The sequence below is a fragment of the Proteus sp. G2300 genome (genome assembly GCF_009915965.1).
GTDB classification, from domain to species: Bacteria; Pseudomonadota; Gammaproteobacteria; order Enterobacterales; family Enterobacteriaceae; genus Proteus; species Proteus vulgaris.
In genome coordinates, this window is sequence record NZ_JAABNK010000025.1 from 1 (window position 1) to 115,343 (window position 115,343).

The 115,343-nt window shown below is 38.9% G+C and carries 95 protein-coding genes, 7 tRNA genes and 2 rRNA genes (1 of these 104 running past the window's edge); 36 read left to right on the forward strand and 68 right to left on the reverse strand.

Annotated elements, in window-relative coordinates:
• A 23S ribosomal RNA gene (locus GWI97_RS16065) occupies positions 1-1,676 on the forward strand; the annotation flags it as partial.
• Between the two features lie 116 nt (positions 1,677-1,792).
• A 5S ribosomal RNA gene (rrf, locus tag GWI97_RS16070) occupies positions 1,793-1,908 on the forward strand.
• Between the two features lie 75 nt (positions 1,909-1,983).
• Here rrf and GWI97_RS16075 read toward each other — a convergent pair.
• The 4 genes from GWI97_RS16075 to GWI97_RS16090 all read right to left on the reverse strand — a co-directional run bounded on the left by GWI97_RS16075 (position 1,984) and on the right by GWI97_RS16090 (position 7,395).
• Positions 1,984-2,331 (reverse strand): YfiM family lipoprotein, encoded by a 348-nt coding sequence (locus GWI97_RS16075; RefSeq protein WP_036938637.1) that lies wholly within the window; start codon positions 2,329-2,331, stop codon positions 1,984-1,986.
• Between the two features lie 127 nt (positions 2,332-2,458).
• Positions 2,459-3,817: a CDP-diacylglycerol--serine O-phosphatidyltransferase gene (pssA, locus tag GWI97_RS16080; RefSeq protein WP_161681558.1), complete on the reverse strand. Its 1,359-nt coding sequence runs from the start codon at positions 3,815-3,817 to the stop codon at positions 2,459-2,461.
• Between the two features lie 187 nt (positions 3,818-4,004).
• Complete coding sequence (locus GWI97_RS16085; protein ID WP_115370409.1) at positions 4,005-6,665, reverse strand: bifunctional acetate--CoA ligase family protein/GNAT family N-acetyltransferase; 2,661 nt, start codon at positions 6,663-6,665, stop codon at positions 4,005-4,007.
• Positions 6,666-6,711: 46 nt separating this feature from the next.
• Positions 6,712-7,395 (reverse strand): tRNA-uridine aminocarboxypropyltransferase, encoded by a 684-nt coding sequence (locus GWI97_RS16090; protein ID WP_036939097.1) that lies wholly within the window; start codon positions 7,393-7,395, stop codon positions 6,712-6,714.
• A gap of 231 nt (positions 7,396-7,626) precedes the next feature.
• Here GWI97_RS16090 and GWI97_RS16095 point away from each other — a divergent pair, with 231 nt between their 5' ends.
• Positions 7,627-8,751: a tRNA/rRNA methyltransferase gene (locus GWI97_RS16095; RefSeq protein ID WP_036938628.1), complete on the forward strand. Its 1,125-nt coding sequence runs from the start codon at positions 7,627-7,629 to the stop codon at positions 8,749-8,751.
• Positions 8,752-8,843: 92 nt separating this feature from the next.
• Here GWI97_RS16095 and emrB read toward each other — a convergent pair whose 3' ends face one another.
• From emrB to GWI97_RS16135, 8 genes are all read right to left on the reverse strand, one after another.
• Positions 8,844-10,361 (reverse strand): multidrug efflux MFS transporter permease subunit EmrB, encoded by a 1,518-nt coding sequence (gene emrB / locus GWI97_RS16100; protein ID WP_036938624.1) that lies wholly within the window; start codon positions 10,359-10,361, stop codon positions 8,844-8,846.
• Between the two features lie 15 nt (positions 10,362-10,376).
• A complete protein-coding gene (gene emrA / locus GWI97_RS16105; protein WP_036938621.1) occupies positions 10,377-11,555 on the reverse strand; it encodes a multidrug efflux MFS transporter periplasmic adaptor subunit EmrA in 1,179 nt (392 codons plus the stop codon).
• Positions 11,556-11,747: 192 nt separating this feature from the next.
• A complete protein-coding gene (gene mprA / locus GWI97_RS16110; protein WP_087802748.1) occupies positions 11,748-12,275 on the reverse strand; it encodes a transcriptional repressor MprA in 528 nt (175 codons plus the stop codon).
• A gap of 492 nt (positions 12,276-12,767) precedes the next feature.
• Positions 12,768-13,976: an MFS transporter gene (locus GWI97_RS16115; protein ID WP_161752141.1), complete on the reverse strand. Its 1,209-nt coding sequence runs from the start codon at positions 13,974-13,976 to the stop codon at positions 12,768-12,770.
• Between the two features lie 167 nt (positions 13,977-14,143).
• Positions 14,144-14,551 carry a hypothetical protein gene (locus GWI97_RS16120; protein ID WP_036938613.1) on the reverse strand — a complete coding sequence of 136 codons (408 nt, stop codon included), beginning with the start codon at positions 14,549-14,551 and terminating at the stop codon, positions 14,144-14,146.
• A gap of 10 nt (positions 14,552-14,561) precedes the next feature.
• Entirely contained in the window at positions 14,562-15,893 is a 1,332-nt protein-coding gene (locus GWI97_RS16125; RefSeq protein ID WP_161752142.1) for a phosphatase PAP2/dual specificity phosphatase family protein, read from the reverse strand.
• 108 nt (positions 15,894-16,001) lie between these two features.
• Entirely contained in the window at positions 16,002-17,771 is a 1,770-nt protein-coding gene (locus GWI97_RS16130; protein ID WP_161752143.1) for a bifunctional alpha/beta hydrolase/class I SAM-dependent methyltransferase, read from the reverse strand.
• Positions 17,768-18,403 carry a CDP-alcohol phosphatidyltransferase family protein gene (locus tag GWI97_RS16135; RefSeq protein ID WP_036938605.1) on the reverse strand — a complete coding sequence of 212 codons (636 nt, stop codon included), beginning with the start codon at positions 18,401-18,403 and terminating at the stop codon, positions 17,768-17,770. The genes GWI97_RS16130 and GWI97_RS16135 overlap by 4 nt, the downstream gene beginning before the upstream one ends.
• Before the next feature lie 542 nt (positions 18,404-18,945).
• On the opposite strand from GWI97_RS16135, the gene GWI97_RS16140 reads away from it, so the two are divergent.
• A complete protein-coding gene (locus GWI97_RS16140) occupies positions 18,946-21,279 on the forward strand; it encodes a TonB-dependent hemoglobin/transferrin/lactoferrin family receptor (protein WP_226905402.1) in 2,334 nt (777 codons plus the stop codon).
• A 94-nt stretch (positions 21,280-21,373) separates the two neighbouring features.
• Here the strand turns inward: GWI97_RS16140 and GWI97_RS16145 are convergent, their stop codons facing one another.
• The 8 genes from GWI97_RS16145 to nrdH all read right to left on the reverse strand — a co-directional run bounded on the left by GWI97_RS16145 (position 21,374) and on the right by nrdH (position 29,925).
• Entirely contained in the window at positions 21,374-21,724 is a 351-nt protein-coding gene (locus GWI97_RS16145; RefSeq protein WP_036938603.1) for a hypothetical protein, read from the reverse strand.
• A 288-nt stretch (positions 21,725-22,012) separates the two neighbouring features.
• Entirely contained in the window at positions 22,013-23,008 is a 996-nt protein-coding gene (gene proX / locus GWI97_RS16150; protein WP_087802737.1) for a glycine betaine/L-proline ABC transporter substrate-binding protein ProX, read from the reverse strand.
• A gap of 119 nt (positions 23,009-23,127) precedes the next feature.
• Positions 23,128-24,330: a glycine betaine/L-proline ABC transporter permease ProW gene (gene proW, locus GWI97_RS16155; protein WP_087802734.1), complete on the reverse strand. Its 1,203-nt coding sequence runs from the start codon at positions 24,328-24,330 to the stop codon at positions 23,128-23,130.
• The gene (proV, locus tag GWI97_RS16160; protein WP_036938597.1) at positions 24,323-25,522 is read right to left on the reverse strand and encodes a glycine betaine/L-proline ABC transporter ATP-binding protein ProV; all 1,200 of its coding nucleotides are present in this window, start codon (positions 25,520-25,522) and stop codon (positions 24,323-24,325) included. Before proV ends, proW begins: the two co-directional genes overlap by 8 nt.
• Positions 25,523-26,144: 622 nt before the next feature.
• Entirely contained in the window at positions 26,145-27,113 is a 969-nt protein-coding gene (gene nrdF, locus GWI97_RS16165; protein WP_036938595.1) for a class 1b ribonucleoside-diphosphate reductase subunit beta, read from the reverse strand.
• A gap of 24 nt (positions 27,114-27,137) precedes the next feature.
• Positions 27,138-29,264, reverse strand: coding sequence for a class 1b ribonucleoside-diphosphate reductase subunit alpha (nrdE, locus tag GWI97_RS16170; RefSeq protein ID WP_036938594.1), 2,127 nt, complete (start codon positions 29,262-29,264; stop codon positions 27,138-27,140).
• A 5-nt stretch (positions 29,265-29,269) separates the two neighbouring features.
• Complete coding sequence (gene nrdI / locus GWI97_RS16175; RefSeq protein WP_036938593.1) at positions 29,270-29,689, reverse strand: class Ib ribonucleoside-diphosphate reductase assembly flavoprotein NrdI; 420 nt, start codon at positions 29,687-29,689, stop codon at positions 29,270-29,272.
• Between the two features lie 11 nt (positions 29,690-29,700).
• Positions 29,701-29,925 (reverse strand): glutaredoxin-like protein NrdH, encoded by a 225-nt coding sequence (gene nrdH / locus GWI97_RS16180; protein ID WP_036938591.1) that lies wholly within the window; start codon positions 29,923-29,925, stop codon positions 29,701-29,703.
• Between the two features lie 284 nt (positions 29,926-30,209).
• Here nrdH and GWI97_RS16185 point away from each other — a divergent pair, with 284 nt between their 5' ends.
• Positions 30,210-30,683 carry a methylated-DNA--[protein]-cysteine S-methyltransferase gene (locus GWI97_RS16185; protein WP_036938589.1) on the forward strand — a complete coding sequence of 158 codons (474 nt, stop codon included), beginning with the start codon at positions 30,210-30,212 and terminating at the stop codon, positions 30,681-30,683.
• Positions 30,684-30,880: 197 nt separating this feature from the next.
• The gene (gene cspE / locus GWI97_RS16190) at positions 30,881-31,090 is read left to right on the forward strand and encodes a transcription antiterminator/RNA stability regulator CspE (protein ID WP_023581133.1); all 210 of its coding nucleotides are present in this window, start codon (positions 30,881-30,883) and stop codon (positions 31,088-31,090) included.
• 100 nt (positions 31,091-31,190) lie between these two features.
• Here cspE and crcB read toward each other — a convergent pair whose 3' ends face one another.
• The 10 genes from crcB to rsfS all read right to left on the reverse strand — a co-directional run bounded on the left by crcB (position 31,191) and on the right by rsfS (position 40,076).
• Complete coding sequence (gene crcB / locus GWI97_RS16195) at positions 31,191-31,565, reverse strand: fluoride efflux transporter CrcB (RefSeq protein ID WP_036938587.1); 375 nt, start codon at positions 31,563-31,565, stop codon at positions 31,191-31,193.
• A 13-nt stretch (positions 31,566-31,578) separates the two neighbouring features.
• On the reverse strand, positions 31,579-32,544 hold the full coding sequence (lipA, locus tag GWI97_RS16200; RefSeq protein ID WP_036938585.1) for a lipoyl synthase: 966 nt from the start codon (positions 32,542-32,544) through the stop codon (positions 31,579-31,581).
• A gap of 104 nt (positions 32,545-32,648) precedes the next feature.
• Complete coding sequence (gene lipB, locus GWI97_RS16205) at positions 32,649-33,290, reverse strand: lipoyl(octanoyl) transferase LipB (RefSeq protein WP_036938582.1); 642 nt, start codon at positions 33,288-33,290, stop codon at positions 32,649-32,651.
• 158 nt (positions 33,291-33,448) lie between these two features.
• Positions 33,449-33,712, reverse strand: coding sequence for a DUF493 family protein YbeD (ybeD, locus tag GWI97_RS16210; RefSeq protein WP_036912266.1), 264 nt, complete (start codon positions 33,710-33,712; stop codon positions 33,449-33,451).
• Positions 33,713-33,910: 198 nt separating this feature from the next.
• Positions 33,911-35,122, reverse strand: coding sequence for a D-alanyl-D-alanine carboxypeptidase DacA (gene dacA / locus GWI97_RS16215; protein WP_036938579.1), 1,212 nt, complete (start codon positions 35,120-35,122; stop codon positions 33,911-33,913).
• Between the two features lie 121 nt (positions 35,123-35,243).
• A complete protein-coding gene (gene rlpA / locus GWI97_RS16220) occupies positions 35,244-36,215 on the reverse strand; it encodes an endolytic peptidoglycan transglycosylase RlpA (protein ID WP_087802728.1) in 972 nt (323 codons plus the stop codon).
• Between the two features lie 10 nt (positions 36,216-36,225).
• A complete protein-coding gene (gene mrdB / locus GWI97_RS16225) occupies positions 36,226-37,338 on the reverse strand; it encodes a peptidoglycan glycosyltransferase MrdB (RefSeq protein WP_036938573.1) in 1,113 nt (370 codons plus the stop codon).
• Between the two features lie 4 nt (positions 37,339-37,342).
• Positions 37,343-39,238, reverse strand: a complete 1,896-nt coding sequence (gene mrdA, locus GWI97_RS16230) for a peptidoglycan DD-transpeptidase MrdA (RefSeq protein WP_087802725.1) — start codon at positions 39,236-39,238, stop codon at positions 37,343-37,345.
• A gap of 38 nt (positions 39,239-39,276) precedes the next feature.
• On the reverse strand, positions 39,277-39,747 hold the full coding sequence (gene rlmH, locus GWI97_RS16235) for a 23S rRNA (pseudouridine(1915)-N(3))-methyltransferase RlmH (protein WP_036938567.1): 471 nt from the start codon (positions 39,745-39,747) through the stop codon (positions 39,277-39,279).
• Between the two features lie 2 nt (positions 39,748-39,749).
• A complete protein-coding gene (gene rsfS / locus GWI97_RS16240) occupies positions 39,750-40,076 on the reverse strand; it encodes a ribosome silencing factor (protein ID WP_082239483.1) in 327 nt (108 codons plus the stop codon).
• Between the two features lie 389 nt (positions 40,077-40,465).
• Between rsfS and GWI97_RS16245 the strand changes: the two genes are divergently transcribed.
• Positions 40,466-41,212 carry a YbgA family protein gene (locus tag GWI97_RS16245; protein WP_087802722.1) on the forward strand — a complete coding sequence of 249 codons (747 nt, stop codon included), beginning with the start codon at positions 40,466-40,468 and terminating at the stop codon, positions 41,210-41,212.
• A gap of 10 nt (positions 41,213-41,222) precedes the next feature.
• Here the strand turns inward: GWI97_RS16245 and nadD are convergent, their stop codons facing one another.
• The 8 genes from nadD to GWI97_RS16285 form a co-directional block, all read right to left on the reverse strand.
• Positions 41,223-41,894: a nicotinate-nucleotide adenylyltransferase gene (gene nadD / locus GWI97_RS16250; RefSeq protein WP_052038529.1), complete on the reverse strand. Its 672-nt coding sequence runs from the start codon at positions 41,892-41,894 to the stop codon at positions 41,223-41,225.
• On the reverse strand, positions 41,887-42,921 hold the full coding sequence (holA, locus tag GWI97_RS16255) for a DNA polymerase III subunit delta (RefSeq protein ID WP_123821965.1): 1,035 nt from the start codon (positions 42,919-42,921) through the stop codon (positions 41,887-41,889). Before holA ends, nadD begins: the two co-directional genes overlap by 8 nt.
• The gene (gene lptE / locus GWI97_RS16260; protein WP_036938555.1) at positions 42,918-43,466 is read right to left on the reverse strand and encodes an LPS assembly lipoprotein LptE; all 549 of its coding nucleotides are present in this window, start codon (positions 43,464-43,466) and stop codon (positions 42,918-42,920) included. Before lptE ends, holA begins: the two co-directional genes overlap by 4 nt.
• A gap of 12 nt (positions 43,467-43,478) precedes the next feature.
• A complete protein-coding gene (gene leuS / locus GWI97_RS16265; RefSeq protein ID WP_036938552.1) occupies positions 43,479-46,061 on the reverse strand; it encodes a leucine--tRNA ligase in 2,583 nt (860 codons plus the stop codon).
• Between the two features lie 334 nt (positions 46,062-46,395).
• Entirely contained in the window at positions 46,396-47,121 is a 726-nt protein-coding gene (locus GWI97_RS16270) for an amino acid ABC transporter ATP-binding protein (RefSeq protein ID WP_087802719.1), read from the reverse strand.
• Entirely contained in the window at positions 47,122-47,796 is a 675-nt protein-coding gene (gltK, locus tag GWI97_RS16275; protein ID WP_036938549.1) for a glutamate/aspartate ABC transporter permease GltK, read from the reverse strand. It lies immediately after the preceding gene.
• The gene (locus tag GWI97_RS16280; RefSeq protein WP_036938546.1) at positions 47,796-48,536 is read right to left on the reverse strand and encodes an amino acid ABC transporter permease; all 741 of its coding nucleotides are present in this window, start codon (positions 48,534-48,536) and stop codon (positions 47,796-47,798) included. Before GWI97_RS16280 ends, gltK begins: the two co-directional genes overlap by 1 nt.
• 114 nt (positions 48,537-48,650) lie before the next feature.
• Positions 48,651-49,544 (reverse strand): amino acid ABC transporter substrate-binding protein, encoded by an 894-nt coding sequence (locus GWI97_RS16285; RefSeq protein ID WP_036938544.1) that lies wholly within the window; start codon positions 49,542-49,544, stop codon positions 48,651-48,653.
• 365 nt (positions 49,545-49,909) lie between these two features.
• Here GWI97_RS16285 and GWI97_RS16290 point away from each other — a divergent pair, with 365 nt between their 5' ends.
• The 4 genes from GWI97_RS16290 (at position 49,910) to GWI97_RS16305 (ending at position 53,658) form a co-directional block, all read left to right on the forward strand.
• Entirely contained in the window at positions 49,910-50,299 is a 390-nt protein-coding gene (locus GWI97_RS16290) for a hypothetical protein (protein ID WP_036938541.1), read from the forward strand.
• Positions 50,300-50,384: 85 nt separating this feature from the next.
• Positions 50,385-52,424, forward strand: coding sequence for a protein-disulfide reductase DsbD family protein (locus GWI97_RS16295; protein WP_087802716.1), 2,040 nt, complete (start codon positions 50,385-50,387; stop codon positions 52,422-52,424).
• The gene (locus GWI97_RS16300; RefSeq protein ID WP_036938535.1) at positions 52,424-53,155 is read left to right on the forward strand and encodes a DsbA family protein; all 732 of its coding nucleotides are present in this window, start codon (positions 52,424-52,426) and stop codon (positions 53,153-53,155) included. The genes GWI97_RS16295 and GWI97_RS16300 overlap by 1 nt, the downstream gene beginning before the upstream one ends.
• Positions 53,155-53,658, forward strand: coding sequence for a protein disulfide oxidoreductase (locus tag GWI97_RS16305; RefSeq protein WP_036938532.1), 504 nt, complete (start codon positions 53,155-53,157; stop codon positions 53,656-53,658). Before GWI97_RS16300 ends, GWI97_RS16305 begins: the two co-directional genes overlap by 1 nt.
• Before the next feature lie 251 nt (positions 53,659-53,909).
• Here GWI97_RS16305 and lnt read toward each other — a convergent pair whose 3' ends face one another.
• The 5 genes from lnt to miaB form a co-directional block, all read right to left on the reverse strand.
• A complete protein-coding gene (gene lnt, locus GWI97_RS16310; RefSeq protein WP_087802713.1) occupies positions 53,910-55,433 on the reverse strand; it encodes an apolipoprotein N-acyltransferase in 1,524 nt (507 codons plus the stop codon).
• 7 nt (positions 55,434-55,440) lie between these two features.
• Positions 55,441-56,322 (reverse strand): CNNM family magnesium/cobalt transport protein CorC, encoded by an 882-nt coding sequence (corC, locus tag GWI97_RS16315; RefSeq protein WP_023581153.1) that lies wholly within the window; start codon positions 56,320-56,322, stop codon positions 55,441-55,443.
• 71 nt (positions 56,323-56,393) lie between these two features.
• On the reverse strand, positions 56,394-56,861 hold the full coding sequence (gene ybeY, locus GWI97_RS16320; RefSeq protein ID WP_036938524.1) for an rRNA maturation RNase YbeY: 468 nt from the start codon (positions 56,859-56,861) through the stop codon (positions 56,394-56,396).
• Positions 56,854-57,915: a PhoH family protein gene (locus GWI97_RS16325; protein ID WP_036938520.1), complete on the reverse strand. Its 1,062-nt coding sequence runs from the start codon at positions 57,913-57,915 to the stop codon at positions 56,854-56,856. The genes ybeY and GWI97_RS16325 overlap by 8 nt, the downstream gene beginning before the upstream one ends.
• A gap of 28 nt (positions 57,916-57,943) precedes the next feature.
• Positions 57,944-59,374 carry a tRNA (N6-isopentenyl adenosine(37)-C2)-methylthiotransferase MiaB gene (miaB, locus tag GWI97_RS16330; RefSeq protein WP_036938517.1) on the reverse strand — a complete coding sequence of 477 codons (1,431 nt, stop codon included), beginning with the start codon at positions 59,372-59,374 and terminating at the stop codon, positions 57,944-57,946.
• Between the two features lie 205 nt (positions 59,375-59,579).
• Here miaB and ubiF point away from each other — a divergent pair, with 205 nt between their 5' ends.
• Positions 59,580-60,767 carry a 3-demethoxyubiquinol 3-hydroxylase gene (gene ubiF, locus GWI97_RS16335; protein ID WP_087802707.1) on the forward strand — a complete coding sequence of 396 codons (1,188 nt, stop codon included), beginning with the start codon at positions 59,580-59,582 and terminating at the stop codon, positions 60,765-60,767.
• A gap of 43 nt (positions 60,768-60,810) precedes the next feature.
• Here the strand turns inward: ubiF and fghA are convergent, their stop codons facing one another.
• The 13 genes from fghA to nagB form a co-directional block, all read right to left on the reverse strand.
• Positions 60,811-61,641 carry an S-formylglutathione hydrolase gene (fghA, locus tag GWI97_RS16340; protein WP_036938513.1) on the reverse strand — a complete coding sequence of 277 codons (831 nt, stop codon included), beginning with the start codon at positions 61,639-61,641 and terminating at the stop codon, positions 60,811-60,813.
• A 53-nt stretch (positions 61,642-61,694) separates the two neighbouring features.
• Entirely contained in the window at positions 61,695-62,807 is a 1,113-nt protein-coding gene (locus tag GWI97_RS16345; RefSeq protein WP_036938510.1) for an S-(hydroxymethyl)glutathione dehydrogenase/class III alcohol dehydrogenase, read from the reverse strand.
• A 19-nt stretch (positions 62,808-62,826) separates the two neighbouring features.
• The gene (locus GWI97_RS16350; protein ID WP_036938507.1) at positions 62,827-63,102 is read right to left on the reverse strand and encodes a metal-sensing transcriptional repressor; all 276 of its coding nucleotides are present in this window, start codon (positions 63,100-63,102) and stop codon (positions 62,827-62,829) included.
• A 261-nt stretch (positions 63,103-63,363) separates the two neighbouring features.
• Positions 63,364-63,448 (reverse strand) — tRNA-Leu (locus GWI97_RS16355).
• Between the two features lie 51 nt (positions 63,449-63,499).
• Positions 63,500-63,574 (reverse strand) — tRNA-Gln (locus GWI97_RS16360).
• A 5-nt stretch (positions 63,575-63,579) separates the two neighbouring features.
• A tRNA-Met gene (locus GWI97_RS16365) sits at positions 63,580-63,656 on the reverse strand.
• A gap of 20 nt (positions 63,657-63,676) precedes the next feature.
• Positions 63,677-63,751: transfer RNA gene (locus GWI97_RS16370), tRNA-Gln, on the reverse strand.
• 41 nt (positions 63,752-63,792) lie between these two features.
• A tRNA-Gln gene (locus GWI97_RS16375) sits at positions 63,793-63,867 on the reverse strand.
• Positions 63,868-63,894: 27 nt separating this feature from the next.
• A tRNA-Leu gene (locus GWI97_RS16380) sits at positions 63,895-63,979 on the reverse strand.
• An 8-nt stretch (positions 63,980-63,987) separates the two neighbouring features.
• Positions 63,988-64,064: transfer RNA gene (locus GWI97_RS16385), tRNA-Met, on the reverse strand.
• A gap of 413 nt (positions 64,065-64,477) precedes the next feature.
• A complete protein-coding gene (gene nagC / locus GWI97_RS16390; protein ID WP_082239481.1) occupies positions 64,478-65,710 on the reverse strand; it encodes a DNA-binding transcriptional regulator NagC in 1,233 nt (410 codons plus the stop codon).
• 9 nt (positions 65,711-65,719) lie between these two features.
• On the reverse strand, positions 65,720-66,883 hold the full coding sequence (gene nagA / locus GWI97_RS16395; protein ID WP_036938505.1) for an N-acetylglucosamine-6-phosphate deacetylase: 1,164 nt from the start codon (positions 66,881-66,883) through the stop codon (positions 65,720-65,722).
• A gap of 124 nt (positions 66,884-67,007) precedes the next feature.
• A complete protein-coding gene (gene nagB / locus GWI97_RS16400; protein WP_087803674.1) occupies positions 67,008-67,814 on the reverse strand; it encodes a glucosamine-6-phosphate deaminase in 807 nt (268 codons plus the stop codon).
• Between the two features lie 354 nt (positions 67,815-68,168).
• Here nagB and nagE point away from each other — a divergent pair, with 354 nt between their 5' ends.
• The 4 genes from nagE (at position 68,169) to GWI97_RS16420 (ending at position 75,499) form a co-directional block, all read left to right on the forward strand.
• Positions 68,169-70,211, forward strand: a complete 2,043-nt coding sequence (gene nagE / locus GWI97_RS16405) for an N-acetylglucosamine-specific PTS transporter subunit IIBC (protein ID WP_161752144.1) — start codon at positions 68,169-68,171, stop codon at positions 70,209-70,211.
• Positions 70,212-70,408: 197 nt separating this feature from the next.
• Entirely contained in the window at positions 70,409-72,076 is a 1,668-nt protein-coding gene (glnS, locus tag GWI97_RS16410) for a glutamine--tRNA ligase (protein ID WP_036938496.1), read from the forward strand.
• A 647-nt stretch (positions 72,077-72,723) separates the two neighbouring features.
• Positions 72,724-74,118 carry a chitoporin ChiP gene (gene chiP, locus GWI97_RS16415; RefSeq protein ID WP_103004560.1) on the forward strand — a complete coding sequence of 465 codons (1,395 nt, stop codon included), beginning with the start codon at positions 72,724-72,726 and terminating at the stop codon, positions 74,116-74,118.
• Between the two features lie 541 nt (positions 74,119-74,659).
• The gene (locus GWI97_RS16420) at positions 74,660-75,499 is read left to right on the forward strand and encodes a DUF817 domain-containing protein (RefSeq protein ID WP_036938491.1); all 840 of its coding nucleotides are present in this window, start codon (positions 74,660-74,662) and stop codon (positions 75,497-75,499) included.
• An 84-nt stretch (positions 75,500-75,583) separates the two neighbouring features.
• Here the strand turns inward: GWI97_RS16420 and fur are convergent, their stop codons facing one another.
• The 4 genes from fur to ybfF all read right to left on the reverse strand — a co-directional run bounded on the left by fur (position 75,584) and on the right by ybfF (position 78,315).
• On the reverse strand, positions 75,584-76,030 hold the full coding sequence (gene fur, locus GWI97_RS16425; protein ID WP_006537692.1) for a ferric iron uptake transcriptional regulator: 447 nt from the start codon (positions 76,028-76,030) through the stop codon (positions 75,584-75,586).
• A 190-nt stretch (positions 76,031-76,220) separates the two neighbouring features.
• The gene (gene fldA / locus GWI97_RS16430) at positions 76,221-76,748 is read right to left on the reverse strand and encodes a flavodoxin FldA (RefSeq protein ID WP_036938486.1); all 528 of its coding nucleotides are present in this window, start codon (positions 76,746-76,748) and stop codon (positions 76,221-76,223) included.
• 272 nt (positions 76,749-77,020) lie between these two features.
• Positions 77,021-77,329 (reverse strand): LexA regulated protein, encoded by a 309-nt coding sequence (gene ybfE, locus GWI97_RS16435; protein ID WP_036939089.1) that lies wholly within the window; start codon positions 77,327-77,329, stop codon positions 77,021-77,023.
• Between the two features lie 203 nt (positions 77,330-77,532).
• Complete coding sequence (gene ybfF / locus GWI97_RS16440) at positions 77,533-78,315, reverse strand: esterase (protein WP_036938484.1); 783 nt, start codon at positions 78,313-78,315, stop codon at positions 77,533-77,535.
• Positions 78,316-78,773: 458 nt separating this feature from the next.
• Here ybfF and seqA point away from each other — a divergent pair, with 458 nt between their 5' ends.
• The 5 genes from seqA (at position 78,774) to GWI97_RS16465 (ending at position 83,315) form a co-directional block, all read left to right on the forward strand.
• Complete coding sequence (gene seqA, locus GWI97_RS16445; protein WP_036938481.1) at positions 78,774-79,325, forward strand: replication initiation negative regulator SeqA; 552 nt, start codon at positions 78,774-78,776, stop codon at positions 79,323-79,325.
• Positions 79,326-79,399: 74 nt separating this feature from the next.
• Positions 79,400-81,040, forward strand: a complete 1,641-nt coding sequence (gene pgm / locus GWI97_RS16450; protein ID WP_036938478.1) for a phosphoglucomutase (alpha-D-glucose-1,6-bisphosphate-dependent) — start codon at positions 79,400-79,402, stop codon at positions 81,038-81,040.
• Between the two features lie 141 nt (positions 81,041-81,181).
• Positions 81,182-81,664: a DUF1456 family protein gene (locus tag GWI97_RS16455; protein ID WP_036938475.1), complete on the forward strand. Its 483-nt coding sequence runs from the start codon at positions 81,182-81,184 to the stop codon at positions 81,662-81,664.
• A 477-nt stretch (positions 81,665-82,141) separates the two neighbouring features.
• Positions 82,142-82,348: a YbfA family protein gene (locus GWI97_RS16460; RefSeq protein WP_036938471.1), complete on the forward strand. Its 207-nt coding sequence runs from the start codon at positions 82,142-82,144 to the stop codon at positions 82,346-82,348.
• A gap of 223 nt (positions 82,349-82,571) precedes the next feature.
• The gene (locus GWI97_RS16465; RefSeq protein ID WP_036938467.1) at positions 82,572-83,315 is read left to right on the forward strand and encodes a type 2 GTP cyclohydrolase I; all 744 of its coding nucleotides are present in this window, start codon (positions 82,572-82,574) and stop codon (positions 83,313-83,315) included.
• 68 nt (positions 83,316-83,383) lie between these two features.
• Here GWI97_RS16465 and GWI97_RS16470 read toward each other — a convergent pair whose 3' ends face one another.
• From GWI97_RS16470 to GWI97_RS16495, 6 genes are all read right to left on the reverse strand, one after another.
• Positions 83,384-85,456, reverse strand: coding sequence for an SWIM zinc finger family protein (locus tag GWI97_RS16470; RefSeq protein WP_161681514.1), 2,073 nt, complete (start codon positions 85,454-85,456; stop codon positions 83,384-83,386).
• Complete coding sequence (locus GWI97_RS16475; RefSeq protein ID WP_036938461.1) at positions 85,453-86,607, reverse strand: VWA domain-containing protein; 1,155 nt, start codon at positions 86,605-86,607, stop codon at positions 85,453-85,455. The genes GWI97_RS16470 and GWI97_RS16475 overlap by 4 nt, the downstream gene beginning before the upstream one ends.
• The gene (locus tag GWI97_RS16480; protein ID WP_161681515.1) at positions 86,594-89,176 is read right to left on the reverse strand and encodes a DUF5682 family protein; all 2,583 of its coding nucleotides are present in this window, start codon (positions 89,174-89,176) and stop codon (positions 86,594-86,596) included. The genes GWI97_RS16475 and GWI97_RS16480 overlap by 14 nt, the downstream gene beginning before the upstream one ends.
• A gap of 99 nt (positions 89,177-89,275) precedes the next feature.
• The gene (locus GWI97_RS16485) at positions 89,276-90,385 is read right to left on the reverse strand and encodes an ATP-binding protein (protein WP_036938456.1); all 1,110 of its coding nucleotides are present in this window, start codon (positions 90,383-90,385) and stop codon (positions 89,276-89,278) included.
• Between the two features lie 25 nt (positions 90,386-90,410).
• Positions 90,411-94,139: a DUF4132 domain-containing protein gene (locus GWI97_RS16490; RefSeq protein WP_036938453.1), complete on the reverse strand. Its 3,729-nt coding sequence runs from the start codon at positions 94,137-94,139 to the stop codon at positions 90,411-90,413.
• Between the two features lie 443 nt (positions 94,140-94,582).
• Positions 94,583-95,713 carry a multidrug effflux MFS transporter gene (locus GWI97_RS16495; protein ID WP_036938450.1) on the reverse strand — a complete coding sequence of 377 codons (1,131 nt, stop codon included), beginning with the start codon at positions 95,711-95,713 and terminating at the stop codon, positions 94,583-94,585.
• 101 nt (positions 95,714-95,814) lie between these two features.
• Between GWI97_RS16495 and GWI97_RS16500 the strand changes: the two genes are divergently transcribed.
• Positions 95,815-96,576: an AraC family transcriptional regulator gene (locus tag GWI97_RS16500; RefSeq protein WP_036938447.1), complete on the forward strand. Its 762-nt coding sequence runs from the start codon at positions 95,815-95,817 to the stop codon at positions 96,574-96,576.
• An 80-nt stretch (positions 96,577-96,656) separates the two neighbouring features.
• Here GWI97_RS16500 and GWI97_RS16505 read toward each other — a convergent pair whose 3' ends face one another.
• A complete protein-coding gene (locus GWI97_RS16505; protein WP_036938444.1) occupies positions 96,657-97,940 on the reverse strand; it encodes a citrate synthase in 1,284 nt (427 codons plus the stop codon).
• A 622-nt stretch (positions 97,941-98,562) separates the two neighbouring features.
• Between GWI97_RS16505 and sdhC the strand changes: the two genes are divergently transcribed.
• From sdhC to ybgE, 12 genes are all read left to right on the forward strand, one after another.
• Positions 98,563-98,943, forward strand: a complete 381-nt coding sequence (gene sdhC / locus GWI97_RS16510; RefSeq protein WP_123220776.1) for a succinate dehydrogenase cytochrome b556 subunit — start codon at positions 98,563-98,565, stop codon at positions 98,941-98,943.
• Positions 98,937-99,281, forward strand: a complete 345-nt coding sequence (gene sdhD / locus GWI97_RS16515) for a succinate dehydrogenase membrane anchor subunit (RefSeq protein ID WP_006537664.1) — start codon at positions 98,937-98,939, stop codon at positions 99,279-99,281. The genes sdhC and sdhD overlap by 7 nt, the downstream gene beginning before the upstream one ends.
• Positions 99,281-101,047, forward strand: coding sequence for a succinate dehydrogenase flavoprotein subunit (gene sdhA, locus GWI97_RS16520; protein WP_036938438.1), 1,767 nt, complete (start codon positions 99,281-99,283; stop codon positions 101,045-101,047). The genes sdhD and sdhA overlap by 1 nt, the downstream gene beginning before the upstream one ends.
• Positions 101,048-101,081: 34 nt before the next feature.
• A complete protein-coding gene (locus GWI97_RS16525; RefSeq protein WP_006537662.1) occupies positions 101,082-101,798 on the forward strand; it encodes a succinate dehydrogenase iron-sulfur subunit in 717 nt (238 codons plus the stop codon).
• A 245-nt stretch (positions 101,799-102,043) separates the two neighbouring features.
• Complete coding sequence (gene sucA / locus GWI97_RS16530) at positions 102,044-104,848, forward strand: 2-oxoglutarate dehydrogenase E1 component (protein WP_036938435.1); 2,805 nt, start codon at positions 102,044-102,046, stop codon at positions 104,846-104,848.
• Between the two features lie 13 nt (positions 104,849-104,861).
• Positions 104,862-106,067: a 2-oxoglutarate dehydrogenase complex dihydrolipoyllysine-residue succinyltransferase gene (gene odhB / locus GWI97_RS16535; RefSeq protein ID WP_087803662.1), complete on the forward strand. Its 1,206-nt coding sequence runs from the start codon at positions 104,862-104,864 to the stop codon at positions 106,065-106,067.
• A gap of 161 nt (positions 106,068-106,228) precedes the next feature.
• Complete coding sequence (gene sucC / locus GWI97_RS16540) at positions 106,229-107,395, forward strand: ADP-forming succinate--CoA ligase subunit beta (protein WP_036938428.1); 1,167 nt, start codon at positions 106,229-106,231, stop codon at positions 107,393-107,395.
• Positions 107,395-108,264, forward strand: a complete 870-nt coding sequence (sucD, locus tag GWI97_RS16545) for a succinate--CoA ligase subunit alpha (protein WP_036938427.1) — start codon at positions 107,395-107,397, stop codon at positions 108,262-108,264. The genes sucC and sucD overlap by 1 nt, the downstream gene beginning before the upstream one ends.
• A 1,484-nt stretch (positions 108,265-109,748) precedes the next feature.
• Positions 109,749-111,317, forward strand: a complete 1,569-nt coding sequence (gene cydA, locus GWI97_RS16550) for a cytochrome ubiquinol oxidase subunit I (RefSeq protein WP_087803660.1) — start codon at positions 109,749-109,751, stop codon at positions 111,315-111,317.
• A 14-nt stretch (positions 111,318-111,331) separates the two neighbouring features.
• Positions 111,332-112,489: a cytochrome d ubiquinol oxidase subunit II gene (gene cydB, locus GWI97_RS16555; RefSeq protein WP_036938422.1), complete on the forward strand. Its 1,158-nt coding sequence runs from the start codon at positions 111,332-111,334 to the stop codon at positions 112,487-112,489.
• 12 nt (positions 112,490-112,501) lie between these two features.
• Positions 112,502-112,615, forward strand: a complete 114-nt coding sequence (gene cydX, locus GWI97_RS16560) for a cytochrome bd-I oxidase subunit CydX (protein ID WP_004244425.1) — start codon at positions 112,502-112,504, stop codon at positions 112,613-112,615.
• Positions 112,615-112,899: a cyd operon protein YbgE gene (ybgE, locus tag GWI97_RS16565; protein WP_036938419.1), complete on the forward strand. Its 285-nt coding sequence runs from the start codon at positions 112,615-112,617 to the stop codon at positions 112,897-112,899. The genes cydX and ybgE overlap by 1 nt, the downstream gene beginning before the upstream one ends.
• Positions 112,900-112,989: 90 nt before the next feature.
• Here the strand turns inward: ybgE and GWI97_RS16570 are convergent, their stop codons facing one another.
• Entirely contained in the window at positions 112,990-113,877 is an 888-nt protein-coding gene (locus GWI97_RS16570) for a LysR family transcriptional regulator (protein WP_036938416.1), read from the reverse strand.
• A gap of 89 nt (positions 113,878-113,966) precedes the next feature.
• On the opposite strand from GWI97_RS16570, the gene GWI97_RS16575 reads away from it, so the two are divergent.
• Together GWI97_RS16575 and GWI97_RS16580 are read left to right on the forward strand one after the other, a co-directional pair.
• A complete protein-coding gene (locus GWI97_RS16575; protein ID WP_161752145.1) occupies positions 113,967-115,337 on the forward strand; it encodes an MFS transporter in 1,371 nt (456 codons plus the stop codon).
• Positions 115,327-115,343 carry the 5' portion of a hypothetical protein gene (locus tag GWI97_RS16580; RefSeq protein WP_036938411.1) on the forward strand. The gene runs 391 nt beyond the window's last position, so only the first 17 of its 408 coding nucleotides appear in the window; its start codon is at positions 115,327-115,329; the stop codon falls past the right edge of the window. Before GWI97_RS16575 ends, GWI97_RS16580 begins: the two co-directional genes overlap by 11 nt.

Here is a 115,343-nt window from a genome sequence, read left to right on the forward strand (position 1 = left end):
ATGCTGGAGGTATCAGAAGTGCGAATGCTGACATAAGTAACGATAATGCGGGTGAAAAACCCGCACGCCGGAAGACCAAGGGTTCCTGTCCAACGTTAATCGGGGCAGGGTGAGTCGACCCCTAAGGCGAGGCTGAAAAGCGTAGTCGATGGGAAACGGGTTAATATTCCCGTACTGGTGGTAACTGCGATGGGGGAACGGAGAAGGCTAGGTTGTCCGGGCGACGGTCGTCCCGGTTCAAGCATGTAGGCAGAGTGATTAGGCAAATCCGGTCACTTAATGCTGAGGTGTGATGACGAGCCACTAAGGTGGTGAAGCAATTGATGCCCTGCTTCCAGGAAAAGCCTCTAAGCTTCAGGTTACCAACAATCGTACCCCAAACCGACACAGGTGGTCAGGTAGAGAATACTCAGGCGCTTGAGAGAACTCGGGTGAAGGAACTAGGCAAAATGGTGCCGTAACTTCGGGAGAAGGCACGCTGGCGGTAAGTGAAGTCCCTTGCGGACGGAGCCGAAGCCAGTCGAAGATACCAGCTGGCTGCAACTGTTTATTAAAAACACAGCACTGTGCAAACACGAAAGTGGACGTATACGGTGTGACGCCTGCCCGGTGCTGGAAGGTTAATTGATGGGGTTATCCTTAGGGAGAAGCTCTTGATCGAAGCCCCAGTAAACGGCGGCCGTAACTATAACGGTCCTAAGGTAGCGAAATTCCTTGTCGGGTAAGTTCCGACCTGCACGAATGGCGTAATGATGGCCAGGCTGTCTCCACCCGAGACTCAGTGAAATTGAACTCGCTGTGAAGATGCAGTGTACCCGCGGCAAGACGGAAAGACCCCGTGAACCTTTACTATAGCTTGACACTGAACATTGAGCCTTGATGTGTAGGATAGGTGGGAGACTATGAAGTGTGGACGCCAGTCTGCATGGAGTCAACCTTGAAATACCACCCTTTAACGTTTGATGTTCTAACCTAGGCCCGTAATCCGGGTCGGGGACCGTGTCTGGTGGGTAGTTTGACTGGGGCGGTCTCCTCCTAAAGAGTAACGGAGGAGCACGAAGGTTGGCTAAGCATGGTCGGACATCATGCGGTTAGTGCAAAGGCATAAGCCAGCTTGACTGTGAGAGTGACGGCTCGAGCAGGTACGAAAGTAGGTCTTAGTGATCCGGTGGTTCTGAATGGAAGGGCCATCGCTCAACGGATAAAAGGTACTCCGGGGATAACAGGCTGATACCGCCCAAGAGTTCATATCGACGGCGGTGTTTGGCACCTCGATGTCGGCTCATCACATCCTGGGGCTGAAGTAGGTCCCAAGGGTATGGCTGTTCGCCATTTAAAGTGGTACGCGAGCTGGGTTTAGAACGTCGTGAGACAGTTCGGTCCCTATCTGCCGTGGGCGTTGGAAGATTGAGAGGGGTTGCTCCTAGTACGAGAGGACCGGAGTGAACGCACCACTGGTGTTCGGGTTGTCATGCCAATGGCATTGCCCGGTAGCTAAGTGCGGAAGAGATAACCGCTGAAAGCATCTAAGCGGGAAACTTGCCTCGAGATGAGTCTTCCCTGTCACCTTGAGTGACCTAAAGGAACGTTTAAGACTAAGACGTTGATAGGCTGGGTGTGTAAGCGTAGCGATACGTTGAGCTAACCAGTACTAATGAACCGTGAGGCTTAACCTGACAACACCGAAGGTGTTTTGTCTGAGAGACGAAGAGTAGATAAAGTAGGCTTGTTTAAGATTGATATTACTGGCGACTGACCGAAAGGAAAGAAGCGGGTAATAAAACCGAATTTGCTTGGTGGCCATAGCGCAGCGGTCCCACCTGATCCCATGCCGAACTCAGAAGTGAAACGTTGTAGCGCCGATGGTAGTGTGGGGTCTCCCCATGTGAGAGTAGGGAACTGCCAGGCATTAAATAAGACGAGAAAGCCAACCCACTGGGTTGGCTTTTTTGCGTTTAAGGTTTTTAAATAAAAGTTACAAAGTTACTTTAATTGTTGATAAAGTAATGAGCCTGCCGTCGCGCCAGCAACATCATAAGCAAAATCATGCCAACTCCAACCTGTTCCTTCGGGTCTACTATCATAAAGCTCTTTTGCTACTCCCAAACTAATCGAAAACGATAGACCTATTAATACACCTTCTTTATGGCCATAATTTTGATGTTCTGCATAAGCATTCGCACCCGCTGATGTCACCATAGAAAATAAGAAATGCTGAGCTTTATCTTTGCCTTTCCAATTGTCATTAGCAAAATGAAATGATCGACAACCTGTTAAAGCTATTATTGATAATAAAATAATAGCAGAACTATATTTGAGCTTTAGTTTCATAAAATAAAAGCCTTATTACGGACAATTGATGTTCTTAAATAAGATACATAGAGTATAGAAGATGATTATTGATACAAAAAAGCCTTACTAATATTAAGCAAGGCTTCGGGGGGAGGAAGTGTTAGTGTTAAAGTATACGGCTAATTAATCTATCAACACGAATACGTCGTAACCGTTTGATCAATTTTTTCACTTTAAGTGGGTAAAGTTTAATACTTTCTAGCTCTTGGTAATGTTTTATAATACGTGTTTTTTGGCGAATATAGGCTAGCTCTTTATGCCGTTGCTCATGTAATTCATGTTTAGGATCATGAATTAATATCGCATTTTCTAAATCTAATCCCCATGCCCGTGGGTTAAGATTATTACCTGTAATCAATTGCCAATTATCATCAACCCACACACCTTTTAAGTGATAGGTATTATCACTGTCTTTCCAGAGTCTTACTGTTAATTGGTCATTATCAATAAACCGTTGGAAACGCTGGGTAAATTTACGTAGATTGATCTCATAGAGATAAGGCAGGGCACCAATAATTTTAAACGGCTCTTCAGGTGGGATATAAAAGTCATTTGCCGTTTTATCACCAATAATAATTTCGACTTGTTTGCCATTTCTTAATAAATGGCTGATTTGACGAACAAGGATCGCAGGTAAATTAAAATAAGGTGTGCAAATAACTAATTTTTCTTCTGTAGAAGCCATTAGGTGAGAAATGGTCTTATTTAAGATATTTTTCTTACCTAAACCTACTAAAGGCGTTACTGCTAATTCATGATTAGAAGCATTGGCTTTAATATCATAGCCATCACGTGTGCGTAAATTAAAACGAAATTGGCGTATGCAATTTTTTATTTCAGCACAACGAACTCTATCTTTAATATCAAGACGTTGAATAGCTTCAGATTGCAGAAGATCACTCACAATAAATTGTTTCATTGTGGTCGCTAATTCACTATTTTGAATAATGTGATATCGGTCATAGCGATATTTATCTAGCTTATGCAAATACACATTATTAATACTTGCACCACTATAAATAACCGTATCATCAAAGATAAAGCCTTTAAGGTGTAACACACCTAGCGCTTCACGGGTATTAACAGGGATCCCATAAATAGGGAGCTCTATACCAGGGTGTTGCTGTGCAACATGGTAATACCAATCTGCATTTGTCGCATCAGCAGAGGCACCAATACGCCCACGTTGAGCACGGTGCCAGTCAACAATAACGGTAATGGATAATTCAGGACGTTGTTGTTTTGCGGTGTAAAGCGCATCAAGGATCTCTTCACCAGCCTCATCGTGCTCTAAATAAAGAGCAGTAATAAAGATCTCTTTTTTTGCTTGAGCAATATATTTCAATAAGGTGCTGCGAAACGCGGACGTCTGATAAAGCGTTTCAACATCAGCAACTGACTGAGCTAATTTAGGCAGTTGTGCAAGGTGTTGTTGATGCTTAGCAAGTTTTAGTTTAGACAACATCACAGTGCTTAGTTCTCTTGTTTATGATGGCAGATGGAGCCATCGTCCATGTGGATTTTCTTTAACCGATCTTCTGATCATAACATTAGTTATATGGGATGTACGCATAAAATCATCTTATATAGCTAATTTATCAAAGGATGTGTGAATAATCACACAACAAAACTTTCCCTTATGATGATAGTGCTTACACATTTTTTGGGGCATCAAGAAGTAAGTCAAGATTCACTATTCCTTCATCAAACTGCACTTCTACTGAAAACCCTAACTTCTTCGCTAAACTTATCATGTTACGATTTTCAGGCATGGTTATGGCGGTTAAACGTTTAATACCATGCTCTCTAGTATAGTTGATAAGTTTAGTCATAAGTTGATGACCTAGAGTATTCCCTTTTAAATCAGATCGCACAAGGATAGCAAATTCAGCATGTTGATTATCTGGATCTGCCATTGCGCGGGCTACCCCAATGATTTCCGGATTTTTTTCTGGATTTCGGATAGCGACAAATGCCATTTCTCGATCGTAATCAATTTGAGTCATATTTGCGAGATCGTCATGAGTAAACTCGCTGATCTCACTAAAATAACGATAATAAAGATCTTCTTTTGTCACTTGGTTAATAAAGGTTTTTAGTAGCGGTTCGTCTTCAGGCAAAATAGGGCGAATAAAACAAGGATTGCTGTCTCTTAGGAAAAATGTTTCTTCTAATTCATTGGGATAAGGACGGATTGAGAGCCTTTGATGTGGATCACCTTGTAGTGGTGCTAGCTCCATTGCGACATCTAATAATGTAAAATCATTACCAGAAGCTAGTAGTGGGTGAATATCTAACCTAACAATTTGTGGGCAATCTAAAAGTAGATGAGAAACCTGCACTAAAAAATGACTTAAACTTAAAATATTTAGAGGCTGTAAAGCGCTTCTTGGCTGTATTTTTCCACTTTTAATCGCATTAATCACTAAATAACGGGCAAGAGCCATATTCAGCGGTGGTAAAGCAACAGCAGCCTTAGTTTCAATTTGCCACTCAACGCCTCCCTCACCTAATAAAATTAACGGACCAAAAATCGGATCTTGCTCTATAGCCACTCGCAGTTCTTGAGAGCCGGCTCGATTTGCCATACTTTGCACTAATAAACCCTGAATTTGAGCCTGAGGGTAGAGTTCTGAGACTCGTTCGATAATGGCATGGGCCGCAGATGATACTTCAGAGCTATCACGCAGATAAAGCATGACACCTTGAACTTCAGATTTATGAGGAATATCAGGGGAACGCAATTTTAGTGCAACAGGATAGCCAATTTTTTCAGCTATATTCACCGCTTCTTGTGCATTATGAGCAATCCAAGTAGGGAGTGTATTGAAACCATAAGCTTCCATAATAGGCTGAACTTGGTGTGTATCTAATCGATATTGCTTATTCTGTAATGCCTTTTCAATGCAACGATGTGCTTGTTGTGTATTCATTTTGACATCTAAAGGCAATGCGGGTGTTTCTTTTAACTGTTTTTGATTTCGACGATATTCCACCATATGCATAAATGCAGTAACGGCACCTTCGGGAGTACGATAAGTGGGAATACCCGCTTCACTAAATAGTTTTCGTGATTGTTGAGATGAATATTCTCCGCCCCAGTTAGTGAAGACTGTAAGCCATTTACGTCTTGGGTGTTTATTTATGGTCTCTATTACACGTTGCGCGGTTTCAATGCTCGGTGCAATGGCACTTGGGGTATGAATAAGTAATAAAGCATCATGATCATGGCTATCTAATAAGCAATTGAGCGTCGCAATATAACGCTCAACCGTTGTATCATCACCCAAATTTAGTGGATTACGGATGGTATTTTCTGCTTGGATAACACTTTGTAGCTTTTGTGTCGTTTCATCGGTAAGTTGCGCCAGCTTTCCTGAATGCAAAAATAGTTCATCTATCGCCATTGCCGCAGGTGCAGAACCATTGCTCATAATCATTAATTTTTCGCCTTTTAAGGGCGTCATATAACTTAAGGTTTCAACGGCGGAAAACATTTCATGGGTATCTTGTACGCGCAATAAGCCTGCGCGTTGAAATGCTGCATCATAAGCAATGTCATAACTCGGTGTATCACCCAATAGCAGTTGAGCTTTTTGGGTTCGACCACTTTTTATGACCAAAATAGGTTTATTACGTGACGCACTTCGAGAGGCAGACATAAAACGGCGAGCATCTTTAATATGTTCTAAATGCAATAAAATAGCGCTAGTTTTGCTGTCTCTTGCTAGAAAATCTAGTAAGTCATCGACTTGTATATCTTGGTTATCTCCTAAGGCAATAAAGTAAGAAAACCCAATATTGCGATAATAAGCCCAATCTAAAATCGTATTGGCGACAGCCGCTGATTGTGAAATAAAAGCAAGTTTTCCTTTTTTAACAGGGAGAGGTGAAAAACTGGCATTTAGTCCCTGCCAAGGTGCTAAAAGGCCCAGGCTATTAGGGCCTAGTAAACGGATATGATATTGCTGGCAGAGTGATGTTATTGGCTGAAACTGTTTAGGCTGAGCTGAAAGAACAATAACAGCCTTACAACCTGATTCACCTAATTGCCTTAGCAATTCAAGATTACGGTGATGATGAGTACAGATAATGGCTAAATCAGGAACTTGAGGTAACTTATCAATAGACGGGTAAGTAAAAACACCAGAAACAGAACCACGAGAAGGATTAATTGGAAACACGGGACCGTTAAACCCACCACTGAGCAGGTTTTTCATCATAGTAGTTCCTGCTCGACCTAATTTTTCAGAGGCGCCAATGACTGCAATAGATTTAGGACGTAATAGTGCTTCAAGACCTCGTTGGCTCATATCCACTCCAGAGTTTCATTATCAACTGCTATTCAATGTAGCTGATTTACTCTTCTTTTGCCTGACGTCGATCTGGTTTTCCAAGTAAATATTGTTGACGAAAGTAACTAAAATGAGAAAAAAGTTGTTGTGAGGCTTGAATATCGCCGACATTCTCTAAAATAGAAGCGGCTACTTCTGCTGTACAATGTTGATCTTCTCTTGCTGCCTGGCGAAGTACATACTCACATTTACTTGTTTCATTTAAAGAAAAGAGAGGTAATGAATCGAGATAAGGGCTTTTACGAAACATTTTGCGAGCTTCACTCCAAGTGCCATCAAGGAGGATAAATAAAGGTGGTTTGCTATTTGCAGGGAGTTGGTTATACACAATACGTTCATTTGACGCATAACTTTCAGGAAATACAACATATGCTTGTCTATCAGGGGTATTTATTGCCTCTAATAAGGCTTGTTCAGGCGCTGTACGAGACCATAAAAATGCTAATGTATTGGGCAAAACATCAGCGATAAGCTTTCCTGTATTGCTGGGTTTCATCACTTCTGTATCATACATCAGTAAACAAAATTGGCTTTTTGCTGATTGATCGACGATTGTGTCACAAAGACACTGTTTTTCAGGCAGTAAGCAAAAAGTACAACGTTTTGTACGAAAACCTCGTGCTTTAAAAGGGCGAGTTGAAATTGAGAGTCGATATTGACGAAGTCGAGAAACTGCATTGTCACGCATAACAGATTGACCAATACTCATAAAAAAGAAGCGAATATTATCATGTTCAAAACAAACAAACTATTCGATGTATTTTTATGATAAAAATCATATTGATATATCAGCTTAGTATGATATGAATTAAATTATCAATTGTTCCTGATTAGTTTATCGATTCCTGTGCGTGATTCTCTCGGTGACAGTTGCTAAACTATCATGTAATCTGCGCCCCTATTGCAGTTGGAGAGACAAATGAACGATTCTTATGAAGGTAAAAACGGCAAAGTAAAAGTGATGTATGTCCGTAGTGAGGATAATGCCGATAATAAACCTAAAAAACCATCCCGTCGTCCTGAAAATGGTCGTGGTGATAGCCGTGACAACAGACGCGGTGATAACCGTGACGACAAAAATCGTGATAATAGACGTGGTGATAACAAATTTTCTCGTCGTGATGACCGCAGTGCAGGTAAGCCTTCAGGGCGTGGCGCATCACGTAACGAATCGAAACCTTCTCGCGATAGCGAAGGTGGACGTTTTTCTCCATGGAAAACGGTTTCTCGCCCTGTTGGTGAAGAAGCAATTAAAGAGCATGATGGTATTACAGGTAAGAGCCAAATCGATCCTGAACAGCTTCGTCGCCAACGCTTAGAAGAAACGCGTATTTATGGTGAAAATGCTTGCCAAGCAATGTTTAAAAATCGTCCTGATGCGATTGTACGTGCTTGGTTTTTACAAGATGTTACACCACGTTTTCGTGATGCCTTAAAATGGATGGCTGCAAACCGTAAAGCTTATCATGTTGTTGAAGAAGAAGAGATGGTCAAAGCCGCTCGTACCGATCACCATGGTGGTGTGTGCTTCTTAATTAAAAAACGTGTGGGTCATGATGCAGAAGCTTATCTAAAAGATGCGCCTGAGAGTGATTGTGTGTTAGCACTGGAAGATGTGGGCAATCCACATAACGTAGGTGCAATTATGCGTAGTTGTGCACACTTTGGTGTGAAAGGGGTCATCTCGCCTGATTCTGCGGTATTAGAATCTGGTGCGGCTGTTCGAACCGCAGAAGGTGGTGCTGAATATATCCAAGGTATTGATGCTGATAATTTTGCACAAACCTTAGATAAATTTAAAAAAGCAGGTTATACGCTGGTGGCAACATCAAGCCATAAAGGGAGTGTGCCATTATCAAAAGCACAATTGCCAGCGAAAATGGTGCTTATCTTAGGCCAAGAAAAAGATGGCTTAAGTGAAAGTACGCTAAATCAAGGTGATATGAGCATTTACATCGGTGGTACAGGACATGTTGAGAGCTTAAACGTTTCTGTTGCTTCAGGGGTATTATTAGCAGAATGGTGGCGCCAGCACCAAGGCTAATCGCTTTATTATTTTAATAAATGATAAAAAATCCCGCTTAGTCATGATGATTTAAGCGGGATTTTTATTTATAAGGCCGTACGGTAATAGCCTTATTTCCCAGGCGAGAATGGGGGTTTTGCAAACCAAACTACGATCATCATGACAAGGAAAATACCTGCGGCTAACCAGAAAATCTCATTGGCTGAAATAATTAATCCTTGTTCTGTAATGGTTTTCGCTAAATAGGCGGATGCTTGTTCATTTGAAAGACCAAGATCATTCATTTGTTGGAATGCCATTTGTGAATCTGGATCAAATGGATTAATTTTTTCTACCAAGGTTTCATGGTGAAGTGATTCTCTTTGTGTCCACATTGTAGTTGTTAATGATGCACCAATTGCCCCAGCCAATGTTCTTAAGAAGTTCGAAAGACTTGACGCTGATGCCATTTTTTCTGGCGGTAATCCAGATAATGTCATCGTAGTTAATGGCATAAAGAAACACGCAACCGCTAAACCTTGCCAGAATTGTGGCCATGCTACAGTAGCAAAATCCATTCCTGGCTCGAAGGTATAAGCTCGCCAATAAAAACACACAGAAAACATAATAAAACTGAAACTGATGATATAGCGTAAATCTACTTTACCACCAAATTTACCTATAATCGGTGTGATAATTAAAGGTAATAAACCAACAGATGCTGATGCTAAGCCTGCCCATGTTGCTGTATAACCAAAGACTTCTTGTAAAAGCAGTGGCAGTAAAACAATGGTGCCAAAATAAATCATATAGGCGAGGCTGAGTGTGACACACCCAATGGTAAAGTTCCGACTTTTAAAGAGTGAAAGATCTATCACCGGATGATCATCTGTAAGCTCCCACACAATTAAGAAGCTAAGCGCAACCACGGCCACAATGGTGAGCACAATAATTTCTGTTGAGTTAAACCAATCAAGCTCTTTACCTTGATCGAGCATGATTTGTAAAGCACCTATGCCAACAACGAGTAAAACAAGGCCTATGGTATCAATTGGCTTAATTTCAGTTTTTGTTTCTCGCCCAGCTAAGGTGTTTGTGATACACATAATAATCAACACACCAAACGGAACGTTAATAAAGAATATCCATCCCCAATGATAGTTATCGCTAATATAGCCACCTAAAATAGGTCCTAAAATCGGAGCCACAACAATGGTCACAGACCATAGCGCAAGTGCCATATTTCGCTTAGCGGGTGGATAGTTATTCAATAATAAACTTTGTGATAAAGGGATCAGTGGCCCGGCAACTAATCCTTGAAGTACACGGAAGAAAATAAGCATTTCAAGACTTTGTGAAATACCACAAAGCCAAGACGTTAACGCAAAAAGCGCTGTTGACCACATAAAGAGTCGAACTTCACCGAAGCGTTTTGCTAGCCAACCTGTAATTGGAATGGATATTGCATTTGCCACACCAAAAGAGGTGATAACCCAAGTACCCTGAGAGTTAGATGCACCGAGGTTTCCTGCAATAGTTGGAATAGCGACGTTAGCGATTGTAGAATCGAGAACTTGCATAAAAGTTGCCAACGCAAGTGCGATGGTCATTATGGCAAGTTTTCCACCTTGTAATGGCTCTTTGATCACCTTTACACCTCGCCTTTATTGTCCTGCATTTTGTTCAATAATTTCATTGATCAGTTTATTTATTTCTGACATATCAATCGTTAGAGCATCAGTATGATAAGCAGGTACTTGGCGTTCGCTGTGCGATAGTACTTTTCCATCGAGGTTAATCGTGTCAACGGTTACTTCAGAAGAAAGGCCAATACGTAGTGGTTTTTCTGCTAATTCTTTTTCATCTAATGAAATACGAACAGGTAAGCGTTGAACTACTTTTATCCAATTGCCACTTGCATTTTGAGCAGGTAATAATGAGAAAGCACTTCCAGTTCCCATATCTAAACCTAATACAGTGCCATGATAAATCACTTTTTTACCATAAAAGTCGGTAGTGATTTTTGCTGGTTGGCCGATACGCATATTGGCGAGTTGGGTTTCTTTAAAATTGGCATCAATCCACATACCTGTAGTGGGAACAATCGCCATTAATGGTTTACCTGGTGATACTTGTGCGCCAACTTGCACGCTACGACGTGAAACATATCCGTCAGTCGGGCTTAGAATTTTAGTGCGTTCTAAAGCGAGCCATGCATTACGAACATCGGTTGATGCTTGTAAAACAGAGGGTTGTTGTGCAATGGGCGTATTCAAGATAATCGCTTGGTTAGCATTGTATTGTTCTTTAGCAACTTCTAATGCAGCTCTTGCCGTGGAAACCGCTTCTCTTGCGTGTTGAAGCTCTTCTTTACCAATCACATTACGTTCACCCAACACTTCACGGCGACGAAGGTCATTTTGTAATTTAGTGAGCTCGGTTTCGCGTAAAACGATGTTTGCTTTTAATTGACGACCATTAATGATTTGCTGATGCATTTGGCGAACACTGTTAGCTAATGCTGTTTTTGCTTTTTCCAATGCCAGTTTTTCATCACTTGAATCTAATAAAACTAATGGTTCGCCTGCTTTGACAAAATCGGTGTTATCAACATAAACGGTAGTTACTGAACCAGAAATTTGTGGCATTACCATTATTTGATTGCCAGTAACATAAGCATTATCAGTTGTTTCATGATGCCTTAATACCATAAACCAATAAGCGGTGTAAGCCACTCCAGCAAGAATAAATAGAATAGTTAGTAACAGTAGAACATTTCGGCGAGTTCGTTTTTTATTGCGAATGGGAGCCTGAGGGGGGGTATTTTCCTCATTAACACTCATTTAGAAGATCTCCATAAAACCAGAAAAACATCATTAGATATGTTTCCAGTATTGAAACTGGAAACATAATTATAAGGTCAATCTTAGAATAATGATTAGCGTGAAGGTAAATTATAAATGCTAATGGGTAAGTATGTTTGCCGTTTTATGGCGTAAATAGGATTAGATCAATAAAACTATTTATTGTACTACTTATTCACACCCGTTCTCAGCCAAAGTATCTAATTGTAATAACAACTTACGCATGAGCGCTTCAAGTTGTTTTTGTTCTGCTTGATCTAAAACAGACCAGATTTGTTTTAAACATTGATGCTGTGGCGGTAATAAGCTATTTAAAAACTCTTCACCTGCATCAGTTAAGTGGAGATGTAAACAACGACGGTCATTATGACTTTCACGACGCTCAATCCAACCTTGTTTTTCAAGTTCATCGGCAATACGTGTTGCATTTGTTCTTGAAGAACCTAGCGCAGCACTTAGCTCTGAAGGTTGAATACTTCGATTTTCTGTCGTATCTAAAATCATTAGTGCCATAAATAATGTCTCGTTAATACCTTGAGACTTCAGCATATTATTACGACTTTCAAGAAGTTTGCTTTGAACATGCATAGAAAGGCGAGTTAACAAAATTTCTTGATAAGGAATATCTTTGTTAAGTGATTTCTGTTGTGTAGCGCGAGTGTTTAGTAATTCTTCTGTTGGCGTAAATGAGCTTTCCATTTTTAGACACCTTGTTAGTTTCGAAAATTAGGATAATGCTGTTATCAACATGTTAAATGGTATATTAAACACACAATTTAGCAATTTTTATTATTTATAGTCACTATGTTTTTTTGATTATGTTACCTGATTCATAAATTTTTTGAATGATAACATAAAAAAAAGGATAGGTACTTATCTCTTTGCAATAAGTTAGTAAAATCAATTTATCACTTATCTGACAATGAATAGTAGTCTATTTGCGAAAAAACGGATCGTTTTTTACGATAAAACACGTAATAAATTTATTTTTACTGCTAATGGTTACCATGATGATAATAACGATTTTAAATTATCGCCAATGTGCTTTATTGGTAAGATTGATATAATTTTCTTAATAAAGAATGGGATGATGATATACATCAATAGTAATCACGCTGTTAAAACATTCACATTTTATTCTGATTAGAGTGGGATTGTAGGAATAATATAACCCTTCCGTGGGCCTAAAGATTATTCAGCATGGATGATTGGATCATTTCTATAACCTAATAACCAAACAATAAGGCCTATAACGGCAATAACTAATCCAGCAATAGAAACTCCCATCCATCCGTATTGATGATAGGCATAACCGGATAATAAAGAGCCTAATGCCCCGCCAATAAAATAGCTTGTCATATACGCTGCGGTCAGACGGTTTCTCGCATCAGGTAAAATACGATAAATGGTGCTTTGATTCGTGACATGTACTCCCTGAACAGCTAAGTCTAGCAGGACAACGCCAATAATAAAGCTGATGAGCCCAACCCAGTGATAATAAGGTGCAATAATGATAAAACCCCAAGAAAGAAGGAGAATAACTAATCCTATTGTGGTGGTTTTCTTACCTTTTCCTTTATCAACTAATACACCGGCTTTTCCCGCCATCAATGCACCCGCGGCTCCCACAAGACCAAACAATCCAATCACTGCATCAGAGTAGTTAAAAGGATCTGATGCCAGCAAAAAGGCCATCGATGTCCACAATAAACCAAAGTGAGCAAAAATTAGTGCACCAATTAATGAACGAGTTCGAAGTACAGGGGTTGTAACAAATAATTTGAAGATAGAACCTAATAATTGAACGTAATTTAAGTCTGTTTGACTTTTATAAGTAGGTAAACAGCGCCATAACGTAATAGCTAAGATTGTTAGAAAAACACTCGCAACCCAAAAAATACCTTGCCAATTTGTAAATGATGCCATCAGCCCAGACACTGTTCTAGCCAGTAAAATACCCAATAAAAGGCCACTCATAATCGTGCCAACAGCTTTCCCTCGTTGGTGTGGTGCAGCGAGAGTGGCTGCAAAAGGAACTAGAATTTGGGCGACTACAGAGAACATACCAGAGAGCGCGGTACCAATTAACATTACCCAAATGTTCGTTGCGATAGCGGTAATTAATAGCCCACTGGCAGAAATTAATGTCATGGTAATAATGAGTGAACGGCGTTCAAAAATATCTCCCAAAGGCACCAATAGCATCAGTCCTACGGCATAACTGAGTTGCGCCGTGGTAACAATAAATCCGGCTAATGTCGCTGATATATGAAAATAATTTGCGATAGAATCAAGTAGAGGTTGTGCGTAGTAGTTACTGGCGACAACCATGCCTGTAGCAACGGCCATGAGCAGAATAAGGCCTTTACTAAGTGATGTTTGTGGGGCGGTGTTTTCCATAATACTCATAACAAATCATTTGTAAGGTTAATGATAGTAACATGAGTCATTTTTTTGAGAAAAGAATTACTGTGATAAAAATGTTCAATTAATTTGATATAACTCTTTATATTTAATTATTATAACATATTGTTTTATGTACTAAATAACATTATTAATAGTGCTTTTTAATAACTAAAAAGGGTAATAAAGAGAGTAACTAGGTTCCATATCCATTGAATTGAAATGCCAATTATTGCAAAAGAGAATAGGCGCTTCGTTCCTAGCCAGCGAGCTTCCATTGTTTGTTTTTGGGGGCGTTTAGGAAATAGTGTAGAGAGGCTTTTATCAAAGCTAACATCATCTTGATAGCGATATAGAGCTTGAAAAAGATGACTATCAAGCCATAAGCGAAAAAGAGAGTATTGGGTTAATAGAAACAAAACGGAAGCAACAAAAAAAGCCAGTTTATTATGAAAATGAAGGCTAAACACAGGCCATGTACTCAAATAAGGTAAAAGTGATAAAAACAGTAAATAACGCCAACTTTGTGTTAAAGAGCCAATTACTTTGCCACTAGTTTTAGTTGTTAACATGGTTGCCTCGTTATTTAATGTGCTGAAAATGTGAATACCAATTTTGTAGCGCCTCTCGTGTTTCTGGATTTAAAATAACGTGAGGACGAGCTTGAGAGACTTTTTTTATCGCATCCTCTAATGTCGCTACTGTGCCATTATAAACTAACCAAGCAACAACAACGGTTGCACTACGCGAATAGCCTAGTTTGCAATGAATATAAACAGTTCCAGCTTGATTTAGTTGCTCCATTGATAACATTGCTTTGTTAATATCATTTGGAGATAAAGGCAATAAATCGATTTGGGGTTGCGCTAAATAAAGCTTATTTTGACTAAATTTATTTCTTGGCCATTCACAGGTTAAATCAAAGACCGCATTGGCGTTTAATTCGTAAAGAGGGCGACTACCTAATAAAATGCCTTCAGTGACTAAACTTGGTGTTTGGCACTGTTTTAAATAATAACGATAAGTACACCATGCAAAAAAGCGATAAGGTAAGAGGATTATTCGTGCAGAAAGGGGAATTTCACCTTGTGTGTTTTTTTGAAAAATAGAAGCGCCAGCGCCTAAATAACCTAATGTCACAAATGTTAATGTGATTGCAGGCCAGAGAGCAAACCAAAAAGGCCCTTGTAACACAAAGGCTAACAAATAGAACACAGTCGCAGATAATGCATAGTTTTTGGCAATACGCAAACTGCGTTTACTGCCAGTAAAATGCCATCTCCAACGTGAACTTATTGGTAATAAATAGCAAATAAACACACCAGCACCAAAGCCGGTAATAATATCAATGAAATGATGTTGCCACGTTGTGAGTACAGAAATAGCTATTAACAATGACCATAAATTTAAAAAACACTGCCACGATTTAGGTGTATGGGCACGGAAACGTAACCAAATAATCCACAATAAAATAATGTGTAAAGAAGGGGCTTGGTTATAAGGTAAATCGAAGCCTTCTAATTGGGTAAATAACCAACCAGAAAAGCCCTCTGTTGTTGGGCGAATAAAACTAAATTTTAAAGGGAATAATAAAAAACCGGCACAGGCTATAAGAGAGGCAACAATTAAACGCACTCCATGTATAAATTGTTCTCTTAATGTTGTACATATAAGTAGGGAAATACCATAAGCAATATTCACACTCCAATAGGGAATGATTGTCCACGGTAAAAAGGGAATTGCCTTTTCCCATGAATAAACAAAAGAAGGAATATTAGATAAGGTGGAAGTGTAAGTATTGACTTGCATATAAGTTAAATAGAAAAAAGGAGCTAGAAATAACAGCCATACAATCCCAGCAAGCCAGATATTTTTTCTTGATGATGTTATTTGAGAGCGCTGAGTTCCCTCCATACTAAATTTCCTTTTTTGTTTATCGTTTTTTCTATTTTTACAGTTTGCTTAAAATTATCGCTATATGGCAACATATAGCGATAATTCATTTAGCTATAGCGTATTTCGTTAGCGACGTTTTGCTATAGATACACTAAAAATACCCCAGTGATCAATTTGTTGATCGAGCTTTTCAAAACCCGCTTCATCCACTAGTGCATCCATTTCACCTTGACTGCGACAACGCATGATCCATGGTTGGCCATTTTGGTGACTAGGTAATACACGGGCAATCATTTCAAGTTGAGGGTGCCAAGGCTGACAAGTGTAAATCAGTAATCCTCCACTTGGAATTGCTTGTGATAATCCTTTTAAAGATGTTTTTAGCAGATGATTTTCAGGGAATAATTCATAAAGTCCACTCACGATACCTAATGTTGGTGATGGTGAAACTGCACTTAGGCTTTCTGCATCAAAAGCGTTACCCTCTTCAAAACGTACTTTATCTTCTAAATGACGTTCTTTTATGGCAATTCGGCCTTGTTCAACGTTAATAGCGCTATAGTCGCGCATTAAAATTGAATCGACTTTAGCATAGTCATTAATTGCATCAAAAAGATAGCGACCTTGTCCTGCAGCGATATCCATAATATGCACAGGCATATTATTTTGTATTAATTGGCGAATTGCATAGCGGATAGTATTTTCAATATTGATTTTACGTTGGCGAATGCCTTGCCAACCAATACTATTTAAATATTGTCTATCAACAACCCGACCAAATAAGCCTTTCCCTTGAGGCTGATTACGATAGACATAGTCCAGCGTCGATCCGGAATCAAAACCTTTATCGTAACCTAGAGCAACACCTTCAGATGCTTTACCTAAAGTACTCATCGAACGACTAAGCACTTTGTAATAGAGTCTTTTTGGACAATATTTAGGAAGTGGTGTCTGTAATGCGCGATAAACATCTGCACTATGGCTCCAAGTATCTTCATGTTGGTAATCATGTTGATAAAGTGGTTGTGCAAATAAAGTTTCAATAAAACTGCGCATTTTATTGATAGGAATAACTCTGTCTCTCTCACCTAAAGTGTCGTGGTAAAAGCCTGGTAAGACATGTTTTTCTTTGATAGATGTATTTAAACGTTCATAGAAAAGATGTTGAGGATTAGCGTGAACCACATGATCATTGCCTGAAATAAATAATTGTGTTGGTAAAGTAATTGCACTTGCATCTTCAACAACACGATCAGCCGTTTTATAAAGCTCTAATAAAATATTGACGGCAATAGGGCGAGTGATCAGCGAGTCTTGGTTAAAAGAGTCGATGCGACTTTGATCATGAGTTAAGTATTTGGCTTTCACGTATGAATTAACATAAAAGAGCCCGCGAGCTTTTTGCATCAAGGCAAGACCTGCGCGTGCAAAAGGGACATATAATTTCACTTTAAATGCAGGGGAAGCTAACACCATACCGCGGATCTTAGGGGCATAATCGTGTACCCAACCAGTAACTAAAACGGCGCCTACACTTTGACCAACAACCAGAATATTCTCCATTGGAATATTATAGTTGGATGAAACGTAATGAACGAATTCGTCTATATCTTTTATTGAAGTTCCCATTGATGGGCTATAACCGCGAGCACCTTGATTTTTACCATGTCCACGAGCATCCCAAGCAAACATTGAAAAATCAGGAAGATCTAACTCATCCACTAGATGAGAAACACGACCTGAGTGTTCATGGCCTCGGTGAAATAAAATAATTGCTTTTGGTTCAGTGGTAATTTGAGCAGGCCAATGGCGATAATACAAAGATGTTTTATCGCTGGTGGTAAATTCAGACTCAAACATATTCCTTTGAGTTTGATATTGCGGTTGTTGATTCATAACGATGTATCCTTATCTTTATCTGTCATCGTTGATTCTTTTAGTGCGCGATGAATTCGGTGATAACAAGTCAACAAAAGTAATAAATTAATAATAATAAAAAGATAATGCGTGTTTTCTGATAATGTCAGGGAAGGGAATAATCCGATAAAAAAAGCGATAGCACCGAAAATAAAGGCTCTATCACTTTTTCCCATCGGGCCATCATAACGACGAGACGCATGAATAGTTTGGGCAAGCACGCCTAAAAACTCAGTCATTATCATTAAAAAGAGTGCCAGCATGATCCACCAATAGGCTTGTGGAAAAATAAAAGCAAAAGGGAGATAGAGTGCAATATCTGAAATAACATCGCTGGCTTCATTTAATATCGCCCCAAGCGCACTTTTTTGATTATGTTCTCGTGCAAGCATGCCATCTATGGCATTAAGCGCCATACGAAAAAAGAGGACAAAAGGGAGCAATAAAAATAAATGGGGATAAGGATAAAGCAAAAGTAATCCACCAACAGCAATGGATAACAGTAAGGCAAAAAGTGTGACCTGATTTGCTGTGATCCCTTTTGTGAATAACTGTTTTACATAAGGGCGTAAAAGAGATTGAAACTTGGGTTTTAGGTCATAAATTGTCATGACGCATCCTTGTGTTCAAAAGTGCGTATATTACCTCATATTATTTATTTTATTATTAACTGATTTTTATCTCGTTGAATATCATTATTTTAATTGTTTAATTTATTCAATAATTAAAAGAGAATGTGATATTTGAAATTTACTTGAATTAATAATTAGATAGCTGATTAAATAAAGAAAAAGAGAAGGAGTATAATGATAATTATCAGATTGTTCTGTGTTTTTCTTATCATTTCTCTTTATAATTGATTAAATTTTCTTTAGTAATTTTTATGTAATCATGATTCGTTAAGCAAATGAAATGAACTAAAAATAGGGATAAGTTATTTCCTCATAATAACCAATGAAATTAGTTTAATTCATTATAAATATTATTTTAGATGAGATTTAAATCTAACAAGAATGTATCAATAGTGTAGTTATCTGTATTGAGTGATAAATGCAAAAAAACTAGATAATGATAATTATTATCATAATTGGCGATGTTAGTTACAGCTCTAATCATTTATCAAACCAATAACCATATAAAAGATACGACTATTATGATCCATTTCTTAGCAAAAAATGATGCTTATCGTCAGGGAATTGGGATATTTTCATTTTCATCATCAGCGATTGCATTATTATTGACTTCACTTACTTCGTTAAATAGCTATGCGACTGAAAGTGTAAAACCAGAAATAACGACACCGGCTAAATCTGATATATCTATACAATCAAAACCGCGTGAGAATATTATTATTGAGCCTATTTACGTGATGGGGGAGCTTAATTCGAGTGTTGATGCTGGGAGTACGGTTCTGACACTAAAAGATATTGATCGAATTCAGCCTAATAATATTGCAGAGCTGGTGGACAAATTACCCGGAATTTCATCTTCTGGTTCCCCAAGGCCTGGTGGTCAAACATTGAATATCTGGGGGATGGGTAATCCTGAAGATATTAAAATCACACTTGACGGTACGCCCAAAACCTTTGAAAAATATCGTCAAGGTTCAATTTTTATTGATCCCGAATTAATACGTCGCCTTGATGTTGATAAAGGCCCTCATAATATTACTCAAGGTAATGGTGGGTTTGGTGGTTCAGTAAGAATTGAAACCAAAGATCCCGATGACTTATTATTACCCGATCAGAATATTGGGATGTTTTTAAAATATGGTCACCATACAAACGATAGACAAAATCGTTATAGTGGTGCGGTATACGGTAAATTACTTGATGGGCAAGCAGACGGATTATTCTATTTTAACCGTCGTGAAAGTGATGATCTGAGACGTCCTGATGGAACTAAATTTGGTTATTCACAATCTGATCAAGATTCTTTTTTAATTAAAACCAATATCTACCTAACCGAAGCACAAACATTAACGTTATCAGCATCGCGCTCAGAAAGTGATGGCTGGACACCTTGGGCGGCTAAACGTGATGAATTAGCTAAACCTAGTCAAGCTGACGTAGATAAATATGGCTTTGATGCGGCGATGAAGCGCAAATTAGTTTATCGTGATCAAAAAGATGACACCTTCAGTGTGAAATGGAATATTCAGCCAGTTGATTCCGATTTAATTAATTTAACACTGACTTATGGTTATTCAAAGACAAAACAGAATGATAACCGCCCTGAGAATGCAAGTTCCTATTTTAGTAGCAGTATGGGAAATCAAAGCTGGGTTGATTATCGCAATCATCAAATTGAAATTAAGAACGAAAGCACCCTTATGCAAGGTGCTTTAGAACATAAGGTATTAGTGGGAACACGCTGGCATCGTAATGATCGTGATGTTTTAATGTTTACACGAGATAAAGCGAAAAATCCAAATTATAATTATGGTTATTATGCTCCACCTTATATGCCTGAAGGAACGCAAACGACAACCAGCTTCTATCTTCAAGATTCAATAAGTTATAGAAATCTGACGATAACACCGGGAGTGCGCTACGATATTGTTAAAAACAAAGGTAAAGGTAGTCGAGCTATTACCTATCAAGATCCTGATCCCTATTATGGTCATGATTACTCTGATGTAACCTATCGAGGGGCAACACCTCATTTAGGTTTATTATGGAAAATGAACAAGAATTTCAGATTCTTTGGTGATTTAACCTATACATGGCGAGCACCATTGATTGATGAGCAGTATGAAGTACAAGGAAGTATTTCTAGCTTAACAGGCACGAGCCGTCATCTAGACAAGGAAACAGTAAGAGCTACACGGATTGGCGCAATTGCAGACTTTGAAAGTGTTATTCAACGAGAAGACCAACTGCAGTTAAGAACAACACTGTTTGATACTCGAGGTAAAGACGAAATCTTCCGTCGTCGCGGTGTTTATTGTGAAAGCCAAAAGGTGGATGGACATAATAGAAATTGCCCGCCTTCCATCGGTAACTACCGTAATTTACCAGGTTACCATATTCAAGGACTGGAAATTGAAGCCTTTTATAATAGCCCTAATGTATTCGGTCGTTTAGCGTATTCAACAATGAAAGGAAAACGGGATCAATCACCACGTGATCCGTGGTTTGGTCAGAAAACATGGATTGCTGAAATTCAACCGGATGCTTTACATGCCACAGTTGGTGTAAAAGTCCCTAGTATTAATATTAATATGGGGTGGACTGGTGATTTTATTGGTGCTCAACGACGTTCACCAACAGATGCTGATCCTAATGCCACTTATTGGTCTCTACCAAAAAGTAAAGGTTATGCAATCCATGGTTTATTTGCGAATTGGGAACCGTCTTTTATAAAGAATACGGAGGTGCGTTTTACTGTCGCGAATATATTTAACCGTGATTATTATCCTTATTTAGGGGAATCAGTTTCAGGTGTAGGACGCGACTATCGATTTACTGTGGTAAAACGCTTCTAATATTAACGCCAGTTGATATATACGTTAAAAAAATAAACCCCATGATAATATGGGGTTTATTGTAAATTTAGAGGTCAATACCCAATATATTGAATCAATAACCTTGTGATGCAGAAGTTGCAATCATTGCCATCATGGTAGTGAAGAAGAAAATAAAGAAAATAACAGCCATAATGATGCTGATAATAAAGTAAATAAAGCCCGCTCTATTCCATGTTTCTTGTACTTTCATAAAGGTTTCAACAGAATCGTAGTCACCCTTCTTCCATGCCCATTCATTACCTTTAATACCACAGATAAAAATCCAGATAAGATTAAGTAAAGGAACGAGTGCTAATAATGGAAGATAGGATTTATTGCCAAATCCCCAAATAATATTAAACATGAAAGCCCCCCAGTTCCAACGTTTAATTTCTTCAGGTACAGGTTTGTTAGTATAAGACACAATTTATTCCTTATCTAAATCTTCAATATGAGAATGAGCATGCCAAAAATGGCAACTGGAGAAAAAAATAATCATAATTGAAGAAATGAGTGAATGAAAGAAAGGGAGATTTAAGTGTTTAATAAGGAGAATAATCTTAACTATAGAATAGTGTTAAAATGATTTTTTATTGTATAAATGTATTTTGTTTAATGATGTGTAATTTTAATTATTTATAAAAAAACAGACCACAATATTGTAGCCTGCTTTTAGTTATCATCTTTTTAGATTATGTGTTATTTCATCATATTACTTTGCTGCACTTCGAGCTTGTTCAACCCAGCCATCAAACGTTTTCTGATGGGCTTTGATCCATGCATTTGCATGACGCTCAATATCAGCTTGTGATTTTTGACCATTATGCATACGCAAATTCTGCGCATTGATATCGGCAACAGACATTTTCATGACTTCAAAGAGTTTTGCTGCTGCTGGATTATCTTCTGCCCACTTTTTATTTGCAGCGATATGCATGGTGCTTGGTGGAAAACCGTAGTTTTTCCCATTTGCCAATGTGGTGTCTGTTTTATCATCACCGGGTAAAGATGAGAACGGTACTTGTAACCAAACAACATCTTTACCTGGCTTTAATACATCACTTATCCAATATGGCGTCCATGTATAATAGAAGATAGGTTTACCTTCTTTATAGCGAGTAATAGTATCTGCCATCATCGCTGCATAGTTACCTTGGTTATGTGTAACCGATTTTTCTAAATCATAGGCTTTTAAATGATTATTGATAGCTTCTTCACAACCCCAACCCGGGTTGCAACCTGTTAAGTCGGCTTTACCATCACCATTGGCATCAAAGAGTTTGGCGATTTTAGGATCTTTAAATTGCTCAATATTGGTAATGTTGTATTTTTCAGCCGTTTTCTTATCAATTAAGTAACCTTGAGCTGCGTTAACGACATAATCACCTTTACGATAAAAAGTGTTATCGCCACCCGCAGCTTCATATTGTGAGTTATGAAGTGGAACCCAACTTACGGCCATAAAGGTGGCATCACCGTTGGCGATAGAGGAATAAGCAACATTGTAATCGACTTCTTTAATCGGTTGAACCGTGTAGCCTAATTGCTCTAGTGCTTTGTTAACGATTAAGGTTTGAAAGGTTTCTTCAGAAATCGTACTTTGCACAGGTTGAACCGAAATCCCTTTTCCAGGTAAATCAGCAGCGGATAACTGGGTGCTTATCAGTGTGGCGGACAATACGGTTGCCCAGATAACTGGATTACGCATAGTTTTTCCTTCTGTTGTGATGGTAAGAGATAAATAGCGACAGCGAACTGTCGCCTCTATTTCTTATATTGATTGAACGTGATGTTTTTTATAGATTTTTAATTAATAGTGAATATATATTACGATGCTTTTTTGCCAAAGAGTCGGCAAATTAAGCCAATAGGACCTGTCATATACCAGCATCGGTTACCTTTATGACGGCTATTTTGACCTAAAGATTGTGTTAATCGGTCAAGGATAATCGCAAGAATAACAATACCGGCCCCTCCGACGGCAGCAAGCCCCATATCAAGGCGACCAATACCACGCAATACCATTTGACCTAATCCACCAACGGCTATCATTGATGCAATAACAACCATTGAAAGTGCTAACATCAAGGTTTGGTTTACACCAGCCATAATGGTTGGCATAGCGAGTGGCAATTGCACTTTAAACAACATTTGTCGAGGATTTGCCCCAAATGATTGAGCAGCTTCAATTAAATCCTCTGGCACTTGTTTGATCCCTAAAATGGTTAGTCTCACAATAGGTGGCAATGCAAAAATGATAGTGACTACAACTCCCGGTACATTACCAATACCAAATAGCATCACGATGGGCACTAAGTAGACGAATGCGGGTGTGGTCTGCATGGCATCGAGCAAAGGACGGACGATTTTTGATGCTCTATCACTACTAGCAAGCCATATCCCTAAAGGAAGCCCGATTATTAGACAGAATAGTAAGGAGGTAAGAACTAAAGCAAGGGTAACCATGGCTTCAGACCACGCGCCAATAGCACCAATTAATATCAGTGAGATAAACGAAGTGATCCCCATTACTTTGCCTGAAAGTTGCCATGCAATCAGTGAAAATAGAATAATGGCAACAGGTGCTGGCATTGAGGTTAAGAAATTTTCAAAACCACTTAACACAAAATCAACGGGTACACGGATGCCTTGGAAAACGGGGCGAAAGTGTAACACGATCCAGTCAATCGCTTCAGTAACCCATGAATCTAAAGGGATAAGTGTGTTGTGAAAGGGATCCATAAGATTAAAAGAATCTGACGTAACATCGGTAGGTGTTGCATCTAACCAGTCAGTGCCTGTAGATGATGTATCAATATTTTCACTACCGCTACCTGTTGTTCCCCATGGATCGGTATCTGCTGATGAACTATCAGTACTACTCCAAGGGTCGCTTTCGGTTGTACTTGTATTGGTTGTTGCCCAAGGATCATCATTTACGCTATGGGGTGTCTCTTGTGTGGTATCGCTTGTGGTTGTTTCTTGGGAAGTGGTATCCCATGCAGTATCTTGATTATTTGTATTACTCATTTGGCGTCTCCTTATCCAGTGCTTGTAGTAACATTCCTTTAGAAATCAAACCTATATAACGGTTTTTTTCATCAATAACAGGAATAGCACAGGGAGATTGTGCAACCGTTGAAATCAGCTCATTTAGAGGGGTATCACCATTAATGGCACAGGGTTCGGATAAAATAGCTGATTCAATAGACCGTTTATTTTTGAGAGCCTCTTCAAGAGAATTTACCGAAACAATACCGATAAACTTTCTACCTCGCTCAATGAGATAACCAAAATTTCTATCTTCATCTTCAAGCACTTTTAATGCTGAGCGAGGACCAAAGCCAGGTGCGATATGCAATAAGGTTTCAGGGCGACGTTTGGCGATATCTTTGGCACTAAATACGTGGCTAATATCAACCCCACGGAAGAATGTACGCACATAATCATTAGCTGGGTTATTGAGTATTTCATCCGGTGTACCGATTTGGACTACAACTCCACCTTGCATAATGGCAATTCGATCACCAATACGCATTGCTTCGTCAAGATCATGAGAAATAAATACAATAGTACGCTGTTTATCGCCTTGTAAGCTCAATAATTCATCTTGCATTTCGGTACGAATTAAAGGGTCAAGTGCTGAGAAAGCCTCATCCATTAATAAGATATCGGGATCATTGGCTAAAGCACGAGCTAGGCCAATACGTTGACGCATTCCGCCTGATAGCTCATCAGGCCAAGAATGAGCATAACTACCAAGATTGACTTGCTCTAATGCATCCATTGCTTTTTTATAACGCTCGTCTTTGCTTAATCCTGCGAGATCCATTCCGAAGGCTGTGTTATCAAGTATGTTCATATGTGGCATTAAGGCGAATGACTGAAATACCATACTGATTTTTTTACGGCGTACTTGGCGTAACTCTTTATCCGACATAGTCGCAATATTTTCGCCATCAATAAGCACTTCTCCTTTTGTAGGAGAGATCAGACGATTGAGAAGGCGGACTAGTGTGGATTTACCGGAGCCAGATAAGCCCATAATGACAAATATTTCGCCTTCTTCAATTGCCAGATTTGCATTTTGAACGCCTACTGTAAGCCCTGTTTTATCAAAAATCTGATCTTTATTCATACCAGATTCTAATAATTCAAAGGCACGTTTAGGATGTTCGCCAAATACCTTGTAGAGGTTTTTCACTTCAAGTTTAATTGCCATGCAATATATAGTTTCCTATTTAAATATTAGAAGGAATAAATTAAATATTAATTAATGAGTATCGTTATTTTCCTAAAATAAAATTTTTAGTAAGGGAAATACCCTACCACAATGATCGAGTCTGACAACCCTATGTTCATTATAATTAATTAAAAAAAATCTCTTTTTTTAATTTTTTTTTTAATGATTAATAATTAAATAAAGTGAAATATAAATTTATTGTTAAGCGTTGATATATTGGTTAACCAACTGAAATAACTTTCTTTTTTTAGATATTGAGATTTTAATTAGGATCTCAATAAAAAGAATAATGAAAGAGTAAAGAAACAGCAGAAAGTAAGAAAAATAAAAATGAAAAAAAACCAAAATACATTAGATAATCTAATTAATGTTACCCTGATCTGAGTGGTTATTTAAGAAAAACTGAAAAATCATTCGTAAAAAATTGGTTATTTGAATAAATCGAACGGTAAAAACCATACAATTAGTTGCTTTTATGAACAATAAAAAATGCATTAAAAAATAAATTATATTTTTCAATGCATTATGTTTTTATGTTGATATATAATTAATTTGAATGTATTGCTATTCTGTGGTCATATTTGATAGTTAATAAGAGAAATTAAAAATCCCAATCATCATCTTCGGTGTTAATGGTTTTTCCAATAACATAGGATGAACCCGAGCCAGAAAAGAAATCGTGATTTTCATTAGCATCAGGTGACAGTGATGATAGAATAGCAGCACTGACATTTGTTATTTCATCAGGGAATAAGGCCTCATAACCTAAATTCATTAATGCTTTATTTGCATTATAATGAAGGAATTTTTTTACATCTTCAGTCCAACCAACTGTGTCATAAAGATCTTCGGTATATTTAACTTCATTGTCATATAAATCTAATAATAATGAGAACGCAAAATCTTTAATATCTTGTTTTTCTAATTCAGATTTACTTAATAAATGATTTTGAAATTTATAGCCAATATAATAACCATGAACGGCTTCATCACGAATAATAAGTCGAATTAAATCAGCTGTATTCGTTAATTTTCCTCTACTTGACCAATACATAGGTAAATAGAATCCGGAGTAAAATAAAAATGATTCTAAAAATACGCTAGCGATTTTCTTCTTTAAAGGATCAGGGTCTTGGTAGTAGCGCAGAATAATATCAGCTTTCTTTTGTAGATAAGGATTTTCTTCACTCCAACGATATGCTTCATCAACATCTGCTGTTAAACAGAGGGTGGAAAATATTGAACTGTAAGAGCGAGCATGAACCGCTTCCATAAAACAGATATTGGATAATACCGCTTCTTCATGTGGCGTCAGTGCATCGGGTATCAATGTCGGCGCCCCCACAGTATTTTGAATAGTATCCAGTAATGTTAATCCAGTAAAAACACGAATAGTGAGCTGTTTTTCGGCTTGTGTTAAGGTGCTCCAAGAAGGAATGTCATTAGAGAGTGGAATTTTTTCAGGTAACCAAAAATTCATGGTTAAACGATTCCAAACTTCTAAATCTTTTTCATCCTCAATACGATTCCAGTTAATTGCATTAACGTGACTTAATAAAGGTGATGACATGTTATATTTTCCTTCTTGTAATTATTAAAGTGCACACGAAACACAGCCTTTTATTTCAGTGCCTGCTAATGCGGATTGTCGGATACGAATGTAATACAAGGTTTTAATACCCTTACGCCATGCATAAATTTGCGCTTTGTTAATATCTCTTGTTGTGGCTTCATCAGAAAAGAACAACGTTAGTGATAAACCTTGATCAATATGTTGTGACGCTTCTGCATAGGTGTCGATAATTTTTTCTGCACCAATTTCATAAGCATCTTGATAATACTGGCGATTTTCATTAGTCATAAATGGGGCTGGATAATAAACCCGTCCAATTTTACCTTCTTTCCTGATTTCTATTGGGGCTACAATAGGATGAATGCTTGATGTGGAATGATTGATATAGGAGATAGATCCGGTCGGGGGGATCGCTTGTAAGTTTTGGTTATAAATCCCATATGTCATAATAGACAACTGGAGTGTTTGCCAATCTTCTTGTGTAGGAATATGAATATTCGATTGGCTAAATAACTGGTGGACTTTTTGTGTTTTAGGCAACCATTGTTGTGATACATACTTATTAAAGTATTCACCTGTTGCGTATTTTGAATTCTTAAAACCTTTAAAGTGTTGTTTTTTTTCAATAGCTAATTGGTTTGAAGCTAATAACGCATAATAAGTGACGGTATAAAAATAGATATTGGTGAAATCTAATGCTTCTTCAGAGCCGTAATAAATTCCTTCACGTGCTAAGTAGCCATGCAAATTCATTTGCCCTAAACCAATCGCATGAGAAGCGAGATTACCTTTTTCAATAGAAGGAACAGACTCAATTTTCGTCATTTCAGAGACATTGCTTAATGCTCTAACTGCAGTGCTGACGGTATGAGCGAAGTTAGGGGAGTCCATTGCCATAGCAATATTCATAGAACCTAAGTTACAACTGATGTCATGACCGATATGGCGATAGCTTAAATCTGGATGATACTGACTTGCGCTGTTGACTTGTAAAATTTCAGAGCAAAGATTACTCATGTTAATTCTACCCGCAATAGGATTTGCTCGATTTACCGCATCTTCAAACATGATATAAGGATAGCCAGATTCAAATTGAATTTCGGCAAGTGTTTGGAAGAACTCTCTCGCTTTAATTTTCTTTTTACGAATTTGTGAGTTATTCACCATCTCACTGTATTTTTCGCTAATACTGATTTCTGACATTGGTACGCCATAAACACGCTCTACATCATAAGGTGAGAAGAGATACATATCTTCATTGCGTTTCGCTAACTCAAATGTGATATCTGGAATTACTACGCCTAAAGAGAGTGTTTTGATCCTGACTTTTTCATCTGCATTTTCTCTTTTTGTATCAAGAAAATAATAAATATCAGGGTGGTGGGCATGAAGATAAACTGCCCCTGCGCCTTGCCTTGCACCTAATTGGTTTGCATAGGAAAACGCATCTTCAAGCATTTTCATAACAGGGACAACCCCTGAAGATTGATTTTCAATTCGTTTAATGGGTGCACCGGCTTCACGTAAATTAGTGAGTAGAAATGCGACACCACCTCCCCGTTTAGAAAGCTGTAATGCCGAATTTACCGATCGACCAATAGATTCCATATTATCTTCGATACGCAATAGAAAGCAGGAAACCAACTCACCACGCTGTTGTTTTCCACAATTTAGGAATGTTGGTGTGGCGGGTTGGAAACGACCACTAATAATTTCATCAACAAGATGAATGGCAAGCTCGGTATCACCTTTTGCAAGGGTGAGGGCAACCATACAGACGCGATCTTCATAGCGTTCAAGGTAACGCTCGCCATCAAATGTTTTTAAGGTGTAACTGGTATAGTACTTAAAAGCCCCTAAAAAAGATTGAAAGCGAAATTTTTTGCTATAAGCATGTTTGAATAGCTGTTTGATAAAGGCAAATTCATATTGTTCTAGCACTTGAGTTTCGTAATAGTGTTGCTGTACTAAAAACTCGAGCTTTTCTTTTAGATCATGAAAAAATACCGTATTTTGATTTACATGTTGACGAAAAAAATGATGCGTTGCTAATTTGTCTTTATCAAACTGAATATTACCTTGCTCATCATAGAGATTTAGCATGGCGTTTAAGGCATGGTAATCAAGTTGTTCTATTGATGTTGTCATGTTAATTATCTCGTGACACATTGGTCTGCCAGATTAGACCAAAACGTCCTTAAGCCGGTTTTTACGCGTTTTTCATCTTCTGGTGTGCCTAATAATTCAAATCGATACAAAAAAGGGATTTGGCATTTTTGTGCAATGATGTCACCTGCTAACCCATAAGCTGCACCAAAGTTTGTATTTCCAGAAGCAATAACACCACGTATTAATTGACGATTTTCAGGAATATTTAAAAACTGAATAACCGCCTTAGGAACTGCACCTTTAGTTCCACCGCCACCATAAGTAGGGCAAAGCAACACAAAGGGTTGTGTTGCGAGCAAGATTTCATCTTCAATAATTCTAGTCGCTTGTAAATTGAGCTTTTGCACAAAGCGATGACAGTTTTCTGAGCGACTTGAGAAATAGATCAAAGGTGCAGTTTGCATAAGAGGCTCCTTTAGAGCGTAATTTGTCCTATCTTATCAGGGCAGAAACCGGACCAATGTTGTTCTCCATGAACAACGACGGGAACTTGGCGATATCCCATAGAGACAATTTGCGCTAAGGCTTGTGTATCTTGGGTCAGATCAACTGCAACAAATGGAATGTTTTTTTGTTTTAACGCACGCTCTGTGGCGCTGCATTGAACGCAATTTGGCTTGGTATAGAGGATAACAGACATAAAAAATAACCCTTATAAAAATATGGATGCGTCTGTTTTCACATCCATAATGAGAAGTACTTAAATACTATATATAGAGTTATTTATTTTCAACCATACAATATATAGTGTTTTTGTATTTTGATAATGATTATCATTAAAATTAAAAGGTTAGCGCACTAATTTTATTTTTTCATCACTCGATGGATCAATTTTTATTAGATATACGAGTAATTAGATGATTGCTTTATCAATCCAGCATGATTTAATCTTATTGTTACAGACAAATCAGCAGAGAAAATATTATGTACCAAGACTATCTCGATGCACCTATAGGTTTCCCAAAACCCTATATCTCTATTACAGCAAATGAAAAAGGGATCACCAGCCTCTATTTTGTAAATGATAAAGATATTGCTGTGAATTCAAGCACTGTTATTAAACAGTGTATAAAACAACTAAAAGAGTATTTTGCAGGTAATCGTACAACTTTTTCTATCCCGTTGGCGCCAGAGGGAACAGAATTCCAAAGTCGAGTTTGGAAAACATTACAAACTATTCCTTTTGGCGAAGTTTGGAGTTATAAAAAATTGGCACTTACATTAGGTTCAGTCAATTATTGCAGAGCGGTAGGAATGGCGAATTCACGAAATCCGATTTCTTTAATTATTCCTTGTCATCGTGTTATTGGCCATAACGGCAAGTTAGTCGGTTACACGGGGGGGGTAGATATTAAGCGTTGGCTACTTCAATATGAAAAAATAGAGATTGATGAATAGTTCAGATTGTAAGTATTAAGTATTGTTTCTTAAGTGAACGCTGTGTTAAGTCATGGGATTTGTCTGAATATTAATCATTTGGCAGAAAAAAAATGTGAGTTTCGTGATCTAGACTGTGGACAGGGAATCATCATTTTTGTTTTACTATAGCCAACGCAAAACGCTTGCGTTTATTTTCTATTTTAAAGGTAAACTTGATGTCTAAATTAAAAGGTAACGTTAAGTGGTTTAACGAAACTAAAGGTTTTGGTTTTATCACTCCAGAAGATGGCAGTAAAGATGTATTTGTACACTTTTCCGCTATTACATCAGAAGGCTTTAAAACCCTTGCTGAAGGTCAAAAAGTAGAGTTTGAAGTTACTGACGGCGCGAAAGGGCCATCTGCTGCAAACGTTGTCGCTATCTAATTAACGACTTCTTTGAGACAGTAAAAACCCGTTGAATAACGGGTTTTTATGTTCTTATATAGTTAAACCCGTTGAATAACGGGTTTTTATGTTTCTAGTATTACATTTCACGTAATAACCAAAATGCAAATGCAGTCATTAAAAATGATCCCGCTAAGTTAGCGCCCATTGTACTTAATGCCCATCCAATTTTACCTTCCGTTAAGAGTGCAACCACTTCAACCGAAAAGGTTGAGAAGGTTGTCAAACCGCCACAAAAGCCCGTTGTTAGCATAATTTTCCAAATAGGATCAATATGCGGTGCTTTGCTAAACCAAGCAATACCAAAAGCAATAATAAAGGCACCAATACAGTTAGCAATAAAGGTGCCTGTGGCAAAATGTGGAAGAATAGAATTTAGGCGGTAGCTAATCAGCCAGCGTAATACGCTACCTAAACCACCACCTATAAATACAGCAATTGCAATATTAAGCATGAGAGATTAATTGTTATTTAACCTCAATCCCCTGAGCTTGAAGATCGGCATGATAAGATGAGCGAACAAACGGCCCACAAGCTGCATGAGTAAAACCCATCGCAAGTGCTTGCTCTTTCATATATTCAAACTCGTCAGGACTGACGTAGCGTTGAACAGGAAGATGGTGACGACTTGGCTGTAGATATTGCCCTAATGTCAGCATCGTTACCCCATGTTTACGCAGATCACGCATAACGTCAATGATTTCTTCGTTGGTTTCCCCAAGGCCAACCATTAAACCTGATTTTGTCGGAATATCAGGATGTGCTTGCTTAAATCGCTCTAGCAATGTTAATGACCATTGATAGTTAGCACCTGGACGTACTTGGCGATAAACACGAGGAACGTTCTCTAAGTTATGGTTAAAGACATCAGGTGGCGTATCTGTGAGGATCTCAAGAGCTTTATCCATACGGCCACGAAAATCAGGAACTAATGTTTCAATACGAATAGTGGGATTTTTTGCGCGAATAGCTGAAATACAATCAGCAAAATGCTGAGCGCCACCATCACGTAAATCATCACGGTCTACAGAGGTAATAACGACGTAGCGTAATCCCATATCTTTAATGGTTTGAGCAAGTTTTTCTGGCTCTTGTGGATCGGGTGCATTTGGGCGACCATGTGCGACATCGCAAAACGGGCAACGGCGTGTGCAGATTGCGCCTAAGATCATAAAGGTCGCTGTTCCATGGTTAAAGCACTCTGCAAGGTTAGGGCAAGATGCTTCTTCGCACACAGAATGAAGGCCATTTTTACGCATTGCTGCTTTGATGCCTTGAATTTTACTTGAATCAGCGGGCAGCTTTATTTTCATCCAATCAGGTTTGCGTAGCAGTTGTTCACGTTCTGTAGCGACTGTTTTAACAGGAATAAGTGCCATTTTATCGGCATCGCGATATTTGACTCCGCGTTCCATCTGAATAGGTTTACTCATAATTGTGCCAGTTCCAGTTATCTAGAGTGATTAACACGATGTGACTGAGGTAATCAGGGTTTTAAAAAAAAATGACAAATGTTAAAAAAATTATAGCATTTTTATTACTGTGGTTGGAATCCTAGTTGTGTACAAAAATGCTTAACTAATAATGGTGCTACCTGTGTAGTTGTCGTATTAGGAGCAAAATCAATTAACTGTGTCATTTTCAGATCAGAATAACCACAAGGATTTATTCGTGCAAAAGGGGATAAATCCATATCGATATTGAGGGCTAAGCCGTGAAAGGAGCAACCTTTACGGATACGTAACCCTAATGAACAAATTTTATCGCCTTTAACATACACACCCGGTGCATCCGCGCGAGCATAGGCTTCTACATTAAATTCCGCTAGCGTTTTAATAACGGTATTTTCAAGTGCTGTGACTAATTGGCGAACACCAATATGGTTACGTTTTAAATCCACTAAAACATACATGACTTGTTGGCCTGGGCCATGATAAGTCACCTGACCTCCACGATCAGATTGAATAACAGGAATAGACCCTGTGTTTAATAAATGTTCAGCTTTACCAGCCTGACCTTGAGTAAAAACTTGTTCATGTTGAACGAGCCATATTTCATCAGGCGTGTGACTTTCCCGTTTTTCCGTAAACTGATGCATAGAATCAGAAACCGGTAAATAGGGTTTCACACCTAATTGGCGAATAATGATTGTTTTGTCTTGCACCGTGAAAATCTTCATTTGTAGCGTAATTGTGAAGAGCAGTATAACGCCCCAGTAAATGAACTACCAGATTGAGATGTTTTTTTTCCGAAGAAGAGAGAAAATGAGAGGGATTAAGATAAGAAAAAGCGCCTTAGGAAGGCGCTTTTGAAAAAATGATCTTTTAAGTAAAGGGATTAAAGAACCATACGAACTAGTTCAAGCTCACCTAACTCTTTATAGAGCGTTTCGACTTGATCGATATGAGTTGCATTGATGGTAATAGACACGGAATGGTAATTACCTTTACTACTTGGCTTTACCGAAGGTGTGTAATCACCAGGGGCATGACGTTGAATAACTTCAACGACTTGATCAACTAATTCTGGTTTTGCATGACCCATCACTTTATAAGTGAAAGAACATGGGAACTCTAACAGTTCGTTTAATTTTGTTTTCATCATAATGTAATTCCTTAAGACAACAGATACTGTTGTTTTAATAATCTATTTTTACACCTAATCGTAATAAATAAAAAGCGCATTCCTTTATTAATAAGGAATGCGATACTGGTAATTAGGGTAAATAAAGGAATGATAAATGTATTTATGCCAATATCTATATAAGCTATATGTGGTCACATTTACCTTTTTCAACTCTTAGCCAAACCAGTGGGAGAATAATAATTTGATGTAATCGATAATGCGACTAAAGAAACCACCTTCTTTTACTTCATTCATCACTACGAGAGGGGACTGTTCGATAATTTGCCCATCAAGTTGGAAATTAATGGTTCCAACAACTTGGTTTTTAGTGACGGGGGCATGCAGTTCTACATTATCAAGTACATAACTCGCTTTTAAGTCTTTTAAACGGCCACGAGGAATAGTTAAATAAACATCTTTATCTACACCTAATTGTACTTTATCTGTTTCGCCATACCAAATTGGCTCTGCCGCAAATTCTTTACCCACTTGTAGTGGCTTTACCGTTTCAAAGAAGCGAAATCCCCAAGTCAGTAGTTTTTTACTTTCAGCATCACGGCCTTTAGATGAATGCCCCCCCATTACTGCTGAAATTAAGCGCATGTCGCCTTCGGTTGCAGAAGCGACTAAATTATAACCTGCTGATGCGGTGTGACCTGTTTTAATACCATCCACATTTAAACTGGTATCCCATAACAATCCATTGCGATTTACTTGGCGGATATTGTTGTAAGTATATTCTTTTTCTTTGTATATGGCATATTCGTCAGGTACATCACGAATTAATGCGGCACCAATCAGCGCCATATCACGAGCAGAGCTATATTGCCCCGGGGCATCAAGACCATGTACTGTTTGGAATTGCGTATTTTGTAAACCGAGGCGCTTAACGTAATCATTCATCATAGTCACAAATGTATCTTGACTACCTGCGATATAAGAGGCCATTGCCACACAAGCATCATTACCTGATTGCAAATTAATACCACGGGTTAATTGTGCAACAGTAACTTGGTCGCCTGGTTTTAAGAACATTAAAGAAGAGCCACGGAAAACTGGATTACCTGTTGCCCAAGCTTCTTCACCAATAGGGACAATATCATTATTAGTAATTTTACCTGCGCGAATAGACTGTCCAATAACATAACTGGTCATCATTTTGGTTAAACTCGCAGGATCACGACGAACATCCGCATTCATTTCAGCCAGCACTTTCCCAGAATTATAATCAATAAGAATATAAGATTCGGCTTCAATATTAGGAACAGCGGGTATCATTGTTTTTAGTGAATCATCAGCCAGACTTTGATGCGTTACTGTCAATAAAGCAAAAGTGGCACTTAATAGGCTCGTTCTTAGTGATTTAGCGGGTAGTGTTTGTTTCATTCTGTTTGTTTAATCCGAAAATTCAGGGAAAAATAGGGGCTGATAAATAAAACATCAGCAAACTCAGACGATTCTACGCTTGAGTTTGCTGATATAAAAAGGATTTTACGTCACCTTACCTTTATTGGGTAATAATAAACCCAGAGATATCTTTAATCTGTTTCAGTTTGCTTCTTATTGCTTCGGCTTGATCTTTTGAGGAATAAGGGCCAAGTTGTACTTTATATAGTCCATCTGCTTTATTAATCACACCTTGAGTACTAAATGATGACGACAAATCATTGAGCCAAATTTGAGCATTATTTTCGTTACTGAGTGCGCCAACCTGTACATAAAAGCCTTGTTGTATCGCGTTTGAGGTTGGTGCTTTTGTCTCTACTGGAGTAGGCGTTAAAACTGGTGCAGGGGGTGACGTTTTTGCTGGGGCTGGTGGCTCAATGGGGCTATTGTTATTGATTGGCGTTGATGTCGTTAATGGTGCAGGTGTTGCTGGCTGAACATTAAAATTAGGGCGTTCGGGTAAGGCGGTTGTTTTTTTCTCGATCTGCGCTCCATGTGTGCCAATACCGCTCATATGACCATTTTGATCAACGACAATTCCTTCAATTTGTAAGGGGGTTGTTGGCATCAAACGTAAGCTATCAGAAACAGCCGGAGTGACTTGGATTTGTTTGCCATTGATGTAAGGGCCTCGATCGTTAATACGGACAACCATGGTGCGTCCATTAAGTAAATTGGTGATCTTCACATAGCTCGGAATGGGTAATGTGGGATGTGCGGCCGCAAACTCATAAGGATTGATTCGTTCACCAATCGTTGTTAAACGACTCATTGCTAAACTATCATAAACAATAGCTTCTCCTCGTTCACTAAAGTTAGCAGGATCAGTGACAATACGATAGATCACCCCATTTTTTCTGTAATCTTGATTTGCCGTTGGGTGATAAGGCTCGTAACGAGGTTCAGCACCGAGAACACGTTGAGCTTGCACATTAGGTAATGGTGCTGGCTGTTTATTGGTGTTGGATTTATTAACAACACACCCCGAAAGTAGCAATGCACTGATACCTATCAAAACCCATTGCAGACGCATAGAAACCTCATTATAAACTTTTTGATAATAGTTTTCGGTGTGTATGAATAGACATAACAATGCCAAATCCTGCCATTAAGACAATTAGGGCAGAGCCTCCATAACTCATAAGCGGTAACGGAACACCGACAACAGGAAGAATACCACTCACCATTCCTATGTTGACAAAGACATAGACAAAGAAAATTAGCATTAATCCGCCAATCATTACTCTGCCAAATGTATTTTGTGCTTTTGTTGCAAGGTAAAGGCCTCGCGCAATTAAGAGTATATAAAGAGCTAATAGTATCAAAACACCAATTAATCCGAGTTCTTCAGCCAATACAGCAAAAATAAAGTCTGTATGGCGCTCTGGTAAGAATTCTAATTGAGATTGCGTGCCTTGTAACCATCCTTTTCCATGTAATCCGCCAGAACCAATGGCAATTTTAGATTGGATGATATGATATCCAGCACCAAGTGGGTCTGATTCCGGATCGAGAAGCATCATTACCCGTGCTTGTTGGTAATCATGCATCAGGAAAAACCAAAGTATGGGGATAAAGGCAGCAACAAGAATGATAGCTATAGTGATAAGACGCCAACTCATTCCTGCAAGGAAAAGAACAAATAACCCTGAAGCAGCAACAAGGATGGACGTTCCTAAGTCAGGTTGTGCCGCAACTAATAAGGTTGGAACAAAAATAAGTACCAATGCAATGGCTGTATTACGTAATGTCGGTGGACATATATCGCGATTCATAAATCGCGCTACCATTAAAGGTACCGCAATTTTAGCTATTTCTGAAGGTTGAAAACGCACAATACCTAAATCTAACCAACGTTGTGCCCCTTTACTAATTTGACCGAAAACATCCACAAGGATAAGCAAGATAACGCAAAAAAAATAGAGATGAGGAGCCCAACTTTCATAGACTCGTGGTGGTATTTGTGCCATGACAATCATGATCATAAAACCCATTGCAATCTGCCCTAATTTGCGTTGCATCATTTCTGGATCTTGGCCACTTGCGCTCCACATAATAAATGCGCTGTATCCCAATAAAGCAATAATACAGAGCAAGAATAAAGGGTCGATATGAATTCGAGTCCAGAAGGATTTTTTCTTATTATTTTCAGTCATATGATTATTCCTCTGAACCACGCGGAGCGGGGGGTGAATCAGGTAATACTGTGTTGTTATCACCAAGGAGAATGTGGTCAAGAATTTGTCTTGTAATATCACCGACTGAAGGACCCGCACCACCATTTTCTAAAATAATTGAAATCGCTACAGTTGGATTATCATAAGGGGCAAATGCAATCATTAGTTTATGGTCACGAAGGTGCTCAGCTAATTGGCTAGCGTTATAAGTTTCATAACTAAAGACCTGGGCTGTTCCTGATTTAGCCGCAATTTTGTAGGGCGCATCAGCAAAACTACGACGACCCGTACCATTAGGAAAATTAGCAACACCATACATACCATGCTTTGCTAATTCCCAATAACCTGAGTTGATATCACCAATTTGGCGCGTTTCAGTATCAACATAAGGTAACATCTCATTACCAAGCTTCGTGCCATAAAGCAGGTGAGGGGTTTTCACTTGTCCATCATTTATTAATGTCATTAAGGCTTTTGTCATTTGAATAGGTGTTGCTGTCCAATACCCTTGTCCTATACCAACCGGTATTGTATCACCTTGATACCAAGGTTTTTTATAACGCTGTTGCTTCCACTCTCGTGTTGGCATTATACCGTTTCGCTCTTCTGATAAATCGATCCCCGTATATTCACCATAGCCGAAACGACTCATCCATGTAGATATTCGGTCTATTCCCATATCATAAGCAACTTGGTAAAAGAAAGTATCTGCAGATTCAACAATCGATTTTGTGACGTTGAGTTTGCCATGTCCCCAACGTTTCCAGTCGCGATAACGTTTTTCAGAGCCAGGAAGTTGCCACCAGCCGGGGTCGTGAATAGTCGTGTTTGCAGTGATAACACCTTCGCTTAATGCAGCAACAGACATAAAAGGTTTAACTGTTGATGCTGGAGGATAAAGACCTTGTGTTGTTCGATTTATTAAAGGCCTATCTGGGTTATTTAGTAATCCTTGATAATCTGTATTAGAAATACCGCCTACAAATAAGTTTGGGTCATAACTTGGGTTTGAGACTAGGGCTAAAATTTCACCATTGCGAGGATCAGTCACTACAACCGCGGCTCGGCTTGTAGTAAGTAATGTTTCAATATAAGTCTGTAATTCAAGATCAATGGTAAGATAAATATCTTTACCTGCTTGTGGGGGTTGTTCGTGTAATTGGCGAATAACACGGCCACGGCTATTGACTTCAACTTCTTCATAGCCAGTTGTTCCGTGTAATACTGACTCATAATAACGCTCAATACCTAACTTACCAATATCATGAGTCGCCGCATAGTTAGGTGATAAGCCTTCTTTATCAAGGCGTTCAACATCTTTATCGTTAATTTTTGCTACATAACCAATGACATGTGTCAAGGCTGAGCCATAAGGGTAATAACGGCGTTGATAGCCTTTGATTTCTAAGCCAGGATAACGATACTGATTGATAGCAAAACGCGCGACTTGTACTTGGCTAAGTGTAGTTTTTAAGGCTATAGAGCTAAATCGGCGAGAACGCTTACGCTCTTTTTCAAAGGTCGCAATATCTTCATCAGTCAAGTCAACAACATCTCTTAAACTTTCAAGCGTTTCTTGTAAGTTTGTGACTTTTTCAGGTACAACTTCTAGCTGATAAATAGTACGGTTAAGAGCAAGGGGGATCCCTTTGCGGTCATAAATAATACCTCGACTAGGTGCAATTGGGACGAGTTTAATTCGGTTATCATTTGAACGTGTTTGGTAATCGTCATGGCGAACGATTTGTAAGTGATTGAGGTTAAAAACCAAAATACCACTTAGTATAATAATTACTGAAAATGCGACAATTACACGGCGGATAAACAATCTTGATTCCGCAGTATAATCTCGAAACGGGGTACGTTTTTTTCTCTTCATCCCATTTGACTTCACTTACTGACCCGCCAATTTATTGATTATTCACGATGATAAGGATGGTTTGTCGTAATACTCCATGCTCGATAAAGGCTTTCTGCAACCACGACACGAACAAGAGGGTGTGGCATTGTTAACGGGGATAAAGACCAACTTTGTTCAGCGGCAGCTTTACAAGCGGGTGCTAATCCTTCAGGGCCACCAATGAGTAAGCTGACATTTCTACCATCTAGCTTCCATCGTTCAAGTTGTTCTGCAAGTTTTGGCGTATCCCAGCGAGAGCCAGGAATATCGAGAGTAACAATACGATTCCCTTTACCGACAGCGGCTAACATTTGTTCGCCTTCTTTTTCGAGAATACGTTTTATATCCGCATTTTTTCCGCGTTTACCTGCGGAGATTTCGATGAGCTCTAAAGGCATATCTTTTGGGAATCGGTTAAGATAATCCATAAAGCCGGTCTGTATCCAGTCCGGCATTTTTGTACCAACGGCAATGAGCTGTAATTTCAAACTCAGCTCCAGAGTTTTTCAAGTTCGTACATACGGCGGCTGTCTTCTTGCATCACGTGTACCATGGCTTCACCAAGATCGACGACAATCCAGTCAGAAATGCCTTGTCCTTCAACACCTAAAGGTTGTAATCCCGCTTGACGACAATCATCAACGAGATTATCTGCAACAGACATGAGGTGTCTGCTTGATGTACCCGTACAAATAATCATGTAATCAGTTACACTTGATTTTCCACGGACATCTAATGCAATAATGTCTTGAGCTTTAGAATCTTCAAGTTTATCAATAATAAATTGCTGTAATTCAGAGCCTTGCAAAAGGATCACCTTTAATCTAATGAGTTAATTCAATCGAAAAAATAATAAACGCTATTTTAAAGGAATTTATACCAATAAATCTATTTTACTTGATGATTAATTCCAGTTAGCGATAACAAGAACATAAACCTCATTTTCTTGTTTTTCGACGTTTGATTTAGAAAATTTCATATATGCCCATTAACTGCGCCATAATAAATAACAAAAAGAAGGCAGATAAGAACTTTTCAGTTAGACGACAGTTTTACCTTGCAGTTCCCTTAAGGGAACAGAGGGTGAGAATAACAGCTAAACATCGTCTGTCAATGCTCATGAAACACCTAATTACGGTGTTTTAACTTTGTTAAATTCATATTATACCGCCTATTGCTTATATTTTTGGGTTGGAGAGAAAAATAATGGAAAGAAAAGAGAGTTATCTTGGGCTATCTTCAGAAATCATGAGTAACAACAATAGCCAATTACAAGCAGAATTAGAGCAACTTTGTCATATTATGGGGACTGAGAATATAGGTATTGTGCAGATCGATGCTCACGATACAAATAACCCATTTCTAATTCAGGGATATATAGGAAAAGAAGGCGATCATTTTGCCTCTTCATTGGATGCTGTATTTCCACAACTCTGCGTTGAACAACTCTCGCAACCCAAAGCATTAGATAATTTTCTTACCCGGTTTTTTACACGAGTAGATTATCAACAACAGGTTTATCAATCATTAAGCAAAGGGGCGCTAGTTAAGTTTCATAGCCGATATAAATATTTGATTATGGCTTATTCACAAGTCGCTTATCGAGAGTTAGGGCGTTATATTGCTAATTTATCTGATGATATTCCTCTTGAGAACATTGCGATGAAATATCAACGAAAGCTAATGGAGGCATTGAGTATAGCACCAAATCGGGAAGGGCAAACAAACGCTTTAATGCATATGGCGGGATATTTTAAGCGAAGTTTAAATTCACAACAAAAACAAACAATGGCACAAACAATTTTACAATATCGTCAAGGTGTTGTGCCTTTTGCTAAGCCTTATGAATTGCTCCAATATTGGTTAACTGTTTATCCTGATGATTATTTGATTAACCAACGCTATTTTTCGCCTTATCCACCTGCTTTTAATTATTTAAGAGATCAACTTTAGGATAAATACATTATTTATAGAGTTGTTGCTGGCGAATATAGTCTTCAACGGGGCTTGGTAGTAAATCGTGACAATCTAATCCTGCTTTATGGCGAGAACGAATATCGGTTGCTGAAATATGATAAAGAGGCGTATCAGCCAGAAAAATTTTACCCGCAGGTAAACAATGGATATCTTCTTGTTGCTTCGTTTGGTGTTTAGCCAGCCATGATTGCATTTGTGCAGACTCAAAATGTGTTTGATAGCCAGGGCGAGCACAAACTAACAAATGACATACATCTAATAATTTTTCCCATTGGTGCCAAGTATTAATTGAAAGTAATGAATCCTGACCAATAATAAATGCTAAAGGTTGTTTATTACCAATTTCTTGTCTGAAGTCTCTTAATGTCTCAATAGTATAAGAAGGTGTTGGCTTCTCAAGCTCACGAGTATCCACTTTAAATGAAGAATATGGCTCAATAGCAAGACGTACCATATCAAGACGTTGTTGCGAAGATGCTTCAGGTTGTGGGCGATGAGGGGGAATATTATTGGGTAGCCACACCACTTCTTTTAAACCAATTAATCCTGAAAGGGCTTCAACAGGACGTAAATGTCCATAATGAATAGGATCAAATGTGCCTCCGTATAAGGCGATAGCTTGGTTAATTAAAGGCGTTGAGTGATGATTTTTAGGCATGATCCACAAATCCTTCCGGTAATGCTTTCCCACAAAGTAATAAGCCCAATGCGCCAAGTGATGGCCAAACAGGTTGACCATAATCTTGTTTAATGGTTATTTCGATACTGGTTAATAACCGTATTGCGGTCAGTAGTTGATGCTCTGATAAACGTTGCAATGCAGCTGTAAAAATTGGGCGTCGGTTTTGCCAAATTCGATGCTTATCAAAAATGGTTTTTAACGAAGCTGTTTTTGATTCACGGTGTAACGTCATTAATTGCATTAATTCACGTTGTAAGGTTCTGAGTAAAATAACCGGTTCGCTATCTTCTCTTTTGAGTTGTTGCAAAATATGCCATGCGCGTTGTGTTTTACCTGCGAGTAATGCATCAACCCAGTGATAAGGAGTAAAATGTGACGCGTCATTGACAGCTGCTTCGACTCTAGGCAATGTCAACTTACCATCAGGGTAAAGCAGAGAAAGACGCTCTATAGCTTGTGCTAATGCGAGCAAATTACCTTCATAGCAGTAGCAAAGCAGTTGGTTACCTTGTTCATCTAGCGTTAATCCTTTTTGTTTTACTCGTCGAGCAACCCAATTAGGTAATTTATCAAACTCAGGTGTGAGACAAGAAACATAAGTCCCATTTTGGCTTAATGTTTTAAACCATTCACTGTTTTCTTGAGCCTTAGTCAGTTTATTGCCACGTAAAATCAACAATAAATCTTGATGTAATTCTTGAGACAATCTTGTGAGTTTTTCTGACATGGCTGCATTAGGACCATTTTCAGGTAAATGCAACAAAATAGATTGTCTTTGAGAGAAAAGACTTAATGATTGACAAAGTGAGTAAATTTCATTCCAGTCCGTATTATTATCAAGAGTAAATTGATAATGTTCAATAAATCCTTGGGCTTTAGCGATAGATTGAATGGCATCTTGAGACTCTTGGAGCAACAATGGTTCATTGCCCCAGAGTAGGTAACTTTGGCGCAACCCCTCTTGGAGTTGCGCATTCAGTTGTTCTGGATATAAGCGGATCATTGGGCTGGTGAGATTATCTGTTTTGCCTGTTCAGCTTGTGCGGCTTTTTGGCGTTCAGCATTGTGAACAACCAACAATTTACGCACTAAAATGGCTGTCGCCTGTTCACGCATCTCTTGTTTGATAATGTCATTTTCTGCGTCTTTTGCTAACGCTTCTAATGGGTTATCGAAGAATGGGCGTGAAACCTGTGATGAAATAGGGTAAATCGTTCCGTCAGGCATAATCACTTGTGTATCTAGTACAAATGTTAATTGACGTTCTGCTGATTTACCGTCTTGATACACAGAAACGGTTTCTTTACTCTCTGACGATCCCACAATTTTGAGAATAGGGATATCTGCTGTTGGGTTTTCAACAAGCTGAACACCACTCAATCTGAGTTGTTGACGCATTACACGAGATAATGGGCCATAGGGGTCACTAGAGCTGAGATAAAGCGTTTTTAATTCTGCTGGAACTTGAGTTTTCCCTTGTAAATGAAAACCGCAACCAGCGGTGATTAACACCGCTAAACCGAAAAATAGCGAAAGTAGATATCGCACTAGGCCTCCTTATCAGCCAACAACGATGTTCAGTAATTTTCCTGGAACATAGATGACTTTACGAATAGTCACATCTTCCAAGTATTTAGCAACACTGTACTCTTTTGTTGCCATTTCCTGAACATATTCTTTTTCTGAATTAGCCGGAACAGTGACACGACCGCGAACTTTACCATTCACTTGAACGATAATCAGTTTAGTGTCATCAATCATGGCTTCTTTATCAGCAATAGGCCATGGTGCAACATCAACGTCTTCTTTTCCACCTAATGCTTTCCACATCACAAAACAAGCGTGAGGGATGATAGGTGAAAGCATACGAACGATGGCTTCTAATGCTTCTTGCATTAATGCACGATCTTGTTCTGTTTCTTGACTTGCACGAGTTAATTTATTCATTAACTCCATGATAGCAGCAATCGCAGTATTGAAGGCTAAACGACGGCCTACATCATCAGATACTTTTGCGATAGTTTTGTGTAAGTCACGGCGTAAATCTTTTTGTTCTTCTGTTAATGAAGACAGATTAAGCGATTGTGTCGCTCCTTTTTGAGTGTGCTCGTGCACTAAACGCCATAAACGACGTAAGAAGCGGTTAGCACCTTCAACGCTAGATTCTTGCCATTCAAGTGTTAATTCTGGTGGCGCCGCAAACATCATAAATAAACGAACGGTGTCTGCACCATAACGTTCAACCATTGTTTGTGGGTCGATACCGTTATTTTTAGACTTAGACATTTTGCTCATGCCGGCATAAGTCAGTTCATGACCAGCACTGTCAGTCGCTTTTATGATGCGATTTTTTTCATCACGTTCAACAATCGCTTCTGCTGGTGATACCCAGTGGCGAGCACCATCTTCACCCGTGTAATAGAACGCATCAGCGAGTACCATACCTTGGCATAGTAAGCGTTTGGCGGGTTCATCTGAGTTTACCAAACCTGCATCACGCATCAGTTTATGGAAAAAACGGAAATACATTAAGTGCATGATTGCGTGTTCAATACCACCAATATACCAGTCAACAGGTAACCAATAGTTAGCAGCTTTTGGATCTAACATGCCTTTATCATAATCAGGGCAGGTATAACGAGCGTAATACCAAGATGATTCCATAAAGGTGTCAAAAGTATCCGTTTCACGCAGTGCGGGTTGACCATTAATGGTGGTTTTCGCCCACTCAGGATCGGCTTTGATTGGACTGGTGATACCGTCCATTTTTACATCTTCTGGCAGGATAACGGGGAGTTGATCTTCAGGAACAGGAACAACAGTGCCGTCTTCTAAGGTTGCCATTGGAATTGGCGCTCCCCAGTAACGTTGACGAGAAACTCCCCAGTCACGTAAACGATAGTTAACTTTGCGTTCACCAACACCCATTTGTGCAAGTTTATCTGCAATAGCGTTAAAGCCAGCTTGATTATCTAAACCAGAAAATTCACCAGAGTTAATTAGGCTATTTTTCTCGGTTAATGCACCTTCAGATAAGTCAGGTTGGTTACCTTCAGCATCAGCAATAACGGCTTTAATAGGTAAGTTATATTTGGTTGCAAATTCCCAGTCACGTTCATCATGACCCGGAACTGCCATCACGGCACCTGTGCCGTATTCCATTAATACAAAGTTAGCAACCCAAATAGCCACTTTTTCTTTGGATAATGGGTGAATAGCATAAAGACCAGTGGCAATCCCTTTTTTCTCCATTGTCGCCATATCGGCTTCTGCCATTTTCATGTTGCGGCATTCATCAATGAAGTGCTGAATTTCAGGGTTATTTTGAGCGGCTTTTTGTGCTAATGGGTGACCAGCTGCAACAGCGACATAAGTCACGCCCATAAAAGTATCAGGACGTGTTGTGTAAACTGTCATTTTGTCGTTGCTATCGGCAACATCAAATGTGATTTCGACACCTTCTGAGCGGCCAATCCAGTTACGTTGCATGGTTTTTACTTGTTCTGGCCATTCATCTAACGTATCTAAATCGTTTAACAACTCTTCTGCATAATCGGTAATTTTGATAAACCACTGTGGAATTTCTTTACGTTCAACAGGGGTATCACAACGCCAGCAACAGCCATCAATAACTTGTTCATTAGCTAATACGGTTAAATCATGTGGACACCAGTTAACAGCAGAGGTTTTTTTATACACTAAGCCTTTCTCATATAACTTAGTAAAGAACCACTGTTCCCAACGATAATATTCTGGTGTACATGTTGTGACTTCACGATCCCAATCGTAACCAAAACCCAGTTTCTTTAACTGGTTTTTCATGTAATCGATGTTTTCGTAAGTCCATGGCGCAGGCGCGGTATTGTTTTTTACTGCGGCACCTTCAGCGGGTAGACCAAACGCATCCCAACCGATAGGTTGTAAGACGTTTTTACCTTGCATACGTTGATAACGGGAAATCACGTCACCAATGGTGTAGTTACGGACGTGTCCCATGTGTAGTCGACCAGAAGGATAAGGTAGCATTGACAGGCAGTAATATTTTTCTTTGTTATTATCTTCTGTCACTTTAAATGTATTGTTCTTTTCCCAGTGTTCCTGGATAGTTTGCTCTATATCTTCGGGACGATATTGTTCTTGCATGGCACCGATAATCCTATGGTGAATTAATGGCTACCGGAGGGTAACCGCTATAATGAAATTAAGACTCGCATAGCATAGCTGATTTTGTCTAATAGCCACAACAGTCTTTCTTAATGAAAGCCATTGTTTGCCTAACTTTTTCTAGAGAATTGCGAGATATGCTGAAAATAAACACTATTTTAGTGTAATAAATGCGTGATTTTTGGTGAAAATGTTTTGATATTGCGGAAAATAAGAATTAATTGATATTAAGTTGCAAGGTTTATTTAAATCAGTTTGTTTGCTGACGCACATAAAGTACGTCAGCAAATATTAATCATGATGAGGTGAATAATTAGTGTAGAATTTTTGCGAGGAAATCTTTTGCACGATCTGATTTTGGATTATCAAAAAAATCATTTTTAGGTCTATCTTCTACAATGCGTCCTTCATCCATAAAAATAATGCGGTCAGCAACTTTTTTAGCAAATCCCATTTCATGGGTTACTACCATCATGGTCATACCTTCATTAGCTAGCTCAACCATAACATCCAGTACTTCATTTATCATTTCAGGGTCAAGTGCGGAAGTCGGTTCATCAAACAACATTGCGATAGGATCCATACACAAAGCACGAGCAATTGCGACACGTTGTTGTTGGCCACCAGAAAGTTGAGCAGGATATTTATTCGCATGACTTGATAAGCCAACACGTTCTAATAACTTTAAGCCTTTTTCTTTTGCCGCATCTTTATTTCTATTGAGTACTTTGACTTGTGCCAGTGTAAGATTTTCAATAATAGAGAGGTGAGGGAAGAGCTCAAAATGTTGAAACACCATACCAACTTTTGCGCGTAATTTGGCAAGATCCGTATGCTTATCATTAACTAGGGTTCCATTAACGAGGATCTCGCCTTGTTGTATGGGTTCTAAGCCATTAACAGTTTTGATCAGTGTTGATTTACCTGAACCTGAAGGCCCACAGACAACAACAACTTCCCCCTTTTTAACTTCAGTGGAACATTCAGTCAGTACTTGAAACTGACCATACCATTTTGATACATCTTTTAGGGAAATCATCTAGGTAGTCCTTTTTTTAAGAAAGTTCACTAACATTGAAGCTGCGAAGCTAATGACAAAATAAACAAAACCTGCAAAGAGGATCATCTCAACTTGTGTACCGTCTCGTTCACCAATATTTGCCGCCGTTCTGAAGAAGTCAGTGAGGCTTAATACGTAAACTAAGGATGTATCTTGAAATAAGACAATACCTTGGGTGAGTAAAAGCGGGATCATAGCTCTAAATGCTTGAGGTAAAATCACTAAACGCATTGTTTGTGATTTGGTCATTCCTAATGCAAGTGAGGCGGAAAATTGTCCTTTACTCACACTTTGAATACCTGCTCTTATAATTTCAGAGTAGTACGCTGCTTCAAATAAAGAAAACGCTATCATTGCTGAAATTAAACGGATATCACTTTTCGGTGAAAGCCCTAGAACATTTTGTAATATGTTAGGCACAATTAAATAAAACCACAGCAATACCATGACTAATGGAATAGAACGAAAGGTATTAACGTAAGCAACCGCAAACCAACTAATTGGTTTAAAGGTAGACAGGCGCATAACAGCAAGCACCGTTCCCCATAAAATACCAACCACAATGGCGGTGATAGTGATTTTTAAAGTGATTGCCATGCCATCGATTAAAAATGGTAGGCTTGGAACAACGGAACTCCAGTCAAATTCGTACATTATTGACCTCCTGTTGTGCCGGGTAAGCGAACGCGTTTTTCAAGCCAATGCATTATTAACATAATGACGACGTTGATGAAGACATAGGCAAGAGTGATGGCTGTGAATGACTCATACGCTTTCGCTGAATAATCGAGTAGCTTGTTTGCTTGTGCAGCCATATCAATTAACCCGATAGTAGAGGCAATCGCCGAGTTTTTTACGAGGTTAAGCATTTCTGAAGTCATGGGGGGAATAATGACACGATAAGCATTAGGCAATAAAACATAACGATAGGTTTGAGGTAAGGTTAAACCCAAAGCAAGCCCTGCAGCTTTTTGTCCACGAGGTAATGAGTTGATTGCTGCTCTGACTTGTTCACACATACGTGCCGCAGTAAATAAGCCTAAGCAGAGAACTGAAGAGACAAAAAATTGTACATTTGGCGCTAAGTCCATTTTAAACCAGTCGCCAATAGATTGAGGTAAAAGTTCAGGGATGACTAAATACCACGTAAAGAATTGTACGATAAGTGGCACATTACGGAATAATTCAACATAAACAGTGCCTAAGCTAGAAAGCCAACGATTAGGTACAGTCCGTAGAATTCCGAATAGAGAACCAACAAGAAAGGCAATAACCCAAGCGCATAACGATAAGGCAATGGTGACTTGGAAACCGGAAATCAGCCATCCTAAGTATGTGGTGTTTCCGAATGGGGCTTCTTGGAAGAATATCCCCCAATCCCAATCAATCGACATGATTTCACCTCCGGTGAAAAATAGGGGCAGGGAACGACTGCCCCAAACTTCACTGATCTGTCTGTCCAACAGATACTTTATAATTATTTGTTTGTATCAACTACGTATGTATTTTTAATTCAATGCTTTATCATTTGGCGATGCAAATAAGGCTTTCATTTCATCAGAGATAGTGAATTCTAGATTAAGGTTTTTAGGTGGAATAGGGGCGTTAAACCAGCGATTGAATGATTTTTCTGCCTCACCGGATTTTTGTGCATTCGCGATAGTCTCATCAATTAACGCTTTGAATTGGGCATCGTCTTTACGCAACATACAGCCATAAGCCTCTTCAGATTGTGGGGTTCCTACAATTTCCCATTGACCTGGTTTTTTCGCTTTAGCACGTTCTCCAGCAAGTAATGCATCATCCATCATAAAGGCAACAGCACGTCCTGATTCAAGTGTACGGAATGAGTCTCCATGATCTTTTGCGCTGATAATGCGCATATTCATTTTTTTCTCATCATTAAGTTTGTTGAGTAATATTTCAGACGTTGTTCCTGAGGTGACAACGACGTTTTTACCAGATAGATCAGCAAAATCTTTAATTCCACTGTCTTTTTTTGCGAGTAAACGTGTACCTACGATGAAAATAGTATTAGAGAAACTGGCTTGTTGCTGGCGAGCTTCATTATTGGTTGTTGAGCCACATTCAAAATCAAAGGTGCCATTTTGTAATAATGGAATACGATTCTGAGAAGTGATAGGAATGAGGCGAACTTGCAGGTTAGGTTTGCCTATTTTATCTTTCACAGCTTGTACAATCAGGTTGGAATAATCTTGGGAATAACCCACCACTTTTTGTTGATTATCATAGTAAGAGAAAGGAACTGAGGATTCCCGGTGCCCGACGATAATAATATCGTTGTCATTGATTTTTTTTAAGGTTCCAGTGAGTTCTTCTGCCTGCACAGCTCCTGCAGCCCCTAAAATCATTAATGATAATGCTAGTTTACGCATGCGCATAATAACTCCTGTCGTAGTGATAAGTGATATTGGTGATTTGCTTTGTGTTGCTTTTTTGTTTTAATTTGTTTTGATAATGTTAATAGATAGAACAAATAACATACTGTTGGGAAGTGCAATTTGTGAAATACGAGAGGTATCTCTCAATAAAAGAATGAAATCAAATATGATTGATTGTTTTTTTGGAAGTTGTTTTCAATATTTAAAATTATTGTAGTAGAAACCTTATAGAAATAAAGGTTAAAGATGAAAAATTGAGATAATAGAAAAAATAAAATAAGTAGGGATTTGTAAAGTTTGTCTTAAGGAGTTGTTTGTCTGTAGATTACCGTTAAGATAACGGGTCATATTGATGAGGAACATCTATGAGTAATTGGCGGTCAGGTCGCTGGCTAGTGGTGATAACAGTTTTGCTGATATTGTGTTGTATTGTTCAGCGTTCATTAGGTGCCCACATCATTAGTGAGCGCTTAGCAACGGCTGTTTCCCAAACACAATACCCACTATCAATACCAATTGCTGATGAGAATAGTGCAATAGAACATACTTATTCACTGTCTACCTGTGAATTAAGTGCTAAATCATTATTATCTGTACCTCCAATAACCATAGAGCCGTTTTTCCATTCATGGGCAGTACTATTATTGTTGAGTATGGCTGCTATCTATGTTTCACGTCAGCGTAGCCAAAAAAAACACCATCATCCACCTCCACCGATAAGACTTCACCTTCATTATTGTATTTTGAGGGATTAGAAATTTCCTTTTAGCTAAAAAATTGCACGTCTATTTTAGGACGTCGCTTTGTGTGTAGCGTTGTAGGAATTTTTAGGGAGTTGTTATGTTTCGTTCTTTTGTTATAGCGTTGGTATTAACGCTATTTACGTTATCTCCATCTCAAGCAGCAGATACAGGCTGGTTAGCCATGCCTGATAATTCTCACGCACAAGTTAGGGCGACAGCACAAAAGTCACCAACGGGTGATGTGAAAATGTTACTTGAAGTACAACTTGAATCTGGGTGGAAAACCTATTGGCGTTCACCAGGGGAAGGTGGCGTTGCACCTGAAATTAATTGGTCACAAGATGTGAGTACGATGATATGGCATTGGCCATCACCTTCAGCTTTTGATGTTGCAGGTATTCACACTCAAGGCTATGACAAACAAGTTACTTTTCCTATTGAATTAACATCCGTTAATGCTGAACGTTTAACGGGTGTTTTAACGTTATCAACATGCAGTAATGTCTGTATTTTAACGGACTACACTTTAGATTTTGATCTCACAGAGCCTGCCCCTTCTGATTTTGAATGGCAATATAGTCAGGCGATGGCAAAAATCCCTGTTGGTACAGGACTCATCTCTTCGGTTTCTTCTGCTTATAATAATAGTCAGCTCACAATCTCTTTACAAAAAGAGCAAGGAGATTGGGTTAAACCTAATATTTATCTCGATCCTCCAGAAGGTATGCTTTACGGTATTCCCAAGTTAAATCATAAAGATAATAATTTGATTGTCTCTGTTGATGTGACTGATGATTGGGGCGATGATGCGGGTGATATTTCAGGTAAAGCTCTCTCATTTGTTATTACTGACCAAGGTTTTTCTCGTCAAGTTAACGACACAATAGGGAAGGGAGAAATAGGTACTGTTTCTTCTTCTCATTCAAGTGTTGGACTATGGAGTATTCTTGCTTTTGCACTATTAGGTGGGTTGATCCTAAATTTAATGCCTTGCGTATTGCCAGTGCTCGCGATGAAATTGGGTTCGATTTTACATCTTGAAAATCGTGATAAAGGAGTTATTCGTAAGCAATTTTCGGTGTCTGTTTTAGGTATTTTAGTTTCTTTTTGGGCACTTGCTCTATTTATGACAGGCTTACGTTATAGCCAAGAAGCTTTAGGTTGGGGAATTCAGTTCCAAAGCCCTTGGTTTATTGGGTTTATGGTGTTGGTGACCGCTATTTTTACAGCTAATTTATTGGGTTTATTTGAGTTACGTTTAAGTAGCAATATGAATACTAAAATGGCAACGGCGGGAGGACAGGGATATGGTCGTCATTTTTGGGAAGGTGCTTTTGCTACTTTGCTAGCCACACCTTGTTCCGCACCATTTTTAGGTACCGCAGTCGCTTATGCTCTGATTGCTCCGTTAAGTGAGTTATGGCTTATTTTTACTGCATTAGGGATAGGAATGAGTTTGCCTTGGATCTTAGTGGCAGTATTCCCATCTGTTGCAAAAGTGCTACCAAAACCCGGAAAATGGATGAATCGTCTAAGAGTTGTTTTAGGCTTTATGATGCTACTGTCTAGTATTTGGCTTATTACACTTTTAATCCCTCATTTGGGAATGCCTATTGTTGCCGGTATTTTTATTACGATTACTTTGCTTTTATTACTCGCAATTGCACGGCACTATGGTAAAAAAACGGTACTTATTTCTACGGTGATTGCCCTATTTTTAGGGGGAAGTACTTACTTTTTTGTTGCTCAACCAGAAAGCCATACATTTACAGGTCAAGATTCAGTCAATTGGCAGCCTTTATCTGAAGAAGCAATACACCAAGCATTGGCTGATAATAAACGTGTATTTGTTGATGTGACGGCAGATTGGTGTGTAACCTGCAAAGCAAACAAATACAATGTATTATTGCGAGAAGATATTCAGGCGGCATTGTCAGCACCGGATGTCGTTGCATTAAGGGGGGATTGGACTAAACCCTCTGATAAAATCACCCAGTTTTTAAAACAACGTGGTCAAGTTGCTGTGCCTTTTAACCAAATTTATGGACCTTGCCATAAAGATGGCGTGGTTTTACCCCCACTTTTAAATAAAGATTCAACATTGACTATTCTTTCAGAGGCTAAAGGAGCCCAATAATGAAAAAAACACTTTCTGCACTGGTTATCTCGTCATTACTTTTGGGTGCAAATGTGCAAGCGGCGGCATTAAGCGCTGATCAGGAAAAAGAAGTTCGTGCGCTGGTTCGTGATACCTTAATCAAAAATCCAGAAATTTTGGAAGAAGCTATTACTGCATTACAAGCACAAAAAGCCGATGAGCAACAAGCTCAATTTCGTACTGCCTTAAAGGCAGAACACGACGCATTATATAACGATGCAGCAAGTCCTCGTATTGGTGCAAAAGACGCTAAGTTAGTGTTGGTTTCTTTTACTGATTATAATTGCCCTTACTGCAAACGTTTCGATCCATTATTAGAACAAATCACAAAAGATTATCCTGAAGTTGCTGTGGTAATTAAACCATTACCATTTAAAGGCGAAAGTTCTGCGAAAGCATCTCAAGCGGTACTTTCTGTATGGAAAGAAGATCCTAAAGCGTTCTTAGCGTTACACCAACGTTTAATGCAGAAGAAAACAATGCTAGATAATGCAAGTATTGATGATGCAATGAAAACAACCAATACAAGCAAAGTAAAATTAACGGATGACAGCTTAAAAGCGTTACAGAATAATTTAGATCTTTCTCGTAAATTAGGTATTCAGGGGACACCTGCAACGGTTGTTGGCGACATGGTTATCCCTGGTGCAGTAGATTACGCCCAGCTAGAAGTGATTGTTAAAGAACAACTGGCTAAAGTGAAAAAATAATGCATAGTCGCTTACGAAAATGGAGTAAAGAGCTGGTTGTTCTGGTGGTCATTTTCGTTGTAGCCTCTTTTGCAATGGATTGGTGGCGACAACCTACGCCACCCTCCTTAACGAATTTACCTGAACTTTATACGGTTGATAATAAAGTTGTTTCATTGACAGAATTGAGTGCTGAAAAGCCTTTATTAGTCTATTTTTGGGCAACTTGGTGTGGGGTTTGTAAATTTACGACACCGACCGTAAATTCGTTAGCCCAAGATGGTTATAACGTGACATCAGTGGCAATTCGATCTGGTGATAGTGCAAAGCTAGAGCGCGGTATTCAATCTAAAGGCCTTGTTTTCCCTGTTATTAATGATGAGCGCGGAAACATTTCGCAGCAGTGGGGAATTAGTGCTACACCTTCATTTGTGATTGTTTACAAAGGTGAAATGGTCGGCTTTACGAGTGGTTGGTCTTCTTCATGGGGACTAAAATTACGTTTATGGTGGGCTTCTTTTTAAATTGGTTATCAGAGTTTAAGTGAAGAAAAAATGATGCCAGGTAAGCTCGCAATAAAATAGATTATCTCATAAAGAAGATTCTTACGTCTGTGTTTAATTTTTTTTCTTGTGTATGTTGAGTCATTAACGCCTTTTCAGCAGTAATGCGTTTTGAGGTATTTATGTGTATTGGCACAATATTAATAGGAATAACGATTAGAGAAAGCCCAACCTAATTAATATTAACTTAATAGGGTTGGGCTTTATTCATTTTAATTACGGCGTTTAATAAAGGCGATAATAAAAAATAATCCAACCAGTATCCACAATGGTGTATTACCCCATTTGTAATAAGGGGTTAATCCTGTTGTTGGTGTGATTTTTTCCGCTAAAGCACCTTCTTCAAATTGAGGAAGTTGAGAAATTACATCACCATTAGCTGCAATAAAGGCTGTAATACCGTTATTTGTCGAACGTAATAAGGGTCTTCCTAACTCTAGAGAACGCATTCTCGCCATTTGGAAATGCTGCCAAGGGCCGATTGAATTACCAAACCAAGCATCATTAGAAATCGTCAACAAAAACCGAGTATCAGGTTTGAAGTTAGCACGAACTTGTTCACCTAAAATAATTTCGTAGCAAATAGCTGCGGTTATTTTGGCATCATTGACAGTAAGCTGAGGTTGTACATATTCACCCTGGCTCAATGATGACATCGGTAAATTAAAGAAAGGTGCAAGTGGGCGTAATAGTGATTCTAGTGGTACATACTCACCAAAAGGAACAAGGTGATGTTTATTATAGCGATCCGTTGCTGGATATTGATAAGCATAGTGTTCACCTAATGTGATAACACTATTGTAGAAACGATAACCTTTTAATGTTGGTCGAGCATCAATAATTCCCGTCATTAAATGGGTGTCTTGCTCTCTTAGTTGCTTATCAAGCTCCGCTAAAAAACCTTGTTGTTGAATTTCGACATCAGGGATCGCAGATTCAGGCCAAATAATCAGATTCGCCTTACCGATAAAAGGGCGACTTAAGGTGAGATAGGTTTTTAGCGTACTTTCTAATGTGCCCGGTTCCCATTTTAATGATTGTGCGATATTGCCTTGGATTAATGCAATTTCTTGCGTTTCATCCTGTAAAGGCTGATACCACTGATAAGATTTAAAGCTGACCGGTAATACTAATAAAAGAAGAGCAACGACAAGGCTGTAAATTGATTTTCGATAGAGTGCAAATGCCAGAAGGCCACTGATAACGGTAAGTAGTAGTGTTATCATGGTAACACCAAAAATAGGCGCAATACCTTTTAATGGGCCATCAATTTGGCTGTAACCGAATTGTAACCATGGAAAACCAGATAATACCCAACCCCTTAAAAACTCTGTAATTTGCCATAGTGCAGGGGCTGCGAATACAAACCGCCATAGTGTGGGGGTTGGAAAAAATCTATTTAGTAAGCCTGCAAATAACAGCGTATAGAGTGATAAATAGAGTGCTAATAAAATCACTAAAAAGATGTTTATTGCAAACGGCATACCACCAAAATCAGCAATGCTGACATAAACCCAATTTACGCCAGTACCAAATAAGCCAAAACCCCAAGCAAAGCCAAGGAATGCACCTTGTCGAGATGTGCGCTGTGTGATTATCAGTAATAGACCAAGCAGTGAAATTAAAGCCGCAGGCCAAAAGTCAAAAGGCGAAAACGCAAATGTGCCGATAGCACCGAAAAAAACCGCCAGAAGGGCACGAACCCACTGGCGGTTTAAGAAAGAGATATTATTCATTGATATCCTATGCATCATTACCTAGTTCAGGAATGGGCGCATCATCGGGGATATGCACATAAACCTGAATGATCTTACGGCTGTCTGCCATAACAACTTTAAATTGGTAATTATCAATAGTAATAGTTTCACCACGAGCAGGAAGGTGACCAAAGGCTTGCATAACTAAACCGCCAATAGTATCAACTTCTTCATCGCTGAAATGTGTACCGAACGCTTCATTGAAATCTTCTATCTGGGTTAAAGCTCGAACTGAGTAAGCGTGGCGACTTAGTGGACGAATATCAATATCATCCTCATCGTCATACTCATCTTCAATTTCGCCTACGATAAGTTCTAGAATATCTTCAATTGTGACAAGCCCTGATACACCTCCGAATTCATCAATTACAATCGCCATATGATAGCGTTGTGAGCGGAACTCTTTTAATAGGCGATCGACCCGTTTACTTTCAGGTACAACAACCGCTGAACGTAAGACTTTATCCATACTAAATGGCTCTGCGTCAGTACGCATAAATGGCAGTAAATCTTTTGCCATCAATAAGCCTTCAATATGATCTTTGTCTTCGCTTATGACTGGGAAACGGGAATGTGCTGAATCAATAATTACATCTAAACATTCATCAAGAGTTTGATTACGTTTTAGTGTAACGATTTGGGAGCGCGGGATCATAATATCCCGAACGCGCTGTTCAGCAATATCCATTACCCCTTCAAGCATGTCGCGGGTATCAGGATCAATTAATTCTTTCTGTTCAGAATCGCGGATAAGCTCCATCAGATCATCACGGTTTTTAGGTTCACCGTGGAACCACTGATTAAGCAGTGTGAGAAACCCTTTCTTAGGACCAGGGTTATCGTTACTCGAAGATTGGTCGTCGCTCATGGCGTTTTAACTATTTTTCCTCATTGAATGGTTAATTGGATATAATATTTATCATAAAAATAAGATAACTGTTACTCTTTTTCAATTAAATAGGGATCTGCATAACCTAAATTTTGTAAGATTTCTGTTTCTAAACTTTCCATTTCTTCGGCTTCATCATCTTCTATATGATCATAACCTAAAAGATGTAGGCAACCATGAATCACCATGTGTGCCCAATGTTCTTCAACCGTCTTACTCTGTTCAACCGCTTCCTTTTCTACCACCTGGCGACAAATAATTAAATCACCTAATAGAGGCAATTCAATTTCAGGCGGTGCTTCAAAAGGAAAAGAAAGCACGTTAGTGGGTCTATCTTTACCGCGATAAGTGAGATTAAGCTCGTGACTTTCTGCTTCATCAACAATACGAATAGTGACTTCACTGACTGGTTGAAACTGTGGTAATACCGCTTCGAGCCATGTCATAAATTGGGCTTCACTCGGAAGCCCTTGCGTATTTTCACTTGCAATTTGTAAATCAAGGATAACTTCACTCATGATTTTCTCTCTGAAGCTTCTCTTTTTCTGCTTTGATAGCTTGACGACGTTTTTGGTCTTCGGTTTCCCAAGCTTCATAAGCGATAACAATTTTGGCAACCACAGGGTGACGAACAACATCTTCACTATGGAAAAAATTAAAACTTAAATCATTCACATCTGATAAAACTTCGATGGCATGACGTAAGCCCGATTTATTGCCTCTTGGCAAGTCAATCTGAGTTATATCCCCAGTGACCACGGCTTTAGAGTTAAAACCAATACGCGTTAAGAACATTTTCATTTGTTCAATGGTGGTGTTTTGGCTTTCATCAAGAATGATGAAAGCATCATTGAGTGTACGTCCACGCATATAAGCGAGAGGTGCAACTTCAATAACATTACGCTCTATTAGTTTCTCAACTTTTTCAAAACCCAACATCTCAAATAACGCATCATAAAGTGGTCGTAAATAGGGATCGACTTTTTGACTTAAATCACCTGGTAAAAAACCTAATTTTTCACCCGCTTCAACTGCAGGCCGCGTCAACAAAATACGACGCACTTCTTGGCGTTCAAGGGCATCAACAGCGGCAGCAACAGCTAGATAAGTTTTCCCTGTACCCGCAGGCCCAATACCAAACGTAATATCATGAGTCTGAATATTGGCAATGTATTGTGCTTGATTTGGTGTACGAGGTTTTATCACACCACGTTTAGTTCGAATATTGGTCGATTTTCCAAACTCAGGAACATGCTCATCACTTTGTTCAAGCACACGGCTTTCTTTGATAGCAAGATGAATTTGTTCAGGGTCGATATCGGGGATCACGCCTTTCATCGGCGAGGTTTCCACATACAGGCGACGTAGAATTCCTGCGGCCGCATTGACACATAATGATTTTCCCGTGAGTTTAAAACGGTTATCACGATGATTAATCTCAATACCTAAACGGCGCTCAAGTTGCTTAATATTATCGTCAAATGGGCCACATAGACTCATCAAACGGGCATTGTCAGCTGGCTCTAAGAAAATTTCTTGGGTCGCTACTTGTGCATGTGCTATTACTGTCACTGATTATCCTTTTGTTAAATCTGATCAATTAAGGTTGGTAAACACCGACCCCTAATTCATCTTCTTTACGAGTACGTGCAATGACGGATTCTGGTGATTCATGGGTACGTAAATCCATTTGATCTTCCGTTCTAACCACTTTACCACGTAGTGAGTTGGCATAAACGTCAACAATTTCAACATCAACGAATTTACCAATCATATCGGGTGTACCTTCAAAGTTAACCACACGGTTATTTTCAGTACGACCAGAAAGCTCCATTACATTTTTACGTGAAGGGCCTTCAACAAGAATACGTTGCACACTGTTTAGCATCGCTCGGCTAAAATTCATCGCTTGCTGATTGATGCGCTGTTGTAGCAGATATAAACGCTGTTTCTTTTCATCTTCGCTAACGTCATCAGGTAAGTCGGCTGCTGGAGTACCCGGACGTGCTGAATAGATGAAACTAAAGCTCATATCGAAATTAACATCAGCAATTAATTGCATGGTTTTTTCAAAATCGTCTTGTGTTTCACCGGGGAAACCGATGATAAAGTCTGAACTTATCAGAATATCAGGACGTGCTTTGCGTAATTTGCGAATGATGCTTTTATATTCAAGTGCCGTATGGTTACGCTTCATTAATGTTAGAATACGGTCAGAACCACTTTGCACAGGTAAGTGTAAATAGCTGACTAATTCTGGCGTATCTTCATATACAGCAACAATATCGTCAGTAAATTCGATAGGGTGGCTAGTGGTAAAGCGAATACGGTCAATACCATCAATTGCCGCGACTAAGCGAATTAACTCAGCAAAGCTACAAATTTGGCCATCAAAAGTGGCACCACGATAGGCGTTTACGTTCTGACCTAATAGGTTAACTTCGCGTACACCTTGAGCGGCTAGCTGTGCTATTTCAAATAATACATCATCACAAGGGCGGCTGACTTCTTCACCTCGAGTGTAAGGAACAACGCAGAAAGAACAGTATTTGTTACAGCCTTCCATGATAGAAACGAAAGCAGAAGGGCCTTCTGCACGAGGCTCAGGTAAACGGTCAAATTTTTCGATTTCAGGGAAACTGATATCGACAACCGGGCTTTTGGTGCCTTTAACCTGATTAATCATTTCAGGTAAACGGTGTAAGGTTTGTGGTCCGAAGATAATATCGACACACTGCGCACGTTGACGGATGTATTCACCTTCTTGAGAGGCAACACAGCCACCGACGCCAATGATAATATCGGGTTTATTATCTTTAAAATATTTCCAACGTCCTAACTGATGAAAGACTTTTTCTTGTGCTTTCTCACGGATAGAACAGGTATTTAACAGTAGAATGTCCGCATCTTCGGCGACATCGGTTAACTGATAACCGTGGGTGCTTTCGAGTAGGTCTGCCATTTTGGATGAATCGTACTCATTCATCTGACAGCCCCAAGTTTTAATGTACAGTTTTTTTATCGTCGACATTGTGTAAATCCGGTATTTTCAGTGAGACAATAGCTAATCACTGGAAAACGTTGCGTGTAATAAGCCAATAAGGCGGTTATTGTAGTCATTTGTGTGGTCAGTGACTAGAGTAAGTCGGTGCTAATTCTTTATGGCGTTTAGTTTAATCAAAATAAACTGAAACAGCGCTTACCTAATTATTAAAGTAATGAGTTATGGCATAACAATGATGAGTAATGTAAAAAACGATTTTGATGCAATCATCGCGGGTGGCGGAATGATTGGCGCTGCTGTTGCAATTGGACTGGCGCAAGAAGGATTGCGTGTCGCCATGATTGAGCGACAGTCTCCAGCACCTTTTGATGCGTCATCTCATCCTGATATCCGTATTTCTGCGATTAGTTGTGCGTCTGTTAGTCTATTAAAACAACTAGGTGCATGGCAACATGTTTTGGCTATGCGTTCTGCACCTTATCTGACTCTTGAAACATGGGAAGAAGAAAACGCCCATGTGATTTTTGATGCAAAAAGCTTAGGGCTACCCGAATTAGGATATATGGTTGAAAACCGTATTTTGCAATTAGCGCTTTGGCAAGAGGCTGAACGTTATAGCAATATCACTTTATTATGTCCAAATAGTCTAAGTAAAATGACTTATTTAGATGATAAATGGACAGTAACGCTTTCTGATGGTAAGGAGGTGACCACAAATTTAGTGATAGGTGCTGATGGTGCAAACTCTCAAGTGCGCAAATTTGCAGGTATTGGTAGCAATGGTTGGCAATATCGCCAATCGTGTATGTTGATTACAGTAAAAACAGAATTACCTCCAGAAAAGGGAACGTGGCAACGATTTTATCCTTCAGGGCCACGCGCCTATTTACCGCTTTTTGATAACTGGGCTTGTTTAGTTTGGTATGACTCGCCTGACAGAATTAGAAAACTACAAAACATGTCAATGGCGCAGTTAGAAAAAGAAATTCAACATGCTTTTCCTGAACGTTTAGGAAAAGCGACACCTATTGCTACGGGTTCATTTCCCTTAACGCGTCAACATGCAAGTCGTTATGTTGATAAAGGCATTATTTTGTTGGGAGATGCGGCTCACACCATTAATCCATTAGCAGGACAGGGCGTTAACTTAGGTTATCGTGATGTGGATTGTTTCTTGAACTTAGTGGCTGAGGCTAAAAAACATTTCGAGCCTTGGGATTCAATGGCGTTATTGAAAAAATATCAGCGTCGTCGTATGCCTGATAATTTAGTTATGCAAGCGGGTATGGATGTCTTTTATCACGCCTTTAGTCACCAACTACCGGGTTTAAAAGTCGTTAGAAATATCGGCCTTTTAGCAGCTCAACATGCAGGAAAAGCGAAAGAGGCAGCGTTGCGTTATGCGTTAGGTATTAAATAATTAGAAATGCGATGATCTCTTTGGAGAGATCATCGCATTATGGCTAAGCGTTTAAGTGCTTAGCATGAAAAGCAATATGCTCACCAATAAAACTCATGACAAAATAATAACTGTGATCATACCCTTGATGTAAATTCAATTGATAAGGGAACTGTTTTTTGTCACAAGCTTGCGCGAATAATTCAGGTTTAAGTTGCTCTTGATAGAACGGATCATCGAGCCCGACATCAACACGCATAGGTAATACACTTTCTGTTTGGCTAACTAATTCAACCGCATCATATTGTTGCCATTGTGTCGTATCATCGCCTAAATAAGCGCTAAACGCCTTTTGGCCCCAAGGAACAATAGAAGGTGCCACTATGGGAGAAAATGCGGACACACTGCTGTAGCGGTCCAAATTTCGTAAAGCAATTGTTAAGGCGCCATGTCCTCCCATTGAATGCCCGCTAATCGCGCGTTTTTCTGTGGCAGGAAAATGTGTTTCAATCAGTGCCGGAAGCTCATCAACAATATAGTCATACATCTTGTAATGATCATTCCAAGGGGATTGGGTGGCATTAAGATAAAAACCCGCACCTTGCCCTAGATCATAGGCACTATCATCAGTGATATTTTCACCACGAGGGCTGGTATCTGGTACAACCAAAATAATGCCATGCTGTGATGCAAATTGTTGAGCGCCTGCTTTAGTAATAAAGTTTTGCTCATTGCAGGTTAAGCCTGATAACCAATATAAAACAGGGGATTTTTGCCCTTTTTCCATAGGCGGAAGATAGATGGCAAATTTCATCTCACAATTTAACGCCTTTGATGTATGTTGATAAACTTCTTGCCAGCCACCAAAACAGGCGTGACGTTCAATCCTTTCCATTTTGACTCCTTTAAAAACAAAGATAAGCCTATGAGGTATAGGCTTGAGGATGATTAATCGAAATGAATAACAGTTCGGATTGATTTACCTTCGTGCATTAAATCAAAAGCTTCATTAATTTTTTCTAATGGAAGTTTATGAGTAACAAAAGGTTTAAGTTCAATATTACCTTTCATTGCATCTTCAACCATGCCAGGTAATTGACTACGGCCTTTTACACCACCAAAAGCAGTACCTTTCCATGAGCGACCTGTCACTAATTGGAAAGGACGGGTTGAGATTTCTTGTCCAGCGCCTGCCACACCAATGATGACAGACTGACCCCAACCACGATGTGCACTTTCTAATGCAGCTCTCATTACATTGACATTGCCGATACATTCAAAAGTATGATCAACACCCCATTGGGTTATTTCGACAAGAACTTGCTGGATAGGCTTATCGTAATCATTAGGATTTAAGCAATCTGTTGCACCAAACTGACGTGCTAATGCAAATTTCTCAGGATTCGTATCAATGGCAAAAATACGACCGGCTTTGGCTTGTCTTGCGCCTTGAAGAACAGCAAGACCAATGCCACCTAAACCGAAGACAGCAACTGAATCACCTTCTTGTACTTTTGCCGTGTTGTGAACAGCTCCAATTCCCGTTGTCACTCCACAGCCTAATAAGCAAACTTCTTCGTGGTTAGCTTCAGGATTGATTTTTGCAAGAGAAACTTCAGCGACGACGGTGTATTCGCTAAAAGTAGAACATCCCATATAGTGATAAATAGGCTGCCCGTTATAAGAAAAACGTGTTGTACCATCTGGCATCACACCTTTACCTTGTGTCGCTCTGACTGCTACACACAGGTTAGTTTTACCTGATTTACAAAATAGGCATTCACCGCATTCAGCAGTATAGAGTGGAATAACATGATCACCGGGTTTAACACTTGTGACACCCTCACCGACTTCGATCACAATACCTGCACCTTCATGGCCAAGAATAGCGGGGAATACGCCTTCAGGATCATCACCAGAGAGCGTAAAGGCATCGGTATGGCAAACGCCAGTGTGGCTAATTTTAATTAGCACTTCACCAGCTTTTGGTGGCATCACATCAACTTCAACAATTTTTAAAGGTTCTCCTGGCCCAAATGCGACCGCAGCACGAGATTTCATGGTGTATCCTTTTTTGTTATTAACGCAGGTAAGTGCGGATAAGTGAAATAGCGTCATCAACAGAATTTTTTTGATCTTCAGGAGACGCGACAGCATCCATAAGACCTTCACGTAAATGACTTTCGAGTACACCTGCCATTAGGCCATTGATAGCGCCTCGAATGGCGGCAATTTGTTGTAACACCTGGCCGCATTCATTTTCATTTTCAAGTGCAGTTTCTAATGCAAGAAGTTGCCCCTTGATTTTTCTTACACGAGTTAATGCGGCTTTTTTTTCTGCTGGTGAGTGTGGCATATATAATCCTTAAGTATACTATAGGGGAGTATAGTATTTACATGAATATATGTACAGAACGATCAATAAAATGAGAAATGATGAAAAATAAATAAAAAATGAAGATATGTAGCGTGATGGCCTTTGAGAACAGAGGCATAAGGAAAGAAGGGGAGAATAGTGCTTAGAAAACTGATAGGAAAAAGTCAGTGACAAAAACAAAAAAGACCCGCTATTGCGAGTCTTTTTTGTTGATTTCGTGATAAACACGTTAGTAATCAATGGTGCGGGAGGCGAGACTTGAACTCGCACACCTTGCGGCGCCAGAACCTAAATCTGGTGCGTCTACCAATTTCGCCACTCCCGCATACAACGTTCAGAAAAAAAGACTCGCTCAGCGAGTCTCTCTTTCGAAATATGGCTGGGATACCAGGATTCGAACCTGGGAATGCCAGGATCAAAACCTGGTGCCTTACCGCTTGGCGATATCCCAAAAAATGGTGGCTATGACGGGATTCGAACCTGTGACCCCAACATTATGAGTGTTGTGCTCTAACCAGCTGAGCTACATAGCCATATTGAATCTAGCGAAAGATGGCTGGGGTACCAGGATTCGAACCTGGGAATGCCAGGATCAAAACCTGGTGCCTTACCGCTTGGCGATACCCCATCCGCTAATTCAATTGTCAACACACTTATTTATCAGAAGTATGGCTGGGATACCAGGATTCGAACCTGGGAATGCCAGGATCAAAACCTGGTGCCTTACCGCTTGGCGATATCCCAACTGATAAATTCTTGACGAGGTTAAAATGGTGCGGGAGGCGAGACTTGAACTCGCACACCTTGCGGCGCCAGAACCTAAATCTGGTGCGTCTACCAATTTCGCCACTCCCGCAAAAAAGATGGTGGCTATGACGGGATTCGAACCTGTGACCCCAACATTATGAGTGTTGTGCTCTAACCAGCTGAGCTACATAGCCATCTTTTTTTTGCATAACCTTCGTCGGCGTTGCGGGGCGCATTATGCGTATTACAGACAAATCCGTCAACTGCTTTTTGCATTAATTTTCGAGAAACGTGTCCGTTTGCTCGATGGTTAATCATTTTGTCGAAAAAAGATCCAAAAAACAACCTTCTTGATCAAAAATATCCTCGAAAATAAGAGGGTGTAAAGTGTGAATAAAAAGAAAAAACAAAGCAGTAAGCGGAGAAGATAGGTGTAAATACGATTAAGACGTAGCGATAAAAAGAGATAAAAAAAAGAAATGCAGTAAAAAAATCACGTAACATTTCTTTTTTTAATCGTTTACTGTTTGAATTTTAGACTTATTTTTTCATTAAAATAAGAAAAAGTATTTGTTTAACTCAAAAAGTATAATTTATCATCAATAACTTACTTTTCTAATAGCTGTTGAAGCAATTCTCCATTGAGCATTGCACGTTTAGTTAATGCAAAAGCCCCTATTGCAGAACGATGATCAAGCTCTGATGTGACAACAGGAAGTGCTTCTCTAAATTCTTTTAATACTTGCGTATTAATACAACTTTGAATAGAAGGAAGCAAAATTTCAGCGGCTTCGGTTAACTCACCTGCTAAAACAACCTTTTGTGGGTTAAATAAGTTAATCGCAATTGCAATCGCTTTACCTAAATGTAGACCAACTTGTTTAATGGTTTCGACCGCTAATGGATCATTTTTAACCGCAGCATGACAGATATCTTGGATTTGACACTGTGTCGGTGATAAATATTGGCTTGGGTAGCCTTGCTCTAATTGATAACGTACTTTGGCTTCAATTGCCGTGTTTGATGCAATTGTTTCTAAACAGCCAAAATTACCACAATGACAACGTTCGCCCAGAGGATCTATTTGAATATGGCCAATTTCTCCCAGGTTACCGCGCTGATTGAGGAGAATTTTATTGTTAATAATAACACCAGCACCTGCCCCACGATGAATTCGCACTAACAGTGAATCTTCACAATCTCTTGTGGCGCCGAAATAGTTTTCAGCTAATGCAAGGCTTCGAATATCATGGCCAGCATAACACGGGAGGTTAAAGCGCTTTTCTAGACTATTGACTAAAGCCCAGTTATCCACTTTCATATGAGGCATATAGCGGACAATGCCTTTATTAGGATCAACAAGGCCGGGCAAAATCACTGAAATTGAAATAAGTTCACGAATACGACGTTGATTTTGTTTAATAAAGTCATTAATTGCGTTAATAAGCAGCGCTTCAACTTCATTTTGCGTGCTTTGCTCTATGGGATAGTGTTGCTCAATAATGACCTTACCACTCAGATCATAGAGTGCGACAGTCGCATCATTGCGTCCTAGTCGCACACTGACGGTATTAAAATTGCGATGTTCAACAATAATGGAAATTGCACGGCGCCCACCTGTTGAAGCTTGCTGGTCAACTTCTTTAATTAGTCCACGCTCAAGCAACTGACGAGTAATTTTAGTCACACTGGCTGGTGCTAATTGGCTTTGTTCGGCTATTTGGATACGGGAAATTGGTCCGTGTTGATCAATAAGTCGATACACAATCGCACTGTTAAGTTGTTTAACAAGATCGATATTGCCAATTTGCGTTTCAGTGTTGTTGTGACTCATCAGCATATACATCCATTAGTTATCAGTTATTTCTATACCATTGACAAACGTTGTGCAAAGGTTGAAGTCCTTGTCAAAAGAAGCAAGGTTAGCAATTTTACCTGATTCAATTGTACCGAGTTCTTTTTCTATTCCAATCGCACGAGCAGGATAAAGTGTAGCCATTCGTAATGTTTCATCTAATGGAATACCCACATGAATAACACTATTTTTAATAGCATCAATCATAGTCAGTGATGACCCACTTAATGTGCCATCGGCATCAACACAAAGGCCATTACGATAATATATGGTTTTTCCTGCAAAAACGAAGCTATCCATCTCATTTTTATTAGGGTCTAGTCCCGCTGGGGCAGTTGCATCTGTGACTAAAAGTAATTTTTCGCCTTTTAAACGTTTACTATTACGAATATTTGCCCATGAAACATGTAAACCATCTGCAATGATACCAGCATAAACCTCGGGTGTATCATAAATGGCGCCTACAAGGCCAGGGCCTCTGCCTGTGATATAGGGCATCGCGTTGTAAAGATGAGTTGATAATGAAATACCATTACGGAATCCTTTACGCGCTTCTTCATAAGTTGAATTTGAATGGCCTGCAGAAACAATGATACCTGCTTTGATTAATTGACGAACATACTTTTCATCAACCATTTCAGGTGCAAGAGTGATTTTTGCGATGACATCAGCATTATCGCACAGATAGTTAATCATCTGAGCACTAGGTTGACGAATAAATTGTGGATCATGTGTCCCTTTTTTAATCACGTTGATATAAGGACCTTCTAAATGTAATCCCAGCACTTTGTTTGCATGTTTTTTCATATAGGCACGAGTTGCTTCAATGCCTATTTTCATCAATTCATCAGAACAGGTAATTAGTGTCGGTAAATAACTGGTACAGCCTAAACGCTCATTTGCTTTTTGCATGATTTCTAGCGTTTCAACGGTAACATTTTCTGGAGTATCATTAAATTGTACGCCACCACAGCCATTAACTTGTAAATCGATAAAACCGGGAGAGACAATTGCACCTTTCATATCACGAACAGTGATATCTTTTGGTAGCTGATCCTGTGGGCAAACCTGCTCAATACGGGAGCCGTTAATGATAATGGCGTGGTTTTCTAAACGGTCGTAACCTGTATAAATAACAGCATTTGTTAAGGCAAACATACCTTTGTCTCCTGATAAGGGAAGTCAATCTAAAAAGCCGATATCAGCCAGCAAATTCTGGCTGATAAGTAAGAGAGCTTAGCCTTTTCCACTACTTAATCAGTAGGTACTTATTTTACTAAACTTAGTCTTGGTATTTCTGACACTCTTGCGCTTCAATCTGTTGGAAATAACGCAATGTTTTAACACGTAATTCCATTGTGGCAGGATCATCACACACTATAATTGCTTTCGGATGAAGCTGAACACACGAAATGGTCCATAAATGGTTAACTGCGCCTTCAGTGGCGGCATGTACAGCTTGTGCTTTATTAAAACCTGTTGCCAAAATCATTAATTCTTCAGAATCTAATAATGTGCCAACACCCACAGTCAGTGCGTATTTAGGAACATGATTAACATTATTATCGAAGAAACGTGAATTCGCTAAACGCGTGTCTTCGGTGAGTGTCTTCATGCGAGTGCGTGAAGATAGTGATGATGCCGGTTCATTAAAAGCGATGTGACCGTCATTACCAACACCACCCATAAACAGATTGATTTTGCCATAAGACTTTATTTTAGCCTCATAACGGGCACATTCTGCTTCTGGATCTTCTGCGTTGCCGTTTAATAAATTGATATTTTCATCTTTAATATCAATATGATTAAAAAAGTTTTCATACATAAAAGTACGATAACTTTGTGAATGATTTGATGGAATACCAACATATTCATCCATATTGAATGTCACCACGTGTTGAAAACTGACTTTTCCAGCACGGTGTAATTCAATCAGTTCTTTATATGTTGCCAATGGCGTGCCACCAGTCGGTAAACCAAGTACAAAAGGGCGATCTGCGGTTGGGTTAAATGCGTTGATCTTCTCAACGATATAATTTGCAGACCATTTACCAACTTGTTTTGCCGTAGATAGGGGGATTAACCTCATAGTAACCTCATAGAAAAAAGACAAATCTGATAATTCATGAAGGTGTTATTTCATTGTGTGATTATCAGTGGCTCATCTATAACACGAATTTCTTTTCATTTTTAGTCGATGATCTAATTTGTCCCGCCAAAAGATATTTTTAATCATAAAATAAGCTTTCTGACTTAGCCAGCATTTCAGCTAAAAAATATACTATATTGGTGACTTAAATCACAAATTATGACTAATTAATTTGCGATACGAAATAAATTTTTTAGACTGAAAATGGAATTAAATAATTAGCTCATCAATTTTTTATAAAATATGAATGAGTATGAATAAGATCCCGTATAGGGGCTATCCAAGGGGGAGTTTGTGAATATTTTAAGTTATCTGCAGAAGATAGGACGGGCACTGATGGTGCCAGTTGCTACATTACCTGCAGCAGCAATTCTGATGGGGATTGGCTACTGGATTGATCCAGTAGGCTGGGGTAGTGATAACGCGCTTGCTGCCTTACTCATCAAATCTGGTGCTGCTATTATCGACAATATGTCAGTTTTGTTCGCCATCGGTGTTGCTTATGGTATGTCAAAAGACAAAGATGGTGCTGCCGCTTTAACGGGGTTTGTGAGTTTCTTGGTTGTCACAACGCTCTGTTCACCGGCGGCGGTTTCCATGATCAAAGGTATTCCATTAGAAGAAGTACCTGCTGCATTTGGTAAAATAGAGAACCAATTCGTGGGGATTTTAGTGGGTGTGCTTTCAGCGGAACTTTATAACCGCTTTAGCCAAGTTGAATTGCCTCTCGCGCTCTCTTTCTTTAGTGGTCGACGTTTAGTTCCTATTTTAGCGTCATTCCTCATGATCATCGTCGCCTTTATCTTAATGTATGTCTGGCCTGTTATTTATGGCGGATTAGTCAGCTTTGGTGAAAGTATTAAAGATATGGGGGCATTGGGTGCCGGTATTTACGCATTCTTTAACCGCTTATTAATTCCTGTTGGTCTACATCACGCGTTGAACTCTGTATTCTGGTTTGACGTTGCGGGTATCAATGATATTCCTAATTTCCTTGCGGGTCAGAAATCTATCGATGCGGGCTTAGCGACTGTGGGGGTAACAGGTCGTTATCAAGCAGGTTTCTTCCCTGTAATGATGTTTGGTTTGCCAGGTGCTGCGCTTGCAATTTATCACTGTGCACGTAAAGAAAATAAAGCAAAAGTGGCTGGTATTATGATGGCGGGTGCATTTGCTGCATTCTTCACCGGTATCACTGAACCGCTCGAATTCTCATTTATGTTTGTTGCGCCAGTGCTTTATGTTATTCACGCATTCTTAATGGCAATCTCTGTTTATATTGCTGCAAGTATGGAGTGGATATCAGGATTTGGCTTTAGTGCGGGCTTAGTGGATATGTTCTTATCCTCTCGTAACCCACTTGCTGTGCACTGGTACATGCTGATTGTCCAAGGTATTGTGTTCTTCTTCATTTACTACGGTATTTTCCGTTTCACTATCACGAAATTCAACTTAAAAACACCGGGTCGTGAAGATGACGTATCTGGTGATGAAACCGCAGATGGTTATAATGAAGATATCACAACAGCGCCTGCAAATAGCAAAGAAGGTGTTCAGCAGGAAGCTCGTCAATATATCGCGGCTATCGGTGGTTCTGATAACTTAACTGGTATTGATGCTTGCATTACACGTTTACGCTTAAATGTAAAAGATGCCACGCTTGTTAATGATGCCTATGCAAAACGCTTAGGTGCATCAGGTGTTATTCGCTTAAACAAACAAAGTGTTCAAGTGATTGTGGGTACGCGCGCAGAGCTTGTGGCTAACGCAATGCGTGATGTATTAACGCAAGGTCCCGTTGCCGCTTATGAAGGTGCATCTGCTTCAACCGTGTCTACTGAAAAAACACCTGTAAAACAAGCTAATGCTAATGCAAAAGTATTACTTGAAATGATTGCACCTTTTGATGGTGAAATTGTGGCATTAAACGATGTGCCTGATGAAGCTTTCTCAAGTGGTGTTGTAGGGGATGGCCTTGCGATTAAACCAACCTCTAATATTGTGATGGCACCTGCAATGGGCTCAGTCGTTAAGATTTTTGAGACTAACCATGCATTTTGTATTGAAACTGATAATGGTGTTGAAATCATCGTTCATATGGGGATTGATACTGTTGCATTAGGTGGTAAAGGCTTTAAGCGTTTAGTTGAGGAAGGCGCAGACGTTAAAGTCGGCCAACCTATCTTAGAATTAGATCTAGAATATCTGAACGCTAATGCTAAATCGATGATAAGCCCTGTCATTGTCAGCAATATTGATGATTTTGATAAAATTGCTGAACAAGTTACTGGTGATGTGGTTGGAAATAAAACCATTATCTACAAAGTATTAAAATAAATTCTATACAGATATTTAATCCTCTATAAAGAGATGGTTAAATAAGACGATAAAACGGGGAGTCTTTCAAACTTCCCGTTTTTTTATCTCTATTTTGATAAATATCTCAGGGGTGTATTTCGCTAAGGTATTTATGAAACCTGCTTATTGGATTATAGTGGGTTAATTATGCGTTTTGCTTTGAGGAAAAAATGACCATGAATGAGGCAGATGCCCGCCCAACTAACTTTATTCGTCAAATAATCGACGAAGATCTGGCAACAGGGAAACATGATAGCGTGCATACGCGTTTCCCACCTGAACCTAATGGCTATCTTCATATCGGCCATGCGAAATCAATTTGTCTGAATTTTGGTATTGCTAAAGATTACCAGGGTAAATGTAATTTACGTTTTGATGATACCAATCCAGTAAAAGAAGATATTGAGTATATCAACTCAATTCAAAAAGATGTTCAGTGGTTAGGTTTCCAATGGGAAGGTAGCGTTCATTACTCCTCAGATTATTTTGATCAACTTTACCAATATGCGATTGAGTTGATTAATAAAGGCTTAGCTTATGTTGATGAGTTGAGCGCTGAAGAAATTCGTGAATACCGCGGTACATTAAAAGAGCCCGGCAAAAATAGCCCTTATCGCTCACGTAGCGTAGAAGAAAACTTGGCACTATTTGAAAAAATGCGTGCAGGGGGTTTTGAAGAAGGAAAAGCGTGTCTACGTGCGAAAATTGATATGGCATCACCCTTTATCGTTATGCGTGATCCAGTACTTTATCGTATTAAATTCGCTGAACACCATCAAACTGGGAATAAATGGTGCATTTACCCAATGTATGATTTTACCCACTGTATTTCTGATGCACTGGAAAATATCACACATTCTTTATGTACGTTAGAATTCCAAGATAACCGTCGTTTATATGATTGGGTGTTGGATAACATCACTATCCCTTGCCATCCTCGTCAATATGAATTCTCACGTCTTAACCTTGAATACACTGTGATGTCAAAGCGTAAGTTGAATCAACTTGTGACAGAAAACATTGTTGATGGTTGGGATGACCCTCGTATGCCAACGATTTCAGGCTTACGTCGTCGTGGATATACCGCTGATTCTATTCGTGAATTCTGTTTACGTATTGGTGTAACGAAACAAGAAAATAATGTTGAAATGGCGGCTTTAGAATCTTGTATTCGTGATGATTTAAATGAAAACGCACCACGTGCAATGGCTGTTATCGATCCCGTTCGTTTAGTTATTGAGAATATGCCAGAAGGTGAAGAGATTTTAACTGCACCGAATCATCCGAATAAACCTGAAATGGGGACTCGTAAAGTACCTTTTAGTCGTGAAATTTATATTGATCGTGCTGACTTTAAAGAAGAAGCAAATCGCCAATATAAACGTCTAGTTTTAGGAAAAGAAGTACGTTTACGTAATGCTTATGTGATTAAAGCAGAACGTGTTGAAAAAGACGAACAAGGTGAAATCACAACCATTTACTGTACTTACGACCCAGAGACCTTAAATAAAGATCCTGCGGATGGACGTAAAGTAAAAGGTGTTATTCATTGGGTTAGCATTCCACATGCCATTCCTGCTGAGATTCGTCTTTATGATCGACTGTTTAGCGTACCTAATCCTGCTGCAGAAGAAGATTTCTTATCAACAATTAACCCTGAATCTTTAGTTATTCGTGAAGGTTTTGTTGAGCGTAGCTTAAAAGATGCGGCTATCGAAAAAGCGTATCAGTTTGAGCGTGAAGGCTATTTCTGTGCTGATAAACTATCAACAGCAGATAAGTTAGTGTTTAACCGTACCGTGGGTTTACGTGACACTTGGGCGAAGATTTCTCAGCAAGGTTAATTTGAACTTTTTTAAGTTACATTGAGTATAATTAAAGCTTAAATTAATAGAATGCTCGGTAATTATTTATCGAGCATTTTTTTATCTGTTTTACCGCTTATCTTGACTGATTTTTCATCTATTGATATTAAATATTTACTATTCTTAATTTAATTAGTCTCTCGTTTTCTCTTTTTTAGGTGATAAATTTCTATTTGTTTCGTTTGAAATAGTTTATTCACTATCGCTTTATTCTTTTGTTTTTTCAGATCATCACGCTAAATAAAGCTGTAATAAGAAAAATGTGATTCATACCTCATATTTTACATTGTTAAAAAAGATTATTTATAAATACTACTTATTATTCCTTTCTATAAAAACGAAATCTAATATCAATTAAAGATTGATTTAAAAAATTATTTTAAATCAATGCATTATATTTTTTTTAAATAGAGTATTATAAACGTAAGAAAGTGAAACGATCATTTAGTTATGTGCCCTTGGTCATATTTTGATAAAAATTCTTTTTTTGGGGTTGATAATTCGCGTCGCGAAAAATATGCTGTTTCTAACCTAATTTAGGTTTTTTCCCCAATTGGGGTTTTATATTTGGAAATAGGCATCGTGCTTATTTCTTTTTTAGTCAAAGTCGAAGAGGAAACAATGCTATGGTTATGCAACATGCTAAACCAGGCAGGGTGGCACTTGCCGTTATAGGCGCATTGCTTGTAACTGCACTACCTGCAAAAATGTCTCATGCTGAAGGGTTTATTGATGACTCAACTTTAACGGGTGGCCTTTTTTATTGGCAACGTGATCGTGACAGAAAAGAGTTAACACCAAATAGTCCTGATTACGGCAAATACAAAGCTAACCTACATCATTCTACATTCAACGCTAATTTAGATTTTTCTTCCGGTTATCTAGGCGATTTTATTGGTTTTGATTTAGCGGCTTTTGGCGCAGCTGAGCTGAATAATAGTGGCCCAGCGGCACCTAATGAAATCGGCTTTAGCGATGCTAAAAGTCGTTGGGATGAAAAATGGACAGGCGATCGCAGTGGTATGAGCGTGTATAAAGCCGCTGCAAAATTCAAATTAGGTAACTTTTGGGCCCAAGGTGGCTATATTCAACCTAAAGGTCAAAGCTTATTGCGTCCGCACTGGAGTTTCTTACCGGGAACTTATCGCGGCGCGGAAGCAGGTGCCGTTTTTGATTTCGATAAAAGTGGTGAATTATCTTTCTCCTATATGTGGACTGATGAATATAAAGCACCGTGGTATCGGAATATGTATAACTTCCGTAAAGCTGATCTAGAAACGAATATCAGCTATCTTCACTCTTTTGGCGCTAAATATGATTTTAAAAATAGCTTAGTGTTAGAAGCGGCATTCGGTCAGGCTGATGGCTATATCGACCAGTATTTTGGTAAAGTCTCTTATGATTTCCCAATTGCTGATAATGCATTAAGAACATCTTATCAATTCTATGGTGCTAAAGATAAAGTGACGGGAGGAGGGGTTAATGACGTCTATGATGGGCTGGCATGGCTACAAGCGCTGACTTTCGGTTATACCTACAATGTCTTTGATTTCAAAGTAGAAGGTACATGGGTTAAAGCGGAAGGTAATCAAGGTTATTTTTTACAACGTATGACGCCAGGTTGGGCGACATCAAATGGTCGTCTTGATATTTGGTGGGATGGTCGTTCTGACTTTAACGCGAATGGTGAAAAAGCCCTTTATGCTGGCGTGATGTATGATCTGAAAAACTGGGATCTATCAGGCTGGGCAGTAGGAACTTCTTATATTTACGCATGGGATGCTAAGCCAAGTGGTAAAGCCATTTATGACCAAGGACAACGCATCAGAGAAAGTGCATGGAATGCGGATATTATGTATACGGTTCAAGAAGGTCGCGCTAAAGGAACACTCTTTAAGCTTCATTATACCCGTTATGATAATCATTCCGATATTCCAAGCTATGAAGGTGGTTTTGGTAATATTTTCCAAGACGAAAAAGACGTTAAATTTAACGTAATTATGCCATTTACTATTTTCTAATATTAGTGTGAGGGTAAAGTGTATTATTGCACTTTATCCTTTATAAAAATAAAAAGTTAAATACGATTACGATAAGTAAAAATAAGTAATAGAAAGAGTTGAGATGAGAGAATTAAAAAGCATAGATATTATTCTTAAAAATTAACTTCGTTAATAAAGTGAAGTTGTCAGTCGTAGTCATCTGTAAAAGTAAAAGAGTTGTATTAAAAAGCTGTAATGTGTTGTTTAAAAATCGCAGTATGTCGTAAAACGTAATGAAGTAAAGTCGTCATGTCATGTCGTCTGAGATAAATGTGAGTAGGTTATTTTTATCTCTTGTGCTTCAGTTATTTCGCAGAATTTGCGTAAGGTATTTACCCTAAAAGGCAGTCAGAGTGGGTATTGTAGTGGGAGGGTAAATACCTTTATTTTTAAATCCTTTCTTTTTCATCCTTGTGCGTTTTTTCATTCTATGGCAAATTTCTTCTCATTCATTTTATCACTCCTTATTTATTATTCTGCATTTAATGTTATTTAATAATGCACGTTTTCAGGAAGAAGCATGTTAAAACGATTGGATGATTTTTTATTAGAACCTCCATTAAGGCCTTTTAAAGGTATAAAACGATTTATTGTTGAGTTTCTTTTTTTTGGTGTAAAAGAAGCGCGTTCTTGCTTATTTGCCGGTTTTTTCTTTTTTATTTTATTTGCGACACCCAGTAAAGGAATATTAGGTATACCTCGTTATGATGTTTTACTTATTCTTGCTATTGCTTTCCAACTGTGGATGGTATGGGGAAAACTCGAAACATGGGATGAATTAAAAGCGATCTGTTTTTTCCATATTGTGGGTTTTGTTATGGAATTATTTAAAACTTCGGCTGCGATAGGATCGTGGAAATACCCTGATTTTGCTTACACAAAGTTGTGGGAAGTGCCTTTATTTACAGGGTTTATGTATTCAGCTGTGGGGAGTTATTTAATTCAAGCATGGCGCTTTTTAAAAGTACGAATTGAACATTATCCACCTTATTGGATGGCAACGTTGGTCGCACTTGCTATCTATATTAATTTCTTTTCTCATCACTTTATTGGTGACTATCGTTGGTATTTAACCGCCTTTATTTTAGGTCTTTATGCGCGTAGTGTCGTTTATTTTACGCCTTATGACACAGAGCGAAAAATGCCACTATTATTGGCTTTTGTTCTGATTGGTTTTTTTATTTGGCTTGCTGAGAATTTCGGTACATTTTTTGGTGTTTGGCAATATCCCAACCAAATTGGTGCTTGGTCTGCTGTACATGCAGGCAAATGGGGCTCTTGGTCATTATTGGTCATTGTTACATTTACTATTGTGGTTCATTTAAAACATATTAAACAGAGTATCAGTGTGGCTAAATAGAGTTATTTTATCTTCAAATTTAGGGCAATAAAAAAGGAACTGTGAACAGTTCCTTTTTTCTACTGAGAGATTATCCAGAATGAATTATTTCTCATCATGTGCGTGGCTATCTTCTTTACAATTGCCTTCAGCACAGTGGCCATATAAATAAAGGCTATGATTGGAAAGTTTGATACCATGACGTTCAGCGATGTTTCTTTGGCGCACTTCAATCGCATCATCTGTAAACTCGATAACTTTACCACAATCAAGACAAATTAAATGATCGTGATGGTGTTGTTGAGTTAATTCAAATACTGATTTACCCCCTTCAAAATTATGTCGGGTAACAATACCAGCATCGTCAAATTGGTTTAAGACGCGATACACGGTTGCCAGACCAATCTCTTCACCGATATCGATGAGTTTTTTATAGAGATCTTCAGCACTGACATGATGGCACTCAGGATCCTGGAGCACTTCCAAGATCTTTAAGCGAGGAAGTGTAACTTTTAACCCAGCATTTTTTAACGCTTTATTATTGTCGGTCATGCGGATTTAATCCTGTTGCTAATGGTGAATTTAATTTTTGTGCTCACTAATAGGGTTTATTCATTAACGCTCGGGTGAATAAATAACCTTATTGATTATAGGCATGATATTTAAAAATAAACACCCCTACCTATCACACTATCTTAGCACACCATTGAATAATTATCATTCTCAATATTGAGTATTTATTTTATCCCAGAATTTCGTCTAGGCTCATTTCTTCTTTAATTTGAGCAACCCAAGCGTCAACACGCTCTTCGGTTAGTTCTGGTTGGCGATCTTCATCAATTGCAAGGCCGATAAAGTGATTATCATCTGCAAGCCCCTTAGAGGCTTCAAAATGATAACCTTCAGTTGGCCAGTGACCCACAATGACTGCACCACGAGGCTCGATAATATCGCGGATTGTACCCATTGCATCACAGAAGTATTCAGCATAGTCTTCTTGGTCACCACAACCGAACAATGCAACTAACTTACCCTCAAAATTAATATCTTCTAATGTCGGGAAAAAGTCATCCCAATCGCATTGTGCTTCACCATAATACCAAGTAGGAATACCAAGTAACAGAATATCAAATGCTTCGATATCTTCCTGACTAGATTTTGCAATATCATGAACTTCGGCATTATCCGCGCCCAATCGTTCTTGAAGCATTTTGGCAATATTTTCCGTGTTGCCGGTATCACTGCCGAAGAATATACCTATGATTGCCATAAAGTGAGATAACCTCTTTTATTCTATATTCGTTATACATCAAGATGTTGCATTATTGGCTACATTTATTCTCACTAATCACATACTTTGTATACTACTAGTGATTCATTTAACGCTTGCCTAGCTATACCTCGAAATATTTAGATTATATTTGTCTGTGTTTGAACAATTACTAGTGAAAAATAAGCTTCATGTTTTCATGATAGAAAACTAAAAAATGTATTTTGACGAAAATAGCAGGGTAATTCTGTCGAATTTGTGTGGTTTAGTTGCTAGCTATTCTCATTTTGATGCATTTTTAAGGCGTAATTTTGTGCTAATTGCTCTAGTAATATTTCTTCAATAAGTTCGCTACGACTGACATTTCTTGCTGTCGCCAACTCATTAAGTGCATTCACAGCGTCTTCATTTAATTTCAACTCAACTCGACGTAAACCATTGACTCTGTCTCGTCTTAATTGATTGCGTTTATTAATTCTAAGCTGTTCATCCCGAGAAAGCGGGTTTGTTTTAGGTCGCCCAGGTCTGCGTTCATCTGCGAACAAATCCAGTGTGGTGCGATCAGTTTGTTCTTTTGCCATAAATTTTGCTGTGAAAGGGCGTATACCAATGACTAAATTGCGAAACGCCCAATAATACCCCACATAGTGGCGTCCTACCACTGCTTCCTGAGTTTAACCTATTGTCATTTGGTCTTTTTATCGACACATGGTGTGATTAAGTACAATAATTATACATTCAGGTAAGTTATTACTTTCTTAATGAGGTCATTTTAGGTAATTAATTAAACTTTGGATAAAAAACGACGAATAGCGTTAATAACCGTGTCAGGTTTTTCTGAATGTACCCAGTGCCCAGTATTGGCTACGACAAAAGCGCTAGCAAGCGGAAATTGATGTGCAATATCATGACGATATTCATCTAAGATGTAAGGTGATAAGCCACCACGAATAAATAACACAGGATAATGCCAAGCAGGAACGTTTTGCCAACCAATAATATCTGAATAGGCTTTTTTGATTGCAGGTAAATTAAATAACCATTCACCGTTTTTGAAGGATTTAAGTAAAAATTGAATAACCCCTTCTTCCTTAATAAAAGGGCGCATAATTTCTGCGGCATCTTGGCGTCGTGTGACTTTAGCTTCAGTGACGGCTTCTAGCGCTGCAAAAATCTTATCGTGGCGACGAACATTGTAAGCTACTGGCGACATATCAATGACTACAATGCGAGCAATTCGCTCAGGTGCTAATGCGGTCATTGCCATTGCAATTTTTCCACCCATGGAGTGGCCGATAATAATAGCTTTTGAGATCTGTAAACTATCAAGCAATGTAAGTACATCTTGTGCCATATCTTGATAATTCATACTTTCACTATGAGGTGAATGCCCATGATTACGTACATCAATCTGTATCACGGTGTTGTCTTGACGCAGATTACGTCCTATTGCGCCTAAGTTATTTAAGTCGCCAAAAAGACCATGGATCAAAACAATAGGTAAATCAGATGCAGGAACTGTTTCTGGTTGATGTAATTGATAATTTAATAATGTGTTGAGTTTCATGTAAATGACCAAAATAAGTGCGATTTTTTCTATGATGACATGCACTAGGTGCTAAGCCAACTTATCGTCATAATATACATCAGTAATTAAGAGTGGAAATAATTAACACAAGTAATTTATAAAAAACTATATAAATGTATTTTTATGGCTTTTTATTCCAAAGTAATATAAAAAGTTGAAATATTGACATTACTCAAAAATAAATACTTAGAATTTTATATCATTTAATGGTTGGTGTATGTGAGAAGGCGGTATTTGACACAGGGTTTGTTTGAATAAGTTCAAAGAATAGAAGATGATACCGAGATAAACAATAGGATAAATACCAAGCTTAGCCATTGAAATGGCTGGATCTTGTATAGATCTTCTTTAAGTTATTGAAATTTTACCTATTTTGTTTTTAAAGATTATATCTTATAATCCTAACTACTTTTTTTTGAAAACAGTACTGGGTAGCAATGAAAAAGATAGAAATTGATGACGAACTTTACCGCTATATTGCTAGCGAAACTAGACATATCGGTGAAAGCGCTTCAGATATTTTAAGGCGTCTACTGAAGCTTGATGCCAAACAGCCCGTACAGCCAGTCGTTGTCACTGAGTCAGTACAAGCACCTGTTATTAAACAGGACGCTGAACCTAAATCGATTACACCAGCAAAAAATCCGGTCCGTGAAATGCGAGAACTATTGTTATCTGACAGTTATGCTGAAAAAACAAAATCAGTTGATCGCTTTTTACAGATCCTTTCTACGTTATATAGCTTAGATAGCGCTACTTTTACTCAATCAGCTGAAACAGTACATGGACGAACACGCATCTATTTTGCTGGTGATGAACAAACATTACTCGATAGCGGACGTCATACAAAACCGCGCCATATTCCAGGTACGCCATTTTGGGTTATTACTAACTCGAATACAGAGCGTAAAAGAACAATGGTACAAAGCATCATGCAGGATATGCAATTTCCTGCGAATGAGATTGATAAGGTGTGTGGAACTATCTAACCACTATTGTTAATTGATGCATTGCAAAGGCTTTTGTTTAAAGCGTGATTGTGATGTCAAATAGGAGAAGATTTGTGGCAATTCATCCAAGAGCAGGGCAGCATACTCGTCAAAGTGATCTGATTAATGTGGCACAATTAACGTCGCAATATTATTCACTTAAACCACAAGCTAGCATTAATGCTCATCGTGTGAAGTTCGGTACATCTGGCCATCGCGGAAGTGCAAATCGCCATAGTTTCAATGAAGCCCATATTTTGGCAATTGCACAGGCTATTGCTGAAGTCCGTGCAAAAAATGGAGTAACAGGGCCATGTTATGTGGGTAAAGATACCCATGGACTATCAGAGCCTGCATTTATTTCTGTTTTAGAAGTACTTGCTGCCAATAAAGTGAAAGTGATTATTCAAGAAAATAATGGCTATACACCAACACCGGCAGTCTCTTTTTCTATTTTGACATACAACGACGCACATCAAGATATTGCTGATGGTATCGTGATCACTCCATCCCATAATCCACCAGAAGATGGTGGTATTAAATATAATCCATCAAATGGCGGACCGGCTGACACCGATTTAACTTCTGTTATTGAAAAACGTGCGAATGAACTGCTCGAAAATAACTTAATAGGGATCAAACGTCTTTCTTATGATGAAGCGCTGGCAAGTGGTTATATTGAAGCTCAAGACTTAATTATGCCTTATGTCAAAGCGTTAGGTGACGTTGTTGATATGGAAGCAATTAAGAAAGCAGGCCTAAAATTAGGTGTTGATCCATTAGGTGGTTCCGGTATCGAATATTGGAAGCGCATTGGTGAGTATTACGATCTTGATCTTGAATTGGTCAACGATCAAGTCGATCAAACATTCCGTTTTATGACACTCGATCATGATGGTGTTATTCGTATGGACTGTTCATCACCATGGGCAATGGAAGGTTTATTACAACTGCGTGATAAATTTGATTTAGCCTTTGCTAATGATCCTGATTATGACCGCCATGGTATTGTGACACCGTCTGGTTTAATGAATCCTAACCACTATTTAGCAGCTGCAATTAACTATCTTTTCCGTCATCGCCCACAATGGGTTAATGATGTAAAAGTAGGTAAAACTCTGGTTTCAAGTGCGATGATTGACCGAGTTGTGGCTGACTTAGGACGCGAGCTGGTTGAAGTTCCTGTTGGTTTTAAATGGTTTGTACAAGGTTTATTTAGCGGTGAATTTGGCTTTGGTGGTGAAGAAAGCGCAGGTGCTTCTTTCTTGCGTTTTAACGGTAAACCATGGTCAACTGATAAAGACGGTATCATCTTATGTTTGTTAGCTGCTGAAATGAAAGCAGTGACAGGCAAAGATCCACAAGAGCATTACAATGAACTAGCACAGCGTTTTGGCTCCCCAAGCTATAACCGTATTCAAGCATCAGCAACCCATGAACAAAAAGCACTGTTGTCACGTTTATCGCCAGAAATGGTAACTGCAAGCACGTTAGCGGGCGACCCAATTACTGCTCGTTTAACACATGCTTCAGGTAATGGTGCTTCTATTGGTGGTTTAAAAGTGATGACAGATTACGGCTGGTTTGCAGCTCGTCCATCAGGCACAGAGGAAGCGTATAAAATTTACTGCGAAAGCTTCCGTGGCCCTGAGCATCGTGAGTTAATTGAAAAAGAAGCCATTGAAATAGTAAATAATGTCTTTGCTAACAAATAAGTTAGTGTAATAAGCTATTTATATAGAATACACTCTACCAAAAGGTAGAGTGTATTTTTTTAATCATTACATATTTTTAGATCACAGCATTGATATCCATCATTGAGGTTGATTTAGAATTAAAAATAGAGTGGATAATCAATGCAAAATAATTTTGTTTTACGCAGTGTACGTTACATGTTGGATCTAAGTGATGCACATGTTGTTGAAATCATGAAACTAGCTGATTACACCGTCACGAAAGAATTAGTCAATAGTTGGCTGAAAAAAGACGATGAACCTGAATTTGTCGAGTGTGACGATAATGCGATGGGACATTTTTTAAATGGCTTAATTTTTTATCGTCGTGGAAAAGATGAAAACTTCCCAGCACCTGAAGTTGAAAAGCGTATAACTAATAATATTATCTTAAAAAAATTACGTGTCGCTTTTGAGCTAAAAGATGTGGATATTCTAAAGATTTATGAGCTTGCGGATTTCCGTGTTTCTAAGCCAGAGTTAAGTGCTGTATTTCGTAAACCAGGACATAAAAACTACCGTAATTGTGGCGATCAACTTGTAAGATACTTCCTGAAAGGATTAACCGAAACCCTGCGTGGTAAAGGTAAAGCAGTGAAGAAATAAGTTCAGGGTACTTTAAGTTATAAAATTATCTATTTACTGATGACACCCCAAAAATTGGTTTTCAATATTGGGGTGTTTTTTTATGGTATTATCTTGATTTCCCTGCATAAATATTTCATTAATCACTGCTAAATATATTATTCAGTCGTAGATAATTTAGCAGTAGCTCTATGTTATTAATACTACAGTCCGCATTCTTGAATATCCAACCTCTCTTTCTTTATTTGATTTTTTTCTTTTTTGATAATTTATTCTCAAAATTATTTACTACAACTTTTATCAAGTAAAAATACCGATCTCATTTTGTTAATAGTTGTGTAATTTATGTTTCAACTTTGTTTCCATAATGAAATTTAATTACATATCAAGAAAAATAAAGGTGATTTTTCGCACGAATTGAGTGGTCTGATCAGTAGTAAAATTTCATCAAATGAGGTAAAATTTCAACATCAATTAATTGCTATGCAGGAGAACACTATGCCAGCTTATAACGAATATACAAAAACACATGTATTGGCCCGTCGTACTGGTGCTATTGCGCTAGGTGTTGTGGCATTTCCTGTTATGATTTTCCATCCTAAACGTGCACAATTTTATAGCTATATACACCGTGTATGGTCTAAAACAAGTGATAAACCTGTTTGGTTGGCAAAATCAGAAGTGGCGTTAAATAGCCACAAATAACAGAACATCAAGGTAACGCCTAGTAAGTAGGCGTTATTTTTATCACTTCTTTAAAGCATTTTTCCAATGCAATCTGCTTGTTTTTCCTCACTTTCAAATAACCTTCAAGTTTTACGTTACAATAAAGAATAATGATTTATTTAAACGGATACCTTTAACCTATTGCTATTTATTCGATTGTTATATAAATAGTGGCATTCGTGATAACAGGGAAAAGAATGAGATGAAAAATACCGCTCTAGAATTAATCATCAATGAAAAGCTCAGTATTGAGAATTTCCAGGACTACGCACCTAATGGCCTTCAAGTAGAAGGGCGTCCACATATTCAAAAAATAGTTACGGGTGTGACTGCCAGCCAAGCATTACTTGATGAAGCAGTCGCATTAAATGCGGATGCAATTTTAGTTCATCATGGTTATTTTTGGAAAAATGAGCCTGTTGTCATTCGCTCAATGAAACGCAATCGTTTGAAGACATTACTTTGTCATGACATTAATCTTTTTGGTTATCACTTACCGTTAGATGCGCACCCAATTTTAGGTAACAATGCTCAATTGGCATTAAAAATGGGCGTTAAAGTTGAAGGTGAAATATTACCTTTAGTGCCGAAAGGTGTGTTTGATTTGCCTTTAGCGCCTCTTGAATTAAAAGCACGTTTAGAAAAAGCATTGCAACGTAATGTATTGCATTGTGGTGATAATGCACCTGAAGCGATCCGCAGTATTGCTTGGTGTACTGGAGGGGGACAAGGCTTTATTCAAGATGCAGCAGATGCTGGAGTGGATGCTTTTGTGACGGGGGAGGTCTCAGAACAGACTATTCATATTGCAAGAGAAATGGGCGTTCATTTTTTTGCTGCAGGACACCATGCAACGGAGCGTTATGGTATTAAAGCATTAGGTGAATGGCTAGCTCAAACACATAACTTGGATGTAACGTTTATTGATATTGATAATCCAGCATAAGCCCACTTATTCCTATCTTAAAAGCTACCTCTCTTTAATTAGAGAGGTAGCTTTTTCGCTAATACCAATTACTCGTTAAGTTGAATAGGTAACGGACTTTGCAATTGTTGCAGATTATCGCATAGCCAAATTAACTGTAATAATGCCCGTGGATCACGGGAAGTTAATGCCAAATAATAAGCTAATTGCTCAGCAATTAATGTCATTCCTAAATCATCTGCGGTGTGTTTGCTTATTTCTAATTGCTCTTTTTGCATTTCAGAGAGTAATTCCCGTCCAGTACAGGCTTGAGCTTCTAATACGGACAAAATAGGACGACAGAATTTTTGTGTTAACGTCGGTTCACTGTGATGCATTACTGTTTGTTGCTTACGTTTAGCCATATATTCTTGGATACGGCTAATAAAGCCTGATTGTTTTTTCTTACGTGGAAATTGGTCAAAATCGAGATAAAACAGTTCGATGCCTCTCTCTGTTCTGATCCAAATAGTCGTTGGCAACAAGTCTATATTGAGATCACGTCGAACGGGTTGCACAGTGACTGCGACAATTTCTAACTCTTTTTTGGTAAGAAAGCGCAATTCTTCTAGATTATTTTGTGTTGTTCCTTCCCAATAAAGGCGCAAGAAAGCTGAATTTTTATGATTATCTGATACTTCCCAAATCACACATTGCTCTACTTCATACCAAATTAACGGTTTGTAGTGTTTGATATGCAGAACCAGAGGGGAAAGAAATCCTTCTGTTTGATGGGCAAAATAATCGGGTAAATCTTGCCAGTTATTGATGCCTAGCTCAGTTTGCAAATTGTTGTAGTCCGTAATATCAAGAAAATCCGCGTGATTTTGAGCAAAGCTCTCGCCAATAGTGGCTAGTTTTCCTTCATCAGAAATACGGGGTTCTTGTAATAAAAAAGGACGACGCATTAATTTATCCGCAGTTTGTTTCCATAATGACAAACTGTTCCAAACACCATAACGATTAAATAAGGTATCAAGCTGATTAGGACGTGCTTGTGTCGCTTGTAATAGCTGTTTTTCTTCGCTATCCCAAAAGGTAAAGGTTGCACCTAATGCGCCACTTTGTGCTGTCCACCAATTTGCCCCAACCGGAATAAGAGAAAGGCTAGTTTTTTTATTATCATATTGACGGCGAAGTTGCCCTCGTAACGTTTTTAACTGCTCTGGTGTCGCATGAGATAATTGGAATAGATAGGCAGAAACATGGGCTAATAAACGCAAGACATGGCTTTCATCCATGGTGAAATGTCTTTCTGCCAACAGTTTGACTTGAGTGCTTAATGTTCGTAAATAAGACGCTAAACGAGGTAAACCTTCCGCTCGAGCGGACATATTTAATAAGTGTAACTGTGTGGCACTGCTTAAGCTGATATGTGATAGCCCTTGGCGTAATAAATCATCAATAAATTGTTCAATGGTATTAATTAGAGCTATTTCTTCATCATTCAGGGGATGTTTAGAAGATTGCACCGTAATTAAATCTTCAGGCCACGTCCAAGGTTTCGTGTGTTGCTCAAATAATTTAGCCACGATAGCGAGATGAAAGGCTTTTTTCTGTGAGTCAGAAAAAGGCGATAACATGCCATCATATCCGCCACCTTGTAAGAAAATAACAGGCTCATCAACATCAGGAAGTTGGATTTTTAATTGAGTCCCTGTGTCTTCTAGGCTGAATGTTGAGTTTTCCCACTGTCCGATTAATTTAATCGCTGTTCGACAGGCAGGTTTACCCGCTTTTTTGATTAATGCTTCTGGATCAAGAGCAAATAATGTGGGTAACAGAGGAACGATTGCAACAGGCTCAGTAATGGCTTCTGATGATATTTCACTACTATTATCATTATTTGAATTATCAGTATTATTATTAGCTTGGAGCCATAAAATAGCAGCTAAAATATGTTTACAGCAACCTGATGCAGAACAATCGCAACTGGCTTGTTGAATACCCGCTTCGTGTAAAACAACATTTTGCCCATCACTACTGAACTGCCCTGTATTGCTATCAGTGAGAGATACTTTTTCGTTATCAAGGTCTTTTTTGGCGCGTCTTAATAATCCTGCATTTGCAAAAACTGTGAGCGCATCTTCATCGTAATGAAAGTAAACTGTTTGCCAACTCATTGCATTACCTCAGCTAGCCATTGCGCGAAATGTTCTGGTGTTAAGGCGGCAACTTGCATACCTCTGTCTGCGAGTTTTTGTGCAATCGCAGAGTCATAAACAGGTTGAGCTTCATCATCAAGTGCCGCGAGACCTAATAATTTAACTTGTTGGCTATTAAGACGTTGTGTGCAATCTAATAAGCGGTTTAATGAGCCACCTTCTTCAAAGTCACTGATAAGAGAAATAACGGTGCGTTTGGGATTTTTGACTAAACTTTCACAGTATTGAATTGCACCTGCGATATCAGTACCGCCTCCCAATTGTACCGTCATTAAAACTTCAACGGGATCGTCTGCCAAATGCGATAAATCGACAACTTGAGTATCAAAAACGACTAAAGAGACATTAACGGCAGGTAATGAGGCTAAAATACTGGCACAAACAGCTGCATACATAATGGAGCTAGACATTGACGCGCTTTGGTCAACGCAGAGAATAACATCCCATGGAAAATGCTGTTGCATCCGTGAGTTAAAGTAAGGTGTTTCAATCACTAAACGGCGGTTTTGAGTATCGTAATGTTTTAAGTTTGCAGCAATGGTCGCACGCCAATCAAAGTTGCGACTATTAGGCACTAAAGAGCGTCTAAAACGATTACGGCGACCTGTTAATGATTGGCGAAAGTTATTGCGAATTTGACGTAAAATATCTTCAACTACTTTGCGAATAATGGTTTTAACGGCATCTCGCGTTTCTTCACTCATGCGCCCACGTAAGCTTAATAATGTTTTGGCTAACGCTTTCGTGGGCTCCATTGCTTTTAACGTATTGGGATCTTTAAGAAAACTACTGATTTGATAACGTTCAATAGCTTGTGATTGCATACGTTCAAAGGTGCTATTAGGGAATAGCTTACGTGCTTGATTGAGCCAGTTTACCGCGGTAAGTTGTGATGCATCGAGTGAACCATGGCGTCCTCGCTCTTGGCGCAAGCCTCGCCGCTGGTATTCTCGGCGATAAAGAAAATCGAGCGTACGTTCAACTTTAAGATCTTCGGCATTAAATGTGGCTTGCCCAAGAGCGTCATCAGCATATTGGCCCAAAATCAGGCGCCAGCGTTTTGCTTGTCGTATTTTATCTTCAGGCATATCGTCATTATGCTGACTCATGGGCATTGTCTCCGTTCTCTGCTTTCTTAGTATCAAACCAAGAAATGATGCCTTGTTCCATTATACGTTGTTGTAGTTTTTGATTAAGCTTAGTCGCTTCAATCATTTGTTTAGCACTAAATTCTGACTGCCATAATGATAATGCTTGCGTATCTAAACCAATATCGCTGGCGATATATTGTGCAAGCTCTGTGTTTTGCTTGGGATTAAGTTGGCTAAATGCAAAACGCAGATCAGGCAAGATCTGAATAAAACGCTCTTCATCCCATTGCTGTAACAAGGTATTTAAGTGATCAACCAATAAAGGTAAGCGGATCACAAGCTCTGGTGCTGTTCGCATAATTCCCACAAAATAACCAATGGCTTGTTCAGGAGAACTTCCCGTACTAAAAGTGGCATTCAATGCGCTTGTCAGTGTGGTTTCGTCAATATATGAGCCTAAATAACGTAATGCATCAACAGCACCTTTTAATAAAGGAACAGTATCTAGTTGTCCATCAAGGCGATTGAGTTGCTGATAAAGGTCGCTTTTATAATCATGTTGATTATTGAGAGATGGCATAAATTCAATTAATTCACGTAAAGAGAGTAGGGCTTGTAAATTACTTTCTTGTTGTTGCTCATCACTTTGAGCGAGTTGTTCTAAACAAAAGAATGCTTGAGGGATAACTTGATGCAGGCGATTTTCAAGCGTCAGCTCATCGGTAATATCAAGGTATTGGCGACCTCGCCATAAATGAATTAATTTGTGGCCACATTGGGTTAATGACCCAAGGCGAAAATCTTGTTGGATATAGTTATCTAACAACTTAAATAATGATGGAATACGCTGGTGGAGCCCAATTAATGCTGCTTGTGTTAATAAAGTGACAGCACTTTGGCTTGAACGACTTTGGCCTTGTTCTTCAAGCTGTTTTTCCATAGATAACAACTTAGTTAAGGCGATGGCTTCAAGTTGAGAGCCTTTCTCTGATAATGAAATCAATTCACCTTCGACATTGGGTGTCCAAGCGTATTGCCACTCTTCAAACAACAAATCCAATTGATGGCCAGAAAGAAAGTCAGGGCCATTGATTCGATGTGCAAAGTGAATTTCTAAGAAAGCCAATAAATGTAAAAAACGACTTCTTAAGCGATGTTGAGGGTTGCGGTAAACATCACATTTCGTGGTTTTTACTAATGTATCATCAAGTTTAAAACGAAAACTTTTGGCACGTTCATAGGTTTCATTTACCAACGGTGGTGTTGCCGTACCTAATGGAATTTTGCCTAATAGATAGCCTGAAAAACAGGTTTTAATTTCTGTCCATAACTCGCTTTGGCTATCATCTAAACTGCCCTTAATAAAGGCACTTTGTAAACCATCAAGCAAATCATAGCGACCCATACCAGCGTGATCTCTAAGTAAAGCAAGGCGTAAACTTTGCTCGGCAGCCAGTTTTACGGCTAAATAGCTAGGTGGATTATCAAATTGTTTTTCTCTAATAGATTGAGCCACTGAGCTTAAAAATGCGATCCCCATTTTATTGCGATAAATTTGGGTTGGCTGTTTAGCAAGACCATTATTTTCTAATTTATCATGATGTTGTTGCATTAAACTTTGCCAAACTTGTTGATAAAAAGCTGGAGATGGCATACCAGAAGCATAGCCATTAAGTGCATCTAATCTGTCAAAACTGTAGCGAATAAGCCAAGCTTGTTCTTTTTCGGCCATTCTTTGCATTTTAGTGAATTGCTTTTGCTCTGTGCTAGAAATAGCGAAAGATTGAGATTGTGAATTGGTTAGACCTTCAATTAATGCAAGGGTATGAAATCCGCCTGTTACAATTAAAATCTTGGCATTGGGCTCTTGTTGTTTGATGGTTTGAATATGAGTGAGCATATGTGCTTCACGTTGCGAAGAACCTTCTGATCCAAGTACTTCTGGCTCATAATCAAGACGCGCAAGTGCACACCAAATAAAGGTATCATTAAAGAGGGATTGCCAATCAGCTAAAGCTTCAATGTTGCGTAGCTCAAAAAGATGCTCCCAAACATCATCATGGTCACGGCAATGACATTTTTTGGCTAATTGTGCAATAAACTGACTATGGGCTAAATAACGTTCTTTTTGTAAGCTACGACTTTGTGAATCACTATACTCTTCGTTATTAACTTGAGCCGCCCATGGCAAATCGATAAAGCGTGTTTTTGCATTGATGCGTAAACCACCTCGCAATGCTTGCCATTCAGGTGAATATTCACAAAATGGGAAATAAGCAGAATGCAGTGATTTTTCTCGCTCTTCTTGGTTACCATCATTATGCAAATATTCTGCTTGCCCCATAATAGCCACTGGAGGCAGGGTATCTTTATCAGTCAGACTTGGAATAAGAGAATTAAAGGTATCAGGGCCTTCAATTAATATATAGTCAGGCTTTACCGAATCAATTAGTGATAAAACAGCATAAGCACAAGCAGGGCTGTGATGGCGTACAGGGGCAAAATAGAGATGTTGTTGCTGTAACGACGTCCATTTCAGTCGTGCTTGGTCAATTCTTTCTGGCAAAGGTATTGAAGGTAGCGTCACCGTGTCGATCCCTTTTCTGGGTGAAAAGGCAGAGTCAGTGAACTCTGCCTTTAATTGATAAATAACGTATTTTATTGTGTAGCAATGAGTTTCAGCGTGTTATTGCCAAAACTCTTTTGATGCATCAAAGAACGCTTTCCACTCTTTGCTGTTTCTTGCGCGTTCTCTAGCGACATTGTCCATGTAATAACGAATACGTTTAATATCATCAGCATTGTCTTTTAATACAACACCGATTAATTGGCGCGCAATCGCACCTGCATTCATTACGCCATCACCTAAATAATGTGCTTCTAAGGCACAAGCATAAGCAATGTTCACCGCTTCTGCGGTTGACATAACCGCATCAGGGGTTTTGATATTACCGCCATCTTGTGTATTACCTGAACGTAGTTCTTGGAATGTGGTTACCAGTAATTCCACTACATCAACAGGTATCGTCACTTCATTAGCTAAAGAGCCTAATTCATTTTCTAGCTGTGATTGAATTAAGCTGATTTCAAATGCTGGATCACGAATGGGTTTTACCGTTTCGAAATTAAAACGACGTTTTAATGCGGCAGACATCTCGTGGACACCACGATCACGTAAGTTTGCTGTACCGATAAGGTTAAATCCAGGTTTTGCACTAATACGCGCACCATCCCCCATTTCGGGGATCATTAACTGTTTTTCTGACATCAAAGAAACCAGTACGTCCTGAATTTCAGGAGGACAACGGGTTATCTCTTCAAAGCGAACAATTTTACCTTGTAACATACCTTGATAAAGCGGCGATCCCACTAAAGCGCGCTCTGTTGGGCCTTCTGCTAATAACAACGCATAGTTCCATGAGTACTTGATGTGATCTTCTGTAGTGCCCGCAGTGCCTTGAATAGTTAGCCCTGAATCACCACTGATGGCAGCGGCAAAAAGCTCTGAGAGCATCGATTTTGCTGTACCTGGCTCACCAACTAGCATTAAACCTTGCTTGCCTAATAATGTGACAATTGCGCGATCAACCAAGGCATCGTCGCCGAAAAACTTAGGTGTGACGCCTAATGCATCATCACCTAAAATAAATTGTCGTACAGCACGAGGAGAGCGAAGCCATCCTTGTGGTTTAGGATTATTAACATCTGCTTTTGTTAAGCGCGCTAACTCTTGAGCAAATCGAACCTCAGCACTTTCCCTGATTGCTTGTTGATCTGCGGGTGCTTTTTTAGCCATATTCTTTCCTAGTTATCCCTAATTATTACCAAGGTGTTTTCTTTTCCCATTCAGGATCGAATCCTGCACAAGCTTCAGCGATTTTTAGATAATCAGCATAGCTTTCTGCTAATAAAATTGGCGGAACTTCTTTTAGCTCAATATTATTGCGATCCCAGTAATCTTGCTGATTTTTCTCAAAACTTAAATCAAATAAGACCGCAGGAATGTTTTCTTCTGGCACATAGCTACCACTGAAACCGATATTGACGTAGTAGTTTAAACTAGAGAAGAATTTGTAATAGTGGGAGAACGAGCCACCATCTTCAGCAGGGCCACGTTGATATCCCATTTTGGTTAAAATACCGCGTAAAGTGAAGGTGTCTGTGAGCCAGCCTTTTCGGTCTTCAACCTCTGTTTGCGTTAGATCTAATTCAGGGATCTTATGTTCCATTTGTGAGAACAAAAACTTCACTTTGTAATCTTTAAAGTGAGCAATCCATGCTTTGCGTTCATCTTCATTAACTAATGCCGCGTGGGCTAATTGAATAAATGAATCGTTTTGTAAACTGACTTCGTCATCTTCAAGGTTAAGTAATGCACCATCATCAGAAGGGCGGAACGTATTGATCACTTCGCCATCCTTAACTTCCTGCCAAACTAATTGTTCAATTAATTTATGCATAATTGGGTGAGCTAAAATGTATTCTTGCCAATCTGTACTTAACCATTGACGTTGAGCACACATCGCTTCATATAAACGCACACTTTGTAGCTCAATAACTTGTTTAAGTTCTTTTTTACTCGAAGTGAAGAGCTTTTTCGCTTCTTTAATCAGCTCAGCATCGTCATTTTTACGCGCAGCAGGTAACGCCTTAACTTCTTTGCCTTCTGGATTAAACAGAACAAGTTTTTGTTTTGCATCCATTTTTGCAGTGAAAATACGTTCACCATATTCCAGCACTAATGTTCCAGTATCATCAAAACCTGCGGTTGGAATAGTTCTATCAGCTAACTCATCTGCACTCCAGCCATTACGTTCCGCAATTTGCGTAACTAAATTACGGGCTTTTTCCTGAACAGATGCAGTGCGATAACGACGAGATAACGAAAGAAGAAGCTGGATGATAATCGGATCATTGCTTGAAGCAACGGCATCAATCATCGCTTCAATTTGAGCACGACGCTGATAATGATCGCGCATATAGTTGCGTAATACAGATACCGCAACATGGCCTTCAATGCCACAGATAAGCGCAAGCATACCTTTATCACTGATTGCTGAGCCTAAATAACGACGTAATACCTCGTTTTTAATCTCTTCAACCACTTGTTCTAATGTGAAGTTTTCATATTTAGCATAATATTCAGGATAACGTTTAGCCCAGTTTTGATAATTACTTAAACGCCCCGGCGCTTCACGTTGGGCTTCAATCATCGCTTCTTCTAGTGATGGCCCTTTAATATCCTGAGCAACAAAAGTATGCAGAATAAAGCTTGAAAGTTTATGTTGACTATCCGTAGAAAGCAGGCTGATATAACGTTGTAATAGTGCGTTACCTCCAGGCATTTTTAACTTTACTGCCAGAATAATCCACCAGCGAATAATTGCGGGATCAACCGCTTTCTTGTTTTCCCATGTTAATGCGGGAATTGCATCGAAATTAAACCAAGCAAGGCTTGCTGGTGCTTTGGCTTTAAGGCCTTTTTCAGCTTCTGCTAATAATGTTTTTGGTGATAAATAGCTTGAAATATCTTCACCTAGTTGCTCTAACGCAGTAAGTAAAGAGGCTCGTACTACTTCGCGTTTTTCTTTTTTCAATAAGGCATTAAGCGCAGGTAAGGAATCCGGATTATTTAAGCGAGCTAGCCATTCAATGGCTGTAACACGAATTTCTTGTTTACTAGAGGTTAATCCTTCTTGTGCACTTAAATGAATATTAGGCAGTGTTTCTAATAACTTTTGTGCAGAAACGCGGTGTGTTTTATTTTCACCTAATGCCAATTCCATGATGCGTGGAACAAATTGCGCAGGAATTGTTGGGAAACGACTTAATACTTCAATACCTTGTGATGTTTCAAATTGGCGATAGCGGTGTTCACTTTGATTTGGCATTAAGTTTAACGCTTCTGCAATGTAATCAGTATGTTGAGAGAAGAAAGGCCAAACTTGTTCTGGTTTACGAAAACGGCGTAAGCTATCTTCATAAGATTCTAAACATAATGCAGCAGTAAGGCGGGTTGCATTTTTAAAGTTGCAACGTTGTAGCACATCTTCAATATGACGTAATTCAATATTACTAAATAAGCGCTCAGGAATTTCACCATTAAAATAGTAAGAGGAAAAGTGATCGGCATGTTGGCGGTTATTGGTGATCACGCGTACTGCATGGAAAAACGTGTATTCAGGTAAATTAGGAATACGGTTTTTGTATTTGATTATTTGGATCTCATTTGATTGAATTGTGCCCTGTCCGCTATTGAGTTTATCCACTAATGCGCGACACTGTTTTTCATCAATTTTAGATAAATCTTTATAATGGCGTTGTGCCCAATTATAAGAGTGTTTAGCCGTTTTATTTTCTTCAATTTCACGTTCTGCATTTTCCTTTGCTTTAACTAACATTTCATTGAAGTTATTGACCATAATATCACGGGCACTATCGGGTAACGGCGTATCTTCTAATGGTGTAAAGTCAGGCACTTCGATGGCTTCAACAGTATTTGCATTATCAGCAACACTAAAACGTTGTAGGGCACTTTCAATGCTCTTGATGACCGTTTTTGAGGTTTCATGTTTTAAGGCTTCTTCAAGTACACCGCGATTTTCACCTTGGCGAGCAAATAAGTCAGCAGCTTGTGCACGTTGTTTCGGTGTACCCTTCATTAAAACATGAGTTAAATTTTCTTTTACGATCTCTGCTGGTAAAGTATTTAAAATAGGTTCCGCGGTTTTTTTTACTGTTTTTAAACTGCTGGTGGCCAGTAAAACAATAATATCTGCAAAAGTGTCACGTAATACTGTATTTTTATTTAAGTAATTAATTAGCTCGACTAAACCATTTGCTGATAGTTTTTCAATGAGTGCTGTTCTAATAAATTCTTGATGTGAAAGCAGATAATCTTTTAAATCACGAAGTTCATAAATACGCTTAAGATTAGAAGCATAGTATTCAGAGATATCTTTTCTATCAAATACGGCGAATAATGCATTTTCACCCGCAATATTGGCCTCAGCTTCGACCATATTGGCGATAAATTCCATACTCCAATGTTTACGATGTTCTAAATTAAGATTACGTGCATTATCATAAGTGGTGTAAAACGCATCAACTAACAGGTAAATAACCCAAGTCGGTACTTCAGTTGTTGTCACTTTGATATTGATATCTTGGCATGCAGCGGCAATGACTTTTGCATAACGAGCGACTTGTTCTAAGGAAAAGCTTTCGCCAACTTTAGAGTAAAGTTTATGGCGGGCATTAAGACCTTGGGTGATAACTTTATTATATTTTCCTGTATCAACATTACTGGCGTACCACCATTCTAATGTTCCTGCACGATGAAAATAAACGGCTGCTTTTGCTGCATCCAGTTTATTTAATTCAAAAAGAATTTCTGGGTTTTTGCCTGTAAGTACATAATCTAATGCACGTTTAGGTAAACTTTCATCAAATATAGCAAGCAGTACAAGAGATTCTTGAAGATATTTTTCAGTAATATCGACGTCTTTTTTCCCAAAAAGAGGGAGGAGGTCTAAGATTTTTTTTATCACGCCAGTTCCTTAAGCTATGTATGGATAAACAGTTTTTTTTACCATGAAATAGCAAAACGAACAATTTGATTATCACTATTGAAAATAAAACCTAGGCATCCCATTTGTTAAATTTATAGATATAAACACTGAAAAAGCCGATCTAACTTTATTAATATTCAATTCTTCATTATATAAAACGCTATATCAGGAAAAAGTGCTGAAAATGAAGAGGTGATAATAAAGGTGTTTTTTTGTGGGATTTAAAAAGATTAAGAATTGTCTGTTTAATAAAATAAGCGTTAACACTTAGCTAAATTGATTAAAAAAATAACAGTCAGAAATAAAGGTAAATAAGTGTTAACAATCCCGTATTTTTAAGGGATTTTGTTCCTTTTGATTTTATATGAATATCATAAAATAAAAAGAGCCACTTATATTGATAAGAGGCTCTTTTAAATTAATTATTTTTCTATTTGGCGAGATAAAGAGAGTAGCAATGAACCTAGACTACAAATTAGTAAGGTGATTGATAAACTTTGTCCCCATCCTGCAAGTGCAAGTCCACCACCAATTAATAAATAGTAGAACAAGCCTAATAATGCCCCCGCAGTGCCTAAACGATCTTTATATTGTGCTAGGGCAGTGGCCAAGATATTTGGAATAGCAATGCCATAAGCAACGACACTTGTCATCATTGGAATAATAAAACTAATGTGATTACGTAATAAATAAACACCGACTGCACTAATCAACGCAATAAAACTAGCAAGTAACACTAATTTCTCACATTGCCAATGGTGGTTTAATAGTGCTTTATTAATATAAGAGCCTATGCCTACTCCCATTGCTAATATAATGCCACTATAGCCAAAGGTACTTGTACTATATCCTTGTTTATCAAACATAAAAGGAGCTAATTGATAATAAGCAAATAGACTGATATTAAAAAAGGCAATTAATAATATTGTTTTGGCAATTTGCTTATCTTTCAGCATTTTTATTGCAGTTTTACCAATAGGCGTAGTTTTTATCGTTTCAGGGCGACTTTCTGGTAAGGCAAAAGTACTCCATAACAATAAAATAATAGCAAGAAAGGCAAGACCACTAAAAACGCCTTGATAGCCTGCATAACTGACTAATAATGAACCACTTAACATACCTATTGCTGGACTTAATGCGATAGCAGCGCCCATTACTGAGAAAACTTTCGCTAATTCATCACCACTATAGACATCACGCATAATAGTTTGTGTGCCCACTGAGCCTACCGCAGCACCAAAAGCAGAAAGCATACGTAATCCCAATAAGACTGAAAAATCTTTTGTCACAAATACGCCAAGACAAGCAATAGCATAAATAACCAATCCAGCTAACATTGTCGGACGACGCCCAATGACATCACATAATCGACCCCATATAATGACCCCTAATGCAAACGCAAAGAAATAGAGCGAAAGTGTTTGCCCTGCTTCATTTGCACTGACATGAAAGCCATTTGAGATGTCAGTCAGTGCTGGGCTATAAATGGTTTCTGCAATTTGCGGAAACATCATTAACGCAATTGCTAACCATAAAGAGAGTTTTCTGTTCATTTTTTTTATCCTACATCTTTAAATCTGAATGACAGAATACAGAGATAATGAGTGTCTTGTTATAAACATAAAGACATATTATATTTCAAATAGGACAAATAATGGCCTGGCTTAATCAATACGACCACTTTGTGCCAGAAGAGCATCTTGCATCAGTCGTCGGTATTGCAGCAGAAATGGGAAAGCACGACTCTGGGTTTCATTCTCACGATAGAGGGCAATTATTATTTACGCAGTCAGGGTGTATGCGAATCACTTTGGCCTCTCGCGTTTCTGTATTACCCCCCATGAGAATTGCGTGGATCCCTGCAAAATTAGAACATCGAGTCGAAATGTATGCCTCTGTGGGATATCGCTCTGTTTATATTTCCGATAAATATCATGATAAATTTCCAAGTGAGAGTGAGATATTTACGCTTTCTCCTCTTTTGCGGGAAATACTTGAGCGTATTTCTGTTGCTGATTTTGATACGCAATGGGAAGAAGGGCGTTATGCAAATCTATTAGCGGTTTTCTTTGATGAAATAGCATATGCACAACGGCAACCTAATCATTTATCTATGCCGAAAGATAGGCGATTAAAGCGTTTATCATTTGATGATTTGCCACCACCGTTACAAGAAATGGCGAAATGTGTCGGGGCGAGTGAAAAAACTATTACACGCTTATTTTACAAAGAAACGGGGTTGAGTTATCAACAATGGCGCCAACAATGGCGATTAATGAAAGCAATTGAATTATTAGCTACCCATCATCGCTATATTGATATTAGCCAGATATTAGGATTTGCCAGTGACAGCGCCTTTATTACTTTTTTCAAAAAAATGACAGGGCAAACACCGCAAGAATATTTGAAAAGCTGATTGGATTTTATCGATAACTTTAAAACATAAAGCCCCGATTTAAACGGGGCTTAGCAAGATAAATAATTAATAAACCTCAATTATTTCTTTTTAATTTCACTTTTAAATTTGCGTTCATCATAACCGGTATAAAGCTGACGAGGACGCGCAATTTTCAAACCATCTTCGTGCATTTCATTCCAGTGAGCAATCCAACCAATTGTACGTGCAATAGCAAAAATAACAGTAAACATATTCGATGGAATACCTAACGCTTTAAGGATAATACCAGAGTAAAAGTCAACGTTAGGGTACAGTTTTTTCTCAATAAAATACGGGTCGTTTAGGGCAATACGTTCTAATTCCATTGCCACTTCAAGTAAGCTGTCATTGAGGTTTAATTCTTTTAACACTTCATGACAGGTTTCACGCATAACTGTTGCACGAGGATCATAGTTCTTGTAAACACGGTGACCAAAGCCCATTAAACGGAAGGAGTCATTTTTATCTTTTGCACGTTTAATGAATTCAGGAATGTGTTCAACGGTTTTGATCTCTTCTAGCATACGTAGACACGCTTCGTTTGCACCACCATGAGCTGGTCCCCAAAGTGACGCGATACCTGCTGCAATACAGGCAAATGGATTTGCACCAGAAGAGCCTGCGGTACGTACTGTAGATGTTGATGCATTTTGTTCGTGATCAGCATGAAGAATAAAAATTCTATCCATTGCACGTTCAAGTACTGGATTGACCACATACTCTTCACACGGTGTTGCAAACATCATGTGTAAGAAGTTACCAGCATAAGAAAGGTCATTTTTTGGATAAACGAACGGTTGACCAATAGAGTATTTGTAACACATTGCCGCGACTGTCGGCATTTTGGATAATAGACGATAAGCTGTGATATCGCGGTGAACTGGGTTACTGACATCCAGTGCGTCATGATAGAACGCAGCTAAAGCCCCTGTCACACCACACAATACAGCCATTGGATGTGAGTCACGACGGAACCCATTGAACAGCCGAGTAATTTGTTCATGGATCATGGTATGGCGAGTAACCGTCGTTTTAAATTTATCGTATTGCTCCTGCGTTGGTGCTTCACCATATAGAAGGATATAGCAAACTTCCAAGTATGTTGATTCTGTCGCTAATTGCCCGATAGGGAAACCACGGTGAAGTAAGATACCGTTTTCACCATCAATATAGGTGATTTTTGACTCACAAGATGCGGTTGAGGTAAAGCCGGGATCATAGGTGTAATAACCTTTGGAGCCGAGAGTACGAATATCAATAACTTTGGAACCGAGTGTAGGGGATAGAACGTCCAAGTCTACAGATGTTTCATCAATCGTTAGCTTAGCTTTGTTATCAGCCATTTATAATCTCCTTAGCGCTTATATGTCTCCTAACAAAGTCGAGGGTATCTTCATAAAGATGCACTTCGATAGTGAAACTATAGTTGATGTAAGGTACCCAGATGAGTTTTATTTAATGCCCGTCATGCCTAGGTCTATAGTGTGTCACTTATGTTAAGGAGCTTTTGATGTTATGTTTTTTAGGTGCTTTTTTATGCAATGCTCTTAGAATTAGTACTGCTAACACTTTTACACAAGTTTGAGGTTTCTGGAAGCGAGTTTGCGCACAAAAAAAACATAAACATTAAAATAATGCAGTAAATGTAATAAAAATGTTGTACATGTGTCAAAAGTGATAATCATTTTTGCATCAGATGTATTAAATAGTGATCCTTCTCACTGTTCGAGGCAAATGTCGGGCACACAAGTTGTGTGGTAATTGTAATAAGTTTGTGAAGCACTTATACTGCGCGCAGGTCTCCGGAACCGTTGTTGTATGGAGAACCAGCGTAACGAATCCACACTTTCTGTAAAATAGACGGATTTAACATTTTACTTAAAATGTGCCTTTGTACCCCATTCGCTGTTTGATTTCCATCCAGGTCCGGAGGAAGGAAAAATTATAAAAGCTGTGTGGGCATAAATTGTGAAAAAACAAAGACCTGTCAATCTGGATTTACAGACGATACAGTTTCCACTCCCTGCTATCGCATCGATCTTGCATCGTGTCTCTGGGGTTATCATGTTAGTCGCAGTGGGTATCTTACTGTGGTTACTTGGCACCTCTCTCTCCTCTCCTGAAGGTTTTCAGCAAGCAGCTGAAATCATGACTGGTTTCTTCGCAAAGTTTATTTTGTGGGGCATCCTAACGGCATTGGCCTACCATATTTGTGGTGGTATTCGCCATATGCTAATGGACTTCGGCTTTATTGATGAAACCTTGGTTGTAGGTCGCAATTCGGCGGCTGCATCCATGATTATTACGGTTATTTTATCAATATTGGCGGGGGTTTTAGTATGGTAAGTAATTCTTCTACTTTAGGCCGTACTGGCATACAGGATTGGTTATTTCTGCGTGCCTCAGCCATCATCATCGTTTTATATGTTCTTTACCTTGTGGGTTTTATTGCAACCACAGAAATTACCTATGAAGTATGGCGTGGGTTCTTTAGCTCATCCTTAACCAAAGTGTTCACCATTTTGACTCTGCTTTCTATTCTTATTCATGCGTGGATCGGAATGTGGCAGGTGTTAACGGACTATATTAAACCTCTGGCATTACGCCTGACTTTACAACTGATTATTGTTGTTGCGCTGTTGGTTTATCTTATTTATGGAACAATTGTGGTGTGGGGTGTGTAATGAATCTGCCAGTAAGAGAGTTTGATGCAGTTGTTATTGGTGCAGGTGGTGCCGGTATGCGTGCCGCTTTACAGATTTCTCAAATGGGTCTGTCTTGTGCACTGATTTCTAAAGTTTTTCCTACTCGTTCTCATACTGTTTCCGCTCAAGGAGGTATCACTGTTGCACTTGGTAATACCCATGAGGACAACTGGGAATGGCACATGTACGATACCGTAAAAGGTTCCGACTATATCGGTGACCAAGATGCTATCGAATATATGTGTAAAACCGGTCCTGAAGCAATTTTAGAACTGGAACATATGGGGCTTCCATTTTCTCGCTTAGATGATGGCCGTATTTATCAACGTCCATTTGGTGGTCAATCTAAGAACTTTGGTGGCGAACAAGCGGCACGTACTGCGGCAGCGGCTGACCGTACTGGGCACGCATTATTGCATACCCTATATCAGCAAAATTTAAAAAATCACACAACTATCTTTTCTGAGTGGTACTCACTGGATCTCGTGAAAAACCAAGATGGTGATATTGTCGGGTGTACTGCAATTTGCATTGAAACCGGTGAAGTGGTTTATTTCAAAGCTAATGCCACTATTTTAGCTACGGGCGGTGCTGGTCGTATTTATCAATCCACCACGAATGCGCATATCAATACAGGTGATGGTGTCGGTATGGCCGTTCGTGCAGGTGTTCCACTACAAGATATGGAAATGTGGCAATTCCATCCAACAGGCATCGCAGGTGCAGGTGTATTAGTGACTGAAGGTTGCCGTGGTGAAGGCGGATATCTGTTGAATAAAGACGGTGAACGCTTTATGGAGCGTTATGCACCAAATGCCAAAGACCTTGCGGGTCGTGACGTAGTGGCTCGTTCAATCATGATTGAAATTCGTGAAGGTCGTGGTTGTGATGGCCCTTGGGGTCCTCATGCGAAATTGAAACTTGATCATCTGGGTAAAGAGGTCCTTGAATCACGTTTACCGGGTATTCTCGATCTTTCTCGTACATTCGCACATGTTGACCCAGTTAAAGAGCCAATTCCTGTTATTCCTACTTGTCACTATATGATGGGAGGGATCCCAACGAAGGTGACTGGTCAAGCCATTCGTGTGAATGAAAAGGGCGAAGATGTGGTTATTCCAGGATTGTTTGCTGTTGGTGAAATCGCTTGTGTTTCTGTTCATGGTGCAAACCGTTTAGGGGGTAACTCACTGTTAGACCTCGTTGTATTCGGTCGTTCAGCCGGTGTTCATTTAAAAGAATCACTGATGGAACAAGGCACAATGCGCGATGCCAGTGACTCCGATGTTGAAGCTGCATTAACTCGTTTACACCGCTGGGAAAACAACCGTTCTGGTGAAGATCCTGTTGAGATCCGTAAAGCACTGCAATCTTGTATGCAACATAACTTCTCGGTATTCCGTGAAGGTGATGCAATGGCAAAAGGCTTAGAAGAACTGAAAGTCATTCGTGAGCGCTTACAAAATGCACGACTCGATGATAATTCAAGTGAATTTAATACACAGCGTATTGAATGCTTAGAATTAGACAACTTGATGGAAACAGCTTATGCCACTGCGGTATCTGCGAATTTCCGTACTGAAAGTCGTGGTGCTCATAGCCGTTTCGATTTCCCAGAACGTGATGATGCGAACTGGTTATGCCATACATTATATCAACCGCAAACCGAAACAATGACACGCCGTGAAGTGAATATGCAGCCAAAACTGCGTGAAGCTTTCCCACCAAAAGTGCGTACATATTAATTAGCGGTGTTATTGAAGTTGCGGAGACTCAAATATGAAACTTGAATTTTCTATTTATCGTTACAATCCCGACGTTGACAATGCGCCGCATATGCAAGATTACACCCTCGAAGTTCCTGAAGGGCGTGACATGATGCTATTGGATGCATTAATTCAATTAAAGGAAAAAGATCCTACCTTATCGTTCCGTCGTTCTTGTCGTGAAGGTGTTTGCGGCTCAGATGGCGTAAACATGAATGGTAAAAATGGTTTGGCTTGTATCACACCTATTTCATCTTTACAGAAAGGAAGTAAGAAAATTGTGATCAGACCGTTACCTGGTTTACCAGTCATTCGTGATTTAATAGTGGATATGACTCAGTTCTATACACAGTATGAGAAAATTCGTCCGTATTTAATTAATAATGGCAAGAACCCTCCTGCTCGTGAGAACCTACAGTCACCAGAACAACGCGAAAAGCTTGATGGACTTTACGATTGTATCCTTTGTGCTTGTTGTTCAACCTCTTGCCCGTCATTTTGGTGGAATCCAGATAAGTTTATCGGGCCTGCTGGATTGTTAGCTGCTTATCGTTTCTTGATTGACAGTCGTGATACAGAAACAGAATCTCGTCTTGATGATCTTAACGATGCGTTCAGCGTATTCCGTTGTCATGGCATTATGAATTGTGTCAGCGTATGTCCAAAAGGACTCAATCCGACGAAAGCGATTGGTCATATTAAGTCGATGTTGTTAAAACGTAGTGCATAAAATAATAACCGCCCTAAAATAGTTAGGGCGGTTAATGGAAAAACTAAGTTGGGCGTTTGCGGTAAAAAGAATAAGGCGCCTTTAAACACTGTAAGACAGTGCTTAAAGGTTCCTTGAGAGCTAAAGCTCCATATTTAAAGAACCTGCGAGATAGCGGGTCATAAGAGAACCTTGCAATCGACACCGTTTAATCACGGTATTAGTTATCCACGGCGAACTAAAGCTGTATAGCTTAAGGGATCATAATGCAGAACGGCGCAATGAAGGACTGGCTAGAATCAACTTTTCTAGCAGGAGAGAATCAGTCTTACATAGAAGATATCTATGAAGATTACCTAACTGACCCAAACTCTGTTGACGAAAGTTGGAGAGAAATTTTTCAACAACTGCCCGCAAATCAAGGCGTAGAACAGTCGCATTCTCAAACCCGCGACTACTTCAGACGCCTCGCAAAAGAATCCACTCGATATCATACCTCGGTAAGCGATCCGGCAATGGACTCAAAACAAGTTAAAGTTTTGCAGCTCATTAATGCCTTTCGTTTTCGTGGTCACCAAAATGCTAATCTCGATCCGCTTGGTTTATGGAAACAAGAATCTGTTCCAGATTTAGATCCTGCTTTTCATAACCTCACTAAAGAAGACTTTGAAGAAACCTTCAACGTCGGTTCTTTTGCTATCGGCAAAGAAACGATGAAATTAGGTGATTTATATGAAGCACTGAAACGTATTTATTGCGGTTCAATCGGTGCAGAGTATATGCACATCACTAATACTGAAGAAAAACGCTGGATCCAACAACGTTTAGAATCAGTCAATGTTGCTGATCAGTTCACTAAAGAAGAAAAGTTACGCTTCCTAGCAGAGCTAACAGCCGCTGAAGGGTTAGAACGCTATTTAGGTGCAAAATTCCCTGGTGCAAAACGCTTCTCTTTAGAAGGTGGTGATGCATTAATTCCAATGTTAAAAGATTTAATTCGTCATGCAGGTAAACAAGACACTCGCGAAGTGGTTCTTGGTATGGCGCACCGCGGTCGCTTGAACGTTCTTGTTAATATCCTGGGTAAAAAACCCGCTGATTTATTTGATGAATTTGCGGGTATTCATAAAGAACATCTGGGAACAGGTGATGTTAAATACCACCAAGGTTTTTCATCTGATTTTGCGACAGAAGGGGCTCAAGTCCATCTTGCACTAGCCTTTAACCCATCTCACCTAGAGATTGTTAGCCCAGTTGTTATTGGTTCTGTGCGTGCTCGTCGCGATCGTTTAGATGAAGCACGGAGCAATATGGTGCTTCCTATCACTATTCATGGCGATGCGGCGGTGACAGGTCAAGGGGTTGTTCAAGAAACCTTGAATATGTCTCAAGCGCGTGGTTATGAAGTAGGTGGTACAGTTCGTATTGTTATCAATAACCAAGTTGGTTTCACAACATCAAATCCAAAAGATGCTCGTTCAACACAATATTGTACTGATATTGTGAAAATGGTTCAGGCACCAATTTTCCACGTTAATGCAGATGATCCTGAAGCCGTTGCTTTTGTGACTCGCCTTGCATTGGATTTCCGTAATACCTTTAAACGTGATGTGATGATTGATTTAGTTTGTTACCGTCGCCATGGTCACAACGAAGCGGATGAGCCAAATGCGACTCAGCCTCTGATGTATCAAAAAATCAAGAAACACCCAACACCACGTAAAATTTATGCAGATAAACTGGTTGAGCAATCATTGCTTGATGCTAATGATGTAACAGAGCTGGTTAATCTTTATCGTGATGCGTTAGATCGCGGTGATTGTGTTGTTGAAGAATATCGTCCAATGGGGTTACATTCTTACACATGGGAACCGTATTTGAATCACGAATGGAATGAAGAATACCCACATAAAGTAGAAAAAACGCGCTTACAAGATCTTGCTCGCAAAGTCAGTACTGTTCCGTCAGAAATTGTGATGCAATCCCGTGTTGAGAAAATTTACGCTGATCGTGCCGTTATGGCGGAAGGTGAGAAGCTTCTTGATTGGGGGGCCGCAGAAACATTAGCGTATGCCACTTTAGTTGATCAAGGTATTACTATTCGCCTTTCTGGTGAAGATGCGGGACGTGGTACGTTCTTCCATCGTCATGCCGTTATTCATAATCAAACTAATGGTTCTGTTTATGTGCCATTGGCGAATATTCACAATGCTCAAGGACAATTTAATGTCTGGGATTCTGTATTAACAGAAGAAGCAGTGCTTGCATTTGAATATGGCTATGCGACAACAGAACCTCGTGGGCTGACTATTTGGGAAGCACAGTTTGGTGATTTCGCTAACGTAGCTCAAGTTGTTATCGACCAATTTATTAGTTCTGGTGAGCAAAAATGGGGTCGTATGTGTGGTTTAGTAATGTTGTTACCACACGGTTATGAAGGTCAAGGACCAGAACACTCTTCTGCGCGTTTAGAACGTTATCTACAATTGTGTGCAGAACAAAATATGCAGGTTTGTGTGCCATCAACACCGGCACAGGTTTACCATATGTTGCGCCGTCAAGCGTTGCGTGGTATGCGTCGCCCACTTATCGTTATGTCACCAAAATCACTGTTACGCCATCCATTAGCTGTTTCTGAATTGGATGAATTAGCTAATGGTAAATTCTTACCAGTCATTGGTGAAATGGATGATTTAAAACCTGCTGAAGTGAAACGTGTTGTGATGTGTTCCGGTAAAGTTTACTACGATTTATTAGAACAACGTCGTGCTAATGAGCAAAATAACGTTGCCATTATTCGTATTGAACAGCTTTATCCATTCCCACACGAAGATATTGCGCAAATTCTTGCTCCTTACACTCATGTAAAAGATTTCGTTTGGTGTCAAGAAGAGCCTCTGAATCAAGGTGCTTGGTACTGTAGTCAGCATAATTTCCGTGATGCTATTCCTACAGGCGCAACATTACGTTATGCAGGACGTCCTGCATCAGCCTCTCCAGCAGTTGGTTATACCTCTGTTCATCAGGAGCAACAAAAAGCTCTGGTTGAAGACGCACTGAAAGTTGAATAAATAAGGATAGAAAATGAGTAGTGTAGATATTCTAGTACCGGATCTCCCTGAATCAGTTGCTGACGCATCGGTCGCAACTTGGCATAAAAAACCTGGTGATAGCATTCAACGCGATGAAGTGCTGGTTGAAATTGAAACAGATAAAGTCGTTTTAGAAGTACCTGCCAGTGAAGCAGGGGTTTTAGAAAGTATTCTTGAAGAAGAAGGCGCTACTGTTGGCTCTCGCCAACTATTGGGTCGAATTCGTTTAGGTGATAGCACTGGCATTCCAGCTGATGTAAAACCCGCTCAAGATAGCACACCAGCCCAGCGCCAAAGTGCTGATATCGCTGAAAAAGGCAATAATGATGCACTCAGCCCAACAGCGCGTCGTTTAGTCGCTGAACACGATATTAACCCTGCGGATGTAAAAGGCAGTGGTGTTGGTGGACGTTTAACTCGTCAAGATATCGAAGGTCATGTTGCTAATAAATCAACAGCACAACCTGTAGCAGAGGTTTCTCAAGCTCCGTTATCTCACCGTAGTGAAAAACGTGTACCAATGACACGTTTACGTAAACGTGTTGCAGAGCGTTTATTAGAAGCGAAAAACACTACTGCAATGTTGACAACGTTTAACGAAATCAACATGCAACCCATCAAAGATTTACGTGCTCAATACGGTGAGGCTTTCGAAAAACGTCATGGTGTTCGTTTAGGCTTTATGTCTTTCTATATTAAAGCGGTTGTTGAAGCACTGAAACGCTATCCAGAAGTGAATGCGTCTATTGATGGCACTGATGTGGTTTATCACAACTATTTCGATATCAGCATTGCGGTATCAACACCTCGTGGGCTAGTAACGCCAGTATTACGTGATGCAGATGCAATGAGCATGGCGGATATTGAGAAAAATATCAAAGCATTAGCAGTAAAAGGTCGTGACGGTAAGTTAACCGTTGAAGATTTAACGGGGGGTAACTTCACTATCACAAATGGGGGTGTTTTCGGTTCATTAATGTCAACACCTATTATCAACCCACCACAAAGTGCCATTTTAGGGATGCATGCTATTAAAGATCGCCCAATGGCTGTCGATGGTCAGGTTGTTATTCTTCCTATGATGTATCTAGCGTTGTCTTATGACCACCGTTTAATTGATGGTCGTGAGTCTGTCGGTTTCTTAGTCACCGTTAAAGAGATGCTAGAAGATCCAGCCCGTTTATTACTGGATGTATAGGTAATAAATATCGCTTTTAGGCAGGAGATGCTCCTCCTGCCTACTTAGCAACAGACACAAGCATCAAAGAAGTACAGTGTGTTCGTGAAGTCAGATTTCTCTGGCTTATAGTCAAAAAAATAAGAAAGCCCGACTTTCAACAAGATTATGGATAGAACATCATGAATTTACACGAGTATCAGGCAAAACAGCTTTTCACACGGTATGGATTACCAGCACCTGCTGGTTTCGCCTGTTCCACACCGCGCGAGGCAGAAGAAGCTGCATCAAAAATTGGTCAAGGCCCTTGGGTTGTGAAATGTCAGGTTCACGCGGGTGGACGTGGTAAAGCGGGCGGCGTAAAAGTCGTTAAATCTAAAGAAGAGATCCGCGCATTTGCTGAACAATGGTTAGGCAAACGTTTAGTGACTTATCAAACAGACGCTAACGGTCAGCCTGTCACACAGATTTTGGTTGAAGCTGCAACTGATATCGCTAAAGAGCTTTATCTTGGTGCGGTTATTGACCGTGGTACCCGTCGCGTTGTCTTTATGGCTTCAACTGAAGGTGGCGTAGAAATTGAAAAAGTGGCGGAAGAAACGCCAGAACTTATTCATCGCGCAATTATTGATCCACTGACAGGCCCTATGCCTTATCAGGGAAGAGAACTTGCCTTTAAACTGGGTTTAAAAGGTAAGCAAGTCAGTCAATTTGCTAAAATCTTTATGGGATTAGCCACTATTTTCTTAGAGCGTGATCTTGCGCTAATTGAAATTAATCCTCTGGTTATTACGAAAGAAGATGATCTGATTTGTCTTGATGGCAAATTAGGTGTAGATAGCAATGCATTATATCGCCAACCTGAAATGCGCGAACTGCATGATCCATCGCAAGAAGATCCGCGTGAAGCGCAAGCTGCACAGTGGGAATTGAACTACGTTTCATTAGACGGCAACATTGGTTGTATGGTCAATGGTGCAGGTTTAGCAATGGGGACGATGGATATTGTTAAACTTCACGGTGGCGAGCCCGCTAACTTCCTCGATGTAGGTGGTGGCGCAACAAAAGAGCGTGTAACAGAAGCATTTAAAATTATTTTGTCAGATGAAAATGTCAGTGCTGTATTAGTCAACATTTTTGGCGGTATTGTTCGTTGTGACTTAATCGCAGACGGTATTATTGGCGCAGTTGAAGAAGTTGGCGTTAATGTTCCTGTGGTTGTTCGTCTTGAAGGAAACAATGCAGAGTTAGGCACCCAGAAATTAGCGGATAGTGGATTAAATATTATCGCAGCGAAAAGTCTAACTGATGCCGCGAAACAAGTTGTTGCAGCAGCGGAGGCAAAATAATGTCTATTTTAATCGATAAAAATACTAAAGTAATTTGCCAAGGTTTTACTGGTAGCCAAGGAACATTCCACTCTGAGCAAGCAATTGCTTATGGTACACAAATGGTTGGTGGTGTTACACCGGGTAAAGGGGGGACAACTCACTTAGGTCTTCCTGTATTTAATACTGTACGCGAAGCGGTTGAGGCGACAGGTGCTACGGCGACAGTTATTTATGTACCTGCACCATTTTGTAAAGACTCAATCTTAGAAGCGATTGATGCTGGCATTAAACTCATCATTACTATTACAGAAGGTATTCCTACACTGGATATGCTAACGATAAAAGTAAAATTAGATGAAGCTGGCGTACGTATGATTGGCCCTAACTGCCCAGGTGTTATCACGCCAGGTGAATGTAAAATTGGTATCATGCCTGGTCATATTCATTTGCCTGGTAAAGTGGGAATTGTATCTCGCTCAGGGACATTAACTTATGAGGCTGTTAAGCAAACAACGGATGTTGGCTTAGGCCAATCAACGTGTGTTGGGATTGGTGGTGACCCAATTCCAGGCTCTAACTTTATTGATATTCTGAAGCTATTCCAAGACGATCCTCAAACAGAAGCCATTGTGATGATCGGTGAAATTGGTGGTACAGCGGAAGAAGAAGCGGCTGCTTATATCAAAGATCACGTAACTAAGCCAGTTGTCGGTTACATCGCTGGTGTGACAGCCCCTAAAGGTAAACGTATGGGACATGCGGGAGCTATTATTGCGGGCGGTAAAGGTACCGCTGATGAGAAATTTGCAGCACTTGAAGCTGCGGGTGTTAAAACAGTGCGTAGCTTAGCAGACATTGGTGAAGCAATTAAATCAATGATTAAGTAAGTAACAATACTGTTAATAATTTCAGGTTGATACTATCTTAAATGCCAGTTTCTTAAAAGGAGACTGGCATTTTTTATATCTAGTTTCATTTAAATACCTATACTTATTACGAGTCGGTAATTAATACATCAAGTATCTCTATCGTTTTATACTAACATATTGTTTTATATTGTCTTTTTTAATATGATTATTTATACAAAAGTTCTTTTTTTCTTTTCATAGTTTTTTTCATAAACTAAAAATAATGATAAATGTTATGAATATTCATTATGTATTATTAAAAATACTATTTTAAATGCATGTTTTTAGATGCAAAACATACTAACAAAAGAAAATAAATCGTTATTTTATGTTGATATTATCATGTGTTTTTCTATAAATATTGTAATAACAGTGTCTACATCTACGCTTAGATATCGCTGTAAGGCTCATTTTTACTAAGAAGATGTTTTTTTAAACATGTTAATGAGTTAGCGAAAAGGAGGAGTGGTAAGAGGGGTTATATGAGAAAAAATTCTTTTATTATGATTGGGCATCAAAAAGTGGATTAACGCCGAACAGGTGTCCATTTACACCTATAAAATGTAATGATGAAATGCTTATAATTGTTATGAAGAATATTCCACTTAAAGAATAAAATTCAATAAAGAAAAGTGAAAATTCTTTTTTATAGTATTGAATTGATTGTTTTTTGACTTCATCTATCTTGTTGATTTAAATGTTTATTTTTCTAGTCATTAAATTGTTATTTTGCGATTTAGATATATAATACAGATTTATTACAATTTACTAATCTAAAATATAAAACAAAGTAAATAGTAGTTAATATTAAAAATAGATAATCACTATTAGGTTTTATTTTTATTTTAATTTGATAAATTAATAAAAAATCATTTTCTGTATTTACATATTTGTAAATTTCAACTTATTAATTAATATATTATTTTTTTAAAATATTTATTTTTTACCTGAAAAAAAATGATTTTGATATTAAAATTAATAAAACACAACTAAATGTGTTTATTTTTAGGTCTTTTATGAAAATAAAAAGTTAATTTTATTATGGAAAATATAAGGAGATAAATTACACTTAAAAATAAAAACAACATGGCATTAACACAATGGTAACTATTGGGTAATTTATTCGCAACTAGTTAACATTAAAGTGTTTTTTTGATGTAGGTCAAGTTATTAATTGTGGCAAAAATTTCTGAATATGCTTAAATTGGCACACGATCAAATATGCTGTTACAAACCTAAAAGTCGTATTGTTGACCTAAGCTCAGAATTCAAATCTGGGTCACGCAAAATATATTTATTATATGTAAATATAAGCGTACTATTTGTAAGGTATTGTGTTTTTGGTCTTTAATATTCGTTGTTGTTTTTAGAGGCATTTATTGCTGGTAGTTATGAGGCTTTATAATTTAATAAAGTCGGGTTGCCGCAAGTCGGTGTCTTCCTGCTAGGAGCAAGGAGTCAAGATGTTTGATATTGTCGAACTGTCACGGTTACAGTTTGCCTTAACAGCGATGTATCACTTCCTGTTTGTCCCATTAACGCTCGGTATGGCGTTTATGCTGGCGATCATGGAAACGATATACGTCCTGTCTGGCAAACAAGTTTACAAAGATATGACAAAGTTCTGGGGTAAGTTATTCGGTATTAACTTTGCTCTGGGTGTCGCAACTGGTTTGACCATGGAGTTCCAATTCGGTACTAACTGGTCATATTTCTCTCATTACGTTGGTGATATCTTCGGTGCGCCTTTAGCAATCGAAGGTCTGATGGCATTCTTCTTAGAATCAACTTTCGTCGGATTATTCTTCTTCGGGTGGGATCGTTTAGGCAAGAAGCAGCACTTAATGGTAACTTGGTTAGTTGCTTTCGGTTCTAACTTCTCTGCACTGTGGATCCTCGTTGCGAATGGTTGGATGCAAAACCCTGTCGCTGCAGACTTCAACTTTGAAACCATGCGAATGGAAATGTTGAGTTTTGCTGATCTGGTTTTAAACCCTGTCGCTCAAGTTAAATTTGTTCACACCGTTGCTGCGGGTTACTGTACTGGTGCATTCTTTGTTTTGGGTATCAGCTCTTACTACCTACTCAAAGGTCGTGATATTGGTTTTGCAAAACGTTCTTTCGCAGTTGCTGCTACTTTTGGTATCGCTGCTGTATTATCTGTTATCGTACTGGGTGATGAATCTGGTTACGAAATGGGTGACGTACAGAAAACCAAACTGGCTGCGATTGAAGGTGAATGGCATACAGAAGCAGCGCCAGCTGCATTCAATTTGATTGCATTCCCTAATCAAGAAAAAATGGAAAACTCGTTCGCATTACAAATTCCTTATGTTATGGGGATTATTGCAACGCGTTCTTTTGATACGCCAGTGTTAGGTCTTAATGATCTGATGAGCCAGCATGAAGTTCGTATTCGTAATGGTATGAAAGCATACGAATTATTAAGCGAACTGCGCGCCGGTAATACCGATCCTGCTATTCGTGCCGCATTTAATGACGCGAAACAAGATTTAGGCTATGGCTTATTACTTAAGCGTTATACTGATAAAGTTGTTGATGCAACAGAAGAGCAAATCAAATCTGCTGCAAAAGACACCATCCCTAATGTCGCACCTCTGTTCTGGTCATTCCGTATCATGGTTGCCGCAGGCTTCCTGATGTTACTGGTTGTTGCGATTTCCTTCTGGACTGTTCTGTCTAACCGCATTGGTAACTACAAATGGTTACTGCGTGCTGCCCTGTTTAGTATTCCATTACCATGGATCGCAGTGGAAGCAGGTTGGTTTGTTGCAGAATATGGACGTCAACCATGGGCGATTGGTGAAATCTTGCCTACAGCAGTAGCAACTTCTTCATTGACACAGGCTGATATTCTAGTATCTATGGGACTTATCTGTGGTCTGTATACCTTGTTCCTAATTGCTGAAATGTTCCTGATGTTCAAATTTGGTCGCCTTGGCCCAAGTAGCCTGAAGACGGGTCGCTATCACTTTGAACAGAAGACAGCTTCTTCTGCACAAAGTAAGTAACACAGGAGTCCACTATGTTTGATTATGAAGTATTGCGGTTTGTTTGGTGGCTACTGATTGGTATCTTACTGATCGGCTTTGCAGTCACTGATGGTTTTGATATGGGTGTTGGTGTGTTATTACGCGTTATCGCGAAAGATGATACAGAACGCCGTATTTTGATTAACTCTGTTGCGCCTCACTGGGATGGTAACCAAGTTTGGTTAATCACAGCGGGTGGTGCGTTATTCGCTGCATGGCCAATGGTTTATGCTGCGGCATTCTCTGGTTTCTATTTCGGTATGATTTTCGTACTGGCAGCATTATTCTTCCGTCCAGTTGGCTTTGACTACCGTTCTAAACTAGAGTCTCCGAAATGGCGTGGTATGTGGGATTGGGGTATCTTTATTGGTAGCTTTGTTCCGCCGCTAGTTATCGGTGTCGCTTTTGGTAACCTGTTACAAGGTGTTCCATTAGAAGTCGATAGTATGCAACGTGTATCTTATAACGGTACGACTAATGCGCTGATTAACCTGTTAAGTCTATTAAACCCATACGGTTTACTCGCAGGTATTATTAGCTTAATGATGATCGTTGCACACGGTGCAAGCTATCTTCAAATGCGTACTACTGGTGAGTTACATGAGCGTACTCGTAAAGCAACTTACATTACCTCTTTAATTACTTTCATTGCTTTTGCGGTAGCGGGTGTGTGGTTAATCTATGGTATCGATGGCTTCATTGTGACTAGTGCTATTGATACAGCAGGCCCTTCATCTCCACTACTGAAAACTGTTTCTCACGAAGCAGGTGCTTGGATGACTAACTACAACAACTATCCAGTATTATGGGTATTGCCGGCCTTAGGTCTGTTATCTCCATTACTGGCAATTGTTGCCACTAAAGCAAATAAAGGTGGTTGGGCATTCCTGTTCACTTCACTGACAATTGCATGTGTTATCCTGACTTGTGGTGCAACTATGTTCCCATTTGTGATGCCGTCGAGCACATTCCCAGATGTGAGCTTAACAATGTGGGATGCAACTTCTAGCTTGTTTACTCTGCAAGTAATGACCGTTGTTGCGATTATCTTTGTACCTATCGTTCTCCTTTACACTATCTGGTGTTACTGGAAAATGCATGGTCGCCTCGATAAGAAATTTATCGAAGGTAATAATCATACTCTTTACTAAGGAGCATAGAGAATGTGGTATTTTGCATGGCTTCTAGGCACACTCTTCGCTTGTAGTATTGCGGTGATCGCAGGACTGGCTTACGAGCATGCTGAAGCAAAAAAAACTTCAGAAAGTGAAGAATAATGTTGGATAAAAGCTACCAACTATTAGACAAGGGCCCTATTAGGGCTCTTGTTTTAATCATGGCGTTGGTCATGGCATTTTGTGTTATGTGGGATCCTAGTCGATTTGCAGCGAACACAAGTTCATTGGCTATTTGGCAAGGTATATTACTAATTTGGTCTGTGTGTGCAGGTGCGACTTTTGGTTTAGCATTCCGGCCTAAACATAACATCGCAAAATGTTTATTACACCCAATCCCTGCAATTATTATTCTAGTTGTTGGGCTAATTTATTTCTTCTTATAAAAAAACACCTTATTTCTGATCATGTAATGAAAAAGAAATAAGGTGTTTTCTTTTCTAAATTCTCCTTTTAAGCACTTCTATATTCTCACGTTATAACTGGATATTCTCTTTCAGATAATCAATAAATAAACGCGTTTTTCTTGGAATATACTCACTATAAGGAAAAATAATATTAACGGATTGTTTTAAGAGTGGAATTTCAGGAAATAACACGACTAATTTTTTTTCTAATAATTCTTGATGAATATACCAATGTGGCAAAATAGCCATCCCAGAGTGGGCTAGCACCATTTTTTTTAATGCTGCAATAGTGTTTGTTTCAAAATAAGCATCTTGAGCTAACTGAGAGAGTAGGGTATTAAATTCTGAAGACGATGAAAGCTTACTTTGACGTAAATTACTATTTGCTAAATAAGGAACAGTGTTTAAATCGTTAATTGTTTTTATTGAAAAATTTTTCAACAAATCAGGTGTTATCACTAAATTTATCTCATAATTGGCCAATTTTGTAGAACGATAATTACTGTCTTTTAATAAACCAAGGCGAACAGCAAGATCAAGTTTATGATTGATTAAATCTTCGATAGAAGAATTAAATGCATATTGTACTTTTAGTTTTGGGTGTAATTGCATAAATCGATTAAGTAATGGCAAAATGTAATGTTCGCCAAATTCAGCCGTTGAGCTTAATCGCAACGATCCTTGCAAATCTTGCTGTCCTAATCGCGCTTTATCTAAGGTTTGTTCTAATTGACTTAATACAAGGCGAAAATCTTGATAAAGCATTTCACCTGTTTCAGTCAGTGAAAAGCGTCGAGTATTACGATTGAGGAGTGAGACGTCTAATTCTGTTTCTAATGTTTTGATATGAATACTTACCATCGATTTACTTAGGCGCAGATATTTTGCCGCCTGAGTAAATGATCCTGTATCAACAACAGCAATAAAAGAGCGAATGCGATCAATTTGGTTTTGCATGATTGTTTACTCTGATTAAACAATAAGTTCTATTTTGTCAGATAGACGAAATTCGTCAATCTTCCGTACTCTATGTACGGAGGATTTTTATGACTTATCGCTATCGAATTGCATCTATATTTCTACTAGGTTTCTTTATAGATTGTATTAATATTTTTATGTCAGCGATTGCATTACCTGCAATCGCTGACGATATGCAGATTTCAATCGTTTCTGTTACATGGGTTTCAAATAGTTATATTTTGGGATTAACATTAATTATTCCATTAAGTCACTGGCTATCTCAACGCTTTGGAATTAAAGCATTAATGGTAACATCAATGTTGATGTTTAGTTTGTCTGTAGCACTAGTGGGATATTCACACTCTTTTAGTGAGCTTATTTTTTGGCGCTTTATTCAAGGGGTAAGCGGGGGGCTATTAATTCCAATTGGGCAGGCATTAACTTTTCAATATTTTCAAGGGGATGAGAGAAGCAAGATCTCAACTTTTATTATGGGAATAGCCCTGATAGCCCCAGCAATATCACCCACTTTAGGTGGATTTATTGTTGATACAGTTTCATGGCGTTGGGTCTTTTATAGCAATATTCCGTTCTCATTATTAACTGCATTTCTAGCATTTATTTGGGTAAAAGAGCCATTATCTAAAGAAAATACGATACCTGATATCAAAGGTGTCATTCTTATTAGCTTGATCATTGTATCTGGGTTGTTCGCTTTATCTGCTTATGGTGAATATCACTCAACATTGCTTGCTTTACTTATAGCCATATTTTTAGTGAGCTTTGTCGTACTCTATTATTGCCATTATCGACATCATTTATCACCCGTTATTAATTTAGCATTATTGAAAAATAGAAATCTATCACTCTCTATTTTTATTTATTATTGTATTCCTGGTATTTTTACTGGAGTGAATATTCTCGCTATTTTTTATTTACAACAATATTTAAAATTCACAGGTCAAAGCACAGGAATTTTTATGTTGTTGTATGCAATTGGCGCTTTTATTTCAATAATCATAAGTGGTGCTATTTATAATAAATTAGGTATGAAGTGCTTATTTATTTTTGCTTTATTATTACACAGCATTGGTATTTTTTTATTAACGTTTGTGAATAGTAATACCGATATACCTTTATTGGTTATTGCTTATTTAATTATTGGTATAGGTGGGGGAATAGGTGCAAATACTGCACAAACAACGGCATTATACGACTTTAGTTCACCAAAATTAGTTCAAGCAAGTGTCATTTGGAATATTAATCGACAGGTGGTTTTTAGTGTTGGTGCAACGATGGTCGCTATGTTGTTTAATATTATCTCTCTTTTTTATTTACCACAAACTGCTTATAGCATGACGTTTTTAATATGCGCTTTAATTGGCCTATTACCTCTTACATTATTATTTACGTTAAAGAAAAAAAGCATTACACAGGAAATACAAGATGAAATTTAATACTAA

Coding starts and splice junctions, on each gene's coding strand:
- GWI97_RS16075 (WP_036938637.1), bottom strand. CDS start 2,331: ATGAAACTAAAGCTCAAATATAGTTCTGCTATTATTTTATTATCAATA.
- pssA (WP_161681558.1), bottom strand. CDS start 3,817: ATGTTGTCTAAACTAAAACTTGCTAAGCATCAACAACACCTTGCACAA.
- GWI97_RS16085 (WP_115370409.1), bottom strand. CDS start 6,665: ATGAGCCAACGAGGTCTTGAAGCACTATTACGTCCTAAATCTATTGCA.
- GWI97_RS16090 (WP_036939097.1), bottom strand. CDS start 7,395: ATGCGTGACAATGCAGTTTCTCGACTTCGTCAATATCGACTCTCAATT.
- GWI97_RS16095 (WP_036938628.1), top strand. CDS start 7,627: ATGAACGATTCTTATGAAGGTAAAAACGGCAAAGTAAAAGTGATGTAT.
- emrA (WP_036938621.1), bottom strand. CDS start 11,555: ATGAGTGTTAATGAGGAAAATACCCCCCCTCAGGCTCCCATTCGCAAT.
- mprA (WP_087802748.1), bottom strand. CDS start 12,275: ATGGAAAGCTCATTTACGCCAACAGAAGAATTACTAAACACTCGCGCT.
- GWI97_RS16115 (WP_161752141.1), bottom strand. CDS start 13,976: ATGGAAAACACCGCCCCACAAACATCACTTAGTAAAGGCCTTATTCTG.
- GWI97_RS16120 (WP_036938613.1), bottom strand. CDS start 14,551: ATGTTAACAACTAAAACTAGTGGCAAAGTAATTGGCTCTTTAACACAA.
- GWI97_RS16125 (WP_161752142.1), bottom strand. CDS start 15,893: ATGGAGGGAACTCAGCGCTCTCAAATAACATCATCAAGAAAAAATATC.
- GWI97_RS16130 (WP_161752143.1), bottom strand. CDS start 17,771: ATGAATCAACAACCGCAATATCAAACTCAAAGGAATATGTTTGAGTCT.
- GWI97_RS16135 (WP_036938605.1), bottom strand. CDS start 18,403: ATGACAATTTATGACCTAAAACCCAAGTTTCAATCTCTTTTACGCCCT.
- GWI97_RS16140 (WP_226905402.1), top strand. CDS start 18,946: ATGATCCATTTCTTAGCAAAAAATGATGCTTATCGTCAGGGAATTGGG.
- proX (WP_087802737.1), bottom strand. CDS start 23,008: ATGCGTAATCCAGTTATCTGGGCAACCGTATTGTCCGCCACACTGATA.
- proW (WP_087802734.1), bottom strand. CDS start 24,330: ATGAGTAATACAAATAATCAAGATACTGCATGGGATACCACTTCCCAA.
- proV (WP_036938597.1), bottom strand. CDS start 25,522: ATGGCAATTAAACTTGAAGTGAAAAACCTCTACAAGGTATTTGGCGAA.
- nrdF (WP_036938595.1), bottom strand. CDS start 27,113: ATGTCATCACCTTTATTAAGTCACGTTAATGCAATTAACTGGAATCGT.
- nrdE (WP_036938594.1), bottom strand. CDS start 29,264: ATGACAACATCAATAGAACAACTTGATTACCATGCCTTAAACGCCATG.
- nrdI (WP_036938593.1), bottom strand. CDS start 29,689: ATGCAAACTGCACCTTTGATCTATTTCTCAAGTCGCTCAGAAAACTGT.
- nrdH (WP_036938591.1), bottom strand. CDS start 29,925: ATGTCTGTTATCCTCTATACCAAGCCAAATTGCGTTCAATGCAGCGCC.
- GWI97_RS16185 (WP_036938589.1), top strand. CDS start 30,210: ATGTACCAAGACTATCTCGATGCACCTATAGGTTTCCCAAAACCCTAT.
- cspE (WP_023581133.1), top strand. CDS start 30,881: ATGTCTAAATTAAAAGGTAACGTTAAGTGGTTTAACGAAACTAAAGGT.
- crcB (WP_036938587.1), bottom strand. CDS start 31,565: ATGCTTAATATTGCAATTGCTGTATTTATAGGTGGTGGTTTAGGTAGC.
- lipA (WP_036938585.1), bottom strand. CDS start 32,544: ATGAGTAAACCTATTCAGATGGAACGCGGAGTCAAATATCGCGATGCC.
- lipB (WP_036938582.1), bottom strand. CDS start 33,290: ATGAAGATTTTCACGGTGCAAGACAAAACAATCATTATTCGCCAATTA.
- ybeD (WP_036912266.1), bottom strand. CDS start 33,712: ATGAAAACAAAATTAAACGAACTGTTAGAGTTCCCATGTTCTTTCACT.
- dacA (WP_036938579.1), bottom strand. CDS start 35,122: ATGAAACAAACACTACCCGCTAAATCACTAAGAACGAGCCTATTAAGT.
- rlpA (WP_087802728.1), bottom strand. CDS start 36,215: ATGCGTCTGCAATGGGTTTTGATAGGTATCAGTGCATTGCTACTTTCG.
- mrdB (WP_036938573.1), bottom strand. CDS start 37,338: ATGACTGAAAATAATAAGAAAAAATCCTTCTGGACTCGAATTCATATC.
- mrdA (WP_087802725.1), bottom strand. CDS start 39,238: ATGAAGAGAAAAAAACGTACCCCGTTTCGAGATTATACTGCGGAATCA.
- GWI97_RS16245 (WP_087802722.1), top strand. CDS start 40,466: ATGGAAAGAAAAGAGAGTTATCTTGGGCTATCTTCAGAAATCATGAGT.
- nadD (WP_052038529.1), bottom strand. CDS start 41,894: ATGCCTAAAAATCATCACTCAACGCCTTTAATTAACCAAGCTATCGCC.
- holA (WP_123821965.1), bottom strand. CDS start 42,921: ATGATCCGCTTATATCCAGAACAACTGAATGCGCAACTCCAAGAGGGG.
- leuS (WP_036938552.1), bottom strand. CDS start 46,061: ATGCAAGAACAATATCGTCCCGAAGATATAGAGCAAACTATCCAGGAA.
- GWI97_RS16270 (WP_087802719.1), bottom strand. CDS start 47,121: ATGATTTCCCTAAAAGATGTATCAAAATGGTATGGTCAGTTTCAAGTA.
- gltK (WP_036938549.1), bottom strand. CDS start 47,796: ATGTACGAATTTGACTGGAGTTCCGTTGTTCCAAGCCTACCATTTTTA.
- GWI97_RS16280 (WP_036938546.1), bottom strand. CDS start 48,536: ATGTCGATTGATTGGGATTGGGGGATATTCTTCCAAGAAGCCCCATTC.
- GWI97_RS16285 (WP_036938544.1), bottom strand. CDS start 49,544: ATGCGCATGCGTAAACTAGCATTATCATTAATGATTTTAGGGGCTGCA.
- GWI97_RS16290 (WP_036938541.1), top strand. CDS start 49,910: ATGAGTAATTGGCGGTCAGGTCGCTGGCTAGTGGTGATAACAGTTTTG.
- GWI97_RS16295 (WP_087802716.1), top strand. CDS start 50,385: ATGTTTCGTTCTTTTGTTATAGCGTTGGTATTAACGCTATTTACGTTA.
- GWI97_RS16300 (WP_036938535.1), top strand. CDS start 52,424: ATGAAAAAAACACTTTCTGCACTGGTTATCTCGTCATTACTTTTGGGT.
- GWI97_RS16305 (WP_036938532.1), top strand. CDS start 53,155: ATGCATAGTCGCTTACGAAAATGGAGTAAAGAGCTGGTTGTTCTGGTG.
- lnt (WP_087802713.1), bottom strand. CDS start 55,433: ATGAATAATATCTCTTTCTTAAACCGCCAGTGGGTTCGTGCCCTTCTG.
- corC (WP_023581153.1), bottom strand. CDS start 56,322: ATGAGCGACGACCAATCTTCGAGTAACGATAACCCTGGTCCTAAGAAA.
- ybeY (WP_036938524.1), bottom strand. CDS start 56,861: ATGAGTGAAGTTATCCTTGATTTACAAATTGCAAGTGAAAATACGCAA.
- miaB (WP_036938517.1), bottom strand. CDS start 59,374: ATGTCGACGATAAAAAAACTGTACATTAAAACTTGGGGCTGTCAGATG.
- ubiF (WP_087802707.1), top strand. CDS start 59,580: ATGATGAGTAATGTAAAAAACGATTTTGATGCAATCATCGCGGGTGGC.
- fghA (WP_036938513.1), bottom strand. CDS start 61,641: ATGGAAAGGATTGAACGTCACGCCTGTTTTGGTGGCTGGCAAGAAGTT.
- GWI97_RS16345 (WP_036938510.1), bottom strand. CDS start 62,807: ATGAAATCTCGTGCTGCGGTCGCATTTGGGCCAGGAGAACCTTTAAAA.
- GWI97_RS16350 (WP_036938507.1), bottom strand. CDS start 63,102: ATGCCACACTCACCAGCAGAAAAAAAAGCCGCATTAACTCGTGTAAGA.
- nagC (WP_082239481.1), bottom strand. CDS start 65,710: ATGCTGATGAGTCACAACAACACTGAAACGCAAATTGGCAATATCGAT.
- nagA (WP_036938505.1), bottom strand. CDS start 66,883: ATGTTTGCCTTAACAAATGCTGTTATTTATACAGGTTACGACCGTTTA.
- nagB (WP_087803674.1), bottom strand. CDS start 67,814: ATGAGGTTAATCCCCCTATCTACGGCAAAACAAGTTGGTAAATGGTCT.
- glnS (WP_036938496.1), top strand. CDS start 70,409: ATGAATGAGGCAGATGCCCGCCCAACTAACTTTATTCGTCAAATAATC.
- chiP (WP_103004560.1), top strand. CDS start 72,724: ATGGTTATGCAACATGCTAAACCAGGCAGGGTGGCACTTGCCGTTATA.
- GWI97_RS16420 (WP_036938491.1), top strand. CDS start 74,660: ATGTTAAAACGATTGGATGATTTTTTATTAGAACCTCCATTAAGGCCT.
- fur (WP_006537692.1), bottom strand. CDS start 76,030: ATGACCGACAATAATAAAGCGTTAAAAAATGCTGGGTTAAAAGTTACA.
- fldA (WP_036938486.1), bottom strand. CDS start 76,748: ATGGCAATCATAGGTATATTCTTCGGCAGTGATACCGGCAACACGGAA.
- ybfE (WP_036939089.1), bottom strand. CDS start 77,329: ATGGCAAAAGAACAAACTGATCGCACCACACTGGATTTGTTCGCAGAT.
- ybfF (WP_036938484.1), bottom strand. CDS start 78,315: ATGAAACTCAACACATTATTAAATTATCAATTACATCAACCAGAAACA.
- seqA (WP_036938481.1), top strand. CDS start 78,774: ATGAAAAAGATAGAAATTGATGACGAACTTTACCGCTATATTGCTAGC.
- GWI97_RS16455 (WP_036938475.1), top strand. CDS start 81,182: ATGCAAAATAATTTTGTTTTACGCAGTGTACGTTACATGTTGGATCTA.
- GWI97_RS16460 (WP_036938471.1), top strand. CDS start 82,142: ATGCCAGCTTATAACGAATATACAAAAACACATGTATTGGCCCGTCGT.
- GWI97_RS16465 (WP_036938467.1), top strand. CDS start 82,572: ATGAAAAATACCGCTCTAGAATTAATCATCAATGAAAAGCTCAGTATT.
- GWI97_RS16470 (WP_161681514.1), bottom strand. CDS start 85,456: ATGAGTTGGCAAACAGTTTACTTTCATTACGATGAAGATGCGCTCACA.
- GWI97_RS16475 (WP_036938461.1), bottom strand. CDS start 86,607: ATGAGTCAGCATAATGACGATATGCCTGAAGATAAAATACGACAAGCA.
- GWI97_RS16485 (WP_036938456.1), bottom strand. CDS start 90,385: ATGGCTAAAAAAGCACCCGCAGATCAACAAGCAATCAGGGAAAGTGCT.
- GWI97_RS16495 (WP_036938450.1), bottom strand. CDS start 95,713: ATGAACAGAAAACTCTCTTTATGGTTAGCAATTGCGTTAATGATGTTT.
- GWI97_RS16500 (WP_036938447.1), top strand. CDS start 95,815: ATGGCCTGGCTTAATCAATACGACCACTTTGTGCCAGAAGAGCATCTT.
- GWI97_RS16505 (WP_036938444.1), bottom strand. CDS start 97,940: ATGGCTGATAACAAAGCTAAGCTAACGATTGATGAAACATCTGTAGAC.
- sdhD (WP_006537664.1), top strand. CDS start 98,937: ATGGTAAGTAATTCTTCTACTTTAGGCCGTACTGGCATACAGGATTGG.
- sdhA (WP_036938438.1), top strand. CDS start 99,281: ATGAATCTGCCAGTAAGAGAGTTTGATGCAGTTGTTATTGGTGCAGGT.
- GWI97_RS16525 (WP_006537662.1), top strand. CDS start 101,082: ATGAAACTTGAATTTTCTATTTATCGTTACAATCCCGACGTTGACAAT.
- sucA (WP_036938435.1), top strand. CDS start 102,044: ATGCAGAACGGCGCAATGAAGGACTGGCTAGAATCAACTTTTCTAGCA.
- odhB (WP_087803662.1), top strand. CDS start 104,862: ATGAGTAGTGTAGATATTCTAGTACCGGATCTCCCTGAATCAGTTGCT.
- sucC (WP_036938428.1), top strand. CDS start 106,229: ATGAATTTACACGAGTATCAGGCAAAACAGCTTTTCACACGGTATGGA.
- sucD (WP_036938427.1), top strand. CDS start 107,395: ATGTCTATTTTAATCGATAAAAATACTAAAGTAATTTGCCAAGGTTTT.
- cydA (WP_087803660.1), top strand. CDS start 109,749: ATGTTTGATATTGTCGAACTGTCACGGTTACAGTTTGCCTTAACAGCG.
- cydB (WP_036938422.1), top strand. CDS start 111,332: ATGTTTGATTATGAAGTATTGCGGTTTGTTTGGTGGCTACTGATTGGT.
- cydX (WP_004244425.1), top strand. CDS start 112,502: ATGTGGTATTTTGCATGGCTTCTAGGCACACTCTTCGCTTGTAGTATT.
- ybgE (WP_036938419.1), top strand. CDS start 112,615: ATGTTGGATAAAAGCTACCAACTATTAGACAAGGGCCCTATTAGGGCT.
- GWI97_RS16570 (WP_036938416.1), bottom strand. CDS start 113,877: ATGCAAAACCAAATTGATCGCATTCGCTCTTTTATTGCTGTTGTTGAT.
- GWI97_RS16575 (WP_161752145.1), top strand. CDS start 113,967: ATGACTTATCGCTATCGAATTGCATCTATATTTCTACTAGGTTTCTTT.